This window comes from Paenibacillus sp. EB106-05-06-XG162, from assembly GCF_058791655.1.
Window position 1 is genome coordinate 980,416 of the sequence record NZ_JBYTDT010000001.1, and the last position, 115,343, is coordinate 1,095,758.

Annotated in this window: 107 protein-coding genes and 3 pseudogenes (2 of these 110 only partly in view); 87 read left to right on the forward strand and 23 right to left on the reverse strand. The window is 44.0% G+C overall.

What is annotated here, in order from left to right:
* A protein-coding gene (locus AC3WU2_RS04250) for an ester cyclase (RefSeq protein ID WP_492451549.1) crosses the window boundary here: on the forward strand, positions 1 to 63 show its end. The gene continues 300 nt to the left of window position 1, outside the view; only the last 63 of its 363 coding nucleotides appear in the window; its start codon lies off the left edge, out of view; it ends in the stop codon at positions 61 to 63.
* 132 nt (positions 64 to 195) lie between these two features.
* Here the strand turns inward: AC3WU2_RS04250 and AC3WU2_RS04255 are convergent, their stop codons facing one another.
* Positions 196 to 1,578 (reverse strand): ADP-ribosylglycohydrolase family protein, encoded by a 1,383-nt coding sequence (locus tag AC3WU2_RS04255; protein ID WP_492451551.1) that lies wholly within the window; start codon positions 1,576 to 1,578, stop codon positions 196 to 198.
* Positions 1,579 to 1,677: 99 nt separating this feature from the next.
* Positions 1,678 to 2,526: an AraC family transcriptional regulator gene (locus tag AC3WU2_RS04260; RefSeq protein ID WP_492451553.1), complete on the reverse strand. Its 849-nt coding sequence runs from the start codon at positions 2,524 to 2,526 to the stop codon at positions 1,678 to 1,680.
* A 220-nt stretch (positions 2,527 to 2,746) separates the two neighbouring features.
* Here AC3WU2_RS04260 and pepF point away from each other — a divergent pair, with 220 nt between their 5' ends.
* Entirely contained in the window at positions 2,747 to 4,546 is a 1,800-nt protein-coding gene (gene pepF, locus AC3WU2_RS04265; protein ID WP_492451555.1) for an oligoendopeptidase F, read from the forward strand.
* A gap of 279 nt (positions 4,547 to 4,825) precedes the next feature.
* On the opposite strand, the gene arsC is transcribed toward pepF, so the two are convergent.
* From arsC to AC3WU2_RS04280, 3 genes are read right to left on the reverse strand one after another with little or no spacing between them, the layout of a single operon-like run.
* A complete protein-coding gene (gene arsC / locus AC3WU2_RS04270) occupies positions 4,826 to 5,248 on the reverse strand; it encodes an arsenate reductase (thioredoxin) (RefSeq protein WP_492451557.1) in 423 nt (140 codons plus the stop codon).
* 17 nt (positions 5,249 to 5,265) lie between these two features.
* Positions 5,266 to 6,561: an arsenic transporter gene (locus AC3WU2_RS04275; RefSeq protein WP_492451559.1), complete on the reverse strand. Its 1,296-nt coding sequence runs from the start codon at positions 6,559 to 6,561 to the stop codon at positions 5,266 to 5,268.
* Positions 6,562 to 6,576: 15 nt separating this feature from the next.
* Positions 6,577 to 6,894 carry an ArsR/SmtB family transcription factor gene (locus tag AC3WU2_RS04280; RefSeq protein ID WP_492451561.1) on the reverse strand — a complete coding sequence of 106 codons (318 nt, stop codon included), beginning with the start codon at positions 6,892 to 6,894 and terminating at the stop codon, positions 6,577 to 6,579.
* Between the two features lie 282 nt (positions 6,895 to 7,176).
* Here AC3WU2_RS04280 and AC3WU2_RS04285 point away from each other — a divergent pair, with 282 nt between their 5' ends.
* On the forward strand, positions 7,177 to 8,844 hold the full coding sequence (locus tag AC3WU2_RS04285) for a ribonuclease J (RefSeq protein ID WP_492451563.1): 1,668 nt from the start codon (positions 7,177 to 7,179) through the stop codon (positions 8,842 to 8,844).
* A gap of 61 nt (positions 8,845 to 8,905) precedes the next feature.
* Here the strand turns inward: AC3WU2_RS04285 and AC3WU2_RS04290 are convergent, their stop codons facing one another.
* The 4 genes from AC3WU2_RS04290 to AC3WU2_RS04305 all read right to left on the reverse strand — a co-directional run bounded on the left by AC3WU2_RS04290 (position 8,906) and on the right by AC3WU2_RS04305 (position 11,412).
* Positions 8,906 to 9,568, reverse strand: a complete 663-nt coding sequence (locus tag AC3WU2_RS04290) for a class F sortase (protein ID WP_492451566.1) — start codon at positions 9,566 to 9,568, stop codon at positions 8,906 to 8,908.
* A gap of 48 nt (positions 9,569 to 9,616) precedes the next feature.
* Positions 9,617 to 9,874 (reverse strand): hypothetical protein, encoded by a 258-nt coding sequence (locus AC3WU2_RS04295; protein ID WP_492451568.1) that lies wholly within the window; start codon positions 9,872 to 9,874, stop codon positions 9,617 to 9,619.
* A 219-nt stretch (positions 9,875 to 10,093) separates the two neighbouring features.
* Positions 10,094 to 10,312: a hypothetical protein gene (locus AC3WU2_RS04300; RefSeq protein ID WP_492451570.1), complete on the reverse strand. Its 219-nt coding sequence runs from the start codon at positions 10,310 to 10,312 to the stop codon at positions 10,094 to 10,096.
* Between the two features lie 164 nt (positions 10,313 to 10,476).
* Positions 10,477 to 11,412 (reverse strand): DMT family transporter, encoded by a 936-nt coding sequence (locus tag AC3WU2_RS04305; protein ID WP_492451572.1) that lies wholly within the window; start codon positions 11,410 to 11,412, stop codon positions 10,477 to 10,479.
* A 119-nt stretch (positions 11,413 to 11,531) separates the two neighbouring features.
* Here AC3WU2_RS04305 and AC3WU2_RS04310 point away from each other — a divergent pair, with 119 nt between their 5' ends.
* The 6 genes from AC3WU2_RS04310 (at position 11,532) to AC3WU2_RS04335 (ending at position 20,429) form a co-directional block, all read left to right on the forward strand.
* A complete protein-coding gene (locus AC3WU2_RS04310) occupies positions 11,532 to 12,962 on the forward strand; it encodes an aminotransferase-like domain-containing protein (protein ID WP_492451574.1) in 1,431 nt (476 codons plus the stop codon).
* Between the two features lie 165 nt (positions 12,963 to 13,127).
* Complete coding sequence (locus AC3WU2_RS04315) at positions 13,128 to 14,414, forward strand: MFS transporter (RefSeq protein ID WP_492451576.1); 1,287 nt, start codon at positions 13,128 to 13,130, stop codon at positions 14,412 to 14,414.
* Positions 14,404 to 15,258, forward strand: coding sequence for a polysaccharide deacetylase family protein (locus tag AC3WU2_RS04320; RefSeq protein ID WP_492451579.1), 855 nt, complete (start codon positions 14,404 to 14,406; stop codon positions 15,256 to 15,258). The genes AC3WU2_RS04315 and AC3WU2_RS04320 overlap by 11 nt, the downstream gene beginning before the upstream one ends.
* 103 nt (positions 15,259 to 15,361) lie before the next feature.
* Positions 15,362 to 17,869 (forward strand): GH39 family glycosyl hydrolase, encoded by a 2,508-nt coding sequence (locus tag AC3WU2_RS04325; RefSeq protein ID WP_492451581.1) that lies wholly within the window; start codon positions 15,362 to 15,364, stop codon positions 17,867 to 17,869.
* Between the two features lie 240 nt (positions 17,870 to 18,109).
* Positions 18,110 to 19,669 carry a carboxylesterase/lipase family protein gene (locus AC3WU2_RS04330; RefSeq protein WP_492451583.1) on the forward strand — a complete coding sequence of 520 codons (1,560 nt, stop codon included), beginning with the start codon at positions 18,110 to 18,112 and terminating at the stop codon, positions 19,667 to 19,669.
* A 382-nt stretch (positions 19,670 to 20,051) separates the two neighbouring features.
* A complete protein-coding gene (locus tag AC3WU2_RS04335; protein WP_492451586.1) occupies positions 20,052 to 20,429 on the forward strand; it encodes a VOC family protein in 378 nt (125 codons plus the stop codon).
* A 65-nt stretch (positions 20,430 to 20,494) separates the two neighbouring features.
* Here AC3WU2_RS04335 and AC3WU2_RS04340 read toward each other — a convergent pair whose 3' ends face one another.
* The 3 genes from AC3WU2_RS04340 to AC3WU2_RS04350 form a co-directional block, all read right to left on the reverse strand.
* On the reverse strand, positions 20,495 to 20,941 hold the full coding sequence (locus AC3WU2_RS04340) for an OsmC family protein (protein ID WP_379343625.1): 447 nt from the start codon (positions 20,939 to 20,941) through the stop codon (positions 20,495 to 20,497).
* 89 nt (positions 20,942 to 21,030) lie between these two features.
* A complete protein-coding gene (locus tag AC3WU2_RS04345; RefSeq protein WP_492451589.1) occupies positions 21,031 to 22,794 on the reverse strand; it encodes a SulP family inorganic anion transporter in 1,764 nt (587 codons plus the stop codon).
* Positions 22,795 to 22,954: 160 nt separating this feature from the next.
* Positions 22,955 to 23,281, reverse strand: coding sequence for an ArsR/SmtB family transcription factor (locus AC3WU2_RS04350; RefSeq protein WP_379343629.1), 327 nt, complete (start codon positions 23,279 to 23,281; stop codon positions 22,955 to 22,957).
* Positions 23,282 to 23,437: 156 nt separating this feature from the next.
* Here AC3WU2_RS04350 and AC3WU2_RS04355 point away from each other — a divergent pair, with 156 nt between their 5' ends.
* Both AC3WU2_RS04355 and AC3WU2_RS04360 read left to right on the forward strand, forming a co-directional pair.
* Positions 23,438 to 23,992 (forward strand): hypothetical protein, encoded by a 555-nt coding sequence (locus AC3WU2_RS04355; RefSeq protein WP_492451591.1) that lies wholly within the window; start codon positions 23,438 to 23,440, stop codon positions 23,990 to 23,992.
* Positions 23,993 to 24,213: 221 nt separating this feature from the next.
* Positions 24,214 to 24,579, forward strand: a complete 366-nt coding sequence (locus AC3WU2_RS04360; RefSeq protein WP_492451594.1) for a winged helix-turn-helix transcriptional regulator — start codon at positions 24,214 to 24,216, stop codon at positions 24,577 to 24,579.
* 76 nt (positions 24,580 to 24,655) lie between these two features.
* On the opposite strand, the gene AC3WU2_RS04365 is transcribed toward AC3WU2_RS04360, so the two are convergent.
* On the reverse strand, positions 24,656 to 25,189 hold the full coding sequence (locus tag AC3WU2_RS04365) for an NAD(P)H-dependent oxidoreductase (protein WP_492451596.1): 534 nt from the start codon (positions 25,187 to 25,189) through the stop codon (positions 24,656 to 24,658).
* A 204-nt stretch (positions 25,190 to 25,393) separates the two neighbouring features.
* Between AC3WU2_RS04365 and AC3WU2_RS04370 the strand changes: the two genes are divergently transcribed.
* The 9 genes from AC3WU2_RS04370 to AC3WU2_RS04410 all read left to right on the forward strand — a co-directional run bounded on the left by AC3WU2_RS04370 (position 25,394) and on the right by AC3WU2_RS04410 (position 36,236).
* Complete coding sequence (locus AC3WU2_RS04370; protein ID WP_492451598.1) at positions 25,394 to 26,068, forward strand: response regulator transcription factor; 675 nt, start codon at positions 25,394 to 25,396, stop codon at positions 26,066 to 26,068.
* The gene (locus AC3WU2_RS04375; RefSeq protein WP_492451600.1) at positions 26,065 to 27,432 is read left to right on the forward strand and encodes a sensor histidine kinase; all 1,368 of its coding nucleotides are present in this window, start codon (positions 26,065 to 26,067) and stop codon (positions 27,430 to 27,432) included. Before AC3WU2_RS04370 ends, AC3WU2_RS04375 begins: the two co-directional genes overlap by 4 nt.
* 179 nt (positions 27,433 to 27,611) lie before the next feature.
* Complete coding sequence (locus AC3WU2_RS04380; protein WP_492451602.1) at positions 27,612 to 28,583, forward strand: alpha/beta hydrolase; 972 nt, start codon at positions 27,612 to 27,614, stop codon at positions 28,581 to 28,583.
* 95 nt (positions 28,584 to 28,678) lie between these two features.
* Positions 28,679 to 30,133 (forward strand): alpha/beta hydrolase family protein, encoded by a 1,455-nt coding sequence (locus AC3WU2_RS04385; protein ID WP_492451604.1) that lies wholly within the window; start codon positions 28,679 to 28,681, stop codon positions 30,131 to 30,133.
* A gap of 162 nt (positions 30,134 to 30,295) precedes the next feature.
* The gene (locus AC3WU2_RS04390) at positions 30,296 to 32,419 is read left to right on the forward strand and encodes a serine hydrolase domain-containing protein (RefSeq protein WP_492451607.1); all 2,124 of its coding nucleotides are present in this window, start codon (positions 30,296 to 30,298) and stop codon (positions 32,417 to 32,419) included.
* Positions 32,420 to 32,667: 248 nt separating this feature from the next.
* Positions 32,668 to 33,321, forward strand: coding sequence for a CatB-related O-acetyltransferase (locus AC3WU2_RS04395; protein WP_492451609.1), 654 nt, complete (start codon positions 32,668 to 32,670; stop codon positions 33,319 to 33,321).
* Positions 33,322 to 33,624: 303 nt separating this feature from the next.
* Complete coding sequence (locus tag AC3WU2_RS04400) at positions 33,625 to 34,185, forward strand: TetR/AcrR family transcriptional regulator (protein WP_492451611.1); 561 nt, start codon at positions 33,625 to 33,627, stop codon at positions 34,183 to 34,185.
* 104 nt (positions 34,186 to 34,289) lie between these two features.
* Positions 34,290 to 35,930 (forward strand): oleate hydratase, encoded by a 1,641-nt coding sequence (locus tag AC3WU2_RS04405; protein ID WP_492452186.1) that lies wholly within the window; start codon positions 34,290 to 34,292, stop codon positions 35,928 to 35,930.
* A 15-nt stretch (positions 35,931 to 35,945) separates the two neighbouring features.
* A complete protein-coding gene (locus AC3WU2_RS04410) occupies positions 35,946 to 36,236 on the forward strand; it encodes a hypothetical protein (RefSeq protein WP_492451614.1) in 291 nt (96 codons plus the stop codon).
* 71 nt (positions 36,237 to 36,307) lie between these two features.
* Here AC3WU2_RS04410 and AC3WU2_RS04415 read toward each other — a convergent pair whose 3' ends face one another.
* Positions 36,308 to 36,907, reverse strand: coding sequence for a cysteine hydrolase family protein (locus AC3WU2_RS04415; protein WP_492451616.1), 600 nt, complete (start codon positions 36,905 to 36,907; stop codon positions 36,308 to 36,310).
* 123 nt (positions 36,908 to 37,030) lie between these two features.
* Between AC3WU2_RS04415 and AC3WU2_RS04420 the strand changes: the two genes are divergently transcribed.
* The 25 genes and pseudogenes from AC3WU2_RS04420 to AC3WU2_RS04540 form a co-directional block, all read left to right on the forward strand.
* The gene (locus AC3WU2_RS04420; RefSeq protein ID WP_492451618.1) at positions 37,031 to 37,183 is read left to right on the forward strand and encodes a hypothetical protein; all 153 of its coding nucleotides are present in this window, start codon (positions 37,031 to 37,033) and stop codon (positions 37,181 to 37,183) included.
* A 211-nt stretch (positions 37,184 to 37,394) separates the two neighbouring features.
* Positions 37,395 to 37,877 (forward strand): DUF6530 family protein, encoded by a 483-nt coding sequence (locus tag AC3WU2_RS04425; protein WP_492451620.1) that lies wholly within the window; start codon positions 37,395 to 37,397, stop codon positions 37,875 to 37,877.
* Positions 37,877 to 38,980 carry an AAA family ATPase gene (locus AC3WU2_RS04430; protein WP_492451622.1) on the forward strand — a complete coding sequence of 368 codons (1,104 nt, stop codon included), beginning with the start codon at positions 37,877 to 37,879 and terminating at the stop codon, positions 38,978 to 38,980. The genes AC3WU2_RS04425 and AC3WU2_RS04430 overlap by 1 nt, the downstream gene beginning before the upstream one ends.
* Before the next feature lie 5 nt (positions 38,981 to 38,985).
* Positions 38,986 to 40,083 (forward strand): vWA domain-containing protein, encoded by a 1,098-nt coding sequence (locus tag AC3WU2_RS04435; RefSeq protein ID WP_492451625.1) that lies wholly within the window; start codon positions 38,986 to 38,988, stop codon positions 40,081 to 40,083.
* 203 nt (positions 40,084 to 40,286) lie between these two features.
* Positions 40,287 to 44,507, forward strand: a complete 4,221-nt coding sequence (locus tag AC3WU2_RS04440) for a discoidin domain-containing protein (RefSeq protein WP_492451627.1) — start codon at positions 40,287 to 40,289, stop codon at positions 44,505 to 44,507.
* A gap of 29 nt (positions 44,508 to 44,536) precedes the next feature.
* Positions 44,537 to 47,602, forward strand: a complete 3,066-nt coding sequence (locus AC3WU2_RS04445; RefSeq protein ID WP_492451629.1) for an alpha-L-fucosidase — start codon at positions 44,537 to 44,539, stop codon at positions 47,600 to 47,602.
* A gap of 272 nt (positions 47,603 to 47,874) precedes the next feature.
* On the forward strand, positions 47,875 to 48,594 hold the full coding sequence (locus tag AC3WU2_RS04450) for a class I SAM-dependent methyltransferase (protein ID WP_492451631.1): 720 nt from the start codon (positions 47,875 to 47,877) through the stop codon (positions 48,592 to 48,594).
* 139 nt (positions 48,595 to 48,733) lie between these two features.
* On the forward strand, positions 48,734 to 50,320 hold the full coding sequence (locus AC3WU2_RS04455) for a peptide ABC transporter substrate-binding protein (RefSeq protein ID WP_492451633.1): 1,587 nt from the start codon (positions 48,734 to 48,736) through the stop codon (positions 50,318 to 50,320).
* A 137-nt stretch (positions 50,321 to 50,457) separates the two neighbouring features.
* Positions 50,458 to 51,585 (forward strand): NAD(P)/FAD-dependent oxidoreductase, encoded by a 1,128-nt coding sequence (locus AC3WU2_RS04460; protein WP_492451636.1) that lies wholly within the window; start codon positions 50,458 to 50,460, stop codon positions 51,583 to 51,585.
* A 284-nt stretch (positions 51,586 to 51,869) separates the two neighbouring features.
* Positions 51,870 to 52,739 carry a sensor histidine kinase gene (locus tag AC3WU2_RS04465; RefSeq protein WP_492451638.1) on the forward strand — a complete coding sequence of 290 codons (870 nt, stop codon included), beginning with the start codon at positions 51,870 to 51,872 and terminating at the stop codon, positions 52,737 to 52,739.
* Positions 52,736 to 54,091 carry a right-handed parallel beta-helix repeat-containing protein gene (locus AC3WU2_RS04470; protein ID WP_492451643.1) on the forward strand — a complete coding sequence of 452 codons (1,356 nt, stop codon included), beginning with the start codon at positions 52,736 to 52,738 and terminating at the stop codon, positions 54,089 to 54,091. The genes AC3WU2_RS04465 and AC3WU2_RS04470 overlap by 4 nt, the downstream gene beginning before the upstream one ends.
* Positions 54,088 to 54,636, forward strand: a complete 549-nt coding sequence (locus AC3WU2_RS04475) for a nitrous oxide reductase accessory protein NosL (RefSeq protein ID WP_492451645.1) — start codon at positions 54,088 to 54,090, stop codon at positions 54,634 to 54,636. The genes AC3WU2_RS04470 and AC3WU2_RS04475 overlap by 4 nt, the downstream gene beginning before the upstream one ends.
* 25 nt (positions 54,637 to 54,661) lie before the next feature.
* A complete protein-coding gene (locus tag AC3WU2_RS04480) occupies positions 54,662 to 55,483 on the forward strand; it encodes an ABC transporter permease (protein WP_492451647.1) in 822 nt (273 codons plus the stop codon).
* Positions 55,476 to 56,189, forward strand: coding sequence for an ABC transporter ATP-binding protein (locus tag AC3WU2_RS04485; RefSeq protein WP_492451649.1), 714 nt, complete (start codon positions 55,476 to 55,478; stop codon positions 56,187 to 56,189). The genes AC3WU2_RS04480 and AC3WU2_RS04485 overlap by 8 nt, the downstream gene beginning before the upstream one ends.
* 11 nt (positions 56,190 to 56,200) lie before the next feature.
* A complete protein-coding gene (locus AC3WU2_RS04490; RefSeq protein WP_492451651.1) occupies positions 56,201 to 56,725 on the forward strand; it encodes a redoxin domain-containing protein in 525 nt (174 codons plus the stop codon).
* Positions 56,726 to 56,937: 212 nt separating this feature from the next.
* Positions 56,938 to 58,095: a glycoside hydrolase family 88 protein gene (locus tag AC3WU2_RS04495; protein ID WP_492451653.1), complete on the forward strand. Its 1,158-nt coding sequence runs from the start codon at positions 56,938 to 56,940 to the stop codon at positions 58,093 to 58,095.
* Positions 58,096 to 58,294: 199 nt separating this feature from the next.
* Entirely contained in the window at positions 58,295 to 59,914 is a 1,620-nt protein-coding gene (locus tag AC3WU2_RS04500; RefSeq protein ID WP_492451654.1) for a type 2 periplasmic-binding domain-containing protein, read from the forward strand.
* A gap of 115 nt (positions 59,915 to 60,029) precedes the next feature.
* The gene (locus tag AC3WU2_RS04505; RefSeq protein ID WP_492452188.1) at positions 60,030 to 60,974 is read left to right on the forward strand and encodes an ABC transporter permease; all 945 of its coding nucleotides are present in this window, start codon (positions 60,030 to 60,032) and stop codon (positions 60,972 to 60,974) included.
* Between the two features lie 15 nt (positions 60,975 to 60,989).
* A complete protein-coding gene (locus AC3WU2_RS04510) occupies positions 60,990 to 61,868 on the forward strand; it encodes a carbohydrate ABC transporter permease (protein WP_492451656.1) in 879 nt (292 codons plus the stop codon).
* A gap of 98 nt (positions 61,869 to 61,966) precedes the next feature.
* Positions 61,967 to 64,357 (forward strand): helix-turn-helix domain-containing protein, encoded by a 2,391-nt coding sequence (locus tag AC3WU2_RS04515; protein ID WP_492451658.1) that lies wholly within the window; start codon positions 61,967 to 61,969, stop codon positions 64,355 to 64,357.
* Between the two features lie 242 nt (positions 64,358 to 64,599).
* Positions 64,600 to 65,175 (forward strand): DUF3995 domain-containing protein, encoded by a 576-nt coding sequence (locus tag AC3WU2_RS04520; protein ID WP_492451660.1) that lies wholly within the window; start codon positions 64,600 to 64,602, stop codon positions 65,173 to 65,175.
* Positions 65,176 to 65,410: 235 nt separating this feature from the next.
* Complete coding sequence (locus tag AC3WU2_RS04525; RefSeq protein ID WP_492451662.1) at positions 65,411 to 65,866, forward strand: hypothetical protein; 456 nt, start codon at positions 65,411 to 65,413, stop codon at positions 65,864 to 65,866.
* An 11-nt stretch (positions 65,867 to 65,877) separates the two neighbouring features.
* Positions 65,878 to 66,603, forward strand: a complete 726-nt coding sequence (locus AC3WU2_RS04530) for a hypothetical protein (protein WP_492451663.1) — start codon at positions 65,878 to 65,880, stop codon at positions 66,601 to 66,603.
* Positions 66,604 to 66,925: 322 nt separating this feature from the next.
* Complete coding sequence (locus AC3WU2_RS04535; protein WP_492451665.1) at positions 66,926 to 67,303, forward strand: VOC family protein; 378 nt, start codon at positions 66,926 to 66,928, stop codon at positions 67,301 to 67,303.
* A gap of 74 nt (positions 67,304 to 67,377) precedes the next feature.
* A pseudogene (locus AC3WU2_RS04540) lies at positions 67,378 to 67,512 on the forward strand (DUF8821 family protein); the annotation flags it as partial.
* 54 nt (positions 67,513 to 67,566) lie between these two features.
* Here the strand turns inward: AC3WU2_RS04540 and AC3WU2_RS04545 are convergent.
* The 4 genes from AC3WU2_RS04545 to AC3WU2_RS04560 form a co-directional block, all read right to left on the reverse strand.
* Complete coding sequence (locus AC3WU2_RS04545) at positions 67,567 to 68,133, reverse strand: DUF4062 domain-containing protein (RefSeq protein ID WP_379345466.1); 567 nt, start codon at positions 68,131 to 68,133, stop codon at positions 67,567 to 67,569.
* Positions 68,134 to 68,471: 338 nt separating this feature from the next.
* Entirely contained in the window at positions 68,472 to 69,854 is a 1,383-nt protein-coding gene (locus AC3WU2_RS04550) for a DJ-1/PfpI family protein (RefSeq protein ID WP_492451668.1), read from the reverse strand.
* A 546-nt stretch (positions 69,855 to 70,400) separates the two neighbouring features.
* Positions 70,401 to 71,924 (reverse strand): DHA2 family efflux MFS transporter permease subunit, encoded by a 1,524-nt coding sequence (locus tag AC3WU2_RS04555; protein ID WP_492451670.1) that lies wholly within the window; start codon positions 71,922 to 71,924, stop codon positions 70,401 to 70,403.
* An 11-nt stretch (positions 71,925 to 71,935) separates the two neighbouring features.
* Complete coding sequence (locus tag AC3WU2_RS04560) at positions 71,936 to 72,574, reverse strand: HlyD family secretion protein (RefSeq protein ID WP_492451672.1); 639 nt, start codon at positions 72,572 to 72,574, stop codon at positions 71,936 to 71,938.
* Positions 72,575 to 72,730: 156 nt separating this feature from the next.
* Between AC3WU2_RS04560 and AC3WU2_RS04565 the strand changes: the two genes are divergently transcribed.
* The 18 genes and pseudogenes from AC3WU2_RS04565 to AC3WU2_RS04650 all read left to right on the forward strand — a co-directional run bounded on the left by AC3WU2_RS04565 (position 72,731) and on the right by AC3WU2_RS04650 (position 90,236).
* A complete protein-coding gene (locus tag AC3WU2_RS04565) occupies positions 72,731 to 73,282 on the forward strand; it encodes an NAD(P)H-dependent oxidoreductase (RefSeq protein ID WP_492451674.1) in 552 nt (183 codons plus the stop codon).
* A 4-nt stretch (positions 73,283 to 73,286) separates the two neighbouring features.
* Complete coding sequence (locus AC3WU2_RS04570; protein ID WP_492451676.1) at positions 73,287 to 73,691, forward strand: hypothetical protein; 405 nt, start codon at positions 73,287 to 73,289, stop codon at positions 73,689 to 73,691.
* Positions 73,692 to 74,163: 472 nt separating this feature from the next.
* Positions 74,164 to 74,388: pseudogene (locus AC3WU2_RS04575) on the forward strand (helix-turn-helix transcriptional regulator); the annotation flags it as partial.
* A 155-nt stretch (positions 74,389 to 74,543) separates the two neighbouring features.
* Entirely contained in the window at positions 74,544 to 75,020 is a 477-nt protein-coding gene (locus AC3WU2_RS04580) for a YiaA/YiaB family inner membrane protein (RefSeq protein ID WP_492451678.1), read from the forward strand.
* A gap of 1,138 nt (positions 75,021 to 76,158) precedes the next feature.
* A complete protein-coding gene (locus tag AC3WU2_RS04585) occupies positions 76,159 to 76,467 on the forward strand; it encodes a PadR family transcriptional regulator (protein WP_379348940.1) in 309 nt (102 codons plus the stop codon).
* A complete protein-coding gene (locus tag AC3WU2_RS04590) occupies positions 76,464 to 76,811 on the forward strand; it encodes a DUF1048 domain-containing protein (RefSeq protein WP_379348752.1) in 348 nt (115 codons plus the stop codon). Before AC3WU2_RS04585 ends, AC3WU2_RS04590 begins: the two co-directional genes overlap by 4 nt.
* Positions 76,812 to 76,823: 12 nt before the next feature.
* Positions 76,824 to 77,174 (forward strand): DUF1048 domain-containing protein, encoded by a 351-nt coding sequence (locus tag AC3WU2_RS04595; protein WP_492451680.1) that lies wholly within the window; start codon positions 76,824 to 76,826, stop codon positions 77,172 to 77,174.
* Positions 77,175 to 77,189: 15 nt separating this feature from the next.
* A complete protein-coding gene (locus AC3WU2_RS04600; RefSeq protein ID WP_492451682.1) occupies positions 77,190 to 77,948 on the forward strand; it encodes an ABC transporter ATP-binding protein in 759 nt (252 codons plus the stop codon).
* On the forward strand, positions 77,949 to 78,719 hold the full coding sequence (locus AC3WU2_RS04605; protein WP_492451684.1) for an ABC transporter permease: 771 nt from the start codon (positions 77,949 to 77,951) through the stop codon (positions 78,717 to 78,719).
* Positions 78,720 to 79,636: 917 nt separating this feature from the next.
* The gene (locus AC3WU2_RS04610; RefSeq protein ID WP_492451686.1) at positions 79,637 to 80,383 is read left to right on the forward strand and encodes a basic secretory protein-like protein; all 747 of its coding nucleotides are present in this window, start codon (positions 79,637 to 79,639) and stop codon (positions 80,381 to 80,383) included.
* 176 nt (positions 80,384 to 80,559) lie between these two features.
* A complete protein-coding gene (locus AC3WU2_RS04615) occupies positions 80,560 to 82,329 on the forward strand; it encodes a sensor histidine kinase (RefSeq protein ID WP_492451688.1) in 1,770 nt (589 codons plus the stop codon).
* A complete protein-coding gene (locus AC3WU2_RS04620) occupies positions 82,307 to 83,941 on the forward strand; it encodes a response regulator transcription factor (RefSeq protein ID WP_492451690.1) in 1,635 nt (544 codons plus the stop codon). The genes AC3WU2_RS04615 and AC3WU2_RS04620 overlap by 23 nt, the downstream gene beginning before the upstream one ends.
* 109 nt (positions 83,942 to 84,050) lie before the next feature.
* A complete protein-coding gene (locus tag AC3WU2_RS04625; RefSeq protein WP_492451692.1) occupies positions 84,051 to 85,751 on the forward strand; it encodes an extracellular solute-binding protein in 1,701 nt (566 codons plus the stop codon).
* Positions 85,752 to 85,839: 88 nt separating this feature from the next.
* Positions 85,840 to 86,739 (forward strand): ABC transporter permease, encoded by a 900-nt coding sequence (locus AC3WU2_RS04630; RefSeq protein ID WP_492451694.1) that lies wholly within the window; start codon positions 85,840 to 85,842, stop codon positions 86,737 to 86,739.
* A 21-nt stretch (positions 86,740 to 86,760) separates the two neighbouring features.
* Positions 86,761 to 87,645 carry a carbohydrate ABC transporter permease gene (locus AC3WU2_RS04635; RefSeq protein ID WP_492451696.1) on the forward strand — a complete coding sequence of 295 codons (885 nt, stop codon included), beginning with the start codon at positions 86,761 to 86,763 and terminating at the stop codon, positions 87,643 to 87,645.
* A 403-nt stretch (positions 87,646 to 88,048) separates the two neighbouring features.
* Entirely contained in the window at positions 88,049 to 88,813 is a 765-nt protein-coding gene (locus AC3WU2_RS04640) for a methyltransferase domain-containing protein (protein ID WP_492451698.1), read from the forward strand.
* A 236-nt stretch (positions 88,814 to 89,049) separates the two neighbouring features.
* The gene (locus AC3WU2_RS04645; RefSeq protein ID WP_492451700.1) at positions 89,050 to 89,868 is read left to right on the forward strand and encodes a DUF4362 domain-containing protein; all 819 of its coding nucleotides are present in this window, start codon (positions 89,050 to 89,052) and stop codon (positions 89,866 to 89,868) included.
* A gap of 269 nt (positions 89,869 to 90,137) precedes the next feature.
* On the forward strand, positions 90,138 to 90,236 hold the full coding sequence (locus AC3WU2_RS04650) for a YjcZ family sporulation protein (RefSeq protein ID WP_379346316.1): 99 nt from the start codon (positions 90,138 to 90,140) through the stop codon (positions 90,234 to 90,236).
* 440 nt (positions 90,237 to 90,676) lie between these two features.
* Here the strand turns inward: AC3WU2_RS04650 and AC3WU2_RS04655 are convergent, their stop codons facing one another.
* The gene (locus tag AC3WU2_RS04655; protein ID WP_492451702.1) at positions 90,677 to 90,940 is read right to left on the reverse strand and encodes a hypothetical protein; all 264 of its coding nucleotides are present in this window, start codon (positions 90,938 to 90,940) and stop codon (positions 90,677 to 90,679) included.
* A gap of 328 nt (positions 90,941 to 91,268) precedes the next feature.
* Between AC3WU2_RS04655 and AC3WU2_RS04660 the strand changes: the two genes are divergently transcribed.
* From AC3WU2_RS04660 to AC3WU2_RS04700, 9 genes are all read left to right on the forward strand, one after another.
* The gene (locus AC3WU2_RS04660) at positions 91,269 to 91,691 is read left to right on the forward strand and encodes a hypothetical protein (protein ID WP_492451704.1); all 423 of its coding nucleotides are present in this window, start codon (positions 91,269 to 91,271) and stop codon (positions 91,689 to 91,691) included.
* Positions 91,692 to 91,746: 55 nt separating this feature from the next.
* Entirely contained in the window at positions 91,747 to 92,091 is a 345-nt protein-coding gene (locus AC3WU2_RS04665) for a hypothetical protein (RefSeq protein ID WP_492451706.1), read from the forward strand.
* 162 nt (positions 92,092 to 92,253) lie between these two features.
* A complete protein-coding gene (locus AC3WU2_RS04670) occupies positions 92,254 to 93,513 on the forward strand; it encodes an aminopeptidase P family protein (RefSeq protein ID WP_492451708.1) in 1,260 nt (419 codons plus the stop codon).
* Between the two features lie 766 nt (positions 93,514 to 94,279).
* Positions 94,280 to 94,564 carry an alpha/beta hydrolase family protein gene (locus tag AC3WU2_RS04675; protein WP_492451710.1) on the forward strand — a complete coding sequence of 95 codons (285 nt, stop codon included), beginning with the start codon at positions 94,280 to 94,282 and terminating at the stop codon, positions 94,562 to 94,564.
* Between the two features lie 949 nt (positions 94,565 to 95,513).
* The gene (locus tag AC3WU2_RS04680; protein ID WP_492451712.1) at positions 95,514 to 95,819 is read left to right on the forward strand and encodes a DUF3889 domain-containing protein; all 306 of its coding nucleotides are present in this window, start codon (positions 95,514 to 95,516) and stop codon (positions 95,817 to 95,819) included.
* 58 nt (positions 95,820 to 95,877) lie between these two features.
* Positions 95,878 to 96,279: a DUF3888 domain-containing protein gene (locus AC3WU2_RS04685; protein ID WP_492451714.1), complete on the forward strand. Its 402-nt coding sequence runs from the start codon at positions 95,878 to 95,880 to the stop codon at positions 96,277 to 96,279.
* A 445-nt stretch (positions 96,280 to 96,724) separates the two neighbouring features.
* Positions 96,725 to 98,518 (forward strand): alanine--tRNA ligase, encoded by a 1,794-nt coding sequence (locus tag AC3WU2_RS04690; RefSeq protein ID WP_492451716.1) that lies wholly within the window; start codon positions 96,725 to 96,727, stop codon positions 98,516 to 98,518.
* A 502-nt stretch (positions 98,519 to 99,020) separates the two neighbouring features.
* Positions 99,021 to 99,347, forward strand: coding sequence for a DUF5713 family protein (locus tag AC3WU2_RS04695; protein ID WP_492451717.1), 327 nt, complete (start codon positions 99,021 to 99,023; stop codon positions 99,345 to 99,347).
* Positions 99,348 to 99,413: 66 nt separating this feature from the next.
* A complete protein-coding gene (locus AC3WU2_RS04700) occupies positions 99,414 to 100,139 on the forward strand; it encodes an Imm51 family immunity protein (RefSeq protein WP_492451719.1) in 726 nt (241 codons plus the stop codon).
* A 204-nt stretch (positions 100,140 to 100,343) separates the two neighbouring features.
* Here AC3WU2_RS04700 and AC3WU2_RS04705 read toward each other — a convergent pair whose 3' ends face one another.
* Positions 100,344 to 100,817 (reverse strand): hypothetical protein, encoded by a 474-nt coding sequence (locus AC3WU2_RS04705; protein WP_492451721.1) that lies wholly within the window; start codon positions 100,815 to 100,817, stop codon positions 100,344 to 100,346.
* Positions 100,818 to 100,897: 80 nt separating this feature from the next.
* Here AC3WU2_RS04705 and AC3WU2_RS04710 point away from each other — a divergent pair, with 80 nt between their 5' ends.
* From AC3WU2_RS04710 to AC3WU2_RS04735, 6 genes are all read left to right on the forward strand, one after another.
* On the forward strand, positions 100,898 to 101,191 hold the full coding sequence (locus AC3WU2_RS04710) for a hypothetical protein (protein WP_492451722.1): 294 nt from the start codon (positions 100,898 to 100,900) through the stop codon (positions 101,189 to 101,191).
* Positions 101,192 to 101,232: 41 nt separating this feature from the next.
* Complete coding sequence (locus AC3WU2_RS04715) at positions 101,233 to 101,721, forward strand: hypothetical protein (protein ID WP_065291064.1); 489 nt, start codon at positions 101,233 to 101,235, stop codon at positions 101,719 to 101,721.
* A gap of 184 nt (positions 101,722 to 101,905) precedes the next feature.
* Entirely contained in the window at positions 101,906 to 102,784 is an 879-nt protein-coding gene (locus AC3WU2_RS04720) for a MerR family transcriptional regulator (protein WP_492451724.1), read from the forward strand.
* A gap of 470 nt (positions 102,785 to 103,254) precedes the next feature.
* Positions 103,255 to 103,845 (forward strand): chloramphenicol phosphotransferase CPT family protein, encoded by a 591-nt coding sequence (locus AC3WU2_RS04725; protein WP_492451726.1) that lies wholly within the window; start codon positions 103,255 to 103,257, stop codon positions 103,843 to 103,845.
* Positions 103,846 to 104,368: 523 nt separating this feature from the next.
* The gene (locus AC3WU2_RS04730) at positions 104,369 to 104,776 is read left to right on the forward strand and encodes a HEAT repeat domain-containing protein (RefSeq protein ID WP_492451728.1); all 408 of its coding nucleotides are present in this window, start codon (positions 104,369 to 104,371) and stop codon (positions 104,774 to 104,776) included.
* A 262-nt stretch (positions 104,777 to 105,038) separates the two neighbouring features.
* Positions 105,039 to 105,932: an AraC family transcriptional regulator gene (locus AC3WU2_RS04735; protein WP_492451730.1), complete on the forward strand. Its 894-nt coding sequence runs from the start codon at positions 105,039 to 105,041 to the stop codon at positions 105,930 to 105,932.
* A 219-nt stretch (positions 105,933 to 106,151) separates the two neighbouring features.
* Here the strand turns inward: AC3WU2_RS04735 and AC3WU2_RS04740 are convergent, their stop codons facing one another.
* Entirely contained in the window at positions 106,152 to 106,541 is a 390-nt protein-coding gene (locus tag AC3WU2_RS04740; protein ID WP_492451732.1) for a carboxymuconolactone decarboxylase family protein, read from the reverse strand.
* 86 nt (positions 106,542 to 106,627) lie between these two features.
* On the opposite strand from AC3WU2_RS04740, the gene AC3WU2_RS04745 reads away from it, so the two are divergent.
* From AC3WU2_RS04745 to AC3WU2_RS04755, 3 genes are all read left to right on the forward strand, one after another.
* A complete protein-coding gene (locus AC3WU2_RS04745; RefSeq protein WP_492451734.1) occupies positions 106,628 to 107,011 on the forward strand; it encodes a MerR family transcriptional regulator in 384 nt (127 codons plus the stop codon).
* Positions 107,012 to 107,783: 772 nt separating this feature from the next.
* Entirely contained in the window at positions 107,784 to 108,050 is a 267-nt protein-coding gene (locus AC3WU2_RS04750) for a hypothetical protein (protein ID WP_492451736.1), read from the forward strand.
* Positions 108,051 to 108,382: 332 nt separating this feature from the next.
* The gene (locus AC3WU2_RS04755; RefSeq protein WP_492451737.1) at positions 108,383 to 108,895 is read left to right on the forward strand and encodes a reverse transcriptase domain-containing protein; all 513 of its coding nucleotides are present in this window, start codon (positions 108,383 to 108,385) and stop codon (positions 108,893 to 108,895) included.
* Between the two features lie 234 nt (positions 108,896 to 109,129).
* Here AC3WU2_RS04755 and AC3WU2_RS04760 read toward each other — a convergent pair whose 3' ends face one another.
* On the reverse strand, positions 109,130 to 109,453 hold the full coding sequence (locus AC3WU2_RS04760; RefSeq protein ID WP_492451739.1) for a 2Fe-2S iron-sulfur cluster-binding protein: 324 nt from the start codon (positions 109,451 to 109,453) through the stop codon (positions 109,130 to 109,132).
* A 344-nt stretch (positions 109,454 to 109,797) separates the two neighbouring features.
* On the opposite strand from AC3WU2_RS04760, the gene AC3WU2_RS04765 reads away from it, so the two are divergent.
* The 3 genes from AC3WU2_RS04765 (at position 109,798) to AC3WU2_RS04775 (ending at position 111,323) form a co-directional block, all read left to right on the forward strand.
* Positions 109,798 to 109,977: a hypothetical protein gene (locus tag AC3WU2_RS04765; protein WP_492451741.1), complete on the forward strand. Its 180-nt coding sequence runs from the start codon at positions 109,798 to 109,800 to the stop codon at positions 109,975 to 109,977.
* 290 nt (positions 109,978 to 110,267) lie between these two features.
* Entirely contained in the window at positions 110,268 to 110,732 is a 465-nt protein-coding gene (locus tag AC3WU2_RS04770; RefSeq protein ID WP_492451742.1) for a MarR family winged helix-turn-helix transcriptional regulator, read from the forward strand.
* A 72-nt stretch (positions 110,733 to 110,804) separates the two neighbouring features.
* A complete protein-coding gene (locus AC3WU2_RS04775) occupies positions 110,805 to 111,323 on the forward strand; it encodes a VOC family protein (protein ID WP_492451744.1) in 519 nt (172 codons plus the stop codon).
* Between the two features lie 112 nt (positions 111,324 to 111,435).
* Here AC3WU2_RS04775 and AC3WU2_RS04780 read toward each other — a convergent pair.
* Positions 111,436 to 111,742 (reverse strand): annotated as a pseudogene (locus tag AC3WU2_RS04780) (IS110 family transposase); the annotation flags it as partial.
* Between the two features lie 246 nt (positions 111,743 to 111,988).
* Here AC3WU2_RS04780 and AC3WU2_RS04785 point away from each other — a divergent pair.
* From AC3WU2_RS04785 to AC3WU2_RS04795, 3 genes are all read left to right on the forward strand, one after another.
* A complete protein-coding gene (locus AC3WU2_RS04785; protein ID WP_492451746.1) occupies positions 111,989 to 112,621 on the forward strand; it encodes a tetratricopeptide repeat protein in 633 nt (210 codons plus the stop codon).
* A gap of 267 nt (positions 112,622 to 112,888) precedes the next feature.
* Positions 112,889 to 114,082, forward strand: coding sequence for an NAD(P)/FAD-dependent oxidoreductase (locus AC3WU2_RS04790; protein ID WP_492451748.1), 1,194 nt, complete (start codon positions 112,889 to 112,891; stop codon positions 114,080 to 114,082).
* 181 nt (positions 114,083 to 114,263) lie between these two features.
* Positions 114,264 to 115,343: the 5' portion of an alpha/beta hydrolase family protein gene (locus AC3WU2_RS04795; RefSeq protein ID WP_492451750.1), read on the forward strand. Its footprint extends 375 nt past the window's final position; 1,080 of the gene's 1,455 nt are visible here — the first part of the coding sequence; the start codon lies at positions 114,264 to 114,266; its stop codon lies beyond the right edge, outside the window.

Sequence of the window (115,343 nt, forward strand, 5' to 3'; positions counted from 1 at the left end):
AACGATCGGATTGCCGAAGTGTGGGGGCTTACGAATTTGGGTGAGACAAAGCGTAAAGAATAAACGACGGGAGTTAAATTGGTCGAAAATCAACAATGAAATTTAACATAGCCAATATTATAAGTATCATTTGATTAATTAACAACGACGGAACCACGGCCTTAGAAGGTCCGTGGTTCCGCCAAACGATCATCACTACGGTTGTAATTTACGGAAGACATTGTAGCTTCTGCGTGCGCACTCTGAAATGGATATGGGGTGGAAGCCGCTGACATCTGCATACAAAGTATCGTTAAGTGGTGCGATCCACGAACTAGGAAGGGCTGCCGCTCCAAGCGAAGCGCCGAGAATGGAACCGACCGTTGCACCATTGCAATCCGTATCCCAACCGCCAAGCACGGCTGTCGTAATGCCTTTTTCGAAATCGCCGCCGGAATGAATGAGTGCAGCCGCGCATAATGCAGCATTATTATTCGTATGAACAGGGTGGTAGTGTTTAAATGACTCCCATATTTTACTTACAAGTTCGACCTGATCATTCGTTTCCTCGGCGATCCTAACCGCGAGCGCAATATCTTCGGCCAGACGGCAATTCTTCGGAATTTCGCTTAATCCGATCTCAATGATTCGTCTCACATCGCTCTCTACGAATGCAGCAGCAATCATCGCTGCACAGAACATCGCGCCATAAATGCCATTCTTCACATGGGAGAAGGAGGCGTCACGCCATGCGAGCTCAGCTGCAAGCTGAGGATGACCGGCTGCACCATAGGCATACCCATCCACACGGATTTGGGCGCCGATCCATTCGCGGAAAGGGTTCAAATAGGAACGGCCCCATTGAATATGCTGTTCCCAATCCTCCGGGCGTTCTCCGCTTATATGCGAAGTCACGCGTGCAAAATTTAAGTATGACTGTGCTTCGGCCGTGAATACCTGTCCAAATGACAGATGACGATGCCACAGCTTGCCAACATCCCAAGAACTAAAATCTAGACCGCGCTCCTCTAGCATTAGCAGTCCTAGCACGGTATAACGAATATCATCATCCGTCTCCATGTAACGAATGTTGTCGCCACAACTCGCCAGACTGCTCCAGTGAGCGATCTCGATATTATACTGCGCCTCCGCAGTCGATTTACTCGGCGTATAGTGACGAATCGGCCATTGTCCAGCACCTTCGAACCACAGCTTAATATTGTGCCAGCCTGGTCTGTCCCCAGAACCGTTCATGAAAGAATGGGCCTCCAGCGGCTTACCAAGCGCACAACCGGCCGCACGGCCGAGCCAAGCACCATAGAGCTTGTCTTGCCATGTACTGTCGTCCCAATTGTTGACCAGCATGCGCGGTCCAATCGGTCGTTCAGCGCGAATTTCTTCCAGATCTGATGGTTCAACATACTTAAAATCCGTACTTGGTTCAAGCGCCATGAGTTCTTGATATACGTCCATCAGCTGCGATTCATTCGTACCGGCTGCGTCGAGACGCTCTGTGAATCCTAATACGTCGCAACCTTCCTCTCGGCGCTGCGTTATTTCCTCACTTACAATTTCTCTAAGTCCAATCCATTTCGTCATGACATGTTCCCTCCTGAATTACGTATGTTTGCATTCATTATAACGATCGCCCGTCGCCATGACTTCTCGAATGATGATGACGATATTCTCATTTTTTGCTCATTGCGCTGACCCCATGGATTGCCGATACACAATCGGAGACACGCCAACGAACTCTTTAAATACCCGATAGAAGGTTGGCAAGCTCTGAAAGCCGCATTCGAATGCGATCGTAGCAACCGCTTTGTCCGTTCCTGTTAAATCCCGCTTAGCGGATTGTACACGCAGTAGGGACACATAATCCGAGAAGCGATAACCTGTCGTCTCCAGAAAGGCCCGACTCACGCGAGAGACACTTAGACCCAGTTCATCGGCCAATTCTCCCAGGCCAATCGGCTCCCTGTGGCGCTGCTCGACCAATGTGGCTAACGACTGGACTTGATGAACGGACTTCACCATGATTAAGCGTTCATCCTCCGTGAGCAGACCGTTATAATGGCGCAGAAGGCGTCCGCAAAGTTGGATTAGTGCACTTTTGGCCATCGCTAGATAGCCTGGTGATTTCTCCTTCAGCTCATCGGCAATGGTCAGGATCCAAGGCGTTAGCTGTTGAGCAAGCGCCGAGCCACCAGCAATATGATTGCAGAAGTGAGTAGATCGATATGAAAATGGCAGCAGTAAACCAGGCTCCTCCGCTAGCAGTATTGCAGCATCAAAGTTGATGAACAGGTAGCGGCTCGGATCGTCCGAATCTGATTGCGCAACGTGCCGTTCCTCATGATTGACAAGGAACAAATCGCCAGGACTCGCTGCATAGCGTTTATTCCCGAAGGAAAAGGTACCTTTTCCTGACAGACATAGGCCGATTTCCAGACTTGCATGCATATGGGGCGTCTGTTGGTACGTTGCAGGTGTCCATTCGAAAGCATTGATAGGAATGGGATGATCATAGGTAATATGTAGTTTCATCGTGACCATTTACCTCCTGACAAGAATCAGTTGATATGCCAAGTATATAAAGAAGGGATGCTCTGAGCCATATACTACTCTTTACTTTCAAATAAAAATTTTGAGTTGGGGGTTTTCCTACTGGCATTTGTTGTTCTCTATAAGTATACGAATCTATGATATGATGGGAATTGTTGGTAGCAAATATTTCGATTAATCATATGGGAGAGGTGTTTCGTGTATGTCGAAAATTTTAAGCCGAGCTGAAGTAGCTACGGAATCAACATGGAATTTGAATGATATTTTTGAAACGCAAGAGGCATGGGAAAAAGAATTAATCGCTGTTCAGCAGGACATCACCTCCGTTACGAAGTATGAAGGAAGACTCGGTGAAGGAGCAGATATGCTGCTGGCCTGTCTTCATGCACAGGAAGAGCTTCAAGCTAGACTCAACCGTGTTGCATCCTTTGCTTATTTACATCAATCCGGTGACAGCATCAATCCTGAAAATCAGATGAATGCGACGAAAGCGCGCGATCTTGCTACTCGAGTCAGTTCAGCACTTTCCTTTATCAAATCTGAAATTATCGCTCTACCAGACGGCTCGATTGACCAGCACATCATAGAACAGCCCCAGCTTCAAGAGTTCGAACGCAGTCTTGGATTGCTTATTCAGACGAAACCGCACAGACTAACGGCGGAGACGGAAAAAGTTCTTGCTTCCTTTGGAGAAGTATTAGGAGCACCATACCGTATCTATGAACGCAGTAAGCTGGCGGATATGACATTCCCGCCAACGGGGAACGGCCGAGGGGAAGAAGTACCAGTTTCATTTGCGCTTTATGAGAACAAGTACGTTGAGTCGCCGGATACAGATCTGCGCCGAAATGCGTTTAATACCTTTAGCGAGACATTGTACAAATACCGCAATACATTTGCTGAAGCCTATGGGACCGAAGTGAAGCGCCAAGTGATTGAATCGGGGTTGCGTGGGTATGACTCTGTTACGGACATGCTTTTGGAACCGCAGCAGGTCACAACGGAAATGTATAACAACATACTGGATATTCTGCAGAAAGAACTGGCACCACATATGCGAAAATATGCTGCGCTTAAGAAGCGCGTGCTGCAATTAGACGAGATGACGTTTGCGGATCTGAAAGCTCCGCTTGATCCTGATTTCAGTCCTGGCATTTCTTTTCAGGAAGCAGGAGATCTAATCAAGGAAGCCTTATCAATCCTTGGTCCGGAGTACGGGGAAATCGTATCGGATGCCTTTGAAAATCGGTGGGTAGATTACGCGGATAACGCAGGGAAGAGAACGGGTGCGTTCTGCATGTCGATTTCTGGCGTCCATTCCTATATTCTAATCAGTTGGGCGGATAGTATGAGAGGTGCCTTTACGCTAGCTCATGAAGTGGGCCATGCTGGTCATCTTATGCTGGCGAGCAAATATCAGCGTTTGACGAACGCCAGACCTTCGCTGTATTTCATTGAAGCTCCTTCTACGATGAACGAGCTCCTGCTGGCGAATCATTTGCTGGCACGTTCTAATGATCCGAGAATGCGTCGCTGGGTGATTTCCCAGCTGCTTGGAACCTATTTCCACAACTTTGTCACCCATTTACTCGAAGGGGAGCTTCAGCGCTGGGTTTACGACCTTGCCATGAAAAATGTACCCATTACTGCCGTTACATTGTGTGAGTTGAAGGGGAATATCCTGTCTTCGTTCTGGGGAGAGGATGTGGTTATCGATGAGCATGCCAAGTTAACCTGGATGCGTCAGCCACACTACTATATGAGCTTGTACCCATACACATATGCTGCGGGTCTAACTGCATCCACAGCCGTAGCTAAGCTCATCCGAGAGGAAGGGCAACCTGCCGTGGATCGCTGGCTCGAGGTGTTAAAAGCCGGGGGATCAATGAGCCCACTCGAATTGATGAAATTGGCAGGCGTAGACATGTCTCAGCCTGATCCGATTCGCAGCGCTGCAGCCTACGTCGGATCACTTATTGATGAGCTGGAGGGCTTGTATTAAGTTTAGTCCTTTAACCTCGCAAAGTTGCTGATGATCTGGATGAATTCTACCAGGAATTAGTGAACAATGGAGCAACCATTCATCAGGAGCTTGAAATCTATGATTTTGAGTGGGGGGCATGGAAAGAGTTCTCCATTAAAGATCCAGACAATTATGGTATTGCATTTGGATCGGGTAAGAAAATAGTATAATCGTTGATCATACAGCACTTTCTAGACTAATCATACTTAAATAGTAATGCGGTCGTTACCCAACGACCGCATTACTATATTCGAAAATCTATTTGCCAGTCGCAACAAACGCTTCAATACGGGCTTTAATCGCATCACGAACATTTCTGAATTGAGCCATAATTTCCTCTTCGGTCCCCGTTGCTTTTGCAGGATCATCGAATCCCCAATGCCATTTCACGACATTCGGATTAGAAATAACCGGACAATGTTCATCCGCATGTCCGCAGAGCGTTACTACATAATCAGCGTTGTTTAGGATCTCTGAATCAATCACGTCGGAGGTGTGCTGACGAATATCTACGCCTGCTTCTTCCATCACTTGAACAGCTCTTGGGTTTAATCCATGAGCTTCAAGACCAGCACTTTTAACTTCATACTGTTGTCCGCCAATCGATTTCAAGAATCCATCCGCTATTTGGCTGCGGCAGGAGTTGCCTGTACATAAAAAGTAAACGAGTTTCTTTTCCATTTTTCATTTCCCCTTTGTTATGAATGAATGATGCTGAGCCATAAATAAAGACCAATTAATGTCATTAGCAATACGGGTATAGTCAGCACGATTCCTACTTTAAAGTAATAACCCCAAGTGATTTTGACATTTTTCTTCGCAAGTACGTGCAGCCATAAGAGTGTAGCAAGCGAGCCGATTGGCGTAATTTTGGGACCTAGATCTGAGCCAATGACGTTTGCATAAATGAGTGCTTCATGCAGCATACCTTGCGAAGAGGTACCTTGAATTGCAAGAGCATCAATCATGACAGTTGGCATGTTATTCATCACGGAGGAGAGGATGGCAGCGACAAATCCAGATCCAACTGTTGCAATAAACAATCCTTGATCAGCCATCCACTGAAATACTTTGCCGAGCTCATCCGTAAGTCCAACGTTACGAAGTCCATAGACGACCACATACATTCCGATCGAAAACACAACTACGGACCACGGCGCTCCTTTAATGACAATTCCAGTTTGAATAACCGAACTCTTTCTAGCGAACAAAATAAATACAATGGCAGCCAATCCAGCTATGAAGGATACCGGTACATGTATAAATTCGCTGATGATATATGCCACGAGTAGAACGGCAAGAACGACCCATGACAGCTTAAACATACGCATATCCTTGATGGCTTCCCTAGGCTGCTTCAACGCAGTGAGATCCACTGTTTTTGGAATTCTTTTACGGAACAAGATAAACAACATGAGTAAGCTTCCTCCAATAGAGAAGAAGTTCGGGACAATCATCCGGCTGGCATATTCCGCAAATCCGATACCGAAGAAATCAGAAGAAACGATATTAACTAGGTTACTTACGACAAGCGGAAGGGATGCTGTATCCGAGATAAAACCGCTGGCCATGATGAAGGGCAGTATCATTCGATCGTCAAACTTCAAGGCTCTGACCATGGCAAGGACGATGGGCGTCAGGATGAGTGCGGCTCCATCGTTAGAAAAGAACGCAGCAACGGCAGCTCCCAATAGAACCACATAAGTGAACATTAGATACCCGTTTCCTCTTGCAAACCGTGCTATGTGCAGAGCTGACCATTCAAAAAAACCGATCTCATCCAGAATTAGTGAAATGAGTATGACCGACACAAATGCCAGCGTCGCATTCCAGACGATACCGGTGACATCCCAGACATCACGGAGGTCGACAACCCCGAATAATAGGGCTAAGATCGCTCCACCCACAGCGGAATAGCAGATGTTTAAGCCTTTAGGCTGCCAGATGACGAAGACAAGTGTAAGAATAAAAATAATGGATGCAACAGCTAACATGAAGTCCTCCTTGAATTACTTGCAACAATCTGGATTTAATTTGCTAATATCATCCTTCATAGAAGGCAGCTCTTCTAAAATCCCTTCTAAGTAAGGCTTGTCTTCTAGATTTAAGGAGTAATAAATCCATTGGCTTTTTCTTGTTTCTATCACGAGTCCCCCTTTTTTCAATTTTCTTAAATGCTGACTGATATTGGGCTGGGTGGTATGAAGAATATCGACGATATCACAAACACACATTTCTTTCTCTTTGAGAAGAGCAAGGATCTTTAGCCGCGTATTATCGGCTAGCAGCTTAAGCGTCTCAACAAGTGTTTCAACAGTTTGTGTCAATAGATGCACTCCTTCACACGTTTAGGTTAGAGGTTTCCGACATTCCACACTGAACACATACATTTAACATTATACACAGCCTCTTATATAAGTAAATGATTATATAATTGAATAATTATTTACAAGCTAGACTGTCAGGTATAATTGAGCAAACATTAAGGTCTTTTTGACCAAAAGCTTTGGTTGGTTAGGGTGTGGAATGGATATCATAAATTTAAATCCACTTTCAACGGTTGGGTTAAGCATAAAAACATACGACAAATAAAAAGACGGGGGTTTACTATGAATCAGACTAATGACCGTCTATGGGTTGCAGCATTAGGCGGCGTTAACGAAATCGGTAAGAATATGTATGTATTACAGTATGGAAATGACATCGTAGTTATCGATTGCGGGTCTAAATTTCCAGATGAAAGCCTACTCGGGATAGATCTGATTATCCCTGATATGAGTTATCTGTTATCCAATCAAGATAAGGTACGAGCGATCATTGTTACCCACGGACATGAAGATCATATTGGAGGAATCCCTTACTTATTGAAGCAAATGCAAATCCCTGTGTATGCTTCACGTTTGACATTAGGTCTCATTGAGATCAAGTTAAGGGAACATGCTATTCTCAATGAAACGCATATGGTTCGTATTGACGCGAACTCCAAGCTTGAGTTTGGTGCAATTCAATGTTCCTTCTTTAATACGAACCATAGTATACCGGATTGTCTCGGTATCGTATTTGACACACCTGAAGGGACTGTTGTACATACTGGTGACTTTAAATTCGACATGACGCCCGTGAATAAGCAATATCCTGATCTGCATCGCATGTCAGATATAGGCAAGAAGGGCGTTCTAATGCTGTTGTCGGAGAGCACAAATGCGGAACGTCCAGGATTCACACCGTCCGAACGTCTTGTAGGTGCCCATATTGAGGAAGCGTTCAATAAAGCGGATCGGAGAGTTTTTATATCAACCTTCGCATCGAATGTCTACCGACTTCAACAGGTTGTGGACGCTGCCATTTCGACAAATCGCAAACTTACTTTACTCGGCCGGAGCATGTTGAACGTTGTATCTGTGGCTCAAGAGTTGGGGTATTTGAACATTCCATCTGGAATGCTCGTGGATACCGATGAGGCGAAGAAGCTCCCTCCAGAAAAAATTGCCGTCCTTTGTACTGGAAGCCAAGGGGAACCTATGGCAGCCTTAGCCCGTCTGGCAAGTTCAACGCAAAGACAAATGAAGGTAGAAGCGGGAGACTTGGTGATCATTGCAGCGAATCCCATCCCAGGAAATGAACGAAATGTAGCTCGGATTGTAGATAACTTATTCGCACTTGGCGCAAAAATCATTTACGGTTCTCGCAGTGAATTACATGTATCCGGGCATGGCAGCCAAGAAGAGTTAAAGCTAATGCTTACGTTAATGAAGCCCAAATATTTTGTGCCGATACATGGTGAGTTCCGTATGTTACATCAACATCGTGAGCTTGCAGAGGCTGTAGGGGTAAGGCATGAGAATATTTTTATACTGAATAATGGCGATGTGGTGGAGACAGACAATGGGGTAACTCGTCAATCGGGTCGTATTCCAGCGGGTCAAATCTTAGTGGATGGACTTGGCATTGGTGATATTGGCAATATTGTGCTTCGGGATCGACGTCAGTTGTCTGCTGATGGTATCTTAATCGTCGTTGTTACATTAAGCAAAATTGAGGGACAGCTGTTATCCCGCCCAGATACAATCTCCAGGGGGTTCGTCTATGTCCGAAACTCTGAAGAGCTTATTCAAGATATCAACCAGCTTGTCATAGAGACCGTTGAGAAGATGAAGCACGAACAAATGAGTCAATGGAATACCATGAAGAAGACGTTAAAAGATTCATTAGGGCAATATTTATATGCTCGCACCAAAAGACGACCGATCATCCTGCCGATCATCATTGAAGTTTAAGTTCAAGAGATAAAAATAGGACATTCCTTTATGGACTGTCCATTTTTGTGTAGTATTGATCTCATTCCATTAACCGGGTAAATACAATAAGCCTTTTCTCGTGTTCTTTCTTTTGCCGATTATATTTACCTGCACATGTGATGAGATTTAACCGAGCTTCTTCAGTCTTTCCGAATATGCGATCTATAGGCGCTTCGCTTGTCTTAAATTTTTCAACGGAAAGGACTTTATAGACTAAATATTTACCAGATGCATCGGAGAGTAGTACCGGATCATCACGTTTTAATTTCTTAAGGCCATAGAATATAGCAGGACCGGTATAATTATCGACATGCCCAGCAATCACAGCATTTCCACGTTGTCCTGGTTTGACCCCGCTCATCAGAAGACCTACGTTCTCGGTGGATTCAGGGACCTCCATCTGGCCGTTATCCAGCACTCCAACGGGTTCTACGCTGGCGTGGATCCGGACGGACGGAATATAGATTTTATTAGGAATGATTGCAGGTCTGGATGCTGATGTCGATGGTGGTAATGATGACAATGGTAAAGGCTTGTGTATTACTTCTGGTTTAACAGGGGGATGCTGCTCGATATGGACGTTCTGCGGCTGCGGCTGTGAGTTTATATCCGGTGTGGGATTCAACTGATTTCCAGAGGAGCATCCGACACATAATAGCAGCAAGAACATAACCATGATACCAAATCGATGAATTTGTTCCATACGTATATTCCTTAGAATAAATAAAATGAGGGTTTCCCCTCATTTCATTTATTCGCTTACTCCGCCGAAGCCTGTTTTTGGAAGAGCTTTTGGTGTCAAACCTTTCATTTTCATATGACCCTTTTTAGCCGATTTTGCATGAAGTTTTTTGCCTTTATGAGCGCTCTTTGCATGCATTTTGTGTTTATGGTGGGTGCTCTTCATGTGCACTTTGTGCTTTGTTTCGTGTGCCGGGGCCGCGGATGCTACAGATGCTACAGATAGGAGTAAACATGCAGAAAGGACAACAGCTGCGAATTTTTTCAATGTAATAACCTCCTGAAGTATGGTTTGTCTTGCGAAGTTAATTTACCCGTTCATGAGAAATTCATAAGAGGGTTTTTATGGATAGACTGTTATAGCCGTCAGTAAAGTACACATCGTGAAGAGTTGATATCCATTAGGAACTGTAATGTCGGGTGCAGAGATTCCCTCCGCACCCTGGTTTTTCTCACTTTTTCCTTACTTGATGAGCAATAATCCTATTTACTTGGAATCATCGTCGTCTTGGACACTATCTGCCGCCTGGTTGCCCAGTGATGCGCCTACGATTCCACCTACAACGGTTCCTATAGGACCAAAAGCAGTACCTACGACAGCACCCGCAGCACCACCACCCACGGTTCCTACAGCATCTCCAGCACTCATTCCAGCTGTGTTTTCAGCTGAATCACCGTTTCGATTACGATCGTTATTGTTAGCCATCTATTTCACTCCTTTTTTCGTGATTTGAAACGCTACTACGAAGTCTGTGTAACATCCCAAAAGTATCTTTCCCTGACATTTCTGAAATGATTCTGCACGATTTGGAGGTAAAATCCCAACTTCACATTTGAGAAGTTGGGATTTTTTATAGAGTCACTATATAACTACTCAGTAACTTGTTTGCGTATTTCCTTTCCCGTATGTTTGCCTTTGAACACGAAGGTTCTCAAACTATCCATGTTAATCACAATGATGCCGATGATAATCGTGATTCCGCCGACCACCGATAAAACTGAAACAGGCTCATCATACAAAACAGCGCCAAGACAAAGGGCAATCAACGGCGAGATATAGAGCCAAGTGGATGGAAACACGGGATTGGTTTTGGCGATCAGCCAATAGAAGATGGTGTGTCCCGTCATCGAACCGGCAATGATTAAATACAAAAGCGACCAAATGGCGTTTGGAGCGAGCAGGGTCTCGATGTGTATTTTCTCGGTGAACAGGGATAAAATCAGAAGCAACCCTCCGCCATAGATCATCTGAGCTGCATTCAAAGCAATGGGAGACGTATCTTGAAACCGCTGCACGACTCGGCGCGAATAGACGGTACCCGTGGAATAAAAGACTTGGCCCAATAACACGGCCGCACATCCAAGTACCCAAATCCTGCTAAAGGTAACGGCAATGCCGGGCAATAGCAGCAAAACGACACCCACTGTCCCTGTGAGGCAGCCTGCCAAAGAGCTGAGTGAAAGACGCTGACGGGAAATCGCGGTTTGAAGCAACAAAATCATGAGTGGTGCCGTCGCCGACAATATTGCCGCAATACCGGAGCTCAAATATTGTTCGGCCCAATATAATGTTGCGAATACGCCAAAGGTTAGTCCCGCGCCCGTTAATAACATCTCTTTACGGAGCAAAAGAGACAACCTCGCTTTTCGTCTGACAACCATGTATAACAAAATGATGCTCCCAGCCAGAAGAAAACGGAGGCCAGCTGAGAAAAAAGGTGGTGCTCCTGCATCAATCCCTACTTTAATAGCCAAAAAAGTCGTCCCGAAAACCAAGCACATTATCAAATAATTCATCCAAATCATGTCCATTCCTCCTTGTATTTTTCTATCATAAGGGGGATGGAACAGAACAGTTGAAATCAAATAGAACAGATGCTATACAAATCGTATATAATATGGGGAAAAGGGATGGGGAGGGGCATATGAAAAGAGACGTTCTTTCGAATGTTCATTCGGATAAACTATTTGAACAAGTGTACGACTATCTTCTGGAACGGATCAGACGCGGGGAGTGGAAGGCACATGAGAAACTCCCTTCAATTCGCGTACTGGCGGCGGAATTCGAGGTACACCGCTTAACCGTCTTCAAAGCGTATCAATTACTCAAACAAAACCGCAAAGTGTATGTAAAAGATAAATCCGGATATTATGTGCAGCCAGGCAGTACGCTGTCGCCCGCTGCGCAGCTGGACCCGATCGTATCCGCTTATGTACATGAAAGCTGTCTTTCCGAAATCCATCAGGTGGAGGCCGTTTATCAATTTTCCAAGGCTTTACTGGATCCTAATCTGCTGCCGAACCGGTATTTTTCCGAATACGTGAAACAAGTGTTTGATATTTATCCCAAAGTGCTAGGGACTTATTCTACAACCCAGGGGGACATAGAACTACGGGAAACACTTTGCCAATATTTTGCGGACCGTCATCATTTCGATCTGACGAAGGATGAAGTATTGATCACCTCCGGTTCGCAGGAAGCTATCGATCTCATAGCCAGAGTGCTGGTCAAACCGCGGGATACCGTATTGCTCGAAAGGCCCACCTATAGCCCGGCGATTGACGTGTTCAGAAGGCAGGGAGCAAATATTGTCCCGATCGATATCTACCCTTACGGATATAATCTGGATCAGGTGGAAGAGCTTATGCAAAAATACAAGCCGCGTCTTTTTTATCTCAATCCTACCTTTCAAAATCCAACGGGCTACACCGTCCCTGCAGAACAACGAAAGAGAATTGTTGATCTGGCGGCTCAATATCAATGTCTATTAGTAGAGGACGACCCTTGTCCGGATATCTATTTCGGTGAAGAACCGCCGCCGCCTTTTTTCGCTTACGATACGGTCGGGTGCACGATTTATATTCGAAGTTTCAGCAAATACATTGCCCCGGGCTTGAGTATTACCATGGTGGCTTGCCGCCCTAGCATCATGACTTATTTGGTCAAAGCGAAATCGCTATCGGACAGCGGGACGCCTTTGCTGAACCAAAAAATCTTTTTGCATTATTTCTTTTCGGAACGCATGCAGCAGCACTTGGAGAAACTCCGGACGGCGCTGGTGGTCCGCAAGGAAATTATGGAAGATGAGTTGTCTGCTACAGGATGGCAATGGAACTCCCCGGCAGGCGGATTTAATTTATGGATCAAGCTTTCGGAATCTACCCCGATGGAAAGCCTTCTCGGCAAAAGTATGGAGCAATCCATTACCTTTGTGCCAGGCTCCATCTGCGACCCGCGCAGGGAAATGAATTCTAGGATTCGAATGAGTTATTCCTATTTGAATGAAGTACAGCTGCGGGAGGGATTGCAACGATTCGTCAGCTTGTTCCGCCAGTTGTCATCCGGAGAGTCATGATAAAAAGAGGGATAAGCCTACTAGTTAACGAATATCAATGATCAGGTTTGTATATTCTTGGCAATGGAGGAAGGGAGCAGAGGTTGTATTGGGTTGTCAAATAATATTTACAGAGAATCAAATTGAGAGTAAAGTTGCGATTAATTATCGGAGGTTATTCTACATATGAAACAGAAGCTTCTCAATTCCCCAATGATTTATGCATTCGGGATGCTGGCTATGATGATTCCAAGCCAAGCTTTCAGTTCATTCTATACGTATTACTACGTTGATAAACTGGGTCTCAGCATCGGTCTTGCTACGCTCGCAAGAACGATCTTCTTAATCTGGGACGCAGTGAATCAACCCATGTTCGGCTATTGGTCAGATCGAACGAAAACGAAATACGGACGTAGACGACCGTGGATCTTCTTCGCCTCACCGTTATTCGTTCTTGCATTTATTCTAGTATTCTCCCCACCAAGCAACATGTCTGATACGGGATTGTTCACATGGTTTCTTGTTGCGCTTATATTCTACGAAGCCATGGCGACAATTATTTGGGTCAACTATGGTGCCCTATTTCCTGAATTGTTCAAGGGAGACCGCATTCGCACAAAAGCTTCAGCCATTCAACAAGGCTATCAAATCTTAGCGATTCTGATAGGGACTGCGCTAACACCTATTCTGTTCGAAGCGCTTGGTTTCAGTAACATGGCCATCATCTATTCCATTGTGTTTCTTGTTCTTATGCTCCTATTCTTGAAATTCATCAAAGAGGATGAGGAGGCGAGCAGTGGGCCGCAGTTGAAGTTGAAAGAAGCCTTTAAAGAAACGCTTAAAAACAAACCCTTTTGGCTCGTCAATATTTCCAACTCGTTCGCTCAGACCGTTAACGGTTTGCTCAGTGCAACCATTCCTTTTTACGCCAAGTACGTCCTTCACATCCCGGAGGCGCAGAATACAATTTTGTTCGCAGCGGTGTTCGTCTCTGTCATTCCACTCGTCGGCGTGTGGTACTGGATGTTACGCAAGATGGATCCAGTCAAAGGATGGAGATTGTCCCTTATCGTCTATGCATTAGCCGTCATTTCATTTTGGTTCGGTAGCAATTTAACAAGCGGTATTATAGCGGGGATCATTGTTGGCTTCGGATTGGCCGGATTTCTCGTGTCTCCACCCATGGTCACCAGTCGAATTATTGATCAGGATGTAGCCAAGACTGGCAGCCGACGCGAGGGTATATACACGGCGGTAAGCGGATTTATCGTTCGGTCCAGTGGATTGATCTCAGCACTCGCTTTTCTAATCGTTGGTATGATCTTCGGATACGAAAGCGGAGACAATCCGGGGCCTGATCCTGAGTCGACCTTCCGTTATTTGATCAGTGTCGTTCCGTTTATCCTGCTGTCCATTTCCATCATTATTTCGTTGTTCGTGAGCGTAGAAGGGAGAACTGAACATGAATCCTAAGTATCTCATCATCAACTGTGACGATTTCGGTCAGAGCCGTCCGATGAACCAAGCCATAATGCATCTGCTTGAGGAAAACAAGGTGTCCTCGGCGACAATGATGGCTCCAGCGCCGGGATTCGAGGAAGCTGCAGCGTGGTGCAGAAAAAGAGGTCAGAAGAATATTGGGTTTCACATGACGCTTACAAGTGAGTTCGATGCCATTCGTTGGACCAGCTTAACCGGACATTCTTCGCTTCATGACGAGAGTGGAAAGATGCACAAAACCGTTGAAGCATTCGAACGACATGCAGATACGAATGCCATTCTAAAGGAATTGCATGCGCAATACGAGAAGATCATACAATCCGGTATTTATCCTACACATGCGGATAATCATATGGGCAGTCTGTATGGTCTTGCGACGGGTAGGAGCCATATAGCGGAAGCCTTACAATTATGCTCTGATTGGAAGCTGCCGTTCCGTTTCTTCCGCAAAGTCTATTTGAGCGATCCACTTATGTCGATGATTCCTGGAGTAGAACGTATAGCGGCAGATGTATCGTCACTCGCGGATGCGTTTGGTGTCGCAATTCCCGATTACTTGTTATCGCATCCTTTTCATATTCAAGAAGGGGAGACATACGAGGGATTTAAGCGAGAGATTATTGCTAAAATGTACAACTTGCCTGAAGGGATCAGTGAGACGTATATTCATCCAGCCGTCGATGACGAACACATGCTACAACAAGTTCCAGACTGGGAGAAGAGGGTATGGGAGTATAAGTTGATGTTGGACGATGATTTTGCTTACGCGATCAAGGATGCTGGTGTAATTCTGACGGACTACTCGATTGTTCGCTAATCCTCTTTTGTTCTTTTGATGATATTATCCCCTCAAGGTAGACAGTGATAAAAGAGTTCATGGTAAAATGAATTCAACACAGTTGACCGGAGGGGATTTTGTTATGCCACACAAGAAAGGACAAAGCTTTACCCGTTATAGCAAAGAAGTGAAGCAAGAGGCGGTTCGCCCTCTGTTGTCTCCAGAGTTTGAATTTGTGTTAATCAAACCCAGTGATGCAGCTTCCAGATGGCACCAGCAGCTGGAGTTGATTTTTGTGCTGCAAGGGACAGGCTGGTTACACTGTGGGGAAGGGGCCGCGTCCTATGCGATCCGAGAAGGGGACATCTTTGCCGTCAACAGCTTCCAGATACGAAGTATAGCTCTGGATCAGAGCGCCTTGGCGCTTTCGCTGACGATATCCCCAACTTTTATTACGTCGGTGTGTCCCGAGATTACAAGGCCAGTGGTGAACTGCAAATCCTTTTTGTTCTCCGAGGATCGTCAACAGCCTTTTGACCTCTTGCGCCGGGGGTTTGCCAATGCTTTTCGGGCTCAATATAAACATCAATCTCAGCTTTCCATCCATTTGCGGGGGAAGTTGGTAAGTTTGTTGGATGATTTATTCCAGCATTTTTTAGTCGATGGACCGGCTATCGAGGAGCAAAACTCAGCTAATGAACACTTACGTGCCGCTACAGATTATATTCATCAGCACTATCAGGGAAACATCACCTTAGCCGATCTAGCCAAGCATACGTTTCTAAGCAGCTCCTATATTTCTCGCATATTTCATAAATTTCTGGGGGTAACCTTCAAAGCATACCTTTCGCAGGTTCGCTTGATACACGCTACCGTCCTATTGGGAAGTGAAGCGACCATTACGGAGATCGCTTACAACACCGGATTTTCAAGCGCCCATGCGTTCATCGAAGCTTATAAGCAGTATCGTGGGTTGACACCTGGTCAATACCGACGCAACATCAAGGAGCCCAAAATCGAAAAAGCGGTCAATCCTACGGAGACGGTAGATGGTTTTTCAACTGCGTTTTCTTCACTGATGCGTTACGCAAACGTTGCATATGAAGAAATCAATTACCAACCTGTTGATACGACGGAGATTACGGTGGATACGAAAAAGACAATCAAGCCGCTGCAACACCATTGGAAGCGTCTTATGAACGCGGGTTATGGCAAGGATCTTCTTAACGGCTCCGTGCAAACGCAGATTGCAAAGCTTCAGCGTGAGGTTGGATTCCAGTACATCCGCTGCAAGGGAATTCTTGACGATGATATGATGGTGCTTACCATAGATGTCAATGGTAACCCTAACTATAACTTTGTCTATCTAGACACCGTGGTGGACTTTATCCTATCAACGGGCGCAATGCCAATGCTGGAGTTCAGTTATATGCCATCGATTCTCGCCCAAAATAAACCTTTCGTTTTTCGCCGGCCGTCGATCATATCTGCGCCTAGAGACATTGACCAGTGGGGGGATCTGATCACAGCGATCGTTCAACATCTTGTGCAGCGCTATGGGCAGAAATCGTTGCGCCGTTGGTTATTTTCCCCGTGGTGCGCGCCGGAGTTTTCAGAGCTGGGGTTATTTACACGGGAAGAATATATCCAGATTTATCTCGCATCGTATCGTGCCATCAAATCTGTCTGCAGCGATATTATCATTTGCGGTCCGGGGAATGGCATTGAATCGCTTGAAGCCAACCGGTGGTTTTTGGACATGTGTAAATCAGAGTTGTGTATGCCGGATATTCTCTCTTTTCGCGCTTTCATGAGCATTGTACCTGGTACCGAAAAAGGCGGACTACGTCTAAACAGGACGAATGACGCATTGGATCTCGCTGTGAGCGGCGACGAGCAGTACCTTGCAGGCGCCCTACAAGCGATCCGTGGAGTAGTAAAGGAGCAAGGCCTTGAATTGCCCGTGATGCTGGAGGAATGGAGCAACAATATTTGGCAGCGCGATTTGTGCAATGATACGAGCTATAAATCGACCTATATTTTCAAAACGATATTAGAAAATTACGATAGCTACCATGCGATGGGTTATTTCAGTGCCAGCGACCAAATGGATGAGATCGCGCCTGCCGCCGAATTGTTCCATGGCGGATTTGGCCTGTTCACCCGGAACGGCCTCCCCAAAAGCGCTTTTGGGGCGATGGAATTGCTTAACCGGATCGGCGATGAGCTGGTTGCCTCTGGCCAAGGCTATTTCATGACCAAAAAAGATGGTGAACTTCAAATTTACTTGTATAACTATACGCACTATGACATACTGTACCGCTACCGCCATACCACCCATCTTACCAAAACGGAGCGGTATAACGTATTCAATGAAAAGCGGCCGCAATCTTTCCATATTCGATTGGACGGACTTGAGGAAGGAAAGCACACGCTGCGCCGCTATCACATTGGCCCAAGTGGCGGCAGCACCTTTGATGCCTGGATTCGAATGGGGGCACCTGAACAGCTCAACCAGGAAGAGGAACATTTGCTGGGTCACCAGTCACATCCATTGTACAGCAGAGAAACCGTGCATAGCGACGGAAGCATCACGCTTCATGCCCATCTTCAGCCGCATGAGGTTCAATTAATCACCATCACAGGTTAACAGGGTAACACGAAGCAGAGAATCGGGTACGCGAAACGGTATATCCGATTCTTGTCTTTTTTAATATGTTTTTTGTCATGATTAGCTTGAAAGATGATCGAAACATGACAAATGAATCATTTTCTCACACGAAGTCTATTGATTTTGTATATTTTGAAACCGCTTTATTTCTTATAATGAAATTATAAAAGATTGAAGCAATTTCAAAATACTTTTGTTTCATAGAAAGAGGGATTGAAGATGGTGAAAGAATTCAGATTTGATGACGTACCTGTCATAGAGACGAAAGCTGGTAAACTTAAAGGTTATTCATTCGATGGCATGTATATTTTCAAAGGGATCCCTTACGCACAAGCCAAACGGTTCCAGATGCCTAACGAGGTTGAACCTTGGAAGGGTGTGAAGGAAGCGACTTCCTATGGATTTGTCTGCCCGCTGATGGCGCAGGAACAGCCCACCGGTGAGCTGCTCGTACCCCATCGGTACTGGCCGCAGGATGAAAACTGTCATAATCTGAACATCTGGACCGAGACGGTGGATGAGAAGGTGAAAAAACCGGTCTTGGTATGGCTGCATGGTGGTGGTTTCGTAGCGGGCTCTTCGATCGAACAGGAAGCCTACGACGGCTTCAATATGAGCCGAGAAGGCGATGTCGTGGTGGTCTCGGTGAATCACCGTCTTAATATCCTAGGTTACATGGACCTTTCCCCATTTGGCGAAAAGTATGCGAATTCGGCCAACGCCGGCCATGCCGACCTTGTTGCAGCGCTAAAATGGATCAACGAGAACATTGCGAAGTTTGGTGGAGACCCGGAGAACGTGACGCTATTTGGCCAGTCCGGGGGAGGCATGAAAACGACCGGTTTGATGCAGATCCCGAGCGCGAACGGCTTGTTCCACAAAGCGATTGTGATGAGTGGCGTGTCTGACGGCAAGCTGATGCCAATACCTACAGGTGACGGCACGCAGATCGTTACTGCGATGCTGGAAGCGCTCGGAATCGATGTGAACGATGTAGAGAAACTGGAGACGGTCCCTTATCACGACTTGGTACAGGCCTACAATAAGGTGTGTCCTATTGTAGCGCAACAGGGCGGGTATGTCGGTTGCATGCCGATGGAGAACGATTTCTACAAGGGCGAGCCGCTCCTCAGTGGCTTTACCGAGCACGCCAAAACCATCCCGATGATGGTTGGCTCTGTTATCGGAGAGTTTTCCTTCGCGCCATTGCCGTTCAACAAAAATGAGCTTTCTGACGAAGAGATGAAGGCAATCCTAACCAAGCGTTTTGGCGAACGCACCCAAGAGTTAATTGATTTGTATGTAAAAGCATACCCTGAGAAAAAGGCCGTAGATTTGCTGGCGTTAGATCGAATTTTCCGAGTGCCTTCCAAAGCGCTGGCTAAATTGCAAGCGGAGAGCCAGCAAGCACCGGCGTATATGTACAATTTTACTTTTGAGTTTCCTTATCAAAATGGTAAAACAGCGTGGCACTGCGCGGATATTCCTTTTGTGTTCCACAACACGAGCAAGGTGGAGATCTGCAACGTACCTGGTGTTTCCGACAAGCTGGAGAAGCAGGTGTTCGGGGCTGTAATTAACTTTGCCCGCACCGGTAACCCGAACCACGAAGGGTTGCCGCATTGGCCGGCTGTTACGGCGGAGGACGAAGCGACGATGATTTTCGATCGTACCTGTGAAGTGCGCCATAATTACGACGATGCCTTGCTGGCGCTCATCGAAGAGGTCTTACCGCCTTTCTCCTTAGCCGAGTTGTTCGCACAGGATATTCAGCACTAAGAATGATGTGAAAATCGAACATGAAAAAACGGACTACGATCTTAACGTAGTCCGTTTTTTTTAACCACATCAGAAAGTATAAGTTTTCGCAAATGTAGCGAAAACTTCTTTTTGATTGGCGATAAAAACAACCGGTGAACGCGGTCGCTCATCTTCGAGAATACATCGATAGAAGTTTTTCTCATTACAGATTTTTGAAAGGAAGATTAGAGGAAGCCAATGCAACATTGCAGACGGGTGCAAGTACGTGGTTGACATGGATATAGATAAGGCATTGCTTGTGTTTTGGTAAATTAATATATTAAACTGATTGTACAGGCTGGTTTACTCAAGAAACCTGTACCTTAAACAAAATATTCCTTATACAAGGGGCGGTAAATTAATGATTAGCAAAGTCGGTCAAATTATGTTATATGTCAATAACCAAGATGAGGCTGTTAAATTCTGGACCGAAAAAGTCGGATTCAGTATGATCTCTGAAGAAAATAACGGTCAAGGCATGCGATGGATAGAAGTTGCTCCAACAAAAGGCGCAGAAACAAGTATTATTCTACATAACAAGGAATTCGTTGCGAAAATGTCGCCTGGAATGAATCTGGGTACACCTTCGTTAATGTTTTTTACGGAGAATCTTGATAGGTTGTATAGCGACTTATCCAATAAAAATGTCAAAGTCGGAGAAATTGTAAACATGCCATCCGGTAGAGTATTTAACTTTGCAGATGATGAAAATAATTACTTTGCTGTCATGGAGAAATAATAAGCTGCTGAAATAGAGCACCTTCAAGCACTGATTCCATAGGAATTAAGCTTGAAGGTGTTTTTTTAATTTTCAATAACGACGCGATTCAGCTTGAGATTCACTGGGTTCGCAAGCGTGTCACCCACTGGACATTTGCTCTCCAGAAATTGAACAAATTGTTCGACTTTATCGGCAGATGATTGGGTCTTGATGTAGAACGTGTAGCGTATATCGGAGTAACCAGGGCGAACTTCAGAGCGGTTGAAAAAACCGTCAAGATCCAGCTCACCTTCAACATCTACCCTGAAATCTTCAAGCACGACATCGAATTTGGGAGCATAGACCCGAGCCACAATGGATTGGCATGCGCCCAAGGAGGCAAGCAATGCTTCGACAGGATTCATCCCTGTGTCAGTACCACCAAGGTTTTTCGGCTCGTCGATAACGAGTTCGAATTGTCTTACATTGGTAATGACTTTGACCCCATCTTGTAAATGGGCCGTTGCTTTGAAAGTTTGGACATTTGGCATGCATATACTCTCCTTTTTCTGAACACCCAAGCGTGGTTGAGTATTTCACCGACGAATTAATCATACTAATATACTAGGATTTATATGGATTATAAATCTACTGATCTTGATTTGTCAATATATGTTATGACCTTGGATCCGTCCTTACTTGAAGATAACGCGGTACATTCACGAAATGCGAAATGGCTACAGCCTAAACATTTGTTATCATCCAGTTTACCTAGAGCAAAGCTAATTGCTTCGCCGGTATGGTCAAAGAAATGTTCTGTTCCAATGCGTAGGTCTAATCCGGTTTTTCTCATATAAGCTCTTGGTTGCGATTGCATGGCAGAAAAAAGCACAGTACCACCAGAATTCTTAACATGCTGTACAATACGAGCAAGGTTAGCTTCGCCGGTAGCATCCATGAAGGGTACTTTCCCAAAACGCAGCAACAATACTCTCACATGCGAGCTCGTTGTATCCATAATGGATTTCTGAAACATATCTGCTGCTCCAAAGAATAGGGGGCCTTCAATCGTATAAATGCTAATCTGGGGACAGTCGTGATTTTCATTGACCATATACGGTTTCACCTTCTCATTCTTCATCGATGGATCAGGCAAGACCTTTGTTACGGTAAGAATATCCCGCATCCGTATAACAAAAATAATAACCGCTAGCGCTAATCCGACCTCGACCGCCGTAGTCAGACTTGTTAATACCGTAAGGAGAAATGTAATCAACAAAATGATCGAATCACTAGATTTTGTTTTTAATACATGGACAAACTCTTTACGCTCGCTCATATTCCAGGCCACGACCATCAGAATCGGCGCCATACTGGATAATGGAATCGTTGAAGCAAAGGGAGCAAGTAGGACCAGAACAGATAAAACGACAAGCCCGTGAATCATTCCCGATATTGGAGAAGCGGCGCCATTTTTAATATTTGTAGCCGTGCGTGCAATCGCCCCAGTCGCAGGAATTCCTCCAAAAAACGGCGTGACGACATTCGCAATCCCTTGCCCTATAAGCTCACGATTGCTTTGATGCCTGCTACCTGTCATGCCATCTGCTACAACAGCAGACAGGAGTGATTCAATACCTCCGAGCATCGCAATAACGAATGCTGCAGGGAGAAGCTGAATAATGATATCCAGCGACAGATGAGGCATGGAGAACTTTGGCAGCGTATCCGGGATCATGCCATAGGTAGAACCGATTGTTGCTATTTTTCCATTAAAAAATATAGACGCAATAACACTTGAAACGATAAGTCCAGCTAATGATGCCGGAAGTTTCGGAAGTGTTTTTGGTAGAAAGAGAAGGACGGCAAGGCAGATTACAGCAGTCAGAGCACTATAAACATTCCAAGTGGAGAGATGAGTCCCGATTTCTTTCATATTAGACAAAAAGTACTCATGACTTTTTATATGCTGCAGTCCCAAGAAGTTCGCGATTTGGCCTGAGAAAATGATGACCGCGATACCTGACGTAAACCCGATCGTAACGGGCCTTGGAATAAATTGAATTAAAATACCGAGCTTGAAAATGCCCATCAAAATAAGAATGACCCCTGCGATCATTCCGGCGATGAGCAAATTTTCATATCCAAATTGCAGGACAATACCTAATAGTATCGGAACAAAAGCTCCGGTTGGACCTCCAATTTGAAACTTGGATCCGCCAAAAAGTGAAATTAGAAACCCTGCTACAATGGTCGTATATATCCCAAATTGAGGTTTTACCCCTGATGCAATAGCGAAAGACATGGCAAGTGGAATCGCTACGACACCGACAATTAACCCAGCAACAAGATCCCGACGCAACGATTGGATCGTATAACCTTCAAATCTACCCGACCATTTCATAAGAACCCTTCTTCTTTATATATTTGATTATTTGAATATATGGGGAATATACACCCGACATTCCTTCTTGTCAATGAACAAATACCTACTCGATTTTTTACAAAAACATGATTAAAATAAAAAACAAGGCATCTTATGACGCCTTGTTTCTTGGACCGTTTTATTCATTCCGTATGGTTTCCAACAGGGAAATAGCATCCACCAGATGATTATCAAATATTTGTCTGGTCACCCCAAGTAGATCTTTGATAAGAGGATCTCGAAGGGAATAAATAACGGAAGTACCATCTTTTGTTCCATTAACCACATTCTTATTACGAAGTACGGCCAACTGCTGTGATACAGCAGAACCTTCGCTACCTAAAATACTTTGAAGTTCGTTAACGTTTTTATCCCCTTCACATAGCACTTCAAGGATACGTATGCGCATGGGATGAGCCAGTGCTTTGAAAAATTCTGCTTTGAATTGTTGAATGTCACGATTCATAGATCTAATCCCCTTAACATTTGAAGCTTTGAATATACAACCAGAATAACACATGTAAGAAGTACTTTGTAAAACAAACTAAAAAAGGTGTAATATTGTTATATTCAAATAATCAAATATATTTAAGTTTAGGTTGTGGAAGAAAGGTGTGCAAGGATGTCTGAATTAAAAGAGTTACAAGGTAATAAACAAAAAGTAATCGAAGTGGGCCTTGGATTTCTCCATGGGGTAGGGGCGGATTATATTTGTAATGTTTGCATTCCTAGTGGTGGTTCTTGCTGCACAGGTTGCCGTTCATTAATAAACGAGGTAGGCTGTCAAGAACGAAATACAAGCTGCACGGCTTGGTTGTGCGGGTTTTTAAAATATATCTTCTATGAAGCTGGCCTAATTGTTGAGTGGGAGAAATTTTGGATTCAAGTACCTGGTCGCGCATATCGAGAAGACTTCACACCCGACTATTTTACCGTTCGCAATTGGTTAGATACGCCTAAGATTCGTTTTCTATCCGAAGCATTTGCTGAAGACATGAAAGAGCTGCACCCCTATAATAATCCGTTCTGGTTACATGAGATGAAGGAGACGCTGGATCGGTATATAGATAATCTACTGGAATTTACCGATCCCGAAATTAGAAGGAAAAAGGAGAAAGAACTGAAATACCTGATGAAAGATTTTCGTCGTTTTCATCTAGCAATCGAACAGCTTTAGGGAAATTGAAGATCTAGGCATAACAATAGGCGAAGCTGTAGATAGCGGTAGTGTCCGAAATCTGCCGGTGCCGAGTGCGCCGGTTTTTTTGCGTGAATTGCTCATGTCCTATACCCCTTTTCGGAACATACCTTTACATCCTTTCAATAAGATTGCATAATGATCTATTGGTACGTATGCACATTTAGATCATATACTTTACTTGAAGGAGCGTGAAACTTGTGCAAGAAACCTGTGTGCCGACTGGCGTATTACTAAAAGATACCGGCTTTGGGTATACCTTGTCCTTAATTGGCGGTAAATATAAAATGATTATTATGTATTGGTTGTCTGAAAATAAAGTGATGCGGCATAATGAGCTCAAGCGAAGTATCGGGACCATTTCCTTTAAAACGCTCAGCATCATGTTAAAAGAGATGGAGGCAGATGGGCTTATCATCCGCAAGGAATTTCCCCAAGTACCACCAAAAGTTGAATATTCATTATCTGAACGCGGCCGCTCTCTCATTCCATTATTACATATGATGTGCGAGTGGGGGGAGAAGAACAGCTTACCATCCCCGGAGGCTGTTCAACGGAAGGCATAGCGTTTTTGTTCAATCAAAAGAAGTATCTCCTATACAAGGAAATACTTCTTTTTTAGTTAATTAATTCAGCTGCCTTTTACAGGTTGTCAACAAAATTCAAATAATCTTGAGCGCTTTTTTCCATTTCGCTTTCAGATGGCTCATAATTTTCTGCACCATAAAACGCATAGAACGAACGATAATCTGCATTGCAGTATAGGAAGGTCGTTTCAAAAGGAGATAATAAATGGTCAAGGGTATAGTGATATCTACCCTCTTCACGGTAATCTTCTTCTTTAATGCCGGCAGAAACAGCTAAAGCAGCTTTGCGGTTCTTTAATTTATCGCCCCCATTTGAACCATAAGCCCAACCATAAGCAAAAACATCATCAAGCCATTTTTTAAGAAGAGGTGGACAATTGAACCAATAAATAGGGAACTGTAAAACAAGATTACGATGCGATTCAATTAATTGCTGTTCTTTTTCCGTATCAATGTTGCCGTCAGGGTAAACCTTATACAATTCGTGTACAGTATACTTTTCCGGATTTTTTTGCAGTTCTTCTACCCATCGCTTATTAATGACGGATGTTTCTATGCTTGGATGTGTTACGATAACAAGAGTTTTCAAAGATTCGTCCTCCTTAAGATGATTTACTTTCTCGAGTATAATGTGAACACTACAAATATGTAAGTATGCACTTTTAGTACAGGTACTTACAAAAAGGTAAGTGTCAATGAGAAGGTGATGAGAGGAAGAATAGGGTAATTCAAATCCATTTATAGTATAATGATGACTTCAATATGGGATGGAAACAGCGAAAAGAGGGAACAGATGCCTACGATACTGGTTGCTGACGACGATGCGAACATTCGCGAACTCGTCTGTTTATTTCTACGCAACGATGGATTTGCAACAGTCGAAGCCGAAGACGGCAAAGAAGCATTGGACGTCTATGCCTCGACGCACGTCGATCTCGTCGTGCTCGATATTATGATGCCGATCATGGACGGTTGGACGTTATGCAAAGAGCTCCGAAGAGCCAATCCTGATCTTCCATTACTGATGCTGACTGCGAGAGGCGAAACATGGGAGAAAGTGAAAGGGTTCGAACTTGGTACAGATGATTATTTGACGAAACCATTTGACCCGTTGGAGTTGACCGTTCGGGTTAGAGCATTACTCAAACGATACAAGATTGGTTCCACGCAGACGATCCAGTTCGGCAACGTCACACTTGATCGACAGACCTATAAAGTGATGAGAGGGACGGATTCGCTTACATTACCGCTTAAAGAGTTTGAATTGCTGTATAAGCTTGCTGGAACACCCGGACAAGTCTATACACGCGAACAGTTAATCGATCAGATTTGGGGGATCGATTACGCCGGAGATGATCGAACGATAGATGTTCATATTAAACGCTTGCGCGAACGGTTCGCGACGACACCAGATTTTCGTATCGAAACGGTACGTGGGCTTGGTTACCGGCTTGAGGTGTACGAATGATCCGATCCTTATATATACGTGTTGTCCTGACATTTCTAGTCAGCGTCATCGCGGGCACGATCATTGCTTTTCTTGTGTCCACTTGGATGTTCGAAGATAAATTAAACCAAAACGCGCAAATCAACTTACGTAACTTCGGCCAAGACATCGTCCGGATTTACAAGATACTTCCGTTATGTGAAGCGGACGCGTTCGTGAGTGAAATGAAGCAGCTCGATTCCTATCATATTCGAATCTACGAAGCAACGGGTCAGTTCCAGTCTTACGGGAAACTTAACGGACACAAACCTGCCACTGTGACGAAGGAGCATCTAAAGAAAGTTATCGATGGAGGCGTTGTTCTAGACACGCCGAATGGCATTGCTACAGTCCTCTTAGGGTTGCCGTTGAAAACGGAAATGGGAACGAAAGCGATGTTTTTAGAAACGCTCGCCCCCCCTTCTGCCTCTTTTGTTGCCAATTGGGCCATGATCTTTGCAACCTGTTCGTTGATTGCAGGAAGCTTATTGATTCTGGTTGCCTCTATATTCCTGGTCAGACCGATCAAAAAGCTGACAATAGCGACTAGGCGTATAGCAGCTGGAGATTTCAACGTCAAGCTGAATATTAAGCAGGTAAGTGAGCTGGGTACGTTGGCTCGCAGCTTTGAAGAAATGTCGCACGATTTGCAGCAACTTGAGCAGATGCGCAGGGACTTCGTATCGAATGTATCGCACGAAGTTCAGTCTCCGCTCACCTCGATATCCGGTTATGCTTTAGCACTCAAGCAAGTAGATCTCTCCGATCATGAACGAAGCCGTTATCTGGATATAATCATCGCTGAAGCGAACAGGATGTCCAAAATGAGCGATAGCCTGCTCAAGCTGAGCATGCTGGAATCGCAGTCACAGCAACTTCGTCTGACCACACTTAGCCTTGATGAACAGATCAGAAGGGTCATCGTTGCGCTCCAGCCGCAATGGAATGCTCGCAGGCTACAGTTTGAGCTCGATTTAGATACGATACAAGTAACGGCGGATCATGAGCTATTAAACCAGGTATGGACGAATATTATTGGCAATAGCATTAAATTTTCCGAGGATAGCGGCATGATTGAGGTCAGTATCAAACAAGATACTAAAAATGTGACAGTCCGAATATCCGATACGGGCATTGGTATTTCCCCCGAGGACCAGAAGCGTATATTTGAGCGGTTCTTTAAGGCCGATCGTTCCCACAGTCGTAAGTATGGCGGCAGCGGTATGGGACTCGCCATCGTGAAGCAGATCGTATCGCTGCATCAAGGCGACATTCGAGTAGAGAGCGAACCTGGTGAAGGAACGACCTTCATTGTCACTTTGCCAATCACTACGCTAATAGATTAAATCGATTGCTATGGCTTCATGCGCAAGTTTCCTTGCGTGTGAAGCCTTTTGTTTTTTACCAGTTCATATTCCGTTCATATTGTCGTCATGGGGAGTACATCTTCGTCATATAAGCTTCTTTTAACGGCTTCTTATTCAAGGCAGCCCAATATAGAGAAGAGGGACAGGAGTAGATGAACATGCAACCAATAGAAGAGGTAACGAAAAAAAGGATGCGTAAGCCACTGCGCATTTTACTTAAAACCTTGGGAGCCATAGCCATAGCCATCATGCTTTTTCTAGCCATTGTATTTATCGTGAATGTGTTCGCAACAAAATCGGATCAAGCAAAAATCGTGCCGTACGGTCAACACGTGTCTGTGGACGGAAAAAATATGAATGTGTTAATTCAAGGCGATGGCAAGGAAACGATCGTGCTTCTGCCTGGTTATGGAACAGCTGCACCAGCGCTTGATTTTAAGCTGCTCATCGATGAACTATCTCCATATTACAAAGTTGTTGCCGTTGAACCTTTCGGTTATGGATTAAGTGATGGAACGGAAAAAGATCGAACCACAGAGAATATCGTAAGTGAAGTTCATGAAGCGCTACAGCAGCTTAACATTAACAAATACATTCTCATGGGACACTCGATTACAGGCATTTACGGCATTAATTATGTGAACAAGTATCCTGACGAGGTGACTGCCTTTGTCGGAATCGATAGCAGTGTTCCAACACAACCAGGTATGGATGTTAAATTCCCATTAAAAACGTTTGCATTTCTTAAAAAATCAGGTCTCCAAAGATTGGCGGTCAAATTTGGTGGTGACCCTTATGCTGGACTCCCATTTGATGATCGCATCATAGAGCAGATGAAAATGCTGTCGAATATAAACTCGAATAGTTCCACGATGTTAAATGAGATGGACCATATTTCTTCCAATTTTAAAGGAGCTCAAGGTTTAACCTTCCCTAACGACCTTCCGCTTCTACTCTTTGTACAAGCGGATAATCAAGGTGTACCTGGATGGATCCCTCTGCATGAAGGGCAGATCAAAGACTCGGTACATGGAAAAGTAATTATTATGGAAGGCTCCCATTATTTGCACCACACTAAATTCAAAGAAATCGCTGAGGGCGTTAGATTATTTATGAAAGAAGCAAAATAAATAGAACGAATGGAAAGCCGCCCCTTGGGACGGTTTTCCACAGTTTATCCAATTCGGCCTGTGTCTGGGTCTATTGATGAAAGAGAGGGTTACACATGAGATTATTTGAAATACTTTTAGTTCTATCCTGTTTGGCTTTACTACTAGATTTATTGTTTATTAAAAGAAGCGCAAAGAATACAGGATTGGGTTTGTGTTTAGGAAGCAGCGTTATATTCGTAGCTCAATTGTTGGTTGAGGGATACAGATGGCAGTTGCTTTTGGTATATATCATGACGGCTCTATTCATACTCATCGTTTTATTCAGGCATTCAAGAAAGATGGAGAATATAAAAATAGGGAAACTGTTGAAATATAGTTTATCTTCCATCATCGTTATTTTACTTGTTGTATCTACCAGCTTGTCTGTGTACTTGCCTGTCTTTCATTTGCCGAAGCTTGATGGTCCAGAGAAAGTGGGTACTCAAACATTTCATTTTACAGATCAGAATAGAGATGAAGTCTTAACTGAAGATCAAAGCGATAAGCGGGAGCTAATGGTTCAAATTTGGTATCCTACTGAAAATAAGAATAACAACAAGAGTGAAGCGCTTTTTCCAAAAGATAAAGAAATGTTCAAAAAGTATATTCAGACATACTCTAATTCTTTAAACCTTCCCGATTTTGTGTTCGATTACTGGAAGTATAGTAAAACCAACTCTTATGAAAATGTAGAAATATTACCTTCTACAAGTCCGTATCCCTTGGTACTGCTATCTCATGGTATGGGAACCAGTAGAGTTCTACATGCATCACAAGCCGAGAATCTGGCCAGTCATGGGTTTATCGTGGTCACAATCGATCATACGTATAGCACCTTTGCTACCATTTTTCCGGATGGCCGTGTAACGGACTATAAAACAAAGATGACAACAATAGATGATCGTAGAAAAATCGGAAATATATGGACGCAAGACGTAGAGTTTGTCATCAATCAAATCGAAAAGCTAAATTCAGGTGCAATCGAAAGTCAATTTAAAGGGAAAATAGATTTAAATAACATAGGCGTGATGGGGCATTCTTTTGGGGGTGCAACGGCGTTTAATACAACTTATTTAGATCATAGAATCAAGGCCGGGATCAATATGGACGGGTCACTATTTGAAGTGGAAAATAGAGATGTTATAAACAAGCCGTTTATGTTCATAAGATCGGGAATTTTTAAAGACTGGTTAGTAGATTTTAAAAAGGATAAAAATCCGGATAACGAAATAACTAAACAACTTTCAGATGAGCTGCACATTATTAAAAATGTTATCGAACATGGGGGAAATGCGATTTATGTAGAAGGAACCCAACACTTCAATTTCACGGACCTTCAATTCTATTCGGAGTTGATTAAACTGACTGGGATTACAGGAGATATTAATGGTAAAAGAGGATCAAGCATCGTAAATCAATATGTACTCGATTTCTTTAATAAGCAACTGAAAGGAACGGGTGGAAATCTGATTCAGGGGCCAAACGATATGTATCCAGAGGTGAAATTTATAGAGCCGGGAGACCTTTAACCGATCATGTCCGACGGAGTAGAGTGTCGCTGTAGCATTATTTTGCCTGTTCATATTATGTTCATGTAGACGTCACGAGCAGTACATCTTGATTGGTTAAGCTTACTTCAGTACCAAAGTTAAGATAGCCCAAATAACAGGTAAGGACAGGAGAAGATGCAAATGATACAACAAGAAAAAATGAAAATGAGAGCGCCCAAAAGAAAAGTCAAAAAACGAACTTCAATCGCCGCTGTAACCCTGGTGTTAACCATGTTAGCCCCATTATCTGCAATGGCCGCACCGGCTGCCATGAAGAACAGTAACCTTACGTATGAGGCAACAAAGAAAACCGTGATAGAAAAAGCTAAATTACTGACCGAGACTTACGGTACGACTAGTCTGCAATATGCGCTCATTGATGATGGAGAGATTGTGGTGTCCGGTCAAACGGGCAAGAACGATATAAACGGCAAGGTACCTCTAACTTCGAACACGATCTATGGCATCGGCTCAACCAGTAAAATGATGCTTACCGCCGCTGTAATGAAGCTGGTTGACGAAGGCAAGATTGATTTGGATGTGCCTGTTGTGAACTATATCCCGGATTTTAAAATGAAAGATAACCGATACAAACAGATTACCCCCCGTATGTTGCTGAATCATTCCTCCGGTCTTCGTGGCACCTCAAGCAGCAGTGCCACATTGTACGGAGATAATGACACGTATTCACATGATACGTTTCTAGAGCAATTGGCCAATCAAACCCTGAAGGCAGATCCCGGCGCATACTCAGTCTACAGCAACGATGGCTTTACGTTAGCCGAGATTCTGGTCGAAAGCGTTAGCGGCATCGGTTATACCGCATTTATACACAAGTATTTCACGGAGCCTTTGGATATGAACCATACCAAGACACCACAGGATGTGGTTGATCCGGCAGAAATGGCGGGAATCTATTCCCCTTTTTATGAGGGACAACTTCCAAAAGAGAATTATAATATCATCGCTACTGGAGGTCTGTATTCCACCGCTGAAGATCTGGTCAAATTTTCAAGAATCTTCACGGGAGAGGTCAATGGCATTCTTTCCAGTAAGTCGGTAGAAGCCATGGCGCAAGAAGAGTATAAAAGAGGCATGTGGCCAGAGGATAGTGATACGCTCATGTCTTACGGGTTAGGGTGGGATAGTGTGAACTTGTTCCCATTCAACGAATACGGTATTAAGGCAGTTATGAAAGGAGGAGATACGTTATCTTATCAGTCTTCATTAGTGGTACTTCCGGAATACAACATGGCTGCAGCCGTTATCTCTTCAGGCGGGTCAAGCTTAACCAATCATTTCATTGCCAATGAATTATTACTCAGCGCACTTGAGGAAAAGGACATTTTTACAGAACGGAAGTCGGAAAAATCATTTGGCGTACCCGTGAAGGCAGATATGCCTAAAGGAATATCCAAGTATGCAGGTATATATGGCGGTAATAATTCGGTTATGAAGATCAAAATAAATACGGCTGGTCAAATGACTGTATCTTCACTTACAGCTCCGAGTAATCCGGCTCAAGAATACACATATACAGCAGATGGTACTTTTGTTAACAACGAAGGTACAGATAAGTTGAAATTCGTTGTGGAGAAAAATGGGAATACCTACCTGTGGTCACGATCTTATATATCCGTTCCAGGACTCGGACAGCTGGCTTTCTCAGAATATAATGCGGAGAAGCTTGAAGCCAATGAATTATCCAAGGAGATTAACGCCGCATGGGCAAAGCGCGATGGTAAAAAATATTATCTAGTGAATGAGAAATACACATCAATGGTCTATCTCAATGCTTCATCGATCCTGCCTATTCATATAAATAAAGAGAATCCAGGGTATATGTCCAATCATAAGATTATTGGAGCAAACGAAGCAGCCAATCTTTTGCAGATTCCTGGTACTGCCGGACGTGATACGATGGACATTCAGTTCTCTAAAAAGAACGGAGGAGAGTATCTTACAGCCTTAGGTTATGTATACGCCAGTGAGGAAATGGTGAAACCAATCTATTCGGGTAAACAATCCGCAACAACCATTCAAGCAGATGGATATGCCAAATGGTTTTCGGTACCAGCGGCTGTCCAAGGCAAGGTCATGACAGTTAAAATGCCTTCAAAGGGTGCCTTTGCTGTCTATAATCAAGCAGGTATTTGTATGAACCATACCGTAGTCAGTGGTAAGAACGAGGTCGTATTACCGGAGAACGGTAGCATCGTATTTGCAGGAGAAGTGGGTTCCAAATTTGAGATTTCATTGAAATAATCTCGACGAGCTGTCTCTAGGGTCATGACTAACCTAGGGACAGCACTTTTTTTGTTAGGTACAATAGAGGGGGCCGTAACAATCCGTCTTGTCATAAACATTAATGTTAAGTAAGATGTACAGGTAGGAGGATTCATACCATGTATAAGAGATTAAAGAAAATAAAAAACGTTGCCGTTTGACGTCGTTCCTAAATGTTGTTTTTAATGTCATTTAAAAAACGAATTTAGGAAAGAGGTATATCAACCATGAATAACAATCCATTTAAGCATTGGACAGAGGTCCATTATCTAAAAGAGCGAATCAACAACCCGCTGATCGACGTTGGAGAGCATTCTTATTATTCTGGTTACTACGCAGGTGGAGAATTTGAAGACATCTGTGTTCGATATATTTGGGGAGATCAAGAATCGCAACAGATGTACAATCCTTTTGAAGACTATGGCTGGACTGTTGATAGAATAAAAATCGGTAAATACTGTTGTTTTGCGAGTGGCGTCGTATTCATGATGGGCGGGAATCATAATCATAATTCGGATTGGATTACAGTATATCCATTTCAAGAGATGATTGTTGAATCCTATAAACCGAAGGGTGATACCATGATCGGTAATGATGTATGGATTGGGTCTGAAGCGATGATTATGCCAGGCGTAAAAATAGGTGACGGAGCCATTATCGCATCAAGAGCAGTCGTTGCAAAAGATGTTGAGCCCTATACCATGATCGGTGGAAATCCTGCTAAAGTAATAAAAAAACGATTTACGGATACGGATATTCAAATTTTATTAGAAATCAAGTGGTGGGATTGGAAAGAACAAGATATACAAGATGCTATAGCGTTATTATCCAGCTCTAACATAGACGGATTATATGAATTTTACAAACAAAAAATAATATAATTCTTTATAAAAATTAACAAATCAAGAAAAAGAACCCACATTATTTTTGGGTTCTTTTTCTTATTCTCATAAGTAAACTTTTAGAAAATTGCTTACTTCTTATTGAGAAAAATGGATATCACCGGCAATTCTTGCTTTTCTCGATATTGCTCGCGAATCCCTATCAAAATGACTCTTATTTAAACATACTTATACGATGTGTAATGTCCTTGTACCACGTGACATGGCGCAGTTATAATCAATGAATGAGCGTTTATTTGTCTTTTATTATCACTCACTCTAGCTTGGAAGGAGCTGTGCGACATGTCCGGGATGACCAAAAAAGCTTTATCCTCCACTTTAAAAGCCATGATGGAACGATCGTCACTCGATAAAATCACAGTCAAAGATCTCGTTGCAGACTGTGGCGTGAATCGACAGACGTTTTATTACCATTTTCAAGATATATATGATCTGTTAGGTTGGATCTATAAGACGGAAGCGCTGGATAGTATCGCGAATTATCGTACATACGACACGTGGCAACAGGGTTTTCTTAAGATATTTCATTATGTACTGGATAACAAGAAATTCTGCATGTGCACCTATCGTTCCATGGGGCGGGAACATCTGGACCTGTTTCTCCACCAAGCGGTATTCGAGCTGCTTATGGGCGTCATTGAGGAAGTTAACGCCAATAAGCAGGTGGGGTTGGAAGATAAGAATTTTATCGCGAATTTCTATACCTATGCGTTTATCGGTATTATGTTGGAGTGGATCAGACACGATATGATGGAAGATCCAGAGATGATTATCGATCGATTAAGTGTCCTGATTGAAGGCGATATGGAGAAAGCAATTAAAAAATACGTGAAGAGTTGCTAAATTCCGACGCTAGTTATTCTATCTGATTAGACAATAAGAGGGTTGTGTATGAATTTTATACACAGCCCTCTTATTGTCTAAGGTAATCGTTCCATCGGTGCAGTATATTGGACTCACAGACAAACACAATTGAACATATGGAGGTTACATCGATGAAAAAAGAATTCGGAAACAGACAAGTTTACTTTGTTGGTGGCGGTCTAGCATCTCTCGCGGGTGCAACTTATCTTATACGTGATTGTGACTTTCCAGGAGAAAATATTCATATTTTAGAAGGCATGCACATTCTCGGAGGAAGTAATGACGGCGCCGGTGACAAAATGCAAGGTTTCGTATGCCGCGGCGGTCGGATGTTGAACGAAGAAACCTACGAGAATACATGGGAACTGCTATCATCCATTCCTTCCATGGAGCAAGAAGGTGTGTCCGTATGCGATGAGATTCTAGCTTTTGACCACGCGCATCCCACACATGCGAATGCTCGTTTAATTAACAAAGACGGTGAGGTACTGGATGTGATGTCGATGGGCTTTAACACGGCTGATCGATTAGCACTTGGACGATTGATGATCACACCGGAGGAGAAGTTGGACAATTTGCGAATCTGCGATTGGTTTGCAGACACACCCCATTTCTTCGAAACGAACTTCTGGTATATGTGGCAGACGACATTTGCCTTTCAGAAGTGGTCCAGCTTGTTTGAATTCCGACGCTATATGAATCGTATGATGTTCGAATTCTCTCGGATTCAGACACTTGAAGGGGTTACGCGTACGCCTTATAACCAATATGACTCCATTATTCAGCCGATCAAAACCTACCTGGACGGGTATGGTGTTGATTTCAGCTTGAAATATACCGTAACAGATCTCGATTTTGCAGAAGGTGACGGAATCACAGTTACAGCGATCCATTATGAGCAAGATGGCAAATCAGGCGTGATTCAACTTCAGAAGGACGATCTGTGTATCGTGACGAATGGCTGTATGACCGATAATGCAACGTTAGGTGATTTGAACACACCTGCCAAAATGGTGCACGAGAATCCGATGTCAGGCAACCTGTGGGCGAAGATCGCAGCGAAGAAAGAGGGACTTGGGAATCCAACGCCATTCTTCTGTAATCCGGAGGAGACGAACTGGGAGTCCTTCACCGTTACTTGCAAAGGGGATAAGCTACTGAAAATGATTGAGAAATATTCCCGCAATAAACCGGGCAGCGGTGCGCTAATGACATTCAAAGATTCGAATTGGCTGATGTCCATCGTTGTTGCGGCGCAACCTCACTTTAAAAACCAACCAGCAGATACGACAATATTCTGGGGATACGGCTTGTACACGGATCAAGAAGGCAATTATGTGAAGAAGCCAATGCGAGATTGTACAGGGAAAGAGATGCTTATTGAACTACTTCACCATCTGCATATGGAAGAAGATATGGAAGAGATCATGGATAGCGTCGTGAATGTCATTCCATGCATGATGCCTTACATTGTGTCGCAATTCCAGCCTCGTGCCATGAGCGATCGTCCGAAAGTGGTACCAGATGGTTCGACGAACTTGGGTCTGATAAGTCAGTTCGTTGAAATTCCTGAAGATATGGTATTCACGGAAGAATATTCGATTCGTGCAGCGAGAATTGCCGTCTATACCTTGATGGGATTGAATAAGAAGGTCTGTCCGGTAACACCTCACATGTATGACGTTCGCACCTTGTTGAAAGCTTTGAATACCTCATACAGATAAAGGAGGAAGGACGCGATGAATGGAACATATAACATAACGATGCAAACCCCCATGGGATTGGAAAAAGGAACAATTACTTTTATGCAGGATGGTGACGCGCTTAGCGGGTCATTGAACATCCTAAGAGGCAGTAACGCTTTTTCGGGTGGACATATTGAGGGAGATGCGTTCGAATTCTCAGGGGAAATCAAGAAGTTAATTACCAAGATTCCTTATACGGCAAAAGGATCGATTGAAGGAGAGCACTTGACGGCTGTAGCGGATACGAAATACGGCAAGCTCTCGATCAAGGGAAATCGAGCATAGTAAGAATATTTAAAAAAGGAATATCCATTCTCCTAACCAAAGGGCATTCGCTGAATATCGCGAATGCCCTTTTACTGGCAAAAAGTTATCAAATCCATCTTCGTTAGGGTTGCTCGGTTACGTGTACCAGGACTATTGAGCATATGCCATGCCGTATACTGTTCGGCATATGGATTAACAGCTGACATGCCGTCAACAGGAACAACAACACCAAATCCTCGGAATGCAGCGCTCGTGGCGGTGTGGAGGACTGCGCCATTTGCAGCATATCCAGTAATGATTACGGTTTGTATACCATGCCCATGTAAAACTTTTTCTAAATCGGTGCCGTAGAACTTATCTACATTCGATTTAACAACAGGTTCATATGGCGAGGGGCTTAACTGCGGGGCAATATCTGAAACAGTTCCTGTATGTGTAAGACTATAGACAACTAACATGTTATGTTTACGTGCTTGCTCCAATAGATTGTTAATCTTCGGGATCGAAGCTATACAACGATCATTATTGCATATTGAATTCTCCATATCTAAGATGAGGAGCGCACTCGTTCTTGGGTCAATACAGATTGCTTTTAACTCGGGTGCAGGCGGAGCGATGACGGTACTCCATTCGTCAATGATGGTACAATCCGTGCGCCAATTACCACAAATGGGGCAACGATATCTCATAATAACCCTCCGTTATCTTTCATTCCTAACAGCCTATGTCGCACATAAAAAAAGGTGAAATGGAAATCAGAAGACCCTTTTGGGGAATGCTAAATGATATAGAGGATAAGGAGGCTAATTATCATGAAAATGATCATAACCCAAGCGGAAGCAGTGGAAAAAGGGATCTGGCCTGAAGTGATGAAAATGTTCGGCTTGGATGATGAGGATGAGATATGGCCGAGCGAGGAATATATTTTGACGGAAGAACAGGCCCGGAAGCTCCATTTAAAGTAATCGCTAAAAGTATGCTTTCGAATATCGATCAATCCATACAAGTCTGCGTAGTACGCGGGCTTTTTTGCGTTTCAGTGTGCGTCCGGAAAATATGAATGAATATAATCACTATTTACAACAAATGATAATTTGTCTATTATTAATATAGATATAACAATAAAACGTCTATGAAATTATCTTGCCAGTTCAATAAGCGAAAAGAGGAGACACAATGAAAATACCTGAATCTAGGAATCATAAACCTGTTATTATTTCGGACAACTATGGGAAAGTGGATGGGCGATTCGCTAATAATACAGATGTAAAAGCTTTAACTTTGGGATTGACCCCATTGAATGATGAAGGAAAGACCCATATTTCCGCCGATCTATGGAGATACACAGAGGAAGAATGGTCCGGACAGTCAGAGGAGATACCTCTCCATCGCATTCTTGATTTGTCCATTCTTCTTTGTAGCGCACTGAACCATTTTAGTGAAGCCTATCGATACGATCATTTATATGATCCGCAGAATCCTGTTATCGAGCGGATTGGACTGCAAGGGAATGCGATGACAGTGGCCGTGTGTACGGATAATGATGAAATAAATGAGGATATCAAGCTGTTCAACAAAGCATTGAGCGATAACGGTGAGATGATCGGAGAACGTCTGCGAACATTATCGAGATTATTAGAGGATTTGGGGTATTCATAATGAGGATGGAACAATATGTATTGTCACCAGGGAGAGAATTGACGGATGAAGAGAAAGACCTTGTATGGCAAAAGCCATTATCGCATAAAGTGAGCGAGGTCGAACGCCGAATCTGCAGTGAAGTGAAGCGCAATTGGGATCGTGACGAGATGAAAATTTCCAATATTCTACTCGAAGGAGATGCCGGTTCCGGCAAGACACAACTCGCCAAAGCATTGTCGGCGAACTTCAGGTTACCTTACACCAAAGTAACTTGCTTTGCGGATATGGATAAATCGGATATCATTGGAGCCATTTTACCGGTGCTCTCTTCGGATCGAATGAATGAGTTTGATACTGCAGACCAAACTGCCTTGAGCGCATTATATGAGAGTGATGGCTTTCAGAGCGCAACGGAGATTTTAATAGCTGCGCTGGGGATAACACAAGAAATGGCTTCCGTGAAGATGAGGCAACTACTGAAGCTGGCCTCAGATAACGCCAAGGATGAAGCCGTAGAGTATCGATTTTACCCATCCGAGATCGTGAGGGCCTTTCGACAAGGCTATCTATTAGAAATACAAGAACCGAATGTGATTCGAGATGCTGCCGTATTGATGGCGCTAAATTCTGCCTTGGAGCTGGATGGCACCATTAATCTTCCAATGGAAATCGTTCACAGGCATCCGGATTTCATCGCGGTTATCACGGCAAATCGCAGTTATGCAGGATCAAGGCCGCTCAACGAGGCGCTGCGTGACAGGATTCAGCATACGGAGAAGATGGACCTGCCGAGCAAGGAGATTATGATCGAACGCGCAATGGCCAAAACCGGCTTTAGGGACAATGAAGTGCTCGATGTTTTGGCAGATACAATTATTCTGTTGGATAAAACAGCCCGGGCAAATGCGATTAAAGGTGTGGCCGGCATGCGTTCCTATTTCTATTGGGCCGATGCCGTTGGAAGGGGGGCTTCCGCAAGTGATTCCCTTTACCATAAAGTTATCTACAAGATCACAACCGATTCAGAAGAAATCAAACTGCTGGAAGATGCGTTGGATGGCCAAGGTTTGTTGGGGAGATTGGATGAAGTCCCCAATGAAGTAAAAAAAAACGAAATTTAGACACCGTGGAGATCGCAATCGAGGAAATTCATACAGACACTGACTTGATCCCTGAGAACGAAGCTGAGGAAGAAGGGATTTCATTCAAAAAGTCCGCTGATAGCGAAGAGAGTTCATCCATCAGCTCGGATGAGTCAGAGGATTTGGTGAGTACCGATTCGGGCGAGAACGGATCACCGAAATATCATAAAGGCAATCCTGAACCCATGTCGGAGGAGGAGAAGCAAAAGGAACGGGACTTTCGCAAAAAGCTGAATCGAGTCTCTAGGGAATTTGTATCCGATTCTATTCATAAGGCTGTTAAGCTTATTGTTCACCGACCTGAATATGATGCGACCAACCAGGAGGAGTATTTCAATCTGAGCAAGGGGCTTATGCCCATCGTACGTGAAATTGCCAGAACGACGCTGCCGCTCTTAGAGCATGAGGTAAGCACGGAATTTGCAAAGAACCATTACTATGGATCTAAATTTCAGGCCGACAGCGTAGCCTACCGAGACTTCAGGTATTTTGCTAAGAAACGTCCCCCGACGGAATCCCCTGGTCTTGTCGTCGGTTTGAGGGTAGATGAATCCGCATCGATGGCTGCTTTCGGAAGATTGGAAGCGGCAAAGCGTGCAGTCATAGCAGTGTATGAATTTTGTCAAATTTGCAATATTCCGATTCTCATCTATGGAGATACGGCAGATGTCTCCCGACTAGAACAGATGTCGATCTTCGCTTATGCCGATTATGATAAAATGGATTTCCGTGATCGGTTCAGGTTGATGGGAATTCGTGCGCGAAGCAATAACCGAGATGGTATGGCTCTGCGTATTATGGCAGAACGGTTAGCTGCTGCACCCAAGCAAACAAAGCTGTTAATCAGTATCAGTGACGGGCAACCCAAAGCAATGGAAGACTATACTGGAAGCCTTGCCATCCAAGACATGCGGCAGACGATTACTCATTATGAGAGAAAGGGAATAACTTTCCTCGCAGCAGCCATTGGTCAAGACAAGGATGTCATTAGCCAGATCTATGGCGGAGAGAGATTTCTGGATATTACGAATCTGAATGAATTGCCTGCAAAATTAGTTCGGATCATTTCTCGATATTTATAAAATGACTAAACATTGAGCTCCAAAAATAACCCGACTGATCGAGGCACACGACGTGCTCTGATCAGTCGGGTTTTATGTTGTTTTTAAAAGGTTTTGAATAATAGTAGAAAAACAAACATTTAAAGTTAAATATTCAATTATTATTTCATCCGTTATCCCGTACACATATAACTGCAGTGAAATCATAGTAATGGAGGTTAACCATGAAGCCTATGAATTCCAGCAGACCACAACGATGGCTTGCTACCATTCTGATCGCGACGACGGCGGGTTATCTAATGCCTATATGTCCGAATGTCCATGCGGCATCGGCCGGCGATTTGGCGTTGATTCATCCCGTCACGGTCTCTTCCACTGAAACAAGCAGCTTTACCGCTCAGAAAGCGGTAGACGGTGATTCGACGACGCGCTGGTCGAGCCTTTACACAGACGGGGAATGGATTGTGGTGGATTTGAGTCAAATCCACGAGATTAACGGTGTTAAGCTGAATTGGGAAGCAGCATACGGCAAGGGGTACAAAATTCAAGTCTCAACGGACGGAAATACGTGGAAAGACGTGTTCACAACGAACGCGGGAGACGGCGGATTTGATTACATAACGTTTGATCCGGTTCGTGCCAAATATGTCAAAATGCAAGGAACAAGCCGTGCTACGAATTATGGATACTCTTTATATGATTTTGAGGTGTATCAACCGACGAATGAAGTATCAGGCATTCAAATGAACCAGACGAGACTCACGATCAAGGAAGGCGAGATGGGCCAATTGGAAGCGTTACTGCAGCCATTTAATACGACCAACAACCGAATCAAGTGGACAACTAGCGATGAGTCCGTTGTGAAAATCGCGAACGAAAGCGGCGGCAAAGTTATACTGGAGGGCTTGAAGGAAGGTACGGCAACCGTGACTGCGGCAACGGCGGACGGCAGCAAGCAGACAACGGCGACAGTTAAGATCGCTAAGGAAGTCATCAATCCGTTCAATCCCAATTACCGCGCATACGAGCCTCCACCATCCACTTACAAATATAATGAATTTCAACTGGCAGGCAGCGTGCAATTCGAGAAGAACAACACACAAATTCGATCCTTTAAAAATAAATGGACCGTTCGCGTACCAGGGCAGACCGTAAAGGACGAATTGGACTTAAGTGATGTTACCGTTACCGGATTGCCGAATGGATTAAGTTACGATGTAAAGAAAAGCTCCAATGAGACGATCGACATCATCGTGAAAGGCAGCGCCGCTGTTCCAGTTCAAGACGATACACCCATTCAAATTGTAGTGAAGAAAAGTGCATTTGGCGGGACGAAGGATCTCGATCAGGTCCCAGCGATGATCCATTATGGGGGTCTTGAAATTCCATCGTCCCCTCAAGTCGACTGGGCAAACCAAGAGATCGGGATGTTCATGCATATTAACCGTCATCCCAATGGTTCTGCCATTCCACCGTCACAAATGACATTGTCAAAATTGAATACGGATCAATGGGCAGATGTTGCCGTAAGTTTAGGCGCGAAATATATGGTTGTCGTCATTAAACATATGGACGGGTTCGCATGGTGGAATTCCCAGGATAATGTTCTCGGTATCCATCAGACACCTTATAAAGACGGAAAAGGCGACGTCATGGCGGATCTCGTGATATCCGCGAAAGAGCGCGGACTGAAGCTTGGATTCTATCTCTCCCCGCAAGACAAGGCATTTGGCACCGGATTGGGAGGAACGATCAGCGATCCGATCAAAATGGAAAAATACGTTGATTATTATGTGCGCCAGCTGCAGGAGTTAACGACGAAATATGGCGATATATTCGAAATTTGGTTCGATGGCAATTTGGACCCTCGTCTTGTAGAGCGCGTGAAAGAGACAATCGACCGCAATCAGCCGAATGCCATACAGTTCCAAGGCACATACAACTTGGTTCGCTGGGTAGGCAACGAGGGGGGAAGTAAACCGTTCAAGCCGTGGAATACTGTCTCTCAAGTTGGTCTGGACCGTTTCATGAACAAAGAGGGCGATGTGACAAGCGACTATAGCGATCCGAACGGCGTTTACTGGCTGCCGAATGAGACGGACACCAGCTTGCATGAAGGAGGAACTTACGAAGGGCAATGGTTCGGAGGCACGCCGAAGCCGCTAAATACATTGGTGAATGCCTTTTACAATTCCGTAGGGGAAGGAACAAATCTGCTGCTGAATGTATCACCGCAAACCGATGGTATGATCCCCGATAATTATGTTCAACGGGCAAAGGAGTTAGGGACCGCCATATCGGACCGGGTCGGTTATCCGCTTGCCATCACCAAAGGAGAAGGCAAGTCGATCGAACTTGACCTGAACGGTACCAAGGAGATCGACCATATTATTGCTATGGAAGATATCGCATTTGGCGAGAGAGTCCGAAAATATTCGTATGAAGGACAAAAGGAAGACGGCACATGGATCAAGCTGGCGGATGGCGACGCGATCGGCCACAAGCATATCATCCGAATCAATCCCGTTACCGTCAAGAAAGTTCGCCTGCAAATCAGCGAATCTGTTCTGACGCCGAAAATATCGAAATTGTATGTCACTAGAACGGGTACCAAAGCCATAGATTCAACACCGCCAACGATTCCATCCGAACTAAAAGCCGAGGTGAAGAACGATACTTCCGTTACCTTATCCTGGATCGCCGCTTCCGACCCGGAAACAGGAATTAAACAATATAATATTTACCGTAACGGGATAAAGGTCACAGAAACATCAGGTACGAATTACATTGATAATGGATTAACCGAATCGAATGAGTATACCTACCAGGTATCGGCTGTGAACGGTCAAGGCATGGAAGGAGAGAAGAGCGGTGCAATAACCGTGCGTACAGCAAAGGATACGATTCCTCCTACAGTTGACAAAGTGACATCTCTGCTAAATGATAAAATTTCCGTTACATTCAGTGAGCCAGTCGATCCACAATCCGCTCAGAATAAAGGAAATTACGTATTGAATACCCCGATCTCCGTGCGTTCTGCCGTGTTAGTGGACGATAAGACGGTGGAATTGACGCTGGCAGCACCACTTGAGGAATTGAAAAGTTACATCCTCACGATTTCCGGGATTAAAGATCGTGCGGCTGCGCCGAACACGATTGCATCGAATACGAAAATGACATTCACGAGCAATTCGAGCCTCGAACAATATTTTCATTTCAACGAGAATCAGGGCAATACCGTGGTCGATAAAGTAACGGGTCACGCTAGCGTCATTCACGGTTCCACTCCTGTCTGGGTTGAAGGCAAAGCTGGTAAAGCACTCGACTTTAATGGCAAGGATCACTCGATCATTATTGATCCGATTGTTACTCGCTCTAACTTCACGTTATCAGTCTGGATCAATCCGCGTTCATTTGATGATAAAAAAATGATTTTATCTCAGGGACAGCAGAACAAATCTCCATATCAATGGGATTGGTGGATTTCAAAAGGGAGAATGTATTTCCAAATAACAAACGAGCTTGGCCAAGATTTTGGTCTATATGAGTTTGTTACGCCGGCAGGCTCGATCCCACTTAATGAATGGTCCCATGTTGCCGTTACTCGGGATGGGAATAAGTATAAAATGTTTATCAATGGCGAGCAGGCAGTAGAGAAAGTGATCTCCGGATTTATCGATCAACCCTATAACCCTTACCAATTTCGGATTGGTTCTAGATTGAATGAGAACGGTTCGACATTGGTGAATGTGTTCGATGGCGCGTTAGACGAAATCCGGTTATATAGCAAGCCGCTATCAAACGATGAGGTGCGCAAACTATACACATCCGTAAACGTTGTTCCTTCTAAAGATCCGGCTGCTGTATTCTCCGGTGCGCAATCGGTGCAGGCGGGCGTGACCTTCAAGCTGAATTTAGGATTGGAAAGAGTTAAGGGGGTTTATGCCCAGGACCTTGACCTCAATTTCGATCCTAATGTGTTCGAATTCGTATCGGCAAAGTCATTGCGAACCGGAACGGAGATCCTGCAAACAGTGAAAGAACCGCAAGGTAAGCTTCGGTTCATTCTTGCAAGCCAGGGAGCTGACCAGGCTATTGACGGGGATGCTCACATATTGGAACTAACGTTACGGGCTAAAGGTTCAAATCAGGATACGTCCGGGATAATTGCGTTAAACCAAGCGGTTTTAGCTAACGGGCTTGGTGAAGAGACGCTTCTTCCGGAGCGATCTGCGAGAATCGAGATTACCGCAGCCGGTATGATCGAAGATGTGAACAAAGACGGCAAGGTCAGCGTTGGCGATCTGTCGATCGTCGCTGTCCATTACGGCAAAGATCAATCCAGCAGCGATTGGCAGGAAGCGAAGAAAGCCGATGTGAACCACGATGGCAAAGTGGACATTTCCGATTTATCGATGGTTGCCAAGAAGATCATTGGCGGATAAAAAAGTCTATTTCGAAGGAGGTTCATAGGGTGATCCAGAGTAGTATTTTGAAGAGACTGGCATGGGTTACGGCAGTGTCATTCACGTTGTCCTTGTTGAATATGTATGCCTTCAATTCACAGGCCGCTGCGGCGGAGGTGAACGTTAACACAGCGAAAGTCCAGACTCAAGCTCTAGCAGCCGAAGCCCCTGTTAAAATTGTGCAAGCGCATCAATGGTCTGATAAATCGGGGAGTGTGCAGATCGTTCAAGGTACTGCGCCGGATGGCAATGCAATCGGAAATATAGCATCAGGCGATTGGACGAAATACGCCGGGATTGACTTTGGAACAGGCTCGTATGATACATTCATGGCTACGATTGCGGCTTCCCCGTCCGAAGCAGGCAGGAAAATCGAAATACGATTGGATTCACCAACCGGAACGCTGATCGGAACGTTAACCGTCAATTCTACGGGGAACGTGGCTTTGTTCAAAGAACAATACGCATCGATTACGAATGTGATAGGGGTCCATGACGTATATCTCACATTTCCAGATGGTTCTATTGGAAGTATGAACTGGTTCGCGTTGGGCCAGACGCCCGACCATGAGACCAAAGAACAGCGGGATCAACGAATGCAATGGTTCAATGATGCGCGCTTTGGCCAATTCATTCATTGGGGAGCCTATACGCAGCTCGCCGGAACTTATAACGGCAAGACAGTAAACGGCGCTGCAGAATGGATCATGAATTATCTGAATATCCCAAAAGATGATTATATTCAGCAAGCAGCGGCCCCGTTTAATCCGACGCAGTATGACCCAAAAGCATGGGTCGATGTGATGAAGCAGGCAGGGCAGAAATATATGGTGATCACGTCGAAGCATCATGACGGGTTCAGCATGTTCGATACCGGGGTCAACGGATTCAAGGACTACAACATTGTGAAGACTAGCGCCTATGGAAAGGATCCGATGGCGGAATTATCGAAAGAGGCGAAGAAACAAGGCATTAACTTCGGTTTCTATTACTCCATATTAGAATGGGTTAATCCTAAGGTGCCTGCGCAGAAAGAACTCTATGTATCCGAAATGAAGGAACAGCTGCGCGAGCTCATTGAGAAGTATGATCCTGATTTACTATGGTTCGACGGAGAATGGGACGCCTGGTGGACGAAGCAAGATGGGAAGGAATTATACAGATATCTTCGGACATTAAAAAATGATCTCATTATTAACAACCGTGTTGGAAAACGAGAATCGGATGACGGAGATTACGGGACACCAGAGCAAGAAATACCCGCGACAGGCCTGCCTTATATCTGGGAGACATGTATGACCATGAACGGTTCATGGGGATTTCATGCCAAGGATCTCAATTGGAAATCCACCAAAACATTAATTTCGAATTTGGTAGAAACTTCTTCAAAGGGCGGAAACTACTTACTGAATGTGGGACCGACGCCGGAAGGACTTATCCCGCAGGCAAGCGTAGATCGTTTAACGGAGATGGGTAATTGGTTAAAGCTTTATGGGGAGAGCATTTATGATTCCAAGGCGAGTATATTCGCAAGCAAATTCCCTTGGGGCTATTCCACGACAAAGAATGGAAAAGTGTACTTGCACGTGTTGAATCAACCCGTGAACAATCAAATCGTTCTTCCGCGGCTTTTGAACAAAGTGAACAAGGTTTACTCTCTGGCGGATGACAAGGTGACGTTAAATTACACGCTAGGGGAAGAGATAACGATAAATCTTCCTGTATCCTTACCGAACTCGTATGATTCCGTGTACGTTATCGATGTCGACGGAGTTCCTAAAATCCAGGTTTTTGAGAATTTGGCCTTGAAAAAACCGGCAACGGCAAGCAATTTCTATAAGAATGACGCGAATTACAATGCATCCAAAGCAGTAGATGGCGATTCTAGCACGCGATGGGCAACAGATGATCCTACGAATGCGGCCTGGCTTGAAGTAAACTTCGGGGAGAATACCACCTTTAATAAAGTGGTGATCGATGAATGGATTTATAACAACATGCTGCGAATTGCCGGGTTTGCGATCCAGTACTGGGACGGAACGGTATGGAAGGATGCTTATCAAGGATCGACAGCGGGTCCTTATAAGACGATAACGTTTGATCCTGTAACAGGGTCGAAAGTAAGGCTGAATATCACTTCCGTAACGGGGACAGCGGGTCCGACAATCAACGAGTTCCAAGTGTACAATACAGGTGTCAAAGCTAACGGCATTACACTTGACCAACAACAGCTAAAATTAAAGATCGGCCAATCGGGGCAACTGACGGCAACTGTGATGCCGGCCAATGCATCGAATAAGACCGTTCTCTGGTCGAGCAGTGACGACAGCGTGGCTTCCTTAGAAGATCTAGGCGATGGAAGGGTGACCGTTCGTGGCGTCAAGGCTGGCATAGCTGAAATTACGGCAACGGCAGTGGATGGCGGCTTCAAGGCAACGTCAATCGTCAATGTCGAAGCAGCGAATACCGATGAAGCGGCTGCTGCGCTGACAGCTCCGAATTCTGTAAAATCAGGTCAATCGTTCACCGTCCAGATCGATATGAATCAAGTGAAGAATAAGGTGTACGGGATGGACATCTCGATGAATTATGACGCTAACCTGATGGAATACGTCTCTGCAAAGTCCATACACCCAGGAATCAGTATCGTCGCATCAACCAATCCGCAGGCTGGGAAAATTCGATTCATCGTAGCTAGCGAAGGCGCGGACAAAGGTATTAGCGGCAATACGCCATTACTGACCTTAGATTTCAAAGCAAAAGACGTACAAGGAACCAAATCTGGTACGATCTCCGTAACTAACGCAACGCTAGGAGATGAAATGGGTACAGAAGCGACTGCATCGCAAGCTTCATTACGCATCGAGGTTACGTCTACGCCGAGCGTCGGTTCAGGAGATCTGAATCATGACGGCCGCATAAGCATCGGGGATCTTGCGATTCTGGCCTCTTATTACGGGAAGACCTCATCTGATCCGGAGTGGGATAAAGTCAAGGATGCGGATTTCGATGGCAATCATGTGATTGATTTTGTGGATCTTGCAGCGTTAGCCCAAAAAATTATCATAACATAAAGGAAGCTTATGAAATCCAAGAGGTCAAGGGATCGATGTTCTGCGACCTCTTGCTGAAACTGGTACCCATAGACTAGACACTTTCTGCCTGCAAAATTAGTTCAGATCATTTCTCGATATATATAATATATCTAACTCAAAGCCGCGAACATCGCGGCTTTTTGGCATTAACGTCCAGTTGTTGACAGGACATCTGAATTGTGGATATTATAGACATATAAGATCTATAATAGAGATAAAGATTTCTTTTCATACAAAAGGAGATGGAACAGATGTATAGTGAAAATTCGGATGCCGGGGTCTTATCAATGCTTCAGCCTCAAGCGGGTGAGCGCATCCTTGACGTAGGTAGCGGGAATGGGGACTTGATGGCCAAGATTGCAGCCGCAGGTGCGGTACCCACAGGGATCGACATGTCGGAGGGGATGGTAAATCGAGCGAGACAGAAGTATCCTGAACTGGACTTCGAAGTAGCAGACGCATCTCAGTACCGGACAGAGAACCCCTATGATGCGGTCTTCTCCCATGCAACGTTACACTGGATCCAGGATGCAACCAGTGTCACCCGTTCCATCTGGCTGGCGCTGCGCGATGGCGGCCGATTCGTGACCGAATTCGCCGGCAGAGGAAACGTCGCCGTACTAACCACAGCAATTCAACAAGCGCTTGCGTCACATGGTTATGCGTGGGCGGGGCGGAATCCGTGGTACCATCCCTCTATCGGCGAATTTGCCAGCCTACTCGAGCGGACCGGATTCCGTGTCATGTTCGCTCATCATTTCGACAAGCCTACACCGCTCAAGAGAGAGGCAGGAGTTCGGATCTGGCTCGACAGTTTCTCCGATTATTTCTTCCACGATGTTACTGCTGTGGACAAAGCGTCGATCTACAACGCCATCGAAGCGCAGGTGAAGCCACTACTATACCGGGACGGTCAGTGGATGATCGACACCAGTCGATTGCGCATCGTCGCCATCAAGGAACGCAGTTAAGCGTAAGCTTAGGCTTGGGCTTTTTTGTTGACTTTTCGAGGTCCAGATACATGAAATCATGCGAATTATTTACAATTCATTTTAATGCAAGCGTGATATAATCCGTATTATCACATAAGAGGGGAAAAGTGGAATTAATATGAAACGAATCACTCTTGCATTATTGGTTATTGGGCTTGTGTTAAGTATGAATATCACAGCGCCACACACGGCATCTGCGCAGAATGTGAAACAAAGCTTGCGAATTGGCTATTCCAATTTGCCTCGATCGCTTGATCCTGCTGCAGCTGCTGACAAAGGAACATCCTCTATTTTAAGAGGGCTATTCGAGGGCTTGGTGCGCCTTGATGGGAAAGGCCAAGCTGTGCCAGGCGTCGCTGAGAGCTGGAAGATTTCAACCGATGGCACAATCTATACATTCAAGCTTCGTCCCACCGCCAAATGGAGCAATCAGCAGCCAGTTAAGGCTTCGGACTTCGAATTTGCATGGAAACGGGCACTTGCACCTAAGGCTCAGAGTCCGCAAGCATTTAAAATGTTCATGATCGCAAATGCGGAAACCTATCATCAAGGAAAGCTAAAAGATGCTTCGAAGGTAGGGGTAAAAGCTTTAAACAATAATACGCTTCAGGTTACGCTGAGTAAGAAGACGTCATATTTCCTGCAACTGGTTACGGAAAATATCTATTTACCTGTCAATGAAGCCATCGCTCAGCGTGATCAAGCATGGGCGTACAATGCGAAGACAGTGGTAACGAATGGGGCCTTTCAACTGAAGGAATGGAACAGCAAGTACATGAAGTTAGTTAAAAACCAATCTTATTATGCAGCGAAAGATGTAAACCTAACAGAAGTGAATTTCCTTACACCCAAGCAGGGGAAGAGCATCGTAGATGCTTATAACAACAAAGAGGTAGATTGGATTAACCTGGACGAGGGGAACTATGCTGACTTAGATAAGAGAGCTCTAATCCATTCACACGTAATGCCTATTGGCGCTGTTTACTACTATCAGTTTAATTTGAGCGCACCCCCTTTTAATAACATGAAAATACGCAAAGCGTTAGCAATGGCTGTTGAGCGCCAAGAAATCACGTACGGCAAACCGGCACAAGGCATTATTCCATATGGCATCCGTGGTACGAAAGGGGATTTTCGTGAGGAAGTATCCGATAAGCAGTATTTCAATGAAAATATAACCCTTGCGCAAAAGCTGCTGAACGAAGGCCTGAAAGAGGAAGGGCTTGATGCGCTACCGCGTTTCACGATTATGGTCAACCAAGGCTTTGAACACCAGATTATTGCCAAATCCGTCGTTTCGAGCTGGAAAAAGAATTTAGGTCTGGATGCCAACGTGGAATCGGTTAGCTTCGAGGAGCTGCTGAATCACCGCGCTAACCAACAATTTACAATCGCAAGAGCAGGCTGGGGAGCAGATTATAACGACCCATCTTCCATATTGGAATATTTCACGAGCTGGAGCCCCGATAATGACTTAGGTTGGAGCAATGAACGGTATGATGCATTCATCATAGAGGCACAACAGACAAGTGATCCTAGCAAGCGCAATGAGCGCTATGGGCAAGCTGAGAAGCTGCTCATGGATCAGATGGTTATTCTTCCACTTTATTATTACGTCACCAATCCCATATATTCGTCTAATATTAATGATGTGAACGTTCTCTATGACGGGTCAATTGATTTTACAAGAGCACATATTCGCTGATTCAAAATTAGCTAAATATGAGTCAAACTTGATTCGGCGGTGTAGAAGCAATGTATAATAGACCTAGATCATCGGACTAACGATATCAAGCCATTGCGCATGTATCGTTAGACATCGATTGGAAAGGGTTGCAATACATGAAGAAAATCATCATTGTCGGAGCAGGAATTCTTGGGGCGTCAACCGCATACACGTTAGCCAAAATGGGGGCGGATGTCCTTATTATAGATCGCAAAGATCAAGGACAGGCCACGGATGCCGCCGCTGGTATCATCTGCCCCTGGCTGTCGCAGCGACGGAATCAAGCTTGGTACCGGTTAGCTAAGGCGGGCGTACGTTATTATCCTGGGTTAATCCATGAACTCAAAAGCGAGGGAGAAACAGAAACAGGTTATGCTCAAGTGGGCGCGCTTTGTATCCATGATGATATGGAGAAGATCAGAAAGATCGAGGAGCGGGCACGCATTCGCAAAGTAGATGCACCAGAAATCGGTGATATTGACCTGCTTCATGACGAAGAAACACTTAAGCGGTTTCCGCTGTTAGCCGAAGGTTATCATGCGGTTCATATCAGCGGTGCTGCCCGGGTAGATGGTCGTGCGCTCCGCAATGCGTTGATCCGTTCAGCAGAGAGGAACGGCGCTGTCTTGATTCAAGGCGATGCGACGCTTGAATATCAGTCAAATCGCGTTACAGGCGTTTCAATCGGCGATAAAAAATACTCTTCGGATCTCGTGGTTGTCTGTGCAGGGGCATGGGCCAATTCGCTCCTTGAGCCATTGGGATTACATTTTAAAGTGGGTTATCAAAAAGCACAGATTATGCATTTACACGTCCCCGATCAACAGGACACCGGCAACTGGCCGCTAGTCATTCCGCCATCTGATCAGTATTTGCTCGCGTTTGAGAATCAAAAAATCGTTATCGGGGCAACGCATGAAAACGATATCGAAGGCTACGATACACGCGTAACGGCAGGTGGTATGCAGGAAATCCTGAACAAAGGATTGCAACTAGCCCCTAAATTAGCATCGAGCACACTGCAAGAGATCAGAGTTGGGTTTAGGCCTTTTACCCCCGGTTTTCTGCCGGTGATCGGGGTCGTTCCTGGCTGGGAAGGTCTAATCACGGCCAATGGGCTGGGAGCATCCGGCTTGACGGTAGGACCTTTCCTGGGGAGCCAACTTGCCAAGCTCACGCTTGGCATGGAACTCGATATCGATCTGAATGATTATCATATTCGGCAAGCAATGGATGAAGAGTGATCCACACCTTCTAGATACCGGAAGCATGCGTTCATGTCAGGCTATCGATCCATCATGTGAGACAAAACATAGGTTCATGCAGCACCCAAAGCACCCAGATCGGGTGCTTTTTGTTATGGTTTTTGACAAATGAAATGACAATGATCACAAAATGTTCAATATTTTAGGCGAAATATAGCCCGATCGGGTCAACTCTTATTATTGCATTATCGATATACTGGCAATATTGAAAACTTGATATATGACATACGAAGAATGATCAAATCTCAAGAAAGGAGAACAACATGACGTACAAGCAGATCAAGTGGACAATCCTATTCATTCCTACAATCACCGTTGGATTATGGGAGTATGTCAGACACCAGTTTTTATTGCCTTATATTTCGATGGATCTTGGGAATTGGCTTACCCCTCTGATTGTATACCTCGTGAGCGTAACATTATTAAATAAGCTATTTCACATGTTAGAGAGAATTCGACGTGAATTAGAGCAAGAGAGAACTGCCAAATTCGCTCTGGAAGCCAGAGAAAACTTAGCCAAAGAACTTCATGACGGGATTGCACAATCGCTGTTTTTGCTATCTGTTAAGATAGATCGATTGGAGAAGAGCGATGAGCAGCAGTCGCAACTTCAAGAAATTTATAATATCAGAAAGACCGTTCACGAGGTGAATCGCTACGTGCGTCAAGCCATTTCGAATTTAAGGTACGAGGATACGGCGGTGAAGCTTATGAACTTGAATGAGGCGCTTGATGTTGAAGTTCAGAAAATAGCAAAAGAGGTTTATGTGGGTATCGATGTATTCTGGGAGCTCCAAGATGAGATGTTAACGCCAAAAGAAAAGGTCGAGCTGTTAGCCTGCATTCGAGAAGCTGTGTTAAATATCGAAAAGCATGCAAACGCGTCTAAAGGTTGGGTTCAAGGAGAAGGGGATAAGCAGAACTGGAGAGTAACGATCAAAGATAATGGCAAGGGATTTGTTGGTAATCCGTTCCAGCTGACAGATCGTTATGGTCTGAACATTATGAAGGAAAGAGCAGAAGAAATGAACTGGGAACTGAAGCTATTTCGGGATAACCACCTTACCCATATTATGATATCTAATCGAGAAAATGAGGTTGGTTGTGAAGTCAATCACAAGATGAAGATATGAAGAAGGCACAGCGGACTCTAATCTACCGTTTACTATGCATTGCGTTTTTACTTATATGTCATCAAGTATTGAATATGGAGGAAGCTCTGGCAAGTTCATCGATTGGCCAATTGAAGTCGCTTCAGGCGGTTATTGATCAGCTGGACGCAGGTGATGCGATAGAGCTTCCACCGGGTACATATGCTGGCCCTGCAACGATTGACAAGAAAGTATCCATACGAGGAAACAGTGAAGTTAAGCTGTTGAATCCACCCGGAGCGCCTGCGATTTCAATTCTCTCGGACGGGGTCCATCTAGCGAACATTCAAATTAAAAACAATGCCAGCGGCGACCAATCACCAGCCATTCTGGTAAAGTCTCACCAAGTAACACTTGAGGACCTTACGATTCAGACCAGTGGATATGGGATCATCCTTCGTGATGCCGATCGAGCAATTCTGCAGAACAATACGATCACATGGATCAAGCCTGAGGCGAATAAGCCGAAGCAAAAAGGCAATGGCATCGATCTGTACAATTCGAACGGTACGCTGATCAAGAATAATTACATTACAGGGGTAAGAGATGCAATCTATCTCGAGAAGAGCCGTAATGCGAGAATTCAAGGGAACAAACTGTCACGTACTCGTTACGGCATCCATTGTATGTATATCGACGGCTCTTCAGTTGTCGATAATGAAGGCCAATATAATATAACCGGAGCTATGGTCATGGGCGTGAAGAATGTCGTCGTGTCAGGGAACGTCTTTCGCAGACAAAGTCAAAATGTCCATTCGCAAGGGATATTGTTATATGATGTGCAGTCTTCTTCGATCAATAAAAACGTTGTAGAAGGCAATCGAGTTGGAATCTATATGGAGCAATCATCAGAGAATGAATTAAGTAACAACGCAGTGCTTCGAAATTTCATAGGCATCCAGTTGATAAATTCGAATAGCAATCAATTTGATCGCAACGAATTTATTGCTAACGTTATTGAAGCGGAGGCGGCAGATAGTCAGAAGAACAAAATGGTAGGAAATTATTGGGATTCGTTTCAAGGATTAGACCTGAATCATGATGGGACAAGCGAGATACCTTATGCGATTAATCCGTTCTATCAGCTTCTCGTCACGCAAACGCCAGCGTACCAACTTTTTTTCCAATCGCCTGGCATGACTTTTTTGAGTGACATGTTTACAAATGGGCAAGAGGATTGGTCTACAGACTCTTCTCCGCTCATGAACGCCGATTTTAGCCAAAGGGTATCAACAGAATCTGCAAAAGGATCCGCTGATGTTCTGGCTATAGGGTTGCTGCTTCTATGTACTGCGATTTATACAATAATCTATTTGGGGGTAATGAGAGAATGAAAAAATTAATTACGGTATGCACGTTATTTCTTGGACTGATCATGTTGGCTGGGTGTGGAGACAAATATGAGGCTCTTCCGATTAACGAAGATACAGATGTTTGCGCAATTTGTAATATGCAGGTAAAAGATGATGCTTTTGCAACACAACTGACAACGAAAGATGGGAAAAATGTTAAATTTGATGACATTGGTTGTATGCATAAATGGAAGGAGCAGCAAGGAACAGAGAACATAGGGATGGATTATGTTCGCGACTACAATAACAAAGAATGGATTGAATATGATAACGCAACTTACGTGTATGATGCTTCATTCCGCACACCAATGGCTTATGGAATCATCACGTTCAAAGATAAGAAATCAGCTGAAGCTTTCGTATCGGAACAAGGCGTAGGTAAAATTATGAACGCGAAAGATCTGGCAAGTCATAATTGGAAACAAAATACGGATAAGATGCAAATGATGGATGAAGATGGACACATGCATAAAGAAGATAAGAAAGGTATGGACATGAAAAGCGAAATGACGTCGAGTCACAAATAATACGGAACCAAGTTGGAGATAGATTATGAATGATATGTTACAAGTGGCGAGAAGAGAAATAAAAACAGGCTTTCGCAATCCCTGGTCCTATACTTTTCTGATTCTATTCTGCGTGTTTAGTCTATGCCTACTGGTCATAAATTCTCAGAGTATCGTTCAAGGATATTCTGGTGTTACGGGATCCATGTTAAGTCTCATTCTATATTTGCTTCCGCTCATGACCTTGTTTCTTGGTTCCTTCTCCTTGACGGCAGAGAAAGAGGAAGGGAGCTGGCAATTGCTATCAACCTATCCCATTGGAACATTGTCGTTTATAGTTGGCAAATATATCGGGTTGTCGATTGTTCTATTAACGATCGTTGCTTTCGGATATGGTCTCATGGGGGTTATCAGCGGTTTAGTAGGCATGAGTTTTGATTCAACGACATACGTTCTGTTCATTGCATTTTCGTGTGGATTAGTCTTATTGTTTTTAACGTTGGCCTTGTTAATCGGTTCTTTGTCCAAAAATCGTTGGCAAGCGTTAACCGTCTCCGTATCTATATGGTTTTTTGCCGTCATTGGCTGGCAGACAATCCTTATATCCGTCTTAAATTTCTTGCCCTATACGTGGATAAAGCCTACGTTGGTAGCACTAACCTTTATCAATCCAGCTGAATTGGTCCGTTTGTTCGTCGTCATTAAGCTTGGCGGCGGATCGATCTTGGGACCAGAATATTATCAGTGGGTTGAATGGATTCAGCGATCAAGTGGCAGTTGGCTCTTTATTGCGGTTTGCATGCTATGGATTAGCTTCTCGATTATGGTTGTCTATTGGTTATGGGAGAGGGGGAGATCCCATGGATAATGATGTTGTGAAGGTCGTTGGGTTAACTAAAATCATAAAGAAACAGACGATCGTCAAGGACATTAACTTTCATATTCCTTCCGGGCAAGTTCTAGCGCTTTGCGGTGGCAATGGAGCGGGGAAAAGTACGGTACTTCGAATGATCTCGGGAATTATGCAGCCAACGGCTGGCGAGATTTTCGTGAATAACTTCCAATGGAAAAAAGATAGGAAAACGTTCTCGCAACAGATTGGATATATGCCTGACGACTATCAATTCACCCAAGGGTTAACAGCACAAGAGGCGCTAAGCTTCTGGGCAGCATTGCGACAAGTTCCTAAGGAACGAGTGGATGAAGTGCTTGAACTCGTCGGACTTGCGGAGAAGCGGAAAAGTCTGGTCCATACCTTTTCAAAAGGCATGCGTCAGCGTATTTTGTTCGCGCAAGCATTACTCAATAAACCACCGCTGCTCATTATGGACGAACCGACGAATGGATTGGATCCCTTCTGGATGAAAGCATTTGTTCAGCTCTTATTGAACATCAAGCGGGACGGGCATACCGTCATCTTCTCCACGCACCAACTCGAAATAGCGGATGAGGTGGCTGATCAGATTCTATTCTTGAACAAAGGCTTAAATGTCGGGGAAGGTTCAACAGAGCATTTCCGTGATACATTCGGTTCCATTCATGCGGCGTTTCATCATAGCCTGGGTCTTTCATGATGGGAGGTCACATGTGGAAGGGGAAGATTCGATTCCGTCGGGTTACGACAATGGTGATAATCATCGCTGCTGTACTGGCCGTCCTTTGGATCATCGTGTTCACACAAGCAGATGGAATACGCTCAAAATCTAATGCAATAAAGGTTGGGGCTAAAGCTCCTGATTTTACAGCGACAACGATATCAGGGTTGCCTGCCAGCCTATCTGAATACCGCGGAAAAATTGTATTGATTAATTTTTGGGCTTCTTACTGCACACCATGCGTAAGAGAGATGCCGCTTATTCATCAGCTTCTTCAATCACGGAATTCTGAAATAGCGTCTTTGTTCATTAATATTGGTGAAACAAAAGGTACCGTCCAAGCATTTATGGAACAACATCAATTTTCGTTTCCAGTCATTATCGATATTACCGGCAAGATATCCAAACAGTATGGAATAATCGGTCTACCGGCTACTTTTATCATTGACGAACACGGAAAGATCAGCAAAATCGTTCAGGGTGAAGTGCAAGGCGCTGCGTCTTTATTATCTTAATTTATCCAACCTGTGTGAATTAACCGCTAGGGGCTACCTCTGGCGGTTTTTTTGCGCAGAAAAAGGGGAGGTGAACGATTTTTCATGCCTACATACTTTTTTTCACCTATATAAAAACAGCAGTACACCTAAAAAATTGGAAATTGTAGGCGGTATCTCTCTTGCTTACAATGAACCCAGATGCGATTAACGACCACTTGGGAGGAATGTCAATGATCGAGCAATTCGCAACAATGAATCCGCTTACAAGAGCACGCTGTGACAAAGCTATGGAATTTATTATCCGTCAAATGGATCGTAACCTGGAGACATTTGAAGATACGTTCCCCTCGGAATGCAGTACGAATCAAGTGTACCAACAAGTGGACAATGTGGCGTGGACACCAGGGTTCTGGACGGGCATGCTATGGCTCGCGTATGAAGCTACAGGAGATGAGAAATATCGTCTCGCCGCTGATAGCCAACTTTCGAGTTATCGTCAGCGGGTGGATGAACGACGGTATACGGAGACGCATGATCTTGGATTTCTATATACGTTATCCTGCGTATCATCCTATAAGTTGACGGGAAATGAAGATGCGAAGCAATTAGCCATCGAGGCGGCGGATCTGCTCTACGCGAGATATTTAGAGAAAGCTGGCATTATCCAAGCTTGGGGCAACCTGAATGATCCGAAACAGCAAGGACGGATGATTATTGATTGTCTGATGAATTTACCGCTTCTATATTGGGCAAGTGAGGTCACAGGGGATCCCAAGTATTATCACGCTGCCGAATCGCATGTTCATCAGTCTGCCAAGTATTTAATCCGTGAGGATGCATCTAGTTTCCATACCTTTTATATGGACACGCAAACAGGTGAGCCGAAGTACGGGAGTACCGCGCAAGGATATGCAGATGATTCATGTTGGGCAAGAGGCCAAGCATGGGGGATGTATGGGTTTCCACTGTCTTATCGATATACGGGGGACGGTGAGCTTATTGAGCTTACAACGAAGCTCTCGAATTATTTTCTTGATCGTCTGCCGGAGGATCTGGTCTGTTATTGGGATCTTATCTTTACAAGCGGCCCAGAAGAGAGGGACAGCTCGGCAGCAGCCATCGCCATATGCGGACTATTGGAGACAGCCAAGCACCTGCCGTTGACGGATCCGAACCGACGTAGATACGAGAATGCGGCCTTGTCTATTTTGGATTCACTGATCGCACATTATATGGCTCAGGAGGTACCGGAATCGAATGGCATTCTGCTTCATGCGGTATACGGCAAGCCAAATGGAACGGGGATCGATGAGTGTTGCATATGGGGTGACTATTACTTCTATGAGGCATTGGTTCGCGTCACAAGGGATTGGAAGCCTTACTGGTAAAGGTGAAACATGAGGATGAAAACGAGGGTCGAGGTCAGGAACCTACGAATTGATGCTCATCAGTTACAAACGTTATGACATGGCGTGGGAAGGGTTATACCCTGAAGACATTGAAATAGTTACGACCGGAGTACGGATGGTCTGCGAGAATTCGCGATAGTTTAGTTATATTTGTAACCAATAAAAAGGAGGCGCTTTCATGAAAGGAAAAGCAAAGAAATTTGGAGTTATCTTGTTAACATCCCTGCTTGCATTATCCATCGCAGCTTGCAGTAGTTCAGGTGGAGATCAGACGCAAGAAGGTACAACTGCCGATGGGAAGACGACAGAGGGCGCTAAGTTGACCAATTTATCATACTGGGTGAGCATGCACTCCGCGGCTTCTGCGCAAATGAAAACCTATGCAGAGATGGGTATGTATAAGGAATTAGAGAATATTACCGGCGTAAAGGTTAACTTCGAACATCCACCTACGGATGCTGCGCAGGCTAAAGAACAGTTCAATCTCATGATGGTCTCAGAGAAGCTGCCGGATGTCATTGAAACCTCGTGGATTGGATATCCGGGGGGCCCGGAGAAGGCGATTCAAGATAATAAAATTATCAAGCTGAACGATCTTATCGATCAATATGCCCCGAATCTGAAAAAGCTGCTAAACGAACATCCGGATTGGAAGAAGCAAGTCACAACAGATGATGGCAATATGTATATGTTCCCGTTCTTCCGCGGCGGCGATAAGGTCCGTGTATTCTATGGGCCTTCGATCCGTAAAGATTGGTTGGATAAATTGGGTTTGGCGGTACCGACCACGATCGATGAATGGTATGAGGTTCTAACAGCATTCAAGGACAAAGATCCGAACGGCAATGGCAAGGCGGATGAAATCCCGTTATACATCACGTTAGATGACGTCGCTACGGATGCACCGTTCCTCGGCGCATGGGGGATCAACTATGGTTTCTATCAAGACGGGGGTCAAGTGAAGTACGGTCCGATGCAGCCGGAGTACAAAGATTTCCTGACGACCATGAACAAATGGTATAAAGAGGGCCTAATCGATAAAGACTTCGCAGCGCCGAACGGCAAGCTGTTCGATGCCAAAATGACCGGGAATCAGTTGGGGGCCGCACCGGTGTATAATGGGGGCGGAATTGGTAAGTATGCGAATTTGATGAAAGATAAAGACCCGAAGTTTAATCTTGTCGCTACCGAGTACCCTGTGCTGAAGAAAGGCGAGAAGCAGATGTGGGGACAGAAGGATTTTGCAACGAATGGAATCGGGGCAGCCATATCTACGAGTAACAAGAACCCGATCGAGACTGTGAAATGGTTGGATTACGCTTATGGCGAAAAGGGTGATCTGCTATTCAACTACGGTAAAGAAGGCGAAGCTTATAGCATGGTCAATGGCGTCCCAACCTTCTTGCCTGAAGTAATGAATCCACCGAGCGGTGTGAGTCTTCAACAGTCCTTTGCGAAGCACAATCGTTCCACCTGGAGTGCGCCATTCGTCTTGAGCGAGAATTTCCAAATGCAATATTTAGCGTTAGACAACCAAAAAGATGCCCTTGCGATCTGGTCGAAGCCGACTGGTGAGCGCAAAATGCCGCTTGTTACGCCGACCAATGATGAAAGCGCCCAATTCGCTTCGCTCATGACCGATATCAACACCTATAAAGATGAGATGTTCCTGAAGTTCATTATGGGTGCAGAACCTCTCGATAACTTCGATAAATATGTCAAGAAAATTCAAACGATGGGTATTGAAGATGCGCTGAAAATTCAACAAGCAGCACTAGAACGGTTCAACAAGCGTTAATCGTACCAATCATGGTGAGGTCAGGGAGAGGATTAGGGTTCTTCTCCCGGCTAACTTAGCAGAATCTACGGGAAGGGCAGGAACACAGATGAGGCAAGTCTTGGACAAGGGACCGATGAATAAGCGATCGGTTAAGAGGAAGAACGAGCCGTCGACTTGGCATATCATGGGCAAGGATATCCGCAGGAATTGGATGATCTATCTACTAGCACTACCTGTGATCGCCTACTATCTTATTTTTCATTATGGGCCGATGTATGGTCTTCAGATCGCGTTCAAGGATTTCTCTCCCGCACGGGGAATCTGGGAGAGCCCATGGGTTGGATTCAAACATTTCATGAGTTTCTTCGATGGTATTTATTTCTGGAGATTAATCCGGAATACACTTCTTATTAACATTTATGAGCTGCTGTTTGCTTTCCCTGCTGCCATTATCCTCGCGCTCCTGCTGAATGAAATTCGTGGGATGATGTTCAAACGTTGGGTGCAGACCATCTCGTATTTACCCCATTTTATTTCGATTGTGGTTGTGGCAGGCATGATGTTCGATTTCTTAAGCCGGGACGGACTCATCAACCAATTGCTCGGATTTATCGGGATTGCGCCGATTGATTTCTTGAAAGAAGCGGGTTGGTTCCGATTCCTGTTCGTCTCCTCGGGGATATGGCAAGGGATTGGATGGGGTTCGATTATTTATTTGGCCTCGATCGCCAATATTGATCCCACGTTGTATGAAGCGGCAAAAATTGATGGTGCCAACCGGTGGAGGCAGACGTTCCATATCACCATACCCGGGATTATGCCAACGATTGTCATCATGCTGATTCTTAATATGGGGAATATGCTCTCTGTCGGCAGCGATAAAGTACTGCTGCTCTATAACCCGTTGACCTATGAGACAGCGGACGTGATCTCGACATATGTCTATCGCAAAGGGATTCTCGAAGCAAGTTACAGCTTTACGGCAGCAGTTGGTCTATTCAACTCCGTAATTAGCTTCATTCTTATTGTATCGGCGAACGCCATCAGCAAACGCGTGTCCGAGAATAAACTGTGGTAAGGAGGGATCCATGACATGGGTGCACAAACTGTTGGTGAGAAGGTATTCGGCGTTTTCAATACGATACTGATGCTGGGTCTATGCTTTGTTACGTTATATCCGTTCGTATATGTGCTGTTCGCCTCCTTCAGTGATGCAACGGCCTTCCTCCAACATCGCGGGCTGCTGCTTCGTCCCGTTGGTTTTAATTTGGATGCGTATAAGGCCGTTTTTCAGAATCCAATGATTATTAGCGGATATAAGAACACATTGTTCTATGTGACCGTTGGGACGGCAATTAACTTATTGATGACAGCAGTGGGAGCCTATGTACTCTCGCGACGCAATCTGTTTTTTCGTAACTACTTGATGTTTGCCATTGTATTGACGATGGTGTTCCATGGGGGCCTCATTCCTACATTCATGTTGATAAACAAGCTGGGCATGATGAACACCCCTTGGGCCTTATTGATTCCGAGTGCGATCTCGACCTTTAACTTAATCATTATGCGGACAGCATTCCAAGGCATTCCCGTATCTCTGGAGGAATCGGCGAAGATTGATGGCGCCGGGGAGCTGACGATCTTGTTCCGGATTATCATTCCGTTATCGATGCCCGTCATGGCAGTTATGATTCTGTGGTATGCCGTCGGACATTGGAACTCTTATTTCTCCGCGCTCGTGTATCTGAGAGATCGTACGTTGCATCCATTACAGCTGGTCCTTCGGGATATACTGATAGCGAATTCGACGGATTCGATGTCGACGGGGGCTGCTGCAGATGATAAATACGCAATTGGAGAAACGATCAAATACGCCACGATTATTATTTCAACGCTGCCGATTATCTGTCTGTATCCATTCCTGCAGAAGTATTTTGTGAAGGGCGTGTTGATTGGTGCGATTAAGGAATAAATAGGTATCCTAACCTGCCTGCCTGCATTATAATACTCGTAAACGTTTTCATTTGGGTATTAATGTAAGTCATCTTATGGAGGTAGGGGGGATCATTCGTGAAATGGTCACGAGGATTGCTTAGGTTTCGTCATTTGAAAAGTGTATGGATCACGATGGTTGTCTCCAATTTAGTCATGCTGCTCATCCCTTTATCCATTGGTGTTTTTCTATATGGCAAAGTAGAAGACAGTCTCGAGCAGGGCGCGAATCGATCGAATCAAGCGATGCTGGAGCAGCTCAAATTGTCACTCGATATCGAATTGAAAGAAGTAGACAAGCTGGCGCAGCAGATTGTATTCGATCCGAAACTCGATTATTTGCTCAAGTTAAAAGAGGACCAGAGTGGTTTTGACCGCTATAAGTTTATCGAATTTATGCACGGGCCGGCTTTTCGCTCGAACCTCCGTTCCAATTTCATATTGGATTATTATGTATATTTCCGCAAGAGTGACCTGGTGCTGAAATCGGGTCTGTTAACAGATTCTCGCAAATTTTATGACATGTACTACAGCTATGAAGGTAAGACGTATGAGACATGGCGAGACGAAGTATTACACGGATTTCATACGATGGCCTACTTACCTTCGGCTACATTGCTCCGACGTTCAGAAATGGATCCGATGAAGAGTATTGAGAATACACCACGGGATGTCATTACCTTTACCCAGTCACTCCCAGGCCGCGATCGAAAAGATATTACAGGTAGCTTTGTCATTCTCATTGATGAGAGCCGCGTGAAAGAAATGTTCGCGCAAATTGAATATGCGAGTGACAGTTCCATCTACGTCGTCGATGGTGAGGGCCGAACCATCATGTCCACGGAGCGAGATCCGCTTCCTGCTTCATTGTTTCGTCAAATCCATCACGATGAGGGTCTGTTCAATGAGAAGCTGAACGGCGATCCGAAGGTAGTCTCATACACTTCCTCTGAGAAAGAGGGATGGAAGTACATCCTGGTAACGCCGCGAAGTGTCTATATGCAGCAATTGAATCTCATTCAAGAATGGACGCTGATTCTATTTCTCCTCTGTTTAGGGATTGGCGTAATTGCTGCGGTTATCATCGCTTACCGTAATTACAGTCCGATCCGTAAAGCTGTCGATGTTATCCCTAGGGGAACGGGATGGCAAGGGCGGCAAGCTGTGAACGAATATGAGCTCATCCAGAGGACCATTGAAGATTCCCTCCAGGAAGAGCGAAATTTACGCAACCTATTAGCGAGACAGGCGCCTGTCCTTCGGTCCAATTATTTGTCTCGATTAATTCGGGGACAAATGGATGTCGATACGACAGAGAAAGGCGTGCAGTCGCTGCAATTTATGGATATTACGTTTATGAGTGAATATTTCTCGGTGATGATTATTCAACTGGATAGCATTGCAAGATTTCATATCGAACACGACGAGCAGCAGTGGGCATTGGCCCGATTCATTATATCGAATGTCGGAACGGATATGATTCAGGCTCCGCATCAGACCTTCGCGGTGGAATTGGATCGGGATCGCATTGTATTCCTGAATAACTTCGCGGCAGATCGAGCCGAAGGGATGGACTCGGACATTCAAGAGATGGCCGAATCGCTCAAGCAAATGATTGAAGACAGGTTCCATATTGATATTACGGTCTCCGTCGGTCTGACGCATGTAGGAGCGAAGAGCATCGGCGAGAGTTACGCGGAAGCGGTCGCGGCACTGGAATACCGAATTATTAAAGGTGGCGGTACCATCATTTATTTCCGGGATATTACCAACGTCCATTCCCATTACTATTACCCGATTGATATTGAGGTTCAGCTCATTAATTTCGTGCGTAGCGGGGATATGGAGAATGTGCTGAAGCTCCTTGATACGATCTATGCTATGAACTTCGAATCCGGCGGTATCACGCCGGAAGTAGGGAGATGCTTGTTCTTTAATATGACGAGCACATTCCTCAAGATCATGAACGCGACAGGTACGGATCAGCGGGTTATTCTCGGCCCCGATATCGACCTGATCAAAGATATCTTCTCCTATGAGACGGCTGATAGTATGTATCGGCGCATTCAACAATTGTACGAGATGCTCACGGGATCATTCGTTATCGAGCGAACGGATCATCGTGTGCAGCTGCTTCAAGATATGGAACAATTTCTGGACGAGAATTTCACCGATCCGAATTTGGGTCTTGTGATGATCTCAGATCAGTTTGGCATGACACCTCAATATATCTCTACCTTCTATAAGAAGTGCAGCGGGATGAATGTCATTGATTCGATTACCCGCAGGCGAATTCAGAAGGCCAAGATACTCATGACCACCAAGGAAATGACCAATGCTCAACTTGCACAATTGGTGGGGTATACAAGTGACGTCGTATTTATCCGTGCATTCAAGAAAATTGAAGGCGTAACGCCAGGTAAATATCGGGAGAATTTCCTGACGTTTATCTCGGACGAAGTCGGATAATTGAAGAATCAAGTTTACAGTTAAGTTAGAAGGATAGCATGGTACGAGGGAATCTCGTCTGTGCTATCTTTTTTGTAAAAGACTCAACGTACGGGCAGTATTAGTCAACACTTCTTATCATTCACGTATAATTTATAAGTAAATGTTGGATTGAAAGGGATGGGAATCTTGCTAATGGTATCAAACCTGTTCAATGACTATAGTTCGAACGAAAGAGTCACAGGAGGTGCGTTCCGATAGATATGAATTCGAAAACCCAACAATCGAAAACAAAATCGCTGGTTTGGTCGGGTTACGCAGTGTTTATTTGGTCCATTTCCTATATGCTTCCTCACCTTTATTGGGCTTTAGGTGGCAAAATGGGTGGGGGTATTCTAAAACCTAATATAGTACATTCGCTCCATTTTGAATTTATTAATTGGATTGCAACTGTATTTCTAACCGTTGTCGGACTCATTGGTCTTGCATTTATTTATTGGAATAAGGGCAGAGTTTCTAGTTATATGTTGTTATTTATATCCTGGGCAGGGTGTTCGTTATCCGCTTCGCACGGCATTTTTGGAATTGTTTATCGAATACTTCAAATTAGTGGGGTAGTTGGTTTGGAGTCGGGATCATTTCACATCCATGAAGATGCCTATGTGTTGTGGGATCTACTGCTCTTTGAACCGTGGTTTTTGATCGAGGGGATTTTATTAGGCATTGTAGGATTGTGTTTCTTGAAAGAAGCTCGTAGTAGAAAGATCTGGCTGGCGGCATGCATATTCGGCGTTATTTTCGGCTTGATCACTGGGATTATGGGTGTGCGATTTGCATAGCAATCAAGAACGGATAAATATACTCTAAACAGAATTATAAAATTGATTCGATATTAGAAAAGGATCAGAGATGAAATCCAATGATTGGACTAACGGGAAACTATACCGCATTAACCATTAGAAATAGGCAGCCGAGTTTATCGGCTGTCTTTTCCCTGCTAAAGCGCTAATGGAGCCTATCGAAAGGGTTATTATGGTTCTTCACGAATATTAATTGTGAGAGGGGATGAAAGGTGTGAAGGTTGTTAGTTTGCAAGGGCTCGATCAGTATGATATTTATGAGCAGGAATTTTCTTATGGGGATACTCGATTATTTGCCTTTCATAATAAAAGAGATTTTTCTAATGAAGACCATCATCAGATTGAATATAGCTTTTACAAAGGCGTTCTTTTACATGATTCGTGTGTCGAAACCTATGAAACTTATTATTTCCCGGAGAAAAATGTGTTTCGTTTGAGTGAAAATGGATGTAACGCTACGTTATATTACCTAAATTACAGTGATAATTATAAAAGTAGTGATGAGCATAAAAGCGTTTCGCTTCACAAATTAAATTGTCGTTCAAAAGATAATACCCTTGTTTCTATACGAAACTTCAATTCACCTGCTATAGCATCAAAAGATGATTTCATGTACGATCTAACTTTTGTAGGTATTGATGAACGTTATGTGTTCCTTTCTTTCTATTAGGAGAAGAGCGCGTGAAACATTACTACGTGATTGATTCTTCGACGGGAGAGTGGATACCCTTTGCTCCAGATCCTATGTTGAATGCTCTAGAATACTTCTCAATTCTAGGTAATCAGTTTCCTTATATTGTAATTAAAACAGGCCAGTATTTTTCTGAAGAAAAAAAGCGATGGTGGGTAAATAAAAGCATTGATAATGTTGATGAGCATCTTGTAGTGATTAAGGCTGCGGAATTTGTTGAACTAGCTAGAAGAGGCTCTTTAGATCTCCGTCCCTATGTAATTCATACATGTGGGAATAATAGTGCATTTGCAGGGTATATCTTTGATTCAAATGAAATCGTTTATTATACGATTCACTTTGATCGTTCTACCACTACGATCATAAGATATAATCCTTTAACTTTTGATAAGGAAAGTCTAAGTTTTGACGGATGGCACGATTTTATCAGATGCATTTATAACAAGTATTATTCTATACTTAGTCCAGGCAGTGATCAAAAAACTACATTATATATCCTGGATACAATGGAAGAAGTCGTTACAATCTATCCACCAGAACATTTTGTATGGTTGGATGGCGAAAATGTACTTACCTTTACATTCTTACCTAATGGTAAGACGAGATTGACCTCGAAAAATATTGTGACAAACCATGAAATTATTCTTGGTGAAGGGATTTGTTATCTTGATTTAGATAGAGATGTTGTGACACTTATAGAGCGAGCAGGAAACTGAGTTGGAAGGTGAAATAGGATAATGAAGGGCGATACTCTGCATTCCGCTAACGGGACATGATAGTGAAATAATGACTGCTTCGGAGGTCGTTTTTATTTATTCAGTTAGCGGGCAGGGTAACGAAACTTAATTTAAGGAGAATCATCTAACAATATAGAAATTTAATAGAAGCATTTATCCTTTCAAAGGGGCTGTCTGTGAGGGGGCTAAAGATAGGTCGAGTGCGTGTCATTCATGGGCATGTATGGTTTTCTTTTCTTGATCCAGACTGCAACGTATTTACAGTGACATCACCATTAATTCAACAATCGGAGGTTTGAAAATGACTAAACCAACATTTTATGGTGTAGGGATATTTGTTCCTGTTACAAACTTGGAACGATCAACGAAGTGGTATACGGAAATGTTAGGATTCGAAATTATTCAACGCGACGAACCGAATGCAACGGTATTGATGATGAATGACCATCGTGTAGTATTCTGTCTCGTGCTTTCCTTCGAAATTGAGCATCGATCGTTTCCTAAAAACAATTACCAAGTAGAACAGTATTTCAATTTTCATACCAAGGATGTGAATAGTAGTTACCAGGTTTTGAAGGAGAAGGGGGCCGATATTGGAGAAATTGAGCAATTCGATGGCGGTATTCATGGATTCTCCCTTCGCGATCCAGATGGGAACAAATACGGCGTCGTGAACTGATGCCCCCCCCCAAACATTTTAAGGCATCCGGATTCTTGATGGGTGCCTTTTCTCAGCAAATAGGAGTTTAATTTGTCATGTATACGGTTGATGACCCTAAGAATCTGGCCGTTGGGTTTAAGCTTTCTGAAGGGATGGAGGTACCTGCGGAGTTAGGGAAGTTTGACAGGCAGAAGTTTAAGCTGGTGGGCACCATTCGTGGTCATTAAAGAAGAATAGTAAAGGAAGACGGAAGAAAGAGGCTGGTTATGCCAGCCCCTCTTTCAATTCTTTTTCTCCAACTCCGCCTTTAATCTTGCATTCTCTTCCAACAGCTTTTGAACGTCCGGGACATCCTTGCCGGATAACCAGCCATACAAATCGTCTCTTGCTGCATACTCCGGCAATTGATCACGAAGTACCATTTTAATGTGCCGTACATCTTCAACATAATAGGTAGGGATTTGTTCCATGACCGATTGCTTAAACTCTTGAAACTCCTGATAGTATTCAATTGCTGCGAAGTCGTATGGCTTTTGTCTTAATGCTTCATCTGTGACAACAAAAGCAAATCTAGGTTTGCCCGCTTCTCCGGCATACTCATACTCCCAATGCGTATAGCTCTTGGATTCATCAGGAAGCGTTAAACCATAGAATCCTCCGAGAATCAGGATATATACATCGGAGTCGTCGATCCATCTCTTCCTGATTTTCAATGGACTTTCCTTGAAAAATTGCTCGATTCCGGCTGGGATATGACCGGCTTGAAGTACGGCTTCAACAGCGGTATGTCTTTCCTCAATAAGATCGTAGTAAGTAGACGATATGTAAATTTGTAATTTTTTTCTCATAGGCCCACCCAAATTAAAGAATTAGTATAAAAAGAATTTACCACTCCCTCACTTTATTTGTCAAAAATGACTAGGGTTATCATGCGGCAAGCTTGCACCAGACGGCAAATAGGAGGTTTATTCGTGCAGAAGAAGTGGAAAAAAAATTTCTGATCAATAATCCTGTTGAGCTGGACCGGGTTCAGATCGATCGTTCGGTTTGGGGAATGGACGCCATTGGATCCGTAGCCGCGTTGTGCTAACTGGCAGAGTACATTAATAATCTTCAAAATAAAAGGAATATAGAATCGAGGACTGGTACATAACTAGCACCTATAGCAGAGCCTCCGCAAACTCAATCATCCCCTTGAAGCGCTTATATTTACGGATGATCCCTTTTTCCTACGGATGAAGCGCCGATCGATGAAAAAAGCGATGAGCAAGGACAGGATGCCAAGCAAAACCGGTATGCCAAACGCTTCAAAAGAGAAGGGGCTGCCTTCCAGCTTCAGGTGGTCGGTGGCACGATACTCGAGCCGCTTGGCGGCAAATTTCGCCGTCTGGATATCCTCCTGCCCGGCCAAATCCTCGAATGCGGGATCCATTGCGAACCGATCCGCCGCGTCGTGGTGCAGGAACAGCAGTTTCGCGCTGTTGCCGCTGTTTTTCCATTGGTTGATGTCTTCGGCGGCTGCAGATTCGGCATCGGCACCGACGACAATCATTTTCACCAGCTTCGGTACGTTTTTGATCTGATAACGCGCGACTAGGTTCAGGCCATGCTTCGTTACGATCAGTTTGTTCGCGCTGGAAACGGTCAACGTCGTCGTCGTACCGGAAGCGGCATAAGTATCGAATGCGGCGGACAAATCCAGTTCATCGGCGCCGTTATAAAGCAGCACGCCCGCCTTTACTTTGTTCCATTGAAAAGCGTTGTTCAGTACGTACGTTATATCGCTCAGCCCGGCATCGAACTGTTTCATTTGCGGGTTTGTCACGTAATCGTAAGAGGGATAGTTCATCTCTTTCGCCACTTTTTTCGCCGCCGCCTCGCCCAATTGCTGGGAGATGACGTATAGCGTAGCGTCGATCCCCGATGTCAGACCGGCAGATGAAACGATATTGCCTTGCGGGACGTAGCGCCGATCTTTCACCCACTGGATTTCCGGATATTTTTTAATGAGCCGGTTGATGTCTCCCCAGTGCGTCGCGGCCGATTTGCCGTTCAGCAGGCCGGTATCCGCCAGGTTTTCAGCCCCGTTGCAAATGGAGATCAATGTCGTCTTGGCGCTCGAGTGCTTCCGAATCCATTCACGGACAGGCGCATATTTTTTCTCGTCCAAAATCGGCATAAACGGAATGACGATAATGTCCGGGCTTTTGCTGAGCATCGCATCCATTTCGTCAAACGAATAATGCGGGACGACATCGAGTCCGCCGGTTAATGATTTAATTTCGCGATCGGGGGCAACGCCGTATACATTGTAAGCTTCAGTCATCGCAAACATCTCGTACGGGACGAGAAAATCGAACACTTCCGTCGCTTCGTTCGCCAGCAGCACGGCCACTGTCGGTTTGTTCGCGTCATATTTCGGTACCTGCACATCCGTCAATGCAGGAGGTGCTTTATCGTAAACCGACATTCCGGGATTCATCGTATTGACGAACCCGACCGCGCCTGTCCCCCCTACGACGACGATAAAAACGATGAGATAGATCATGATGCGTAATACAGTTTTCACTTGCTTCGCTCCTTCCAGCTCGATTGTGCACCCTTAAAATTTAACAAAACAAGAAGAACATATCATCTGTCTGTGGTTCAGTAGAGGGGCACTCCTAAAGTTTGGGCGGCCACTGGACCCTAGTCTGTTTTCATTAAGGTGTCTTCGTTTTTTTATCCCTTTTTGGCACAAGCTGAAGAGCTCTTTATGTATGTTGGTTGTTGCGCTAACGGGACACTATAGCTTAATAAAAAACTAAAACGCGGCTGCCGGCATGATCGGCAACCGCGTTTTGCTAAAGGGCAGGATAGTTTCAACAAAGTTTATTATAGTCCATAAGTAGAGTTTTCTATTGTAATTACTGGGCAGAAGCTTTGATCATCTGCTGGGGAATGAAAACGTGTAATTAAGTATGCGCACATTTGTAAGGTATTGGCAAGTAAACAGGACTAAAAACATAGATAGATTTGGGGTTGCACATGGCTCAATGAACGCAAAAAGAGACATAGAAGCGATTCTATGGCTCTTTGGTAAAGATACGCTTTGCCAAATGGAGGTTGCATCCGATTATCCTTCCGATATTTTCTTGGGCCGCTTCAAGAACAGCGAGAAGAAAATACCAATGACAGTAATGATTGTCGCAACGACGAAGGCATCATTAATTCCGCTGATGGTGGATGCTTTCGTCACCAATCCTCCAATGATCGATAACGTATAAGCGCCGCCCATTTCTGAAGGGAGTCCTGTAAGCGATGAGATGCCTGTACTCAAGTTTGCGAAGTTCTCGGATGCAATCGTATTGCTCAACGTCAAATTGTTCGAATAGGATGCCACATGTTCAGTTGTTCTTGTCGACATGACCGTTACAAGCACTGCGGTTCCAAATGAACTGGCAACCTGACGCATCGTATTGGACACCGCCGTGCCATGACCCTTTAATTTCGGAGGCAGCGCATTGAGCCCCTCTGTCATGATCGTCATCATAATGAAGGAAATCCCGAAACTTCTTAGCGCATAGAGCGTCATCAGGTGGTAATACGTCGACTCATCGGTTAACTTCGTGAACTGATAGGTTGTAATCGAAGTGATCAGTAAACCGATGATCGCGAGCGGTCTTACGCCGAATTTATCAAATAACGTACCCGAGATCGGCGACATCACACCCATCAGCAGTGCTCCAGGCAGCAGCAGCAACCCCGACTCCAAAGCGGTATAGCCCCGAATATTCTGAACATAAATCGGGAGTAGGAGCATCGCCCCGAACATCGCCATATTCACGATGACGCTTACGACGGTCGACATGGTGAAGGTGAGATTTTTGAATACCGTCAAATTCAAAAGAGGGCTGCTCGTCGTCATCTCCCTTATGACGAAGAAGATGAGGAATAGGACTCCGACGATAATGGAAATATCCACGACAGGATCTCCCCAGCCTCTGCTTCCAGCCTCGCTAAGCCCATACAGTAGCGCTCCAAAGCCTACGGTCGATAAGACGGCCCCTTGCCAATCCAGCTTAGGGTAAGTGAGCTTCAGTATATTAGACAAATATTTGAAAGTCAGGATGACTTCGATCGCGCCGAGCGGAACCATGACAAAGAACAAGATGCGCCATGAAAAATGCTCCACCATGTAGCCTGCAAAGGTCGGTCCGAGCGCAGGCGCGAACATCATCGCAATCCCCATCATGCCCATGGCGCGCCCCATATGCTCGGGGGGGAAGATGCGCAGGAAGATATTGGTGACGAGCGGCATCAATACGCCTGCTCCAATGGCTTGCACGATGCGCCCGACCAATACAACGGAGAAGGTTGGACCCAAGCCGCAAATGAGGGATCCGATCGTGAACATCGCCATCGCCATGGCAAATAGTATACGGGTCGAAATGGACTCCATTAGAAAGGCACTGATGGGAATCATAATCGCATTGGCCAACATGAACCCTGTTGATAACCATTGAACCGTCGTCGTGGACACATTCAAATCCGTCATCATGTGTGGGATGGCGACATTCACCATGGTTTGGTTCAAGATCGCAATGAACATCCCGAGGATGAGAACGGTAACCGTAGGTGCTATCCTTTTTTCGCTCATATGGCCCCCCCTTATTTATGGATACGTATAGATACGCTCATCCCGGGAACCAATCCGAGACCGCGGTACCCGTCCAAAGAGATTTTGATAGGAATGACTTGCGTCACCTTCGTATAATTTCCTGTCGTGTTGGAGGTAGGTAATAGGGAAAAGGTTCCGGCGGTTGCAAGTCCAATCTGATCGACCTTGCCTGTCAGTGCCGTACCGGGAAAAGAGTCTACGTAAACATCGACGGTCTGATTCACTTTCACGTCGTTAATCTGAGTCTCTTTCACATTGGCGGTGACGTACAAGTCCCCTAGATCGAACGCTTTCGCAAGCGACATTCCTGCTCCGACTATGGTATTGACCGCGGCGTTTTGTAGGACGATTGTAGCGGAATGTGGCATCTTAATGGATACATTGCCTTTATCCGTGAGCACGGTGCCAAGATCTTGCCCAGCCGTATACGTATCGCCTACCTTGCCTCGCCAAGACTGCAGCAAGCCTGGAGACGTCGATGCTATCGTGATAGCTTGACCGTCTACCTTGGCATTGTCCGTTGAAATATAGTTGATGGACTGATTGTAATAGTAGACGGCAACGGCACCTCCCCCTAACAGAATGAGAAGTACCAGAATATTCACAATGACAATTCGAGAGCTTTTCATTTCGATCGATTCCTTCCTATTGCAGAGCAATTGTTAGTGTGTTGGAACTTAGTGTTTCGATAGCGCTTGCCAATTATCCATAAAGATGGATAGTAATAGGACGATCGAGGAAAAGTATATAGCAGCAAGTAAAGAGATGTTGGAGGGAAAGCATGCATGAACATATATATCGTGTACGACAGCGAGGATGGCCATACGGAGGCGTTGGCGAAGGCAATAGCGCAAGGCGTACAGGGCGTTCAAGGAGCTCATGCATATCTGTACCATGTGGATCAAGCGGATGTTCATGATCTTGAGCGCATGGATGCGATCATCTGGGGTTGTCCTGGGCATTTTGGCAGTATCAGCGCAGGTCTGAAGACGTGGATCGACAAACTAGGCTATTTATGGGCTCACGGTAAGCTGGTGGACAAGCTGGGGGCAGTCTTCTGTACGATCGCGACCGAACATGGCGGTATTGAAGCTACGATGTTAAATTTGATTACGCCGATGCTTCACCAAGGTATGATAATCGTTGGATTGCCGGCTACGGTTCCCGAAAATGTGTTATATGGATCGTACTACGGCGTAGGGATCACTTGCCGCTTGGAAGAATCGCCAGACGATTCACCCAATTTACCGAGCGAGGATGAAATGGCCCTAGGAAAAGCATTAGGCGAACGCGTCGCGCGCTTAGCGGGCAAAATGACAGGCCGAGGGGTGAGATGATCGAATGCTCATTATCGGATATGGCATTGTGGCGCTTGTTGTCATTATCATCTTAATCATAGTGAACGTACGGCATGCGAATCGGTCATCTAGGCAAAAATCTTCCACAATAACTGACTCCGTAACGAAGACAGAACCTGTTACCGAGTCGGTAACAGAAACCGAGTTACACGTGGATTCTCCGCTTATCGATGTGTCTGTCACAAGCGTAAGTCAGGATATACCAGTAGAACAGGAGGCTGTCGCACCACCTGCGGCAAATGACGCATCCTTCCGGCAATCGCTTAGGCAATTAAAACAAACCACGGAGAAAACGGATAACCGGCAGCCCATTAACTTCGGCAAGATGTCCGACGCCGATTACCGGAAAGCGATGCAAACCTTGCGGAATGCTTCCAAAAAAGAGTAACCCCGAATTCGCTTCGAAGTTGTGAATCTTAGAAGAGTCGTCATCATTCGCAGATTTTTCTGCATGGTGGCGGTTTTTTTGTTAACGGGCAGATTAGTTGAAGATAAATTGTGGTGAACCATATCATAAGTAGGGCGAAATTGTAAATATTAGGAGAGTAGGTATTCTCCATTTTGAATTGGGGACAAACTCACCCGGCTGACTAGGGAGAGCTTCCTACAGCGATTTAAATCCTATACACACCCTCGTCTGGTGATCTTCGTAGACCATAACATAGTGAACAGGCAAAGGGAGCGATGAAATGATCGTCATTGAGGGTCAAAGCAATACTCTGTTGGGACGCTCCCCTCTTGGAGAGAATGTCCGCTTTAGGTAGGGATTTTTCAACCGATCTTAACAGATTGATCCATATAAAAATGCACTCACAGTCTAAACACCTTTTTCAAAGTGTCCAGCCTATGGGTACCCGTTTATTGCCCAGTTCAAAAAATATCACCCTTTAAAATTTTTAATTTCCTATACGAATCCTTACCAAACCTCAGCCATTCTAAAGACTTTTAACAATGTTAATCATCCAGAAGAATTGGCCGAAATAACTAATTTGCTACTCTTCTTAGGCGCGGATATCAAGGTCAGGGAAGTGCCAGAAGAAGTCTTAGAGGGTATACAAGATAGATTGTACTTATTCTGCCAATAAGCAATGCTTGTTAAAATCCAAATTATTATAAGGTCTAGTTATGATTTAAATATTACCAAAAAAACTAATATAGTGTAGAATTATACCGAATCTCCAATGTATAGTGGAGAAGAATGCAGCACCATTCTATTTTATAGTCGGGAGTGAATCGTCAGATGAATCAGAAATATCGCAAACGGAACACGCTTGCCTTTACGGCAGTATCGTATTTTGCTTTGGCTGCAGGTCTCTTTCTATTCTGTCTAGGAGTGTACAACGCAGATTGGGAATTGAACGTGAAAGGTTATTATCTGCTTTGCATGGTGTTAATCACAATAAGCTGTGTCGTTGTACAGAAGGTCGTTCGAGACAATACAGAAGATAATGAAATTCGTTTGGAAAACTCGAAGCACCGGATGAGGAATACAGCAGCTTTTACAGGAATGTCTTTTGCGGGTTTGATTATCGGGTATGGGATGTTCTTAATTGGCCTTTACAACGCTCCATTTGAATTAAATGTAAAGGGGTATTACATAGCTGTGATTCTTTTGATATCATATAGCGCAATTGGCGTTCAGAAAGTGACGAGGGATAACGCGGAAGATAAAGAGATACTTGCCGAGCAAGATGCCAGACGGGACATTAATGCGTGAAATTGGACAAATTCTGTCGTCGATGAACGTTTAGTATTGGAAACCGACTCTGAAGTTCATGCTTAGAGTAAACGAGTAAAGGCGCCTTTGATAAGAGGGTGCCTTTTTTTCACTTCTAGAGTGATACGCCGAACCTTATCACAAGTAGGGCGAAATTTATTCTTGAACTCTTAATCTGATATTTTTTATCGTCGAACATTCCAAGAGCGATGCTAAAGCGGCATTTCTCTCCAAGTATCGACTTTACAAGGTATTAACCTACCTAGTAGCATTTGCAGTTTATTACACTTTGTTCGATAACACCATTGCTCATTGGAACAGTAATTTCTTGCATGAGCATAAGGATTGGGTACAGGGGTTAATTAAATACGTTCTATTTTATTCCTTCATGGCGGTATTGGAATTCCTGAGAATAGCAGCACCACTTATCATACATTTTGTCGTTATGTTCATCTTGACGAGGTTCTTCAGTAGGTTGTTAGTACGAGGTCGTATAAGAGGTATGGGCTACATGGCTATATGTTGGCGGAAACACTAGGTTAGGATTATGGCTTCCAAGAGATTTTGATCAAGACCAATTAACTGAAAAAAGGGAGCCTATTTCGAAATGGAATGGGCTTTTTGATGAAGGCGGCATACATGTTCATTTAGCATTTTTTATTGAGCTTGCCGATATCGATGATGCAATAAATCGGCTGGAACTTTGTGGTATTGATCATAAAATTATCATTAACCCAGCAGGTCATAGAAGAGTTATTTTAAAGATTCGGAGAATAATGTGATTGAATTTTATACTCTTAATATGTATGAAGATTATTTAATGAGGCTTCGAGAAGGCTTATTAAAGACAGTCGGAGACTAGAAAATGCAATCCAAGGAATGTTTAATCGATTACAAAAGCAAATGACATTACTAATGGGACACGATAGCTTAATAAATAACTAAAACTTGGCTGCCGGCATAGATCGGCAGCCGCGTTGCGCTAACTGGCAGGATAGTTGAAAATATAAAATCCGTGTCAGCGGTAACGCTATTGACAATCCAACTACTACGTGTTACTTTATAGTGGTAGTAAGTAATACTGCATACCAGTCGTACAGAATAGTGAAGGGTGATTGTGTTGGAGAACTTAACGGAAATGCTCAAAGGCGTGCTTGAGGGCTGTGTCCTAGAAATAATAAGCCGCGAAGAAACCTACGGATATGAAATCACGCGGACGCTGAATGCCCTCGGCTTCGCAGATGTTGTGGAGGGAACGGTGTACACCATCCTGATCCGGCTTGAAAAAAACAAGTTGGTGGAGATCACCAAAAAGCCCTCTGAAATGGGACCGCCACGAAAGTTTTTCGCGATCAATGACGCGGGGCGCGAGGAACTGCAGAGGTTCTGGGAAAAATGGGGGTTCGTCTCATCAAAAATTAACGAGTTAAAGGAGAAAAAACAATGAATTTTTGGGAAAAAATCACTGGCAGTGACATGACTAAAGAATTCAAATCTTTTGAATCGCGAGTCAAAAAGCTACCGCCTGATTATCAAGCGGCATGGAAAAAAATTAATGCCAATCTTTGGCCGCACTCAGATTTCACCGGTCGCAACCTCATGCCAATTTTTGACGGTGTGCTTGGCCTGCTTGAAGAAGCGGCGGCGGACGGTCAGAGTGTCCAAGAGGTATTGGGTGACGATATCAAAGGCTTCTGTTCGGCGCTGGCCGGCGAAGAAGGGGCAAAGTCTTATCGCGACAAGTGGCGCGAGCAACTCAACAATAATATCGCTAAAAAACTAGGTAAATAGGAGGAGGATAAAATGAGAATTCGAGATATCATCGAAGGCAAAAAAGAGTGGCGAGCGCACGTGGCGCGAGTCAAAGCGCTCCCACGGGATTATCAGATTGTTTATAAAGAGATTCAAAAATATCTCTTTAAGGTTGGCCCTGTTGAACTAACCGAAGGTACGGGTTTGCTATCGGGGATTGTCGATCTTTTTGAAGAGGGCGCGGCCATGGGGAAAGGCGTGCTCGATGTGACCGGCAGTGACGTTGCAGCTTTCTGCGACGATCTAATCAAAGATTCCAAAACCTACGCTGACATCTATCAAGAATCTGTTAACCAAGAAGTTAGTAAGGCCATGAAAAAGGCTACGGATAAAAAAAAGTAAAAGGGGGATCGCGGGATGAAAAAAGCAATTGAAGTGAAAGGTCTGCGAAAGTCTTTCAAGAACACAGAAGTCCTAAAGGGCGTCGATTTTGAAGTGAAGCAGGGTGAGATTTTCGCCCTGCTTGGCTCCAACGGCGCGGGCAAGACGACGATTGTTAGAATCCTTACCACACTGCTCAAACAGGACGGAGGAATCGCCACTGTAAACGGCTTTGACGTCGCGTCAAAGCCGGACCATGTGCGGCAGTCGATTAGTTTGACCGGACAATTTGCCGCGGTTGACGAGATATTGACCGGGCGGGAAAATCTGATCATGATTGCCAAGCTGCGGCATCTGGATCATCCGCGTCAAGTTGCGGACGATTTACTGAAACGTTTCGGCTTAACTGAAGCGGCCGATCGTAAGCCATCTACTTATTCAGGTGGTATGCGCCGTAGGCTCGACATCGCCTTGAGTCTTGTGGGCAAACCGCAGATCATTTTCCTCGACGAGCCAACCACCGGGCTTGATCCCGAGGCACGTATCGAGGTTTGGAAGATTGTAAAGGAGCTTGCCAACGGCGGCACGACAGTATTCTTGACTACGCAGTATTTAGAGGAAGCCGAGCAGCTTGCCGACCAAATTGCCATTCTGCACGAGGGTAGGATTATCGCCGGCGGCACGCTCTCGGAACTGAAAAAGCTGTTTCCATCCGCAAAGGTGGAGTATGTTGAAAAACAGCCGACATTGGAGGAAATATTCCTCGCAATCATCGGTAAAAAGGAGGCCATATAAATGGAGACGGCAAAAAACCATTTTTTCAGCGACATGAGCGTGATGCTCGGACGTTCCATGCGCCATATTTTCCGCAGTATGGACACCATCTTCACGGTCTGCATCACTCCGATTGCAATGATGCTGCTGTTCGTCTATGTATTCGGCGGCGCAATCCAAACCGGTACAGATAACTATGTGAACTACCTATTGCCTGGTATACTGCTTATGGCTATTGCCAGCGGGGTGGCTTACGTGGCTTACCGCCTGTTCTTGGATAAGCAGCGGGGCATCATTGAGCGTTTTCACTCCATGCCGATTGCGCGTTCCACCGTGCTGTGGGGGCACGTGCTGACCTCGGTGGTATCCAACGTCATTTCTGTTGTTGTCATCATACTCGTAGCGCTCATTATGGGCTTTCGCTCGTCTGCAGGGGTACTGTCTTGGCTTGCCGTAGCCGGTATACTTGTGCTGTTCACGCTGGCTTTGACTTGGATCGCGGCCATTGCCGGACTGTCTGCAAAAACGGTGGAGGGAGCAAGCGCCTTCTCCTATCCTTTAATCTTCCTGCCGTTTATCAGCTCGGCGTTTGTACCGACCGAGTCAATGCCGAGAGCCGTTCGCGCTTTTGCCGAGAACCAGCCGGTGACGTCTATCGTAGAGGCCATCCGTGCACTATTGTCAAATCAACCGGTAGGCAATGATATTTGGATCGCTTTAGCGTGGTGCTTAGGGATAATGATCGTCGCATATCTATTTGCGATGCGCGCATACAAGCGGAATGCAGCTTAATGTTTGTATGCATTATAAGGAAAAAGTGATCAATAAAAACATCAAGTAAAGGGCCTTCCACATTGTCAAAGCGCAGGCTTCATGCTCGTTGAAATCAAGGCCGTCGCAGTGAAGTGGTGTTCTATTACTCCTTTATATCGAAGTAAGGAGCATTCAAGATAATTAGGGAGCAGACTGCCACGGGTGGCCTGTTCTCTTTTTTATTGAAGTTGGCGTCAAATCGTGGATGCCGTTGAGCTAACGGGACACGATAGTTGAATATTGGCAGCCATAACAGTGGACTTTATTTTCCGCCCTAGTTTGCCGCTGTTGCTTTTATCAGATGAGTCTATGTAACGCGCCTGTTTATATAATAAAGACCGTTATTATAATAACGGCAAGGCTGTTGATGATCTCAACCTAAATATCGAGTTCATCATAGTGGAACCGGATGTAGAAAATTCTTACTTCATAACGGCGCTGGAGCGTTTCGATCATGTCCTACAGGAAAACGTCTTGCTTTCCAGCGTTCGGTACGGGAAAGAAGCGGGCATAGAATCCGTATCGTTCGGTGATAAAAAGGTTGGAATGTCAATCGTGTAACAAGCAAAAGGAATCTCCGGTATAAAGTATGTAAAAACAGGCTGCCGGCTGCATGAATCGGCAGCCGTTTCACGTAACAATTGGTCATAATAATATCAATAATAGTCAGTGGAGGATTGTGTCGGTTAGACTTATAATCGGTTTAATAAAGCAGCTTACGGGATTCTGTCGGTTGCTTTATTACAGGATAATAGGATTGTCAAGACAAAGTGATCGATGAGTCATGAGAAACTAACACACAAAGGAAGGAGGGATATAGTTTTTAAAAGAGTCATCTAGAATCTTATATTCTATCTATCAAATCTGAATAATATATTTAGGAGGATCGATCTTTCATGAAAAGGCTGTTAAGTAGTGTAGTCTGTGCAGTTATACTTTTAAGTACTTTAAGTACCCATAGTGTTTTGGCAAATGAAAGCGCTAATAAATCTCATGTTGTTGAATCTGGGGGACAATATGAAAAACGTGGATATATCTTAGAAGTGATTAATGAGGTGGATAATCCAGCAATCAATCCTATTATTAATGATTTTGTTGAACTATATTTTGATGTCTATCCAAAATTATTAACAAAGTATTCTGACCCAAAAACTGCAACCAAAAAAGTGATTTTAAAATTCGATCCTACATACGATGGAGTAGCATATGCAGATGATGGAATGATTGTTGTAAGCTCTAAATGGATCCTTAATCATCCTTGGGATTTAGGGCTATTAACACATGAATTAACACACATTGTACAATCGTATCCAAGGTATGACGATGAGACATGGTGGATTACAGAAGGAATAGCAGATTATGTTAGATATGTATACGGACCTCACCATGAAGATTGGAAATTTAGAGAACCTAAAGAAACTGATAATTATAATAGTGGTTATGGAGAGACTGCACGCTTTCTCTTATGGATCGAACAAAACAAGAATAATAAAGTAGTAGAAATATTAAACAAACAAATGCAACAGAATACTTACCATATTAATGTTTTTAAAGAAATAACAGGGCAATCGGTTGAAGATTTGTGGGCGGAATATATTAACAATCCTTATGTGAAAACCAAATATAAAATTAAATCAGAGTAAGAAAGAACCTTCGGTACGGGAAAGAAGCGGGCATGGAGTCCGTGTCGTTCGGGGATATCAAAAATAGTCAATGGAATATTAAGTAGATTATACTTATAATAGGTTAATAAGGCAGCTTACGGGATTCCGTCGGTTGCTTTATTTCTTTCATGGGATATTAGGAGGTAGGGAAACAAATGCGTCTGTGGCAATCATCTATTTATCTCAACCTGGTATTAACCTTTTTATTGTCGATTATTCCTATGTATATCTTAAGTCTATACATTAACATGTCAGGTGCGGCAAGCGTCCGTCAGGAAATTACGAAATCGATGCAATCCCGGGTTCATTTCTACTTATCCTCGTATGAAGCCGAATTGAGTCGGGTGACCAAATCCATGCGGGATTTCATTAATGACGGCGACTTGTCCACTTTAAGCAATTTGTACCCGAATATCCCCACCTTTGAACGGTTTAAAATGTTGAATCGGTTGGAGAGTAAGCTCTTTCTCTTGAATAATTCTAGCCAGTATATTTCAAGTTCGAAGTTGTACATCCCCTCAATGGGAATTACGATTCATGGGAGCGGCTATGACGAGGCGGCCATTCCGACTAAAGAAATACGCGAGATTCGTTCTGTGCAATATAAAACGCTGTCTCCTTTTACCATGCTGGACGATCGCCTCTTCATGGGCAGCTTATTCCCCTTAGGTATAACCGCAGCGCAGGCGCCGACTTCGATCATTAAGGTTGAGATTTCTTTGAAAAGCCTGAGAGATGTGCTTAAGCAAATTCCCACTACAGTGGAAGGGGGGGCCGTATTATTTGCGAGAGAGCAAGATTGGCATATCACTTCTACCCAAGAAGCCCGAGAAGCTGCGCTTATTCAAACCTTGAAGAAGCTATTGGAGAACAAATCCAACGATCATAAAGCGGGAAGCGAACGTCTCAAGATTGACAATCAGTTCTACCTCGTCACGTACGAACCATCCGAGATGCTGGATGCAACCCTGCTCGTGTATGTGCCGGAGAAACAAATTCTCGATCCCCTTAGTCATTATTTCGTGATGCTGTTAGTGCTGTCCGTATTATCAGTTGCAGTAATCATCTTCTTCTCTTATTGGATTTATCGGATGATCCATAAGCCTCTGCGTTCACTTGTATCCGCTTTCCGCCGCGTGGAGAGAGGCAATATGGACACTTCGATCCCCTACAAGACGGCCTTTGAATTCGGTTACCTGTATCGGCAGTTCAATGCTATGATCAGCCGACTGAATACGTTGATCCAGGAAGTGTACGAACAAAAGATTCATAGCCAGCGCGCGGAGCTGAAGCAGCTGCAGTCGCAAATCAACCCGCACTTTTTGTATAACAGCTTTTTTGTCCTGAAGCGCATGATAGCGGCGGATGACAATAAAAACGCAATTAACTTTGTTGAACACCTCGGAAATTATTTTCAATATATTACGAGAAATGCGGATGATGAGGTAACGCTGGAAGCGGAGTGGTTACACGCCCGTACCTATGCGGACATCCAGATGGCCCGTTTCCGCAAGAGAATGCGTACCGATTTTGTTGATATGCCATGCACGTATGCTTCTCTGAATGTACCAAGGCTTATCATTCAGCCTATTCTGGAGAACGCCTACCAGTACGGACTGCAGAACAAGATTACGGACGGAATCATCCGCGTTTCTTATGAAGTAAAGATGGAACTGATTTGTATTGCTGTTGAGGACAATGGAGAAGAATTGACTGACGAGCAATTGAGTATGCTTGAAGCCAAACTGAATTCTCATCATGAACATATGGAAACGACGGGATTAATTAATGTGCATCGGCGTCTGCAATTGAAGTTCGGGACCGATGCTGGTGTCCTTGTTAAGCGCAGCTCCCTTGGCGGGTTGCGAACCGAGATATGCATTCCGAATAGGGAGGTACCGAATGTATCGATTGTTGATCATTGATGACGAAGATGTGATTGTGGACGGGATGGCCGATCTGTTTCAAGAGCAAACAGACATGGAGCTGGAGGTGTATCGTGCCTACAATGTGCTAATGGCGATCGATTGGCTCAAGCAAACGAAGATTGACATTGTTCTGTCCGATATTCAGATGCCTGGAATAACCGGACTCCAACTGCAGCAGCGAATTATGGAGCTTTGGCCACGTTGCAAGGTCATTTTCCTGACAGGCTATAACGAATTTACCTATATCCACGAAGCGATGCGAAACGGATCTTTCGATTATGTGCTTAAAACGGAGACCGACGAAACCATTATCGGATCCGTCAAGAAAGCAATCGCGAAGCTGGACGAAGAGATAGACATGCATAGCACACTTCAGAAAACAACGCTTTTGCTGCAGCGGGCGCTGCCTTATATTCAGAAAGAATACCTCCGCGATATCCTTCAAGGAGAATCCTATGCGCTCGGCAACCTTCACAATCAGTTTACTCAGCTATCCATTTCACTCCACCCTTCCAAACCCGTTCTTTTAGTTGTAGGCCGCGTAGATGAATGGAGAGAGGGCCTAAGCACATTCGACCGGGCCTTGATCATATATGCGGTGCAAAATATTTCAGAAGAATTGCTTGGTGTTTCGACTCGTGTCGCTTTCACGGATTACGAACGCTTCCGCATGGTTTGGTTCATCCAACCGAAATCAGATGCTGCAGATTCGTGGGATCAAATCCTTAGGTTCGTCCAAGGTACATTGGAGCAAATCCAACATACGATCAGGCAATTGCTCAAGATCAAACTCTCCATTATAGTAGCCAGCAAGCCTTGCGAGTGGGAGGAGCTGCATATCCGCTATATAACGATTAAACGCTTATTCGGATATGGGCTTGGCTTGGGTCAAGAGCTATTATTGACCGACCAAGCCTATGGTACGGATCACGGCCGATTCGAACCTGTAAAAAGTCCCTTACAGACCCATTTATGGATCGACTTAAAAAATGATTTGGAAGCCGGACGGCGTGAAGCCTACTTGGCTGCATTTGATGGGATAACCGCTTTACTTGCTGCCCAGAATGAGCAGACCGAGAAAGCCAGAACGGAGTGGTACTACACGTTAGTCGTCATTTACATCTCCATTCTGAATTACAGCTCTGTCCTCCGCCTGGCAGCCGAACAGATGGACCTGGATAAGCTGACGAAGATGCAAGCCCATAAGACATGGAGCTCGGCGTTTGATTATTTGCGAGAATTAGCGGAGTTGATTTTTAATCATCGATCTGAGGGACATACGAACTCCGAGAACGACGTCATCACGAAGATCAAGAAATATATACACGAGTATTTGAACGGAGACCTTTCCTTGACTCGTTTAAGCGATATCGTGTCGCTAAACCCATCGTACTTGTCGAGATTATACAAGCATCATACAGGGGAGTCGCTTACAGAGACGATCAAACAAGTCAGGCTGCAGAAGTCCAAGGAGCTCCTTAGAAATCCCGGCATTCGGATGAGCGATATTTCGGAGCGTGTCGGGTTCCTGTCCGAACGATCCTTTTACCGGTTCTTCAAGTCGATCACCAACCTGACACCGCAGGAATATCGCGAACTGCAGAAGTAAATATTGGTTACAACAAGTATAGATGTGTCAGTAGATAGCGCACAAACAGTCCTCCTATAATACAGAGGAAGGGAGTAATACCACACTATACGATGAGGGGGAAGTTGGTTTGAACAGACGAAAAGTTGTATCAACGGCTATGGCTTGCTTCATGAGTATCGCCCTGCTAATTACGGCATGCAGCAATTCAGGCAATCAAGCAGCAAGCAGTCCGTCCCTTGACGGCGACAAGAACACACCAACGACAGCAGATGCTGCGGGGCCACTCGGGAAATACGAGACCCCTATTGATGTCCATGCGGTACGCGGGATTAACGGAAGCTATAAATTCCCGCAGGGAGAGGATATCGGCAATAACCTCTGGACAAGGGCTTACAAGGACGAGCTTGGCATTAATCTTATCTATGATTGGGTTGCAGACAACTCCGGCGGAAGTGATAGTGCCTTTAGCAAAAAGTTGAACCTCATGATCGCTTCTGGCGAGCTACCGGATATTGTGGCTGTGAATGCCAAGCAGTTCAAGCAACTGGCGGAGAACGGACAGTTAGCAGACCTTACAGAGGTGTTCGAGAAATACGCATCCCCTTATACGAAGGATGTGGCCAAGCAGGATGGCGGTATGGCTGTGACTTCCGCTACGATCGATGGAAAGCTTTTGGGGATACCCGGATTTAATGGGAATATTACAGATGCTAACGTTCTTTGGATTCGTTCGGACTGGATGAAGAAGTTAAACTTGCCTGACCCCAAAAATATGCAGGATGTATTCAACATCATGGAAGCCTTCGCTACCAAGGATCCGAATGGTGATGGCGGCAAAGGTGTTGTAGGATTGGCAGCGAACAAGAACATTTATGATGGTTTTGCCGATTTGGAGAGTTTCTTCAATGCATATCATGCTAATCCGAATGGGACATGGATCAAGGATGCTTCTGGTCAGTTGACGTATGGGGGGATCCAGCCGGAAATGAAGCCTGCCCTTGCGAAGCTGCAGGAGCTGTACAAATCCGGATTAATCGATAAGGAATTCGGAGCGAAGGACGCTGCCAAGGAGGCGGAGCTGCTCGGACAGAATAAACTAGGCATTACGTTTGGGGCAAACTCCAATCCCTACTATCCATTCGACGATGCGCGCAAGCTGAATCCGAGTATGGATTGGAAAGCGTATCCGATTCCTTCTATTGATGATAAACCAGCTCGTCCTTCCGTAGGCTTCCCGATCGGAACATACTATGTTGTGAATAAAAACTATAAGCATCCCGAAGTCATCGTTAAGATGTTTAATATGAACTTTGAGAAATTTTTCGGAGAAACAGGCGATTGGAACACATGGGGTGTGACGAAGGACCGTCTTGAAGCATTCAAGTGGCCGTTCGTGTATGGCTTTCCACCCAATAAGGATGTTCCCGGACGTTACGAGGCATTGAAGAATGCTGTGGCATCCAATGATCCATCGGCAATGAACGGAGAGCAAAAGGCGGACTACGATGCTTATCAGGCGTTCATGAATGGCGATCAAACGTTTTGGTCGACGGTACGTCAGGCAGGTCCAGAAAATTCCTCCTTCGCCGTCCTGAATTACTATAAGGAAAACGATCTGCTTTATACAAATGAATATCGCACTAGCGTGCAGACCCAAACCATGACGCTCAAATGGTCGACACTGCTTAATTTAGAGAAAGAAATGATCACGAAGATCATCGTTGGTTCGCCGTTAGATGATTTCGACAAATTCGTGGATAACTGGAAAAAATCCGGCGGTGACCAAATTACGAAAGAAGTAAACGAGTGGGCTTCAACCTCCAAATAATTAAAGGATCAAAAAAAAGAAAGGGAAAAGATGACGTTCAACTTCTTTCCCTTATCTTTATTATACCAACCGGACGGTGGGATGACAGATGAAAACGGGTAAATGGCGCCGCGAGATACCTTTGCATATATTGGTATTTCCCAGTTTAGTTATTGTATTGATCTATTGCTATATTCCTATGTTCGGCAACATTATTGCATTTCAGGATTTCAAACCGATCAAAGGGTTTATGGGCTCGGAATGGACAGGGCTTACCAATCTGAAATACGTCCTGGAAATGCCGAACACATACCGTATTGTCTGGAATACCGTTTACATTGCTACGATGAAAATTATTATGGGCAATGTCGTACCGATCATCATCGCTCTGCTGTTGAATGAAATCCGTAAGACGGTTGTGAAGCGCAGCATTCAAACTTTAATCTATTTTCCTTATTTCCTATCGTGGGTCATTCTTGCCGGCATCCTCATTGATGTCCTCTCTCTACAGCACGGCATCGTCAATCAAGTTCTCGGATGGTTCGGCATCCAACCTATATACTTCCTCGGCGATAACAGTTGGTTTCCCATCACGCTCGTTCTGACGGATACGTGGAAAGAATTCGGCTTCAACACAATCGTATTCCTGGCCGCGCTGACAAGCATTAATCCGTCTCTTTATGAAGCGGCTATCATAGACGGCGCAAACCGCTGGAAGCAAACCCTCTATATTACGCTGCCGGGGATGATCCCGATCATTGTGCTAATGGCCACGCTCAGCTTAGGCAACGTGTTAAATGCGGGCTTCGACCAAGTGTTTAACTTATACAGTCCTCAAGTCTACGAAAGCGGAGATATTTTGGATACATTGATTTACCGCGTCGGTGTCTCAGATGCCCAATATGGTCCGGCAACCGCTATTGGATTACTGAAATCGTCCGTTTCCTTTCTGCTGATCTCGGTGTCTTATTGGCTGGCGTACAGGTTTGCGAATTACCGAATTTTTTAACTGGAATAGGGGGTTAACACAATGATTCAACGCGCCTCCGTAACGCGGAGCCTATTCAATATTTGCAATCTTATATTTTTGATCGCTCTCTCGCTGCTCTGCATCCTTCCCGTCATCCAGGTCATCGCCGTCTCATTCAGCTCCAGCAGTGCTGCAGCGGCTGGGCTAGTCAAGTTATGGCCGGTCGAATTCTCACTGAAATCATATGAATTTATTTTGAAGAAGAGAGAATTTCTGGGGTCATTCCTGATTTCCATTCAGCGGGTAATATTGGGTACGGGAATTAGTATGTTTTTAACCGTTACGCTGGGATACGCGCTTTCCAAAGAAGTGAAGGATTTCCGGATGAGGTCCGTTTATGCCTGGTATTTTGTAATTACGATCTTATTCAGCGGCGGTTTAATTCCATGGTACTTGACGATCAAATATACGCATTTAATGGATACGATTTGGGCGCTTGTCATTCCGGGGGCGGTGACCGTGTTTAATGTCATTCTGCTGCTCAATTTTTTTCGGGGACTGCCCAAGGAGCTGGAGGAATCGAGCTTCATTGATGGAGGAAGTCATTGGATAACGCTGTGGAAAATATATCTCCCGCTGTCCATGCCTGCTATTGCGACGGTCACGCTGTTCACAATCGTCGGGCACTGGAATTCCTGGTTCGATGGCCTCATGCTCGTGAATTCACCAAGTCATTACCCGCTCGCCACTTATTTACAGACTGCTATCATTCAACAGGATTTCGCCAACATGCGTGCAGAGGATGTTAAAACCTTGTCGGAGATCTCGGATCGGACTACACGTGCGGCGCAAATCTTTATAGGCGCATTGCCGATCATGGTCGTCTATCCGTTTTTGCAAAAATATTTCATGACCGGCCTGGTAATGGGAAGCGTGAAGGAATAGAGAAGGAGCCGAAACCGCATATGAAGAAGACGTAAACCAAAAATAATAAGGGATTAGAGAGGAGGTTGCCAAAAAGTCATCCAAGATGACGTTTGAGGCAGCCTTTTTTTTGTATTCTCTTGCCGTTACAGACCAGACAGTATGTAGAAACCGTATCATAATAAAATGTTAGGTCATTGCGCTAACTGGACACGATAGTGGAATGAATTTGTTCGCTCATAGACATATATTACTTAGCGAGTTATATTGGAATGACTAAATATGGAAGAGAGTGGTCGCGATGAATACAAATAGTAAAGCTGATCTTACAAAAAAGTTCGAGGTGCGGAAGGGTTAATATAGAATTCTTATTAATAACCTTCCGTGTGTAAAAACATTTATAACATGGAGGGAACATTAAATTATGTTGTTTAATAATGTTGAGTCATATGAAGGTATTCTAGCGGAAACTTACGATATGCGAACGGGAAGCGCGTCCGATGATAGTGAGTTTTTCAGAAAAATGATTACAGAAGTTCCAGGAGCTGCATTAGAGCTTGGATGTGGTACTGGAAGATTATTGTTGCCTTATTTGGACGCTGGTCTTGATGTTGATGGGGTTGATTGTTCTAAAGACATGTTAGATATATGCAGAGCTAAGGCTGAGAAAAATGGGCAGTTTCCAGTTTTGTATGATCAATACATGCAACATCTTGCTATACCTAAAAAGTATATGACCATTTATATACCAGCGGCTTCATTTATACTCTTATCAGAAAGAGAAGACGCAATGAATGCTTTAAAGAGTATATATGCGCATCTTGAACAAGGTGGACAGACCTTAATCCCGCTGTTTATACCAAAAGATTTGTTCATAAATAAAGGTTCTGAATGGGCACCTGGTTTTAAGGGTACAAGAAGCGACGGTTCGGATATAGTCGTAAGTTCAAAATCAGACTTTAATTTCCTTGAACAGATTCAAATTAAGATAGAGCGATATGAAATTTTTAAAAATGGCGCCTTAATTGATACTCAGTATAGTACAACTAAAATGCGTTGGTTTTTTAAGTATGAGTTTATCATGATGCTTGAGATGGTCGGATTCAAAGATGTTTCTGTATATGGTGGCTATTCTTTACAAGAAGTAAATGAATATCAAAATTTTATGATTATTAGGGCAAGAAAGTAAGTGTATTGTAAGAATACTGTGGTGATCACAAAGGCTGCCAAATGGCAGCCTTTGTTGCGGAAATAAAGCGTATTTGCTGGACCCCCGTTGTTAAACTAACGAGGAACGAGAGTTAAGGAGCTTGCTTGGAATCAGCCCCTTTTGCTTTGTTGGAATAACGGGCAGTTTAGTGCATTTCCCAAAGATGCAACCTTCCACTTTATAACAGCGTCGAAGGAACTAAGGGGTGAGTTTTAATGAGAATGGCAAGTATCATCTTGGCAGCAGCATTACTATTTTTTATAGCAAGCTGCGAGAATGAACAAGGAAAGGCTATCCCTGAGAAATCAAGCTCTTCACACGTAACAGAGTCGCGTCTCCAGGTCGTAGCAGGAACAGGCGATCAAGTTGTGGTGAGCCGCTCGCTTGGCTTCGGAAGCATCAACGCAGCGCCTTACGGTACTTTTACAGAAAAGAAGCAGATCGAGAGCTTCACACAAGCGGTACAGTCTGCTGAGAAAATGCAAGGCAGGCTCGATGTGAGCCAGCCAGATTACGACATCGTGATTAAGCAAGGTAGAAAGCAGTGGGAAATTCACCTGTGGATCGATGCGCGTGATGCGCACGGCATGTATACCTACGTCTCCGATACTGGCACAGGATATAAGCTGACAACAGAATCAACCAGTGATTTATATAACCTTATCTGGGGTATAAGGTACGACTCCAAGCAAGCTGCAACCAACGGGGATTTCGTGAATGTACGTAACAAACTAAGCAATTTGGACATTTGGGAGAAGTTTGTGACGAATGTGAAAGTTGGTGTCAACGACGAAATTCAAGTTGTCCAATTTACGATCGAAGGCGGACCAGTCTTCGATAATCTATTGTTTGACGGAGAGACGATAAGGCACATGTACGACAATACACATGATCAATATGGAACGCCTACGAAGTGTTTGGAGTTCTGTAAGTCGATCGACGAGATAAAGACGGACCGCGGAACGGAATACAAGCTTTCCTCTTGTGGAGAAAGCTTTGTCGGAGAAGGGATGTTTAACCTTCTGTTTCCGTAAGTGATTCAACTAACGGAGAACTATAGCTTATTAAATAACTAAAACGAGGCTGTCGGCATAGATCGGCAGCCTCATTGCGCTAACTGTCAGGATTGTGGAGTTGTCGTACAGAATTCCATTTTATTATTATCTGGCAGTTTTAGTTTCACCGAGGATTAGACGATGTTTGTTTTGATTCCAATTTAGTGAAATACTAGTACAACCATCCAAACAAAGTGAGATCATCCTACATAACATATTGGGTACTCAATAAAAGGGAGGTGTTAAAAATGTCCGATGTACGTGGAAGCTTTTTTACAAGCACAGGTACTATCCTTGTATTGTTCATCTTGTTAGTAATTGTCTCTTGTGCATGTTTTTTTAATTAGTGCCTAATGTCGATAATTATTAATAAGAGTAGTCCGGGCTCACTTAACACTTCTTTGCATAATATATCTAGTTCATACAGTCACCTCTTTAAAGCATGGCTGCCAATCTTTTGTGGCACTGTGCTTTTTTAGTGCTTAAAAAGTCATCGAAGAGATCAGGGGTTATTTTATCCTTCGGGAAATTTTCGAGATGTTACTTGGTCTGGATCGCAGCCCATACGCCTATAATCCGTAATACGACAAGGTCTGGCGTGGTTCAGATAGGCGGATTGATAGGTTACGTTGCTTTACATCGGCTGGACGTCACAGGGCGGGGATGGTCCGAAAACTCAGGGGGGGGGCCGCTGGCGCCACTGCATAACGAGTGTATATCGTTTGGATTACGAATAACGTAAAATGTACCGTTAAATCACCACTCTTTATTTATTTTATTAAGTTGTTTAGAAGAAGGGGAAGAAGAAGGGAGAGAAGAAAAGGAGTGAGGTAAACGGGAAGAAAAAGGGAAAGAACGAAGATGAAGATGTACGTTCTCCTCTGCCGTTGAAACTCTGACCGTGAATAACTACAAAATCTTTACCAACAGATTTCACTGTTCCGCGAATGTGTCTTCCATTAGTAGTCACAACTTGAATTCTTTTTCCCACCAAATTAGACATCTCACTCCGCAAATTTGAAACATTACTTACTCTTGTAATATTTGGCATTTTATTCACCTCCACATTAGTAGAATAACTTGCAATTCTATATTATGAAATTAATAGTTTTGCTGAATGTATAGTTGCCCACATTGAACTAAAAATAGACTTTTTTCATTTTTTCTAATCAAAATTAATATTATTAAAGAAGCTATACTCCGCTAACGGGACACGATAGTTGAATCACAGACCATTGTTGAGCAAGCTGCTGAGCCTGCTCATTTTATTAAGCAAACGGGCAGGATAACGTGGAAATATATTGAATTTGTTTATATACTCATTCACTATCGAGGTGACTGTTTTGGCAATCGGGGATTATTAATTTATTCTATTTCCAGTGGGGAATGTTCCGAATTTCTCTGAAGATGGTATAGAGTTTGTAGGACAGAATAAATTTAATTTTTATCAAGCCGTTGAAGTGCTTGAAAAGTTAGCTCATATTAAGAATGATCCTACTTTGAAATCGTGGAAATCCTTTGATGATGAATGCTATTTTCTATATTCTGATGGTAAATACAAGGTTGAAATTGAGCTTAATACTGGAAGTGCTACAGAAGAAGCTGAAGAGATTTCCATAAGAACTAACATCTATCGAGACGAGGGCAGTGTAATTGAAGCATTACGAATATGCCAGGTTTTATGTGACACTTTACACTTAAAATGCTGGAATATGAAACTTAGTGAGATAATTGACTTGCAAAATGCTCGTAATGTTGCTGCTACAAAAAATCACTACAGACAGCTAAGAAATATGAATTAGATTAATACTCAAACTAGGAACTTTTGTTCTCCCTAGTGATATTGGAGTTGAATTAATGTCTATTAATAAGAGAGGATCGAGAAAGATCAGGATTGGACAAGAGACATACAGGTGGGTAGTCGTTCCCTCAGGAAAGGGGGCACTTGTTTTAACTGTGCAACACGATGATTCCAATGGTCAGTTGATTAGGATTAATATTGAATCAGACATTAACGATTATTGGGTTGAGTTTCCGAATATAGAGCCACTGAATTTGAAGGTTATAAATCCACCGGATGTAGCCATGATCATCACAGAGGCGATGAAAAAAGGATGGACGCCAAAGGAAAAAGGTCAAGTTTTAAGTTTCTCCCTTTCTGAAGGCACTCTCGTCCCTCATTTAACTAATGGTACACGATAGTTTAATATATAACTACAACGCGCTACCGGACGAATCGTTGGCAAAAGATCACTCTCCTTGAGCTCATTATAATTTTGATACTGAACAGTAATAACCAGAATATGTTAATATATGATTATAGTTAGAATAGCATTAAGAATTGCTAAAGGGAGAGTGTAAGACATGAAACAAACCTTTTTTGTAAACAACCGTCAAAAGTTGGTCCAAGCTTTGGCTGATGATTCAATTGTCGTTTTGTTTGCTGGGGAAGCTCCCCATAAATCAGCGGATGCGTATTTTCCATTTAAGCCGAACCGCCATTATTATTACCTCACTGGATTGACGAAACCGAGCTCCATCCTGGTGATCACCAAGCGGGGCATTCAAGTCGAAGAGACGCTGTTTATTGAAAAAGTTGATCCGGTACTGGAGAAATGGTCCGGCAAGATGATGACCGCGGATGAAGCCAAAGCGATCACCGGCATCGGAAAGGTGCAAGATCGCGACAACTTCGAACGCTTCTTCCACGCTGCCGTGACGAACTATGATTACAAAAACGTGTACTTCGACCTTGAACGACGAGGGTTCCATGATCTTCCAGGCCGGGCGGAGTTGTTTGCACGTAAAACGCAGGAGCAATATCCGATGCTCGTGGTTCAGAACCTGTACCGACAGATCGCCCACCTGCGCCTGTTCAAGACACAAGATGAGATAGTGAAGATAAAGCGCGCCATCGAAGTCACGAAGGAAGGTATCGAGCGCATGGTGTCTCAAATGCATCCGGGTGTCAACGAGGCGGAGCTGGAAGCACACTTCACATACAACTTGCGCACGTCGGGTGCGAAACATTATGCCTTTGACCCGATCGTGGCGGGCGGTGCCCGTGCGACAGTACTTCACTACGAAGATAACGACCGCGATGTCCAGGACGGCGAGCTGGTGCTGGTCGACATAGGTGCGGAGTTCGATCATTATAACGCCGACATCACCCGCACGTTTCCGGTCAACGGGACGTTTAGCGATCGTCAGAAAGCGATCTACAACCTCGTGCTGAAGGCTGAGCAGGAAGTCATCAGTGCGATCAAACCAGGCGTACCCTTCACGAAGCTGAACGAGATCACCAAGCAAGTGTTGGCCGAAGGGGGCAAGGAACTCGGTTTGATCGAGAACGATGAAGAGCTGAGTAACGTCTACTACCATGGGGTTAGCCATAGTCTTGGCCTTGACACGCACGACGTTGGCAACTACAGCGGGCTGGAGTTACAACCGGGTATGGTGCTAACCGTGGAGCCAGGCCTGTACATCTCCGAAGAAGGCATCGGCATCCGCATCGAGGATGACGTTCTCGTCACGGAAGACGGTTGCGAGGTGCTCTCAAAAGATGTCTTGAAGACAGTCGACGAAATCGAGGCCTTCATGGCCAAAGTAAAAGTGACAAAATAAATTAGCAAATAAAGAGCCGGCAAAACTAAATCAAATCACTCTAAAAAAATTCAGCCTTACTTTCCGTACATTTGTTCAGTTTATATAATGAATCTCGAACCTTATCAGGACAATTGGAAAGATAATCTTCCATCAATAAAAGTAGCCGCGAAACAAGGCTTTATTAAAAAGTTTGATTACAAAATTATTTATATCTCAAAGTCATAGCAAATAGTCTATTGATCTAACGGGACACTATAGCTTAATAAATAACTAGAACGCGGCTGCCGGCATGGATCGGCAGCTGCGTTGCGTCACGGGCAGGATAGTGTAACTGATTGATGGAATAGTTAATTAGAAAATAACTATTGATGAGGTGTATCTCTCATGCAAGCCCTTGTACGGAATGGAGACATTCTTGGAGAACTGTTTTTGCCCGAACCCGATAGAGCCAATGGTGTAGGAATTGTTTGGTGTCCTGGTTTGCCAAATACCCCCACCGTAGAAGATATGTCTTTCCCTCTTTCAAACGCAGGATTTACTGTTCTACAAGCAAGGTATCCTGGGAGTTGGCAAAGCTACGGAAAAGTTTGGTCCTTCGTCTTCAATTGAAGGCGCGATACAAGGCTTAGAACTTCTGTCAAAAGGAAGAACTATAGATTTATCAACTGATAAAGAAGTTCTATGGTCACTTAACCGGGAACCAGCACAACAAAATACAGATTTGACCGAACCTGAAAGTGACCTAACGACATTATTGCCCTATCTCAAGCGGTGTCAGGAAAATGTGTTTCGAGAAATTGATGAAAATGAATGGAATGATTTTTTAGTTGGAAAGTCTCTCCTAAATCCATCTTCACATATTAGTAAATTAATAAGCCGTAAGATGCTTTTGGTACACGGGAAGGAAGATGAAACGATTCGCTCTTATCATACAGAGCGGTTCTATAACTCATTGATTGCTGGAAGCGGTAAGGCTATGGCGCATCTTTTGGTTGTTGATGGCGTTGGGCATGGGAAACGATTGCGTGCTAAAACATGGGATTATTGGACCAACTGGATATTGAACTAACGGGACACGATAGTTATTAGCAACAAGAAGGCAGCCGATTATCGATCGGTTGCTTTTTTCGTTATACTAACGGGCAGTTTAGTAGAATTCGATGTGCGTGTGTATCCATTTGTCTTCCAGGTATCACTACCTTTCCATGTATGAGATTTTTTATTTTTTCTTCTAATTTGCACGGCTTTTGTCACAAGTAAAAGTGAGAGGGTTCTCCCTTCAAAATATTAATTATGCGGTTAAAAAAGCAAACGGACACTTGAATGAGTGGAATTCTATGAACAAAGGCTTTTTACAGTTACCTTTCTAGTTGATCTCGCATTCACTATAGTATCTCATAGGAAAGCGAGGTGTGTTATATGTCTATTATTAGAACCGATCGTGTGACGATTAGATTTAGACGTGACATACGAAGACGCCGATTTATCACAGCCGTCATTGTTGTTGGAAGTGCTTTTCCATGTACAAGATTCTTAGTGATCGGTAGACGTGTATTTTTTGCTTCACGTTGTCTTTTATCGCACGGATTCCGAATTGTTTCGTCTACAACGAATACTCTGATATTTGAACGTCGGAGATAATGTTACAAGTTGAAGAGGTAACCGTACCAATGGGTACCTCTTCATTTTTACATACCTACGAATAATGAGAATGCTCTTCCTGTTGTGTCTCAATGGTTATTCGATAAGACAGAACCGCCGCAAGTGTCGGGTGACAAGAACATATATCGTTTGCCAATTGAGGACAAGAAAATATATTGTTTTACGTAAATGAGGACGATTATCAATTAGGTTAATTTTCGTGTACTTTGGATTGAGCCAACCTGCCAAGAGGTAACTATCTCATAAAAGATGATGCTTACTGATTATCGGTGTTTAAGCTAACGGGCAGGATAGTTTAAGAATAAATTGGACAATGTAGAGTATAATACCTGGAAATTTTTAAAGTGAGGTTTGTTATGAAAAGATTGATGATATCCCTAATAGTTCTGTTTATTGCTTCTAGTGTTTCATTGGAAGCAGCGCCTGAATATGCAAAATGGGGTACAGTTGCAGTAAAGGAAACACAAAAACGATACAAAGCAGACATAATTGATTATAAGCACATTGGTCGTACTGAACTCACGCCAAACAAGTCTGTTGAGAAATTCAAGCTATGGCTGAGAAGTAAAGAAGGTAACGAGTTTGGGGTTTATGTATTTATCACATTTGACCCGTCAACTGAGAAAATTAAGTCTATTGAGTTCACTGAATCCACTCGTTAACTAAAAAACTCTAAACCCAAATCACTTAACGGAAATTACTTCAATGGGGTGATTAGTAGTGAATGTTAAAAGCTATATCGGGTTATTGTTAGCAGTCATCATTTTCTCCGTGCTTATACAGCCAGTTTATGCTAAACCACACGAAGAACCATTGGAACGGCTTGTACTTACTTTGTTAGCTCCAAATATACAGGAACAGATTAATCGATATTATGAAGATAAACTAACTGTGGCACCTACGTTTTCGTCTTTTCTAGGAGGGACTGAATTAAACGTTGAATATCATCCTTCGCATATTGATGTTAATGTTACAGTGATTCCGTATGTGGGACCTCATTTGGATGTAGGGATGGATTCGATGAAGTTTCGTATAGATAATACGGGAGCTGTAATGGTTCTAAAATACAAACACATTAGGGACTATGAGTTGCTTCCAAACTGGCAATTCATTCTTCGTTGAGCTAACGGGACACTATAGTTTAAAAGCAACAAGAAGGCAGCCGATTATCGATCGGTTGCTTTTTTCGTTAAGCTAACGGGCTGTTTACGTTAATTACGAGTGGGTTTTCGAGTATTATGCAGGTTGCTAATATACACGATTGACATCTGAATTCTAACTGGCTAAAATAACAATAATTAGGAAATGATATAAATGAAATCAATGAATGAACAAAATATGCTACATTTCGTTCAGAGAGGGATGTTTTGGTGTGAAATCCTACGAAACTTAGTATGTTGCCGGTTCAGGAGTGCGGTTAATGCCCGCCGGTTTGACTCGTTATAGTCAATTGAGCTGATTGTATCGCTAAATGCGAAGACAATAACTTGGGTGGTACCGCGATTAATTCGTCCCAATCTTGGGGCGTTTTTTTGTTGTCTAAAATAGAGTAAAAGGAGAAATATCAATGAAACTGTATACATCTGAAGAGATTAGAGCGAAGTATATTCAGTTTTTTCAAGAAAAAGGTCATGCCGTCATTTCTAGCGCTTCCGTTATACCCGATAACGATCCCACCGTATTGTTTACGACAGCGGGCATGCACCCGCTGGTGCCCTATTTACTTGGAGAGAAGCATCCATCTGGAACGAGGTTAACCAATGTTCAGAAGTGTATACGTACTGTGGATATAGATGAAGTCGGTGATGATACCCATTGCACCTTTTTTGAGATGATGGGCAACTGGTCACTTGGCGATTATTTCAAACATGAATCCATATCGTGGAGTTGGGAGTTCGTCACTTCGCCGAACTGGCTCGATATACCCAAGCATAAAATTGCGGTTACTGTATTCGAAGGAGATGATGATGCTCCCCGTGATCAGGAGTCGTACGAGATATGGTGTGCATTAGGTCAATGTGAGGAAGAGATCTTCTTCTTGCCTAAAGCCGATAATTGGTGGGGGCCAGCAGGTCAAACAGGTCCTTGCGGTCCCGATACGGAAATCTTCATTATCTCGGATAAAGAACGTTGCGGTCCTACATGTTCGCCAGCATGTGGATGTGGGCGCTATGTTGAATTCTGGAATAATGTATTTATGAAATATAACAAAACGGCGGAGGGAAAGTTTGAACCGCTTGATCAAATAAACGTCGATACGGGAATGGGCTTAGAGAGAGTGCTAGTCGCTTTGAATGGAGGAACAGTCTATGATAGCGACCTGTTTACTACGATATTCTCACGAATTGCAGAACTGTCGGAGACGGCATACGAAAATCAACCCAAAGCGTATCGAGTTGTTGCGGATCATACCCGCACGGCAGTATTTATCCTTGGTGATAATTACGGCATTACTCCGTCTAATGTCGACCAAGGCTATGTGCTGCGAAGATTGATTCGCCGAGCTGTTAGATTCGCAATGCAATTGAGTATTCAAGAAGGCGGTCTAGCGGATATCGCTAGCGCTGTGATTGACAAGTACGAGCTAATATACCCAGAGCTGCAAAGCAATCGCGATAAAATTATTAGGGAACTCCAGGCGGAAGAAGCTCGTTTTCAAAAAACGCTCGCGCAGGGACTTCGTGAATTCGATAAGCTTTCGATTTCATTAGTAAATGGTCAAATAGACGGTGCAGCTGCATTCAAACTTTATGATACGTATGGGTTTCCCATCGAATTGACCATGGAACTGGCAACAGAGCGTTCCATCGCCATCGATCTGGAAGGATATCTAGAGAAATTTCAGAAGCATAGAGAGTTATCTCAAGCCGGAGCAGCCCAAAAGTTTAAAGGCGGTTTAGCAGATAATTCTGCACAGACGGCAAATCTGCATACGGCAACTCATCTTCTGCATGCTGCACTACGAAAGGTTCTCGGAGATGAGGTGGCGCAAAAGGGCAGCAATATAACGGCTGAGAGACTGCGCTTTGATTTTTCGTTCCATCGTAAAATGACTGAAGAAGAGATCGTGGCAACCGAGCGGCTGGTCAATGAAGCGATTGCCGAAGGCGTCGGGATTACGTTCGAAGAGATGACGCTTGAAGATGCACGTAGAACAGGGGCTATTGGTCTATTCGAGAGCAAGTATGGCCAGATGGTAAAAGTATATACGATGGGCAAATTCTCCAAAGAGATATGCGGCGGTCCTCACGCGGTGAATACGGCTGACCTTGGTACTTTTAAAATTGTTAAGGAAGAGAGCTCGTCTTCTAGCGTAAGGAGGATAAAGGCAGTACTTGAAAGCACTGATGCTTTACGCTAACGAGGAACTATAGTTCAATAAACACCTTCAAAGACTGTTGGTATGATCGGTAGTCTTTGTTCACCTAACGGTCAGTTTAGTTGAAGATTAATTGCGGTGAACCGTACCATAAGTGACGGCGAAAAATTTTCGCCGGAGATGGAACAATTGGACGCAGCCGAAACCTTTGCTGCTCCCCCGTCTCCCGAGTTTCCATCTACACCTGTGCCAGCCACTGTGCTGATGATGTAGGGCATAAGCCTTTCCTCCAGACAGTTCAGGTAGCAGTGTCATTATCAACAGAACAACCAGAACACAAGCCATAAGCTGTGTTACCTTTTTACGCATTCTTTTTTCTCCTTCATAGGGTACTTCTCCGATAAAATTCATTCTTGCTTCAAACAAACCCTCTACTATTTCATCCAGATGGGCCAATAGAACGTGCTTTCCCTTATGATTGACACAGATAAAGTAAAAGCGGTAAAGTTATCCTATTCTAGCCATGTTATTGGAGGATCATTTCATGAAAAAACTAAGTTCTGATTTTGAATATTTAAAAGATATGTATATTGATGGATACTTCCCTAATTTTCTTGTGGATAAAGTCAAAGCTGAACTAGTTAAGGTTGTTGAATTTTTGGAACAAGGTAATCAAGATATCGAGGAAATTCAATCAAAGCTTAATTCCGCCATCAATGCAATCAATGATCTTGCAGAAGAGTTTGACGAAAATGACAGCGAAATTGAAACAGTTGGCAGAGAATCAATTGCACAAACTGTTGAAGATATTTTAGCCTTTTTTGGTATCGAAATAGAAACAGAAGTAGCCATTCGTGAACGTGATTGGTAGTTTGTTAGGGAAATATAATGCTATTGAAATCATTATTTGATTAAAGTTAGAGGAGAGAATACAAAGATGGATAAGGATCTATTGAAACAGCTCACTCTTTGGCATAACAAGAACCAGTATGAGAAAATCATTATAAAAATTAAGGAAATACCCGAAGCAGAAAGGGACTATGACTTGGTTTGCCATTTGGGAAGAGCATTGAATAATCAAGATAATTATAATGAAGCTATCAAATGTTTTTTATCTGTGCAAGAGCAAGGCGAGCTCGACCCTCTTTGGCATTTTCGAATAGGATATGCTTATTACTACCTTAAACAGTATAAGGAAGCGAGCATTGCTTTTAAACAATCATTTGCACTAGACCCTGAAGATTCACAAGCCAGTATGTTTTTAGAAATGAGTCTCAATCGCGCTGGTATTATGAACGTTGAACAAGATGAGACGTGGTTAGAAGTTGTAGAAAAAATAGAACCTTTTAGGTTAGTTGCGCATGATAGTGGAAGCATATCTTTCATTATTAATGTTGGTAAATATAAGCATGAAATTTTTCAAACACGAGCTGAAGATGGATTTGAGGGCAATGGCTATGATTGGGGTTCATTAGCAGCCGTGTTTCTTGAAGAAAAAATGCCTCACTTAGTTGATATCATACGATTTGACCCGGAAGCTGATATGTTCGCTGCTTATACAGACAATAAAGAAGCAATATTTAGTTTTGCAATCACCTTTAAGGAAGCTTGTGAAGATGACTCATTAATAAAAGACCTATTTTCACGAGCTGTATTAGATTGATTGGAAATATCAAGGTACAACAGTATTCTTAGTTGCATCGAAATGACATTACCCGATATTAATCCTTAATTGTAGCGAGTTATTTTATTATCGGATCAATTTTGTGTCATTTCCCAATGAGACAAACTTGATCCGATTCTCGTTATGCGACTTCGTATCATTTAATTATCTCACAATAAGGGAATTGATTTATTTTGAAAATGCTTAATCGGTACGGTGTCCAATAGAGTTAAGATAATACTCCTCCCATGAGCCTTTCATATTACGACTATGCGGGTTATGTGGGATAATAATCTTTGATGTAGGTAAACAATAACGATTTTTGTATTCATGTTTGTCCATAACATAGCTATTCTGGATGCCTGGTATATTTATCAGCTTTCTTTGCAAAGCGGAATAGAACCTTTGTATATTCTTATCTGGCTGCATTTGGATTTGTCTGAGGCTGTCTACATTTAGAAATGGATAACACGAGAAATAAAAGCTGTAATAATTCGGATCATAGAAATGTTTTATAAATGTTTCTGGATCATTCTCATCATACACATCTACTTTTCTTTCGCCCGGTTTATCGCCTATCATTTCTAAATACGCAGAAACGTTATATTTTTTCATAAGATCAATACTGTAATGAAAAAAATCATCTATTGGAATTGATATCCAAAAGTAAATTGCCACACCTCATTCACCACCTGAAATATAATTTTATTTCATCATCATTATACACCAACATATACCTTTATAGAGGTGAAGAGCGTATGGGAGCATGGAGTGCTGAGGTTTTTGGTAATGACACCTCGTGTGAGATCAAGGAATATTTCTATGAGCAGTACAATCGGGGTTCCGAAGTTACTCAAATTGTAAGTATGTACACCCAACGCTTACTATCTACAGTTGGCATTGGAGTTCAATACAATCTTGCTTATCCTCAGTTCGCCATCTCTATGAAAAAGGCATTGCTACACTGGAAGCAAAATGAAGGCCTATACAGTGAAAAAGTTTCTAAGGAAACGATTACTAGATTAAATAGCTTATTAGTCCTCAACAAGTAGCTGTATATATTAGTAACTTAAGATATAAAGGGGGATTTATTATGAATATTGTTGTTGCGGAACATTGGAATCTTGAAAAGCATGAACTGCCCGGCGTTAATAGCATCATCTTTCCAAATGGCACTGTAACAATCTTAAGTTGTTACAGCGCATATAACCCCAACACAAATGAAAGTAAATTTTATTGCTCTCCCTTGTGTGACACAACCATTGAAAGCATATCAAAGTATAATGTTGAATGTTGGACGATCGTTGATGAATGGGTCAGTATTGATTATCAAGACGGGAAAATCTGTGGCGGTGATGGTCAAATGGGAAATGAAGGATTTATTGCTTGTACGGATGCAGAAGACCGTTTGGTATGGGGAATATTTTTTGAAAATTCAAACCCTATAAAAAGCTTAGAAATTAAAGATAAAATCCTAATCGCTATTAATGAGCATACCGAATTACAAATTGAAATCAACTTAGAAAACCTCACCCAAATTAAAATGACTTCCATAAAACCCAAAAACGAGCCAACTAATTGATGAAACAAATACCAAGCACGAAATTTCCTAATATAGAGTACTCACCTGGCTCCTGCCATTTTCTCGATCCATGGATCGATTCGATCCGTGATTTGGACTGGGCTTATCCCGCTTTTGTGGAAAACTACAAGGCGTATGAGAAAGCGTACGAGCTAGCTGTTAGAGCTTGGAAAGGAGACCCAAAATGAACAGAGCTGTCGCAATAAATAAGGTATCGGAACAGATGGACCTAACAAGTCGCACCTTGCGACATTGGGAATCAGAGGGTTTATTCAAGAGTGAAAGGGATAAATCCTCTGGATGGAGGGTGTATGACGAGAACGCACTTCTTTCTATCAGAATTACAGCCATACTAAGAAAAATGGATATTTCCATAAGGGATATTAAATCAGTGATTGCAAACAAATCACTATCACAGTTGAGCACAGTTGTTGAGAATAAGATCTCTGAACTACAGTCACAGAAATCTGAATTAACTCTTTTTCAAGAACAACTAAAACAAGTTCAAAAATTTCTTCAAAAGCAAGATGCGTTTTCAAATGTTGATGAACTCCTAAAAGAGACGGAGGACTTGTTTATGCGCAGTTTAACTGAAAGTAGTATGGTGAAAATTATTACCCTTCCTCCTATGAGAGTTGCCTTTAATATTTCCGTCGGTGTCTCTCCAGAAGACGAAGCAATGACACCAGTGCTTGAGTGGATTAAGACCTCGAATTTACTAAGTACAGCACGTTTTTTCGGTGGCAATGTAAAACCGATGCCAAGCAATTTCGGAAAGCCTTATGGTTATGGAATGTGTGCGACAATCCCAGATGGTGTTTCGGTTCCGATGCATCTAAAGGAGATGGTGCTACCCGGCGGTCTTTACGCTATGTTCGAGAGTAGTGAGGATGTTAATTTATCTTGGAAAACTTTTATGAGGGAATTAGCAGAGGACGGGATTTACAAATCTGATCGATCAAGACTATGCCTGGAAGAGCACATTCGTAATGAAAAACCAAGCGGGTGTGGAAATGAGTATCATTTGATTTTGTTGGAACCTGTAAAGGCAATTAAACACTAGGAATACAAATAGCTACGCACAAACAGGCCATCCTTGAGGGGGGCATAAAAACTTGCCGTTAAAGACAGTGCGGAGAGCCGTATCACAAATAGTAGTAAAGCGAAAATTTCGGTGCGGGGCGCATTTGTGTCATTAGACAAACTTATTTAAATGTCGGGTGACAAAAACATAGTATCATTAGAAGTCGCTAATTATGCGGCTTTTTATTATTATGATATCAAGTTCTTGTCAAAACACAATGACAAGAACTTGATATCATTCCCGACTGATGACAAGAACTTTGTTACATTCCCGATATGATCACATCGTCGGCAGCAGGGGCAAGTTGAAAAGATGCCATTTTTGTTAAACTAACGGGCAGGATAGTTTAATCGTTTCTCGAATATTTTACGAGTTGGATAATTTTATGAAATGTGTGAATATAACGTTATCTGAAAGATACGCAAATCTTATAAGTGAGGGTGATTTGTTTGAAGCAAGGAATGATTGTGTTGTTGAACGGAACTTCAAGTTCAGGAAAGACCAGTATTTCTAGTGAACTGGTAAATCAGAAAGAGATTCTGTTTCATCATTTATCAATAGATGATTTTTTTCATAATTTCAATGAATTTATTGATAAAAAATTTCCGGATTTTAAACCTACAAGAGAAGTAGATGATCATGTTGTCGCACAAATCATTTTTGATCCCATCGTCTCAATGTTCTTTTCGACAGTTAAATTGTTTTCAGAAATGGGTTTAAATGTAATAGTAGATACCGTAATCGAGAATGACAAGTGGTTTAATGAATGTCTTGATGTATTTTCTGATCAGCCTACATTATTTATAGGTGTAATATGCTCGAAAGAAGAACTCATAAGAAGAGAGCAAATAAGAGGAGATCGACAGATTGGACTAGCAAGTTCCCAGTTAGACAAAGTATATTGCTTTAATGAATATGACCTTGAAGTAAATACTGAAGAGTTGAATCCAATAGAATGTGCTGAAAAGATATTAAGTTTTATCAAGTCCGATAAGGATTACTCGGTATTTAAGAAATTAAGTAAAAGAATAACACCATAATCAAGCATTGGGGCTATCGCCCCTCGGTCCACTTGAGGCTAACGGGGAACGATAGCTTAATAAATATCTAAGACACGGCTGCCGACATGGATTGGCAGCCACGTTGTGCTAACGGCAGTTTGGCTCAATACAGGAGGATGAGGGGTGTGGTAAAATTAATAAGCTAAGGGAAGAAAAAATTTCAATTCTAGGGATTGCTTTTTATTTTTGTGCCATTTTGCTTCTGGATTATTATTTTGTAGGGGTTAGTTTTATTAAGGCTATACAGATGGCAGTGCTTATAACCATGGTACATATCTTAATCCTTCTCATAGACAGGTTTTACAAGAGAAAAGAGAGACGTAAGGGACGTAGCTAAGGGGAGCAGTATTTCCTTTTTCATTACGCTAACGGGACACGATAGTTGAATAGGTAAATTGTTAAGCAGGTTGCTTAAGCCTGCTTATTTTATTTAACTAAAGGGCATGATAGCGCAAGCTCTTCATGATAAAATAAGAAAAAATCGGCAAATTGAGGTTGAGAGATGATTAATTCTGCTGAAGAATTTGTTAGGTTAAGAATTAGTGAAAAAATGGATGAGTACCTGAAAGCGGCATGGACTGATGCACCTTTTGAGGTTTGGTTAGAAGTAATTAATAAGTACCCTGATATGCGTGTATGGGTAGCACATAATAAATCAATTCCAGTTGAGATAATGGAAATTCTCGCTGACGATGAAGATGAAAGGGTTAGATTTAACGTTGCAACTAAAAATCGACTACCTGAACACTTACAATTAAAACTGGCAAAAGACCCAGATAGCTCAGTCAGACAACGGATTGTATATAATAAAAAAGCGACCTTTCATGTTCTAGTTTTTTTACTAAACGATGAAGACGAAGAAATACGAACATTAGCAAAGAATAGAATTGATGAAGGACGATACAAGTAAGCATTAAGCTAACGGGATACGTTAGTTGAAAACATCATGGAGCAGTTTGCCGGTTGGCAGCTGCTCCATTTTCATTAAGCTAAATGGCAGTTTAGTTGCAGATCAATACGGTGAACCGTATTATAAATAGTGGTAAAGCGGAGAGTAGTGTTACGAATAGATTCGGTAGGGAGTTACTGACACCCTTGCACATTCGTGCATGAAAAGCTAGGTAAAATCAAATGATTTCTTCTATCCTTAGGAAGAAAGGAGGGTGGGGCATATGGATTGGCTGAAAAGAATGAACGGTGCCGTTAGCTATATTGAAGATAACCTAACGGGGGAAATTGACTTTGAAATAGCTGCAGGAATTGCGTGTTGCTCGGTTTATCACTTTCAGCGATTGTTCTCGTTTATAGTTGAAATCCCGTTATCAGAATATATTAGACGCAGACGATTAACCCTCGCGGCGTTTGAATTACAGGGCAGCAATATTAAGGTAATCGACATTGCTCTTAAATATGGCTACGACTCACCGGAAGCATTCGCCCGTGCGTTTCAAAAAACGCATGGAATCACACCCACGATGTCACGTAATCTGGGTGTTAGCCTTAAATCATATCCTCAAATATCCTTTCAAATTTCAATTAAGGGGGTTGAAGAAATGAATTACAAAATCGTTCAGAAAGAGGATTTTTCTGTCTTTGGAGTTGAAGAAATATTTTCAACTGAGAATGGTGAGAATTATAAGGCGATTCCGGGGTTATGGAAAAATGCCTTTGATGAAGGAATAATTGATCAGATGATTAAAGCATCAGGTATGCATTGGGACAATTCAAGCAAAGGAATCAAACCTGTAAATGCAGTAATGTGTTATCGCAATACCGGCGGGACCACATTCCCTTACATGCTTTACGCCATCTCACCAAAAAGCGGTACGCCAGAGGGATTTGCTTCTTTTGAAATTCCAGCTGGGACATGGGCAGTCTTTACGACAGAAGAACATACGGTTGATCAAACATCCGAACATGTGCAAGCATTATGGAAACGCATATACAGTGAATGGTTTCCTACTGCAAGTTATGAGCATGTTAATGGTCCTGAGTTTGAAATGTACGGTGTTTCGGAAACGAAAAATGAATTTTGTGAAATATGGATTCCCGTTCAAAAGAAATAAGAAATAAAAGATGAAACGGTGTATAACAGGGTCTCAGGGGCTATAATAGCCTTTTCAGCATAACTAACGAATTGAGCAATCGTTATTTGATCGAAACAGGACAGTTAAACGTTCTAAGCGCTTCGTTCTTAGGACTGAGCTAACGGGACACGATAGTTCAGTACCAAAAGGGCTGTCGAGTGGCAGCCCTTTATTCCGCTAACGGGCAGCATAGTTGTTTTAATTCATAATTTTCAAATTCCGTTCCTCAAAAATTTGTTTGGCAACAAAAACGGCATTAAGAACTCTTGGAAACCCAGTATAGGGAATGCAATGCATAATCGCTTCAATTACTTCATTCGGTGAAAGTCCTACATTGAGAGCTGCGTTGATATGCACGTTTAGCTGTGGCTCGCATCCGCCTTGTGTTGTAAGCGATGCGATCGTTATTAGCTGACGTTGTTTGAGATCAAGGACTTCCCTTGAGTATATCTCTCCAAATGCAAATTCAACGACGTACTTTCCCAGGTCGGGAGCAATGTCCCTCATCGATTCAATGACACGTTTTCCTCCTTCACCATCTATTTGCATTAATTTTTCCCAACCCCGTGTATAACGTTCATTTGACATATATTATTCCTCCTCGTGAGTAACTTGAATTAAATGTTACACTTTAGAGTGCACTCTAAAGCAATGCCTTTTTTTGATGTGCTATAATGAATTTTATGGAAACTAATTTTTTTACAATTCAACAAATTTCTGAAATGACCGGTCTTACTGTTCACACATTGCGCTATTACGAAAAAATTGGATTGCTTTACGAGATCCATCGAGATACAAGTGGGTATCGCCAGTATTCAGAGTCTGATATCTCGTGGATCCATTTTTTACTCAGATTGCGGGTAACGGGAATGAAAGTCAGCGATATGAAGCGTTTTTCTGATCTGCGAAGTCAAGGTGAGTCTACAATAAGTGCAAGACGAGAGCTGTTGGAAACCCATCAAAGAAACGTTCTTGCTCAAATTAATGAACTGAAGAACAACCTGAGGATGATTGAAGAAAAGATAGATTATTATAAATGGATGGAGGGGCAAAATTAAATTAGTCATTCCGCTAACGGGACACTATAGCTTAATCAATAACTAAGACGCGGCTGCCGACATGAATCGGCAGCCGCGTCGTGCTGACAACGGGCAGTTTAACGTACAAACTAGCGAAAAAAAGATTGGGGCATGATTTACATCTAACCCCCCATTTAACAAGTAATAAGCTACATTTTAACAATAATTTCGTGCTTTCAAATAAATTCCATTATTTTACTAATGTGATATACTTTTCATTATTCTTGTTGCCACAAATTATTAGTAAGGGGTCGATCATATTGCAATCAAAATCAAGAAAACCCTTAGTCTACTTAATGATTATAGGTGTAATAATCTGGCTAGCGGGGATCGTAAGTAGTGGGATATATTATTTTAAAGTATTTGCTAACCATGACAATTTCTATAGTGATCCAAGTCCTGTTCCTATGTTTGTATTTGCATTCATCGGTGGACTAGGCTTCCTGTTAGCGGTAATCTCTACTTTAATATATTTCGCATCTCTCCTAAAAAACAGACAATAAGACAGTTAAACATTATCATCAAATATCAATATGTAAGCCTGAAGTTACTAGGCTTTACTAGAGGATCGGGAAAAAATAAGGTCTCATATTAAGGTCTATCGGGACACGAGAGTTGAGGAGCGTGCTTGGAAACAGCCCTTTTGCTTTGTTGGAGTAACAGGCAGGATAACGAAACTTAACTTGAGGAGAATTGTTTACGAATATAGTCTTTTAATAGAAGCATTTATCCTTTCAAAGGGGTGTGTTTATTGAGAAACGGGAGGTTGCTATTCATTTGTGGTACTCTTTTAGTGCTTACAGGTGGTGTGTTTTATACAGTTGAACGATTTGGTGCATTTATTGCAATGGGGCTTGAGGCAGGAGGATTTGCCAGCAAATCCGGTATTATCCCAACACATGGGATGTTAAGTACAACACTTTCAGATAACCAGCTGGTCGTTCCTTTTTTAATCATTGGATCAGTTCTAATGGCTATTGGAATCCTATTAGAATTAATAATTATAAATCAAAAGTAATTTTAACCAACTTTTGAACTAACGGGACACTATAGTTGAATCATGATATAGAGGCAGCTGGTCAAAAGATCAGCTGTCGTTTTCATTGAAGGGGTGCCCCGAGGTACGCATCTTCTAGCCGGTGAAAGTCTGGCCATGGGAGGGGCCAAACCCCCATGTAGCTAGGATGCCTGCATACGGCGAAAGCTGTGTGCAGAAGTGCTATGAGCCCCTCGGACTCCCTTCCTGCAAGGTTAATCATTTCATCTTTTGGACTTATACTGCAGGACAACACAACCTGTAGGAGGGAAGGGGCCCTACTTTGTTCATGTTTCTTTAGGAGGTACGAATCAGTGAATGCCCAAAGACTAACAACACCAAAGGAAAAAGTTCAACAACTCCAAGAGAAGCTAGGTCATGCGGCCAAGGAAAACAAGAAGCGAAGATTCCATGCTTTGTACGATAAGGTGTACCGAAGGGATATTTTATGGGAAGCGTGGCGCCGAGTTTGTGCAAATAAAGGGGCAGCTGGTGTTGATGAACAAACCTTCGCGGACATCAAGAAGCAAGGTGAATTTCAGTTCATAGAAGAGTGCCACCGACTGCTTAAGGAAGGTTACCATCCTTCGCCTGTTCGACGGAAGTACATCCCCAAGAAGGATGGAAAACAAAGACCACTCGGTATCCCAACTATACGTGATCGAGTCGTTCAAATGGCAGCTAAGCTTGTCATGGAGCCAATCTTTGAAGCGGACTTTCAAGAAAGTTCATTCGGCTTCCGCCCAAAACGCAGTGCAAAACAAGCACTGTATCGAATCCGGAGAGCATGTAGTAACGAGCAGTTAACGCAACTTTCCAAACACTAGTAACGTTAAACTATCGATTGTTGTCTTTATCCGATATGGGAAGCTTATCGCCGGATTTGGCGCGACTAGCCGGGCGACCGCTGCGTTCGCTGCACGACGAGGCTCGCGACATGTTCGCATAAGGCTTAGCTGGTTCGGTGAACTGGTCAAGGCCAACCATTAAAAAACCACGCTGAGCACCTCATGTGAGATGCCTCAGCGTGGTTACGAGCCCAGAAGCCGGTTCGCGATCGGTTAGTCTTGCGGACGATTGCCTGGCTCCAGGCCGGATGACGATACCGTCATCACCGGTTTTACAATAAGATCGTTATGTACTCGAATCTGGCACGATAAGCGGATGTTCGATTCCGCAATGCCTTTGGCCTGCAGAAGAGCGGCTTCCGCTTCACCAACCGGACCGGCGTCTCCATCCACCACTTCGACCCGGCACGTCGTGCATTTGGCGTTGCCGCCGCAGCGGTGCAATATGTCTACCCCGTTATCCTCCAGGGCAAGCACAAGTTTAGTACCTTCTGCAACTTCATAGGAGCCTCTTCCTTCAATTTGAATCGTCGGCATCTTGGACTTCTCCCCATTCCTAATTTGGTAGCTGCGCAATCAATGGCTTATCATGTGCAATATCACTAATCATACTATCCAAAATCGTGATCTGTAAACAACCGAACGCGTTAACCTTTATGCATGAGGAGATCAAGCTTTGCTACTTCATCACGGTTGCGTAATAGCGGCATCGGATAAATCGAGGGAGTTCAGTAGCAACAAGAAGGTAACCGATTATCGATGTTGCTTTTTCGTTATGCTAACGGGCTGAATAGTTTAATTACACATGAATGGCTACCATCAAGGTTGCCTTTCAGATGTGGCCGCCTCAGCCCGAGATCAAGGGGCAGATCGTCGAGGGATTGGACGCCGTTCTGCTCCGCATAAACACGTTAACGCCGACACTGGAGGCGAGCGAATCCAAGCGGACAGAAGCGAATCCACGGCTCGGAGGGCTGACGGCTCCGGAATGGTTCGCGCTCGTCGAGATGCATTACCGCCACCATGATCTCCAGTTCGAACGACTGAAGACATTTCTGTAGCAAGGCCAATAACGGAGGGGTGCAATAGAGCGATACATACTCATAGGGCTGCACTACCGAATCGTCCGTTATTCAGTGACGGTTGGGGGAAGACGAGGGACACCCAACGCTCCTTGACCGTGATTCATAGAAGTAGCCTATGCCGGGAGTGACGGGCGGGTCTCCAATAATCGGACGCCCTCCGGTTCTATTCTTTCGTTAAAAGGAGAAGGATTCTCCAGGGATTGACAATTTCGAGGGTAACGGCTATTCTATAATTAGAATTCTAACTATATAAAGGTGGCGCCGGTATGTACGACAGAGAAGGAAACATGCAAGGAGCCCCGTGGGAGTGGAACCGCGGGCCAATCGGACGGCTTCTGAAGGTCGCCTATCTGACTGTCCGCCGGGAAGCGGAGGAACAGATCCGCGAAGAAGGGCTTACCCACACGCAATGGAGCGCGATCGGCATTCTGCATCATTATCCGGGAATGGCGGCTTCGGAGATGGAGCATATTCTAATGATCGAACGTCCCAGCGTAACGAGCCTGATTAACGGACTTGTGAAAAAAGAACTGGTTGTCCGCCGGGACGATCCTCACGATGCCCGGTACAAAAGGCTGTACTTGACAGAAGAAGGATTGCGGACGGCGGAGAGAACCGGGCATGTAACCCGGACGGTAGACGAGCGTGTCAGACAGGGCATGAGTCCGGAGGAAGTTGACACTCTCCGGTATCTGCTGGAGAAGTTGGTCGGAGTGTTCGGCAAGCCTTAACCGTCCGGGCGGCCGATTTTATATTGCCATATAGTTAGAATTCTAATTAATGCGACGGAAGGCAGGATGATCATGAAGAAATACAGCAGGAAGGAAAACGACAGTAACGACACATTACATGATGTGCTAGTATGGGGCGGTTTCCATCACGTGGCGCTTGTCACGCCGGATCTCGACGCCACGATCCGGTTCTATGAGAATATGCTCGGCATGGAAGCGGGTACCGTCTATCCGGCAACTCCACGACGCGGGAGGCATACTTTCATCCGGCCGGGCAGAAGTGCGGATACGTGGGGTATCCATTTTTTTGAACACCAGGAAGCGGAAATTTTCCAAAGTCTCGACGCGTTGAAGCGTCTGGCGGAGGATCCGACCGGTGCCGCCTTGTTCCAATTCCTGCCCGGCGCTCTTCAGCATATTGCGTTCCGGCTGCCCACCGAAGACCAAGGACTTGCATTGCGGCAAAAGCTTCTTATGCAGGGAATCGTCGTGACCGACATTTATGATCAAGGGGCAATACGCAATTTTATCTTCCCGGACAACAACGGTATTCAGTTGGAGGCGGCTTGGCCGAAGGATGACGGTGAGTGAAACAACTATATGGGAACGATGCAGCAAGAAGGTATCCCTGTGGTCGTCCCTGCAGATCCATGTCTTCAGTTATAAATTAGCTCCGAAAAACCCCTTGCTTCAGCTATAGGGATGTAAGGAACCGTCGCAAATTGGTTTTCTTGGCATTATGGGAGATTAAAGGATTAATAACAATGTACAAATACTGGTGTTCATCCAGGAACTGAATAATAGGGCTATGATAATGACCTGTTGCTTCCATAACAATGGAGGGACGCATCCCTGCAGCGACTTCAACGCCTAATGAAACGTAGAAACGACGCTAACCCCTCAAGGTCATGATTAAACCTGAAGATCTTTCCGTGAGGTATTCCACGGTCTAAAAAAGCCTGTGCATGGCTCTCTCCCTTGGACACATACAACCCAATCACCGGATTCACGACATTACTCCTGAATCAATTTCACCGGTAACCCCTAACCTTCTTGTCTTCCACACTATCGCATGTGATACGGGATCAATGTCCCAACCAGCCTAACCATGGTTGAACAAGGAGGGGGAATGAACTAAATAGCTCTTGGGATCTAAGTCCCACGGGCAGAAACGTTCGATTCCCGGCTACCGTAAACTTACGACCATACAAAATTCGCATTTTCCTTACAACCTTTTGGGTGAAATAAATGTTGCGTTGGAGAGATGGGAAGATGCCTCGAATGTATTGTTGAACTCTATCGCAATCGAGCCTTCCAAAGAAGCATATAATAATTTAGCCATAGCTAAATATCATCTTGGCGAATTGGATGAAGCTTCAGCTTTATTTCTAAAATGTTTAATCGAAATCGGTAAAGAGACTGAAGCAAAATGTAAATTGGATGCCTTTTCGGAAACTGATGATGAATTCGTCGGAGAAGTTCATGTTGCTGAACTGTACTTTGAGTTGCAATGTTTTTCAGAGGCAGTCCGTTGGTTTGAAAAATCATGGGACACATATTATAAGACTCCAGATTGGGTTTGTAGGTATATTTATTCATTAATAAAAACAAATTCATTGAATCGCGCGGTTGAAATAGCAAACGAATGTATTCAACTAAAAATAAACGATATTCAGGAAGAACACGTAGTTCAATGCAATGAGGATTGGACAGAGAGCGAAAAAGCCTCATACATTAAGCGATTAGAAGATGACAAACAGGAATATGAAAATATGATAGATCTGATTTCTAGAGGCTTTATTCCACCGTTGAAATTTTCAACATCTTTGAGTTCAAGTTGTTATTTATTTGGATGTACAAGACATAACCATCCTGAATATAAAGGTTGAATCTTTTCAACGATGGAAATGGAAATGGTTAAAACCAGATATTGGTGGTTCAACTAACGGGACACGATAGCTTAATAAATAACTAAAACGCGGCTGCTGGCATGGATCGGTAGCCGCGTTGTGCTAACGGGCAGATTTACTCAACAAACTGGCACGAAAGTACGGCTTATTAAACGGGCTCATGCAAGGTTATTCGTTCGTTTCCGATGTCACAAATCAGAGCCTTAAATCGTTATATATGCAAAACGTAAAAGGAGCTGAGGAACGATGAATGACATGACATGCATAATCATCGGAGGCGGCCATGCTGGGCTTGGAGTGCTCAAAGCAATAAAGGAAACGACCCGGGGCATGGCGAAGGGACGGCGGATTCGGTTTGTGCTGCTCGACAAGCAGCCTGGTCATGTGCGCAAAGTGATGATGTTCCGACCGGCCGCGAGCGGGGAAGAGATTATAGTTCCCTGGACGCATTATTGTTCAGAAGGAGTCGAATTCGTGCAAGGTACGGTTACGTCCGTGGAAAGTGGGGAAAAACGGATTCGATATACGGATGCGCAAGGAAATGAAGCCCGAATTCGTTATGATCTTCTAGTCGTGGCGGTCGGCAGCATCGTTCGGCGACCGGATCCCGATCAGGGCGGCATCGCCTTGACCGACCCGCAAGCCGCGGCAGACATTCGGGAACGCTGGCGAGCCAACCTTCGGAAAGCAAGCGGAGAGACGAATCCTGAGGAACGAAAGCGACTGATGACAATCGCGGTTGCGGGAGCAGGCATCAGCGGCATCGAGACGTCCGCCGAACTGGCGCTCGCCATGCGGAAGGAAGCAGCGACGCTAGGGCTGAGCTTGTCTGATACCTCCGTCTATTTACTGAATGCGCAGGAGCGGCTGTTCACTGGAGGGCCGGAGAAAGCTGGACGGAAGTTAGAACAGACGCTCAGTGAATGTGGAGTGACAGTGCTACACAATCGTAAGGCGAAGCGGGAGGAAACAGGAGTGGTGACGCTCAGCAATGGCGATTGTCTGGATGTTGGCCTATGTGTATGGACGATTGGTCTGATACCGAATCCGGCCCTTCGCGGCATGGGCTTGCCGCTTACACCTGAAGGTCAAGTGCTGGTGGATGAATGTTATCGTGTTCAAGGGTCGCCGGGCGTATACAGCATTGGCGACTGTGCGAGAATCATCGATCCGAAAACCGGCAAGGTGGATCAGATGACGTGCCTTGAAGCTGGGATACAAGGGAATCGACTAGGTAAAATCGTGATGGCCGATCTGGAAGGCCGTCCCGCGCCGATTCACAAAGCGGTAAAAAATAATATGGATGCCTTCAACATCGGCTTGGGGGAAAATCGCGGGTTTCTGTGGGCACACAAATGGGGACTTGATTTTATCATAACAGGAAAGCTAGCGTGGAAAACCAAGAAGCTGGTTTGGGATTACGCCAGTTTGCTACGATAGAAACAAAGAGACCAAGATTGCAAGATGTCTAACAGCCCAGAGATTTTCATCCTGCGTGAGGTCGTCGATCAGGTGCTGTCCCTGCTGACCGAAGATGTCATGCTCGTCTCCGACGGGGCGGAAAAGTAATCGCGGCTACGCGTCCGATACAAACGTGCGATCAAGTGTATGGGGTGATGTGATGAGACTTATTGAAATAATACTACTGTTTGCCAATTTACTGGCTTTTTTTGCCTTGGTAATCCCAATGCAACGGTCAATAAAGTGGGTACGATATTTTTCTCTCGTCCTGCTGCCAATAGCCGTTGTTCAGGTACTGGTGGAGGGTTCGCGCTGGGGGATGATCCCAGCTTATATCATGAGTGGGATACTCTTCGTGGCCTGGCTAGCTAAAAATATTGTGCGAAAGCCTAAACTTGGTGGAACGAGTATGATTAGGCGACTTGCTTTCGGTTTTACTATTAGTCTAGGTGTACTGGGACTGATAGTTTCTTCCGCTCTACCGATTCTTTTTCCTGTATTCCACTTACCACAACCGTCGGGACCTAACCAAATCGGTACATTGACCTATCATTGGGTAGATAAAACTCGCCCGGAGATTTTCACAAATGATCCCAATGATCGTCGTGAGATCATGGTGCAGATTTGGTATCCAGCCAAAGGAAATCTATCATCGTCGTACGCTCCCTACATTCAGGAGACGGACTCCCTAGCATCACTTGCCCACATGTTAGGTTTTCCGGGGTTTATTTTTGAGCAATTTAAATACGTTCAAACTCATGCTATTCCTTCTGCAACTGTGTCGACAGATGAGTCTAAATATCCAGTGCTAATTTTTTCAGCTGGACGTGGAGGTTTTCGTCAAGAAAGCACCCATATGTTTGAGGAGTTGGCGTCACATGGCTACATTGTGGCTTCCATCGACCATCCTTACTCCTCTAGCGGAGTAGTATTTCCTGATGGTCGTTTGATACCCCTCGACTCTCGCCTTCTTCCCGGGCCTCAGAGTGGTATACCAGCTGATCGCAAATTCTTTGACAACATTGTTATACCCTATCTCGCTAAGGACGTTATTTTTTCACTTGATCAACTCACAGCCTTAAACCAATCTGATCCGAGAGGAATCCTGACTGGACGATTGGATCTTAAGCACGTTGGTATGTTTGGACCTTCAATGGGTGGTCTTGTAGGTGCCGAAGCCAGTTATTTAGAACCTCGTTTGCGTGCCTTCATAGCAATGGATGTTCATATGCCTGCCAAT

Bases quoted from the DNA above. Each gene is read 5' to 3' on its own strand.
- AC3WU2_RS04255 (WP_492451551.1), bottom strand. From the start codon at position 1,578: ATGACGAAATGGATTGGACTTAGAGAAATTGTAAGTGAGGAAATAACG.
- AC3WU2_RS04260 (WP_492451553.1), bottom strand. From the start codon at position 2,526: ATGAAACTACATATTACCTATGATCATCCCATTCCTATCAATGCTTTC.
- pepF (WP_492451555.1), top strand. From the start codon at position 2,747: ATGTCGAAAATTTTAAGCCGAGCTGAAGTAGCTACGGAATCAACATGG.
- arsC (WP_492451557.1), bottom strand. From the start codon at position 5,248: ATGGAAAAGAAACTCGTTTACTTTTTATGTACAGGCAACTCCTGCCGC.
- AC3WU2_RS04275 (WP_492451559.1), bottom strand. From the start codon at position 6,561: ATGTTAGCTGTTGCATCCATTATTTTTATTCTTACACTTGTCTTCGTC.
- AC3WU2_RS04285 (WP_492451563.1), top strand. From the start codon at position 7,177: ATGAATCAGACTAATGACCGTCTATGGGTTGCAGCATTAGGCGGCGTT.
- AC3WU2_RS04290 (WP_492451566.1), bottom strand. From the start codon at position 9,568: ATGGAACAAATTCATCGATTTGGTATCATGGTTATGTTCTTGCTGCTA.
- AC3WU2_RS04300 (WP_492451570.1), bottom strand. From the start codon at position 10,312: ATGGCTAACAATAACGATCGTAATCGAAACGGTGATTCAGCTGAAAAC.
- AC3WU2_RS04305 (WP_492451572.1), bottom strand. From the start codon at position 11,412: ATGATTTGGATGAATTATTTGATAATGTGCTTGGTTTTCGGGACGACT.
- AC3WU2_RS04310 (WP_492451574.1), top strand. From the start codon at position 11,532: ATGAAAAGAGACGTTCTTTCGAATGTTCATTCGGATAAACTATTTGAA.
- AC3WU2_RS04315 (WP_492451576.1), top strand. From the start codon at position 13,128: ATGAAACAGAAGCTTCTCAATTCCCCAATGATTTATGCATTCGGGATG.
- AC3WU2_RS04320 (WP_492451579.1), top strand. From the start codon at position 14,404: ATGAATCCTAAGTATCTCATCATCAACTGTGACGATTTCGGTCAGAGC.
- AC3WU2_RS04325 (WP_492451581.1), top strand. From the start codon at position 15,362: ATGCCACACAAGAAAGGACAAAGCTTTACCCGTTATAGCAAAGAAGTG.
- AC3WU2_RS04330 (WP_492451583.1), top strand. From the start codon at position 18,110: ATGGTGAAAGAATTCAGATTTGATGACGTACCTGTCATAGAGACGAAA.
- AC3WU2_RS04335 (WP_492451586.1), top strand. From the start codon at position 20,052: ATGATTAGCAAAGTCGGTCAAATTATGTTATATGTCAATAACCAAGAT.
- AC3WU2_RS04340 (WP_379343625.1), bottom strand. From the start codon at position 20,941: ATGCCAAATGTCCAAACTTTCAAAGCAACGGCCCATTTACAAGATGGG.
- AC3WU2_RS04345 (WP_492451589.1), bottom strand. From the start codon at position 22,794: ATGAAATGGTCGGGTAGATTTGAAGGTTATACGATCCAATCGTTGCGT.
- AC3WU2_RS04350 (WP_379343629.1), bottom strand. From the start codon at position 23,281: ATGAATCGTGACATTCAACAATTCAAAGCAGAATTTTTCAAAGCACTG.
- AC3WU2_RS04355 (WP_492451591.1), top strand. From the start codon at position 23,438: ATGTCTGAATTAAAAGAGTTACAAGGTAATAAACAAAAAGTAATCGAA.
- AC3WU2_RS04370 (WP_492451598.1), top strand. From the start codon at position 25,394: ATGCCTACGATACTGGTTGCTGACGACGATGCGAACATTCGCGAACTC.
- AC3WU2_RS04375 (WP_492451600.1), top strand. From the start codon at position 26,065: ATGATCCGATCCTTATATATACGTGTTGTCCTGACATTTCTAGTCAGC.
- AC3WU2_RS04380 (WP_492451602.1), top strand. From the start codon at position 27,612: ATGCAACCAATAGAAGAGGTAACGAAAAAAAGGATGCGTAAGCCACTG.
- AC3WU2_RS04385 (WP_492451604.1), top strand. From the start codon at position 28,679: ATGAGATTATTTGAAATACTTTTAGTTCTATCCTGTTTGGCTTTACTA.
- AC3WU2_RS04390 (WP_492451607.1), top strand. From the start codon at position 30,296: ATGATACAACAAGAAAAAATGAAAATGAGAGCGCCCAAAAGAAAAGTC.
- AC3WU2_RS04395 (WP_492451609.1), top strand. From the start codon at position 32,668: ATGAATAACAATCCATTTAAGCATTGGACAGAGGTCCATTATCTAAAA.
- AC3WU2_RS04400 (WP_492451611.1), top strand. From the start codon at position 33,625: ATGTCCGGGATGACCAAAAAAGCTTTATCCTCCACTTTAAAAGCCATG.
- AC3WU2_RS04410 (WP_492451614.1), top strand. From the start codon at position 35,946: ATGAATGGAACATATAACATAACGATGCAAACCCCCATGGGATTGGAA.
- AC3WU2_RS04415 (WP_492451616.1), bottom strand. From the start codon at position 36,907: ATGAGATATCGTTGCCCCATTTGTGGTAATTGGCGCACGGATTGTACC.
- AC3WU2_RS04420 (WP_492451618.1), top strand. From the start codon at position 37,031: ATGAAAATGATCATAACCCAAGCGGAAGCAGTGGAAAAAGGGATCTGG.
- AC3WU2_RS04425 (WP_492451620.1), top strand. From the start codon at position 37,395: ATGAAAATACCTGAATCTAGGAATCATAAACCTGTTATTATTTCGGAC.
- AC3WU2_RS04430 (WP_492451622.1), top strand. From the start codon at position 37,877: ATGAGGATGGAACAATATGTATTGTCACCAGGGAGAGAATTGACGGAT.
- AC3WU2_RS04440 (WP_492451627.1), top strand. From the start codon at position 40,287: ATGAAGCCTATGAATTCCAGCAGACCACAACGATGGCTTGCTACCATT.
- AC3WU2_RS04450 (WP_492451631.1), top strand. From the start codon at position 47,875: ATGTATAGTGAAAATTCGGATGCCGGGGTCTTATCAATGCTTCAGCCT.
- AC3WU2_RS04455 (WP_492451633.1), top strand. From the start codon at position 48,734: ATGAAACGAATCACTCTTGCATTATTGGTTATTGGGCTTGTGTTAAGT.
- AC3WU2_RS04460 (WP_492451636.1), top strand. From the start codon at position 50,458: ATGAAGAAAATCATCATTGTCGGAGCAGGAATTCTTGGGGCGTCAACC.
- AC3WU2_RS04465 (WP_492451638.1), top strand. From the start codon at position 51,870: ATGACGTACAAGCAGATCAAGTGGACAATCCTATTCATTCCTACAATC.
- AC3WU2_RS04470 (WP_492451643.1), top strand. From the start codon at position 52,736: ATGAAGAAGGCACAGCGGACTCTAATCTACCGTTTACTATGCATTGCG.
- AC3WU2_RS04475 (WP_492451645.1), top strand. From the start codon at position 54,088: ATGAAAAAATTAATTACGGTATGCACGTTATTTCTTGGACTGATCATG.
- AC3WU2_RS04480 (WP_492451647.1), top strand. From the start codon at position 54,662: ATGAATGATATGTTACAAGTGGCGAGAAGAGAAATAAAAACAGGCTTT.
- AC3WU2_RS04485 (WP_492451649.1), top strand. From the start codon at position 55,476: ATGGATAATGATGTTGTGAAGGTCGTTGGGTTAACTAAAATCATAAAG.
- AC3WU2_RS04490 (WP_492451651.1), top strand. From the start codon at position 56,201: ATGTGGAAGGGGAAGATTCGATTCCGTCGGGTTACGACAATGGTGATA.
- AC3WU2_RS04495 (WP_492451653.1), top strand. From the start codon at position 56,938: ATGATCGAGCAATTCGCAACAATGAATCCGCTTACAAGAGCACGCTGT.
- AC3WU2_RS04500 (WP_492451654.1), top strand. From the start codon at position 58,295: ATGAAAGGAAAAGCAAAGAAATTTGGAGTTATCTTGTTAACATCCCTG.
- AC3WU2_RS04505 (WP_492452188.1), top strand. From the start codon at position 60,030: ATGAATAAGCGATCGGTTAAGAGGAAGAACGAGCCGTCGACTTGGCAT.
- AC3WU2_RS04510 (WP_492451656.1), top strand. From the start codon at position 60,990: ATGGGTGCACAAACTGTTGGTGAGAAGGTATTCGGCGTTTTCAATACG.
- AC3WU2_RS04520 (WP_492451660.1), top strand. From the start codon at position 64,600: ATGAATTCGAAAACCCAACAATCGAAAACAAAATCGCTGGTTTGGTCG.
- AC3WU2_RS04535 (WP_492451665.1), top strand. From the start codon at position 66,926: ATGACTAAACCAACATTTTATGGTGTAGGGATATTTGTTCCTGTTACA.
- AC3WU2_RS04545 (WP_379345466.1), bottom strand. From the start codon at position 68,133: ATGAGAAAAAAATTACAAATTTACATATCGTCTACTTACTACGATCTT.
- AC3WU2_RS04555 (WP_492451670.1), bottom strand. From the start codon at position 71,924: ATGAGCGAAAAAAGGATAGCACCTACGGTTACCGTTCTCATCCTCGGG.
- AC3WU2_RS04560 (WP_492451672.1), bottom strand. From the start codon at position 72,574: ATGAAAAGCTCTCGAATTGTCATTGTGAATATTCTGGTACTTCTCATT.
- AC3WU2_RS04565 (WP_492451674.1), top strand. From the start codon at position 72,731: ATGAACATATATATCGTGTACGACAGCGAGGATGGCCATACGGAGGCG.
- AC3WU2_RS04570 (WP_492451676.1), top strand. From the start codon at position 73,287: ATGCTCATTATCGGATATGGCATTGTGGCGCTTGTTGTCATTATCATC.
- AC3WU2_RS04580 (WP_492451678.1), top strand. From the start codon at position 74,544: ATGAATCAGAAATATCGCAAACGGAACACGCTTGCCTTTACGGCAGTA.
- AC3WU2_RS04585 (WP_379348940.1), top strand. From the start codon at position 76,159: ATGCTCAAAGGCGTGCTTGAGGGCTGTGTCCTAGAAATAATAAGCCGC.
- AC3WU2_RS04590 (WP_379348752.1), top strand. From the start codon at position 76,464: ATGAATTTTTGGGAAAAAATCACTGGCAGTGACATGACTAAAGAATTC.
- AC3WU2_RS04595 (WP_492451680.1), top strand. From the start codon at position 76,824: ATGAGAATTCGAGATATCATCGAAGGCAAAAAAGAGTGGCGAGCGCAC.
- AC3WU2_RS04600 (WP_492451682.1), top strand. From the start codon at position 77,190: ATGAAAAAAGCAATTGAAGTGAAAGGTCTGCGAAAGTCTTTCAAGAAC.
- AC3WU2_RS04605 (WP_492451684.1), top strand. From the start codon at position 77,949: ATGGAGACGGCAAAAAACCATTTTTTCAGCGACATGAGCGTGATGCTC.
- AC3WU2_RS04610 (WP_492451686.1), top strand. From the start codon at position 79,637: ATGAAAAGGCTGTTAAGTAGTGTAGTCTGTGCAGTTATACTTTTAAGT.
- AC3WU2_RS04615 (WP_492451688.1), top strand. From the start codon at position 80,560: ATGCGTCTGTGGCAATCATCTATTTATCTCAACCTGGTATTAACCTTT.
- AC3WU2_RS04620 (WP_492451690.1), top strand. From the start codon at position 82,307: ATGTATCGATTGTTGATCATTGATGACGAAGATGTGATTGTGGACGGG.
- AC3WU2_RS04630 (WP_492451694.1), top strand. From the start codon at position 85,840: ATGAAAACGGGTAAATGGCGCCGCGAGATACCTTTGCATATATTGGTA.
- AC3WU2_RS04635 (WP_492451696.1), top strand. From the start codon at position 86,761: ATGATTCAACGCGCCTCCGTAACGCGGAGCCTATTCAATATTTGCAAT.
- AC3WU2_RS04640 (WP_492451698.1), top strand. From the start codon at position 88,049: ATGTTGTTTAATAATGTTGAGTCATATGAAGGTATTCTAGCGGAAACT.
- AC3WU2_RS04645 (WP_492451700.1), top strand. From the start codon at position 89,050: ATGAGAATGGCAAGTATCATCTTGGCAGCAGCATTACTATTTTTTATA.
- AC3WU2_RS04650 (WP_379346316.1), top strand. From the start codon at position 90,138: ATGTCCGATGTACGTGGAAGCTTTTTTACAAGCACAGGTACTATCCTT.
- AC3WU2_RS04655 (WP_492451702.1), bottom strand. From the start codon at position 90,940: ATGCCAAATATTACAAGAGTAAGTAATGTTTCAAATTTGCGGAGTGAG.
- AC3WU2_RS04665 (WP_492451706.1), top strand. From the start codon at position 91,747: ATGTCTATTAATAAGAGAGGATCGAGAAAGATCAGGATTGGACAAGAG.
- AC3WU2_RS04670 (WP_492451708.1), top strand. From the start codon at position 92,254: ATGAAACAAACCTTTTTTGTAAACAACCGTCAAAAGTTGGTCCAAGCT.
- AC3WU2_RS04680 (WP_492451712.1), top strand. From the start codon at position 95,514: ATGAAAAGATTGATGATATCCCTAATAGTTCTGTTTATTGCTTCTAGT.
- AC3WU2_RS04690 (WP_492451716.1), top strand. From the start codon at position 96,725: ATGAAACTGTATACATCTGAAGAGATTAGAGCGAAGTATATTCAGTTT.
- AC3WU2_RS04695 (WP_492451717.1), top strand. From the start codon at position 99,021: ATGAAAAAACTAAGTTCTGATTTTGAATATTTAAAAGATATGTATATT.
- AC3WU2_RS04700 (WP_492451719.1), top strand. From the start codon at position 99,414: ATGGATAAGGATCTATTGAAACAGCTCACTCTTTGGCATAACAAGAAC.
- AC3WU2_RS04710 (WP_492451722.1), top strand. From the start codon at position 100,898: ATGGGAGCATGGAGTGCTGAGGTTTTTGGTAATGACACCTCGTGTGAG.
- AC3WU2_RS04715 (WP_065291064.1), top strand. From the start codon at position 101,233: ATGAATATTGTTGTTGCGGAACATTGGAATCTTGAAAAGCATGAACTG.
- AC3WU2_RS04720 (WP_492451724.1), top strand. From the start codon at position 101,906: ATGAACAGAGCTGTCGCAATAAATAAGGTATCGGAACAGATGGACCTA.
- AC3WU2_RS04730 (WP_492451728.1), top strand. From the start codon at position 104,369: ATGATTAATTCTGCTGAAGAATTTGTTAGGTTAAGAATTAGTGAAAAA.
- AC3WU2_RS04735 (WP_492451730.1), top strand. From the start codon at position 105,039: ATGGATTGGCTGAAAAGAATGAACGGTGCCGTTAGCTATATTGAAGAT.
- AC3WU2_RS04740 (WP_492451732.1), bottom strand. From the start codon at position 106,541: ATGTCAAATGAACGTTATACACGGGGTTGGGAAAAATTAATGCAAATA.
- AC3WU2_RS04745 (WP_492451734.1), top strand. From the start codon at position 106,628: ATGAATTTTATGGAAACTAATTTTTTTACAATTCAACAAATTTCTGAA.
- AC3WU2_RS04760 (WP_492451739.1), bottom strand. From the start codon at position 109,453: ATGCCGACGATTCAAATTGAAGGAAGAGGCTCCTATGAAGTTGCAGAA.
- AC3WU2_RS04770 (WP_492451742.1), top strand. From the start codon at position 110,268: ATGTACGACAGAGAAGGAAACATGCAAGGAGCCCCGTGGGAGTGGAAC.
- AC3WU2_RS04775 (WP_492451744.1), top strand. From the start codon at position 110,805: ATGAAGAAATACAGCAGGAAGGAAAACGACAGTAACGACACATTACAT.
- AC3WU2_RS04790 (WP_492451748.1), top strand. From the start codon at position 112,889: ATGAATGACATGACATGCATAATCATCGGAGGCGGCCATGCTGGGCTT.